Genomic DNA, 115,343 nt, shown 5'->3' on the forward strand with positions numbered 1-115,343 from the left:
TAAAATACTTTCTCCTGTAAATTTTTCCATACTTTAAATATACATAAAAATCATAAGTATTTATCGGAACACCTCAAAAATTTTTTTACTGGTTTTATTATTCTCATCATCAATTAGCTGCATGATATACGTTCCAGACGAAAGAGAAGAAACATCTATCGTATTACTAGAAGACTTTAGTACTGTACTTAAAATCTGTCTTCCTAACAAATCAAATACTGCAACATCTAAGTGCTGTGTTTTTTCAAATTGAACCGTAATGCTGTTTTTTGCAGGATTTGGATAGACCTGAATTAGGGAAGTATCGAATTTTTTAGCGCTAAGGCTTAAGCTTTCTACTCCACAATACGCTATTGCCCATGATGTCAGTATACCATCATCCCCTAATCCTGTATCCGTTATATTAAGTCTCCATTCGCCTTTAGCACTTTCTCCATTAAAAGCAGAAAGCGGTTGCGCCGGCTTTAAAACACCAGAGATTGCTGGACTTGTTAAAGAACAGTTTATTACAGCCAACCCTTGATCATCAAAAGTAGCATCCAAATCCGACTTAGAATCACACTTACTAGCTATCAGTGAAACATTGGTCCCTGATGGACTTGTCAGTACCGCAACTATATCTCCTATATAACTATGGGTAATTTTCATCGAAACATTAATATCTGAAATTGGGATATCAGTTGCTATATCTATTGTGCTTGTTGTTGTTAAGGTTGATACTATTACAGAAGGATTAGTGTTAGTCCTACTAAAACACTTGTTTGAACCAGTTGTAAAGCTACTTGGCCTACTAAAAACACCGTTTGCACATTCGTTTTTAGGCCTAACTCTCCAATAATACAACGTATTTTCGCTTAACCCTTTATTTTGATTATATCCATTTTTTGAGACAGTTGCGGTTTCTACTATAGATTGAAAATTTGAATCAGAAGCAACTTCCACATCAAAAAATTCAGCACTGTTATTCCCATCTTTAGACCAGATATAGGATGGATAAGTTGATTGTTTCACACTTGTATTAGCTGGACTACTCAGCACAGGCTCCGAAAAAACACCTCCCTTTAGCGTTAATACAACAACTTGAGTTTTGGTTTCTGACGGAGAAGTACCCGCGAAAGTGATAGAATAATCCTTAGGGTTTGAATTAGAAAATCCGCTAACGGTCATTAGTATTGTTTCTTTTGAGGTACTTGCTGTTGTTGGTGTAAAGCTAGCTGTGGAACCAGATGGTAAACCTGTCGCAGCAAATCTCACTACCCCCGTAAAACCCGCAGAAGGAATATAATCAAAACTAAAAGTTGATTTATTATCATTTGCACATTGGATTTTTGAGACTTCAAGCGCTGTCAAAAAGAATGTTGGAGTTGTAACTTGCTTAATTATTATAGTTGCGTCATTTACATCTAAGAAAACATTGTCAGCCGCTTTTATCATTAAACGCCCTGATTCCGTTAAAGAAGAGGGTACAATGATGCTTTTAGAACCACTATTTAAAGCCTTATCCGCTAATATAATAGTATCGGTAAAATCCCCTAAAGCCGAAAATAAAATATTTACAAACAAACAGTTTACCGGAAGTAAATTGGTATTCGCAACATCCCAAGTTATCAGTTGAGTTTCACCTTGTATCCAAGTCGTGTTTGAGTTTTGACTTGAAACTTTAAAGGGTCCTGCCGTTTGGATTGTATTTAATGTCATTAAATCAGCTGCCGTTTGTCCGCCATAAACAACATTATCCCTAACCGTAAAAGCAAACTCAAAACTCCGTTGAACTTGGGGAATTACCTCCCAAGTAGGCATCAGATTATTACTTAAAATATCAGTTAATTGGGGGAAATACCTATTAGGTTTTGTGGTTCCTCTTCGGGTTCTAAACATAGGACCTTGAATAGCCGTTGGGACAGGCTGAACAGGACTTTGCATCTCTTCATTGTCATTTTGTTCCCACGTATAAGTAAGTAGATCTCCTGAGTCAGGATCAGAACCTGTTCCTGACAACTGAAATGCGGTACCTACAGGAATGCTATAATTAGCTCCCGCATTGGCTTTTGGCGGTAAGTTGCTAACCTTGATTTCATCAAAACAAGCGGAACTCACACCCCCTTGAATGTTAGCACTTATGTCTCGTATGTTTACATAATTAAAATAATCATCCGAATTTTCCTGTACATTTTGCCCCGTACAAATTCCGGCATACCCCATTATTGACGATCCGCTTCCGGGTTCCACTTCGGTATTATTCCCGCTTTTCAAACAGGTAGTTGTCCCATTGTGGGTATGATACCCTCCCATTTGATGTCCAATTTCATGTGCTACATAATCAACATCAAAAGAGTCTCCAGTAGGATTTGATCTACCAGTCATACCGCTTCCTTTATTTCCGGAATTACAAACACAACCAATACAACCTGCATTACCGCCGCCAGCTGTATTAAAATTATGCCCTATGTCGTAGTTTGCGTCTCCAATATTAGCATCTATGGTCAATTGAGTTTGCTTATTATATTCTGTACCCCAAGGGTCAGTAGTTCCATCATAATACATTACATCAAAATTCTTAGGTACAAACTGATATGTGATACCTAATTCTTTCTCATAAATACCATTTACTCGTGTCATTGTGACAACCATTTGCGCCATGATATTTGATTTTTTTTCAAAATCGGTAGTAGCATTACCAATAAACAAGGCACCATACTCTCCTGTACACGACATTGCTAATTCATACAACCGAATTTTACTGTCATCAGTAGCACCTATCGTTTTATTTATTTGCGTATTTCCAGTTTTTTTAGAAAGTGAATTATCAGTCTCGCAAGTAAAAACATCAGATGAATTATTGACTAGATCATCTCTGTTGTAAGCAATATATACTGACTTATCACTTGTATAGGGATCTATAAAATAAGTTGATTTTCCAGCTTCAAAAACCTGAGCATGAAATCCGGCTTGCGACAGACTAAACCGAATATATTTACCAGGATGTACTAATGAACTACCAACATAACTTTTAATATTTGGTAATTTTGCAGCCAAATCCGGATGCAAAATTTGGGCATCTAAAACTTGGTAGTTTTCAACAGAACCGTCTTCATTAGGCACATTGATTATATTTTGAGAAGTCCCAAAAAACACACCTCTTTTAGGAGCATTCTGTAGTTTATTTTTAACAGTGGCTATACCAACCGTGTAAAGTTTAAATTTTGTGGGCATTTTTTCTTTATCAAAACTAATATTATTAATTTTGAGCCGACTGTTTTCGGATAAAGCGGTCCAATCACTTTTATTCTGCCCCCATGATATGCTTAAGGAAAAACAAAACAGTAGGGGTAAAAGAAAATTATTTTTAGTATTCATTATCTTTAAATTTAGGTAAAAAATAAATCCCCCATTGCATTTCTACGATGGGGGATTTTGAATCAATTATTTATTGCATCAGAAACTTAAATGTATCTGATTTATTACCATTTATAACAAGAAAATACATTCCGCTGGATAATTTACTAACAGGTATTTTAGCTTCATTACTACTTTCTAATTGCAAAGCGCTTATTAAACCTCCATTTAGGGTATAAATGTCAACTCGATCAATTGGCGTTCTTGCACTGGAAATTGTAATTACTTTATCAGCCGATAAAACAGTTGGGTATATTTTAAATTCTTCCCCATTAATTTTTTGCGTAGATAAAGTCGCTTGTGTTACCAAAGCAAAAGTTCCAGATCCGGTATGATTTCCTTTATAAGTACGATATTGCTCCGCAGAATATGCAGCACCTAACCCTCCGTTTATTTGAAAACTCTTAGGGTAATTTTTAGCATCATTGATAGAGTTGCTATTTACTTTTATAACTCTTAACCCGCTAGGGTCTGAAAATTCACTTGTTTCAGCATCTGTAAAGAATAGTGTTAAGTCATAGGAAGCTGTTGGTGCATTCAATCCATCTGCTTCTACTTTGATAACTTTCCCTGAATGAGATCCTGCTATATTAGTAAAGTTAGATTTACTACCTGACTCACTAATAGTTAGCGTAACACAACCCAGATCCTTAGTCGCATTTTCTATCATCCCAATGACATCTCCATCCTGATCGCTCAAAAAGTATACTTGGTTTCCAATTTTTACGGTTTCACTATCAAATTGCATCAAATCAGATTCTACTGAAGCCGGTGTTCCGCTTACTACAACGTTGTCTAAAGTAAAACTAAAAGCAGTACCTAGCAAAGCATCATTATACCATCTCCAAGCTAAATGAAATTGTGTGTTATTTAATGCCGGTGTCGCTTTATTATACTTACCTGAAGACATAACAGCTCCTGATGCTGTACCTGCAAAAAAGGCTAAAGAATTATAATTAGCGCCATCTAAAGAGTATACAAATTCACCATAATCAAACAACGCAGTATTATCTACTTGGTCCGTTTCTCCTCCTGCTTCCCAGTCAAAAGCTACAGTAACATCGCTCATCCCTTTTGTATCAATCAATTTGCTTATGAGAAGTAGATTTCCGTTTTGGGTTGAATCATAAGTGGCGCCTTGAGATGCAGTGCCATTTGAAACGTATGCTTTTCCTAAAGTATTTGGCCCATTAAAAAGCCAAACATTGGGATCCAATCCTATTACACTTTTAGTTTCCCAACCAGATGGAATATTTGAAGTAGTAAAAGTTTCTTTAAAAATCTCTACCGTACCTATACCAATAGCTGGTACATAATCATTATCAACAATTGTGATGTTTTGAATTCTAGATTGCGCTACAGGAGTATTTACATTAAACTTGATTATAATATTTTCTACACCTTCAACTATACCATCATTAAAAATGTTGAGTAAAATTGTTTTAGTCCCATCTTTATCAAAAGACAAACTAGTTGCTGATGTAGTAAAGTCTTTATTAATAGTTGCTGTAGAACCTGAGAAGTCTAAATTAATGGTTTGAGGAGAAGTGATGTTTACCCCAGTAACCTTAACCTCTATTGTATTAAAAACAGCACACCCTTGTGTTGCTGTCTGTTCGTTGACTACAGAAACATTAGCCGATTCAAAGAAAAGTTGGTTTGGATCAGGCGCAATAAATTCATTCCCTACATTAACCGCATACCAGGCATTCGTTACTTGTTTCACTTCATTAGAAAACGTTCCATATTCTTGTCCTGCAACAAGTATACTTGCATCTCTCATCTCTTGAAAAGTAGCGTTTGGAGTAAGTAGCACTTCGGCCTTAAAAGTAATCTGTTCAGCAATAAGAAAACCTAAACCTTTGACACTGTAGACCTTCAAAGCATCATTTATTTGATCATCTGCAGCCGCTTTAGCTTTCCCACGAGTAAAACTCTTTCCAGAACCTTCTACTAATAAATAATACCATTTATTTAGAACTCCACTATTACTATGGACTCCGCATTGGTCATTCGCTAAACTAGGTTGTACACATTGTGGGTCAGACCAAAATTTACCTCCATAACTGTCGGGATCTGTATTTGCTTTTGGATCATCCATCCAACGCAAAGCAGTAGATCCAGCTGCGCCCGGAGCTAACCCACCATCACGTTCATCAATTTGTTCTCCAATTCCCCACGGGTCATAAGGCAACGAACTATCAATTGTAGTCAATACATAGTTTTCTACAGATGCTGCCCAGATATCCGAAAACCCTTCATTCATAGCACCGGATTCTCTGGCGTAAACTAAATCAGATGTATTAGAGCAGACACCATGTCCTATTTCATGCCCACAAACATCCATGGATGTTAAAGGTCCAAAAGAACCATTAGGCTTTGTACCGCCTTGATAACTTCCATCTCCGTAGGTCATTGCAGTACCATTCCAGAAAGCATTGTCATACGCATCACCATAATGTACATAATTAATAACTTTGGTACCACGATTATCATAACTACTTCGATTATGAATAGCTCCCCAATATTTAATTACTATTTCAGCTCCCCAATGCGCATCTAAAGCAATATCATCATTTTTTGTTTCATTGTCAACAGGGTATTTTAGAGTAGTGAAACGACTTCTCCAGTGTTCATCTGCGGTCCAGTTGTTGTCTCCAATTTCAACTTTTAATTGTCCTGATGGAGCATCACCATCATAAATAGAATACGATGGAATATTAGGCACACCAATAGGCGCTCCACCTACTCCATTATAAGAACGCGTTTCGTTTTCTATAACAACCGGCAATCCATTCACAAGGACCGGAATAGTCCCGAATAATGAATAGCGATTATTGACTGCATCTAATGTAGTCTGAAATTTTCTGTTTCCAGCATATCTTGTAGCTCCGTTCCCTTCAACTGAGGCTAAAATTGCTGCTGAATTAGTGGTGTTTATTTTATTCTTTTCGATGTTTTTATTAATTTCATCTGCATGTTTAATAATTGCATCCGTTAATAAAATCTGGCCATTGGCAGCATCAACAAAAACATTGTTTCTTGATAATGGTTTTGATGCGTATATATTGAATTTGTATGCAAGCGTTAAGTCAACCTCTTTTGTCTTATAATTATCAACATATACTAATTCGCCTTTAGGCAAATATTCATTATATGATTTTTGTAATTGTTGTATCTCTTTCTGATTCACCGTAACTTTTAAACTTTTTGAAATATCTTCCCAAACATAATTCTCAGCACCAACATGTTGCTTTGCCTTTTCTAATGCTTGGTCTTGGGACAATGACTTTGTCTTAGAAACATTAGCACCCATAACATAATGCTCTAGTGTAATTGCAGTTACTTTATCTTTTTTAAGAACAATATTATATCGTGCATGCTCCACTTTCACCCCATTATAGAAGGCAGAAAAAGTAACGATATTAAAATTTCCTTTGGTGGTATTGGTGTGAATTTCTTTAAATTCAAATGAATTTTTATCTAATTGCAGTACTTCCACTAAAAAAGCAGGAACACCAGCTAAATTTAAATTATAGTCCGGTTTAATTTTTAGTAAAGAAGGACTCTGGCGGCTTTTATTAAATTTAAATTCCTGGATATTTGTATTTGATTGCAAATATTTTTCATTATTTTGAGTTTTACTTTTTTGAGCGAAAATTAAAAAGGTAAAAAACAAAAAACTAGATGTGAGTAATAGTTTATTCATAGTTGTGCTGTAAAATTTGGTGTACTAATTGAGTTTGTCCTTATTGTTTAATGCTGTGTAATTTGATACTTTATTTCATTAGCGCTAATATTTATTAATTAATAGTATTTGTAGTCTTTAAAATCATTAATTCAAACGAACAATCAATAAACCACTTAGACAAGATCATTTTTAATGTCTAATCTGATTAAACAGAATCATATTAACTATATCACGGTATGCTGTTTTGACTCGTAAAACCAACATTCTCGTAACTATTATTCCAAAAAAAATATTTGATTAAAATTGATTAAAATAAATTTTAATCAAAATTTTGACTTTAAAAAACATAATTATTATATTTTAATCCAAAAAAGAATTAATTAATTAATTTTTTATCAAAAAAAAAGGTTAAAAAAAATAAACTTAATTTCTAATCAATATTAAAACAATAAATTATTTAAAAATTAATTTCAATTTATTAATTAAAAAAAAATCCTATAGATTTAAACTATTAGAGAGTAATGAATCTAATCTTTATGTTGCCATATAAAATCAGATACCGTTTAAAACTAGAAATAACCTTCTGAATTAGTGAAATTATATCAAAAAAAGAGATGCGTTTATAAAGAATATAATGGAGAGGGAAAATTTGAAAGAAAAAAAACACTACAGTGTCTTTGAGTGTCCAAAAAAATTACAGACAAGCAGTAATCACCTATACAAGTGAAAATTTATATTTTAATTAGAAGATGATTTTCTAAAAACAGTTCTGATTTGTAAAACCTATAAAAGAATCACAACAGTTTCTAATTACAAAATATCCCTTCCAAAACAGTATACGGCATTTTATTTGAACCGAAATTTAATTCATTAAACTCCCCTAGACCAGCAATAAAAAACTACGAATATAATCAATACTTATACCCTGATAAAATCAAATATAATTTACAAATCAGGCAAACCATCAATTTTGACTTTGCCTTCTTTTCCTTTGAAGATTCCGGAGGCGCTTGGCTAAGGTCAAAAAAAAAACCCATTTCTTTCGAAACGGGTTTTTTAATAATTGAGAAAATCAATTATGCTTCAACTTCAAATGGAAGTATAGATACATAAGATTTGTTATCTCTTTTCTTTTGGAAAAAAACAACTCCATCTACTCTTGCGTGTAGGGTGTGATCTTTACTGATGTAAACATTTGCACCTGGATTATGTTTTGAACCTCTTTGTCTTACGATGATGTTCCCAGCAATAGCAGCTTGACCACCAAAAATCTTAACACCTAAACGTTTTGATTCTGATTCTCTACCATTCTTAGAACTACCGACACCTTTCTTGTGAGCCATGACGTATTAGTTTTATTTTGTTATTATTCTTGAGTATCTTCTTTTTTAGCTTTAGCTACCTTTTTCTTAGGAGCTTCAACTTCTTCTGTAGTTGCTTCAACTGCTGCTTTTTTAGGAGCCGCTTTTTTAGCACCTGCTGCAGTAATACCTTCGATTACAATTTGAGTAAGATACTGACGGTGTCCGTTTCTCTTTTTGTATCCTTTTCTTCTTTTCTTTTTGAAAATGATAACTTTATCTCCTTTTAAGTGTTGTAACACTTTGGCTTCTACTGAAGCACCTTCTATAGCTGGGGCGCCTATTGTGATTGTACCGTTATCATCTAACAAATAAACTTTGTCGAAAGAAACTTGAGTTCCTTCTTCATTTGCTAAACGGTGAACGTAAACCTTTAGGTCTTTGCTAACTTTAAACTGTTGCCCTGCTATCTCTACGATTGCATACATAACAAATTGTTTTATAAATTTTTAAGGTTGCAAATATACAATTAAATAATTACCTCGCAATTTGTTGAAGAAAAAAAATACCCAATACATCATAATTACTTATTAAATAGACTTTTGAAATAATTTTACAAAATAAAACGCTTAACTAGTGTTAAATTTCTCACAGCGAAACACTTTTTATGTAACAAAAATTAAAAACCACTACTAATTATGCATATTAACAAAATTATTAACCTTATGAAAAATTCATTAATGGCTTTAGGTGCTTTGTTTATGCTAGGAGGAGTAGCTTCTGCTCAGAAAGTAGCTTTTGAAGAATACAAATTAGACAATGGACTGCATGTGATTTTGCACAACGATCCTTCTGCCCCTACTGTTATTACCTCAGTAATGTACCATGTAGGCGCTAAAGATGAAAATCCGGAAAGAACTGGTTTTGCTCACTTTTTTGAACATTTATTGTTTGAAGGAACCGAAAACATCAAACGCGGTGAGTGGTTTAAGATTGTAACTGGAAACGGTGGTGTAAATAATGCCAACACAACGGATGACCGAACCTATTATTACGAGGTTTTCCCATCTAACAACTTAGAATTAGGTTTATGGATGGAAGCAGAAAGAATGCTGCACCCAGTGATCAATCAAATTGGTGTTGATACTCAAAACGAAGTGGTGAAAGAAGAAAAGAGATTGCGCGTTGACAATCAGCCTTACGGAAATTTTTTGGCGGAAGTAAAAAAGAATATTTTCACAAAACACCCATACCGTTGGGCAACTATAGGTTCTATGAGCCATTTAGACGCTGCAACATTAGAAGAATTCCAAGCTTTCAACAAGAAATTTTACATTCCGAACAATGCTGTTTTAATTGTCGCTGGTGATTTCAAAAAAGAGCAAGCAAAAGAATGGATTCAAAAATATTTTGGACCGATCAAAAAAGGAGCTCCCATACAAAGAGAAACATTTGTTGAAGAACCGATTACTCAAACTATAAAAGCAGAATTTCAAGATGCTAATATCCAAATCCCTGCAATTGTAGCAGCCTACAGAACGCCATCTATGAAAACCAGAGACGCAAGAGTACTGGATATGATTTCATCCATCTTAAGCGATGGAAAAAGTTCTAGACTATACAAAAAAATAGTTGATGACAAAAAGATGGCCTTGCAAATTGGCGCTTTTAGTAACAGCCAAGAAGACTACGGCAGCTATATCATTTACGGTTTGCCTCAAGCGCCAAACACAACCGAAAATATTCTTGCCGAAATTGACTCTGAAATTGTAAAATTACAAACAGAATTAATTTCAGAAAAAGACTTACAAAAACTACAAAACAAATTCGAAAACCAATATGTCAACAGCAATTCTACCATTGACGGTATTGCAGACAACCTGGCTTCCTATCATTTGTTATACGGTGATGTAAACTTAATCAATACCGAAATTGAAATCTATCATTCTATCACTCGGGAAGAAATCAGAGATATTGCTAAGAAATATTTAAATCCAAACCAAAGATTAGTTTTGGATTATGTTCCATCTAAAGACAAAGCTCAAAACTAAGATACATCATTATGAAAAAATCAATATTAATTTTATCAAGCTTGTTCTTAACCGTAATTATGCAAGGACAAATCATCCCTCAGCCAAAACCTGGTGTAGCACCATCAATAAAAATCGGAAAACCGTTAACTTTTGAATTAAAAAATGGATTAAAAGTTATGGTTGTCGAAAACCATAAACTTCCTAGAGTAGCATTCAGTCTTACCTTAGACAATGATCCGTATGCTGAAGGCGACAAAAAAGGGGTTGCCGACATGACCAGTACATTAATCGGAAGCGGCACCACTAAAATTTCGAAAACAGCTTTCAATGAAGAAGTAGATTTCTTAGGCGCTAACATCAATTTTAGTTCTAATGGCGCTTCAGCAAGTTCCTTATCTAAATATTCGGGGAGAGTTTTAGAGCTAATGGCTGATGGTGCATTAAACCCAAACTTCACCCAAGAGGAATTTGACAAAGAAAAAGCAAAACTTATTGAAGGCTTGAAAGCCAATGAAAAAAGCGTTTCAGCAGTAGCAGCAAGAGTTGTAGATGTTTTGACTTATGGGAAAAACCATCCTGCAGGCGAATATGTTAGCGAAGCTACCTTGAAAAACGTAACTCTTGCAGATGTAAAAGCAAACTACACAACATATTTTGTGCCAAGCAACGCTTACCTAATTATTGTGGGTGATGTAAAATTCAGCGAGACAAAAAAAATGGTAGAGAAATTCTTTGGCTCATGGAAAAAAGCAGCTGCTCCATCGATCTCTTATAGCGATCCAATAGATGTTTCCGCTACACAAATCAACTTTATTGACATGCCAAATGCAGTTCAATCAGAAGTTGCGGTGGTAAATATGTCAAATCTTAAAATGACTGATCCGGATTACTTTGCAGTTTTGGTAGCCAATCAAATCCTTGGTGGCGACTTTAACAGTTACATCAACATGAACTTAAGAGAAGCGCACGGATGGACTTATGGTGCAAGAACAAGCATTTACGGAGACAAACGCATTTCTACTTTCAGTGCTTCTACGCAAGTTCGTAATGCCGTAACGGACAGTACTGTTGTTGAAATTTTTAAAGAATTCAAAAAAATCAGAACTGAGAAAGTGACGGATGAAATGTTAGCCAGCGTAAAAGCAGGATACATTGGACGTTTTGTAATGCAAATTGAAAAGCCACAAACCGTGGCAGGATATGCTTTGAGAATTCAAACACAAAGCTTACCAGCTGACTTCTACGAAAACTACATCAAAAATATCAGCGCTGTAACAGCAGATGACATTTTAAGAGTATCAAATAAATATTTTTTAACGGACAACAGCCGAATTGTAATTGTTGGAAAAGCAGCTGATGTAGCTACTAATCTGGAAAAATTGAAAATACCAGTTTCCTACTTTGATAAATACGGAAATGCAACAGCTAAACCAGAATTAAAAAAACCAGTTCCAGCAGGAGTCACTGCCAAAAGTGTCATTGAGAATTACATCAAAGCTATCGGTGGAGAAAAAGCAGCTTTGGCTGTAAAAACAATTGTAATGAACGGGACAACAACTATTCCGCAAGCGCCTTCTCCATTAAGCTTCACCTCAAAAATTGATGCCAAAGGAAAATTGATGGTTGAACTAGCAATGGGCACAATGAGTATCATGAAACAAGTGGTAAATGAAAAAGGAGCTTACGTAATGCAACAAGGGCAACGTCAGAATATTGAAGGCAGTACACTTGCTGATATGAAAGCAGCTGCCACACCATTTGAAGAATTGTCTCTTGCTAAAAACCAAGGTTTAACGCTGGAAACTATTGAATCCATTAATGGGAAAGATGCGTACGCCGTCAAAAACGGAAAAACAACCTTGTTTTACGATGTAACTTCCGGTTTAAAATTAGCCGAATCTAAAATTGTTGAACAAGGCGGGCAAAGCATCACTCAAACTACAAATTATGGAGATTACAAAGAAGTGAAAGGAGTTAAAGTTCCTTTTAACATCATCCAGAATGTAGGTTTTGAATTAGACATAAAAATGTCTGATGTAAAAATCAATGAAGGTGTTTCAGATGCTGATTTTTTATAATCAAATCTTGAATAAATAAATAAAGGCTGTCTATTTTTAGACAGCCTTTATTATTTTTAATAAGATCCTAAACACAAATTGATCAAGAACAGCTACTACTTCTTAGCCGACAAATACACGCCGATTAAAATAATAAACGCACCAAAAAACTGAACTGGCGTTAGCATTTCATTATCCAATAATCCCCAGCAAAAAGCAACTACGGGAATCAAATACGTTACCGAAGTAGCGAAAACCGGCGATGACATCTGGATCAATTTAAAGAACAGAATATTCGCAATTCCAGTTCCTACCACACCTAAAACCATTATAAACAAAATTGATTCCTGCACTTTCACATCATGTACCACTTCAAAAAAACCGGAGAAAAACAAGATAATGAATGCCGGAAAAAACAATACCATAAAATTCCCGGTAGTAATACTCAGCGGACTCAAATCATGCAAATATTTTTTGATTAAATTGACATTGACTGCGTAACATATCGAAGCTATTAAAACCAAAATAGCATAATAATAATTTTGTTCCGGATGATGCATGGCGCCGTTCAAAATCAACAAGGCGCTTCCTAATAAACCAATTAGAATTCCAAAAATTTGATTTCTTTTGAACTGCAGTCCAAAAACCAAAGCGCCAAGAATCAGCGTATTCAAAGGGGTCAGGGAATTCAAAATAGAACTCACGGAACTATCAATTTCAGTCTGTGCAATTGCAAACAAGTAAGCGGGTATAAATGTCCCGAATAAAGATGTTAAAGCAATGTATTTCCATTTAAATACTGGGATTTTAGACAAACTTTTGAACCCTATTAATATTAAAAAAACAGCTGCAAAAATAATTCGCAACGATCCCAATTGTAACGCTGTCAAACCTATTAATCCTTTTTTTATCAGTATAAAGGAACTTCCCCAAACCAAGGCAAGAACCAACAAATACACCCATTTTAACTGCTTCGATTCCATAAAAATAATTTTGCCCAAAATTGTAATTATTTTATGAATTAGTCCTTCTTTTTTTAATTAATTTTGTAATTCATAAAAAAGTAGTTAATCTTCAAAATATACATTATAATGAATTTCAAAAAATCAATCGCAACACTGGTACTTACAAGTCTTTTATTTGTAGGTTGCAAAGAAAAAGAAACAGACATAGCTTCAAAAGAAACGGCTGAAACAACTGCTCCAAAAGTTAAAAAGGAAATTGCAGCTGCTAATCTTCAAACAGCGAGTTTCTCTGTAGAAGGAATGACGTGCGCTGTAGGCTGCGCCAAAACGATTCAAGAAGATCTAACCGCACAGGATGGTGTTCAAAAAGCAACAGTAGATTTTGATACTAAAATGGCCACTGTAACTTTTGACAAAACAGTTCAAACACCAGAAAAATTGACAACAGTGGTTGAAGCCGCTGCTGATGGCAAAACATACAAGGTTTCTAAAATGAAGTCCTAAATAGAACTTTACCTTTATCGCAACAAAACATTCTCTTTACGGGGATGTTTTTTTTTGAACCACACAAGGATGTTGAAGGTCATTAAAAAAAGCGTACAGTTAGTGTTAACAGGCTAATTTAAACTTAAAAGCCTTATTTATTCTAAAAAGAGTATTGCTTATTTTGTACTATTCCGGTAAATGGCTATTGTTGTTATTTCCACTTCAAGGTTTCCATTAGCCGCTGCATATCATTTTTGATATAACTTGCCGCTGGCATAATCGAGTCATAATTGGGTTTCGCATAAAAATAAACGGATCCCGTCAAAAAATGACTAGTACTGTCCGTAGCATAAAACTGGGAATTCGTTGCTGCATTTCCTTCTACCTGATAAAACATACCGTACACTTTCTTATCGGGATTCAAATACGGTTGTTCCAGAATATCATCTGCTTTTATCACGTGTTCATAAGTCAATTTTTGTGCATCCCGCAACAGTTCATTAATGTTTTTAGTGACTGGTTTATAGGTGAGATAAATAGTCGCTTTCATTTTTGGATAGGTAATCGTGAAACCACAATTGGGCTCTTTCTGGATAACGGCCTCTGAATTCATTTCAAAAGCAAAAGGACATTCGTTTTCAAAATTCATATAACTGGCTTGCGGATAATCCAACCGCAAATAAGCGGATGGTTTTGGGATCACGGCGTCTTTGCAACTAAAACTCAACAATGACGTTAGTGCTATTACCAGAAAAGGGATTGTTTTTTTAAACATTTCTATTTTTTTTAATCTTACAAATTTTAAGAAAACGCATTCCAATGGCTCTCTTTCCTTCGCAGAGGACCATGGAAGGATTATTCAATCGTTACTTTTATCTGTTTAACTCGTTTTTTATCCACTGCTTCTATAGTAAACAGACAGTTTTCGAATGCAATTTTTTGATCTTTTTTAGGGAAATTGCCTAAAATTTCCAGAATAAATCCGGCTAATGTTTCGGCTTCTCCTTTTTTAATTTCGAATAATTCTTCATCAACATCAATAATCCGATAAAAATCTCGCAGGTTTATTTTTCCTTCAAAAAGGTAATTTTTTTCATCAATTTGAGAAAAACTAATCTGCTCATCATCAAATTCATCACTGATATCCCCAACAATTTCTTCAATAACATCCTCGAGAGAAACTAACCCTGAGGTTCCTCCATATTCATCTACCACGATCGCTAAATGACTTTTCTTGTTCTGAAAATCTTTCAGCAAATTATCCAGCTTTTTGTTTTCAGGGACAAAAAAAGGTTCTCGCAGCAATGCTTTCCAGTCAAATTCATTTGTATTAATATGCGGAAGCAAGTCTTTGACAAACAAAACGCCTTCTATCTGGTCTATATTGTCTCGATATACCGGAATTCTGGAATATCCTTTTTCTATAATTTTGGGACAAATAGCAGCAAAAGATTCTTCTATTTCTAAAGCAAAAATATCGATTCGCGGACTCATTACTTGTCTGGTATCCGTATTTCCAAAACTCACAATTCCTTCTAATATTTTTTGCTCTTCGGAAGAGGTTTCATCCGAAGCCGTAAGCTCTAAAGCCTGTGATAATTGATCAACAGAAAAATTTGTTTTTTGTTTTCCTAATTTGTTATGCAAATAAATCGTTGCTGCACGCATTGGTAAACTAATAGGCGTCAAAAGCTTATCTAAAAAGAAAATAGGGTAAGCAATAAGTTTGGCAAACTTGGTATTATTTCGACTGGCATATACTTTAGGCAAGACTTCCCCAAAGAGCAAAATCAAAAAAGTGACTACCAATACTTCCAAGATGAATTTCAATACCGGTTGGGTTATCGCTGCAAACATGCTTTTGCCAGTATATGAAAACAATATTACTATCGCTATGTTGACAAAATTATTAGCAACCAGAAGTGTGGCCAGCAGTTTTTTAGGTTTTTCTAAAAGCGCGGCAATAATTTTTCCTTTAGAATCATTCTCCTGAATGGTTTCATCAATCTCTTTTTGTGACAACGAAAACAAGGCTACTTCGGCACCTGAAATTAATGCGGAACAAAACAGCAATATGATTATTACTGTAAAACCAAATGCTAAATTAGTATCTATTGCGTAAGCAAAAAGCAAACTGGGCTCTGAGTCCAAATTGGTAAGGATTAGTTAAACACTCAAAATGGCAAGTCGTTTATAGGCAAGACATTCTTTTCGGTGTCAAAATTAGTGTTTTTCGGGACATCAGATACAGGAATTTGTTTATTACTTTCAGTGTCTTTCTTAGTTGACAGAAAAGTAAATTCGGTTACCTGAATTTCAGTGGTGTGTTTTGTACTTCCATCCTCTGACTGCCATTGACGGGATTTAATGCGTCCTTCCACGTAAATTTTATCGCCTTTAGAAAGGTATTTTTCACAAAGTTCCGCCGCTTTGTTGCGAACAACTAAATTGTGCCACTCCGTAGAAGTGATTTTTTCATTGGTGGTTTTGTTGATATACACTTCGTTTGTGGCCAACTGAAATCTTCCAATACAATTGCCTCCATCAAAATAATGCATTTTGATGTCGTCGCCAAGAAAACCAATTAGCATAACCTTGTTTAATGTTCCGTTCATTTTAGAATATGGTATTTTATCAAAGATACATTTTTTTAGAAACTCTATAAATCCTTTTCAATAAAATTATGAATCACAATTGGGAACGGAAAAGTTCTCAAAGTTTCAACGTCAATTCCGTTTTCAATTGTTCCTTCAATTTTCACTTTCCAAAACTTAATATGTAAATGCTGGTGTGACAATTTATGAAGGATACTTTTTTCGTTGTATTCTAACATACTTACGACAGTATTTTCTTTAAAATAATCCGCTTGAATAGCTTCGCTAACACAATCAAAATCCTCCTCTTTTTCGGTTTCTATCAAAGGAAATTCATAGAGATTATGCCAAATTCCTTTGTCTGTTCGTTTTTGAATTATGGTGTTGTCATTTTCATCTGCAACAACCAGATAATTAAAGTAACGGCTTCTCACTTTTAGTTTTTTAGTCTTAACAGGCAACTGATTAACTTTGTTTTTTTGCAAAGCAGCGCAACTTTCATTAAAAACACAAATACCGCAATTTGGACTTTTAGGAACACATTGCAAAGCCCCAAATTCCATAATGGCTTGATTGAAGGTTGCCGGGTTATCTTTTGGCATCAGTTCGAAAGCCAAAGCAGCGAATTCTTTTTTGGCAGAAGCCTGAGCAATATCTGTATCTATATCGAAATAACGCGATAAAACTCGGAATACATTTCCATCAACAACCGGAACGGCTTCGTTATAAGAAAAAGAAGCGATGGCCGCAGCGGTATATTCCCCAATCCCTTTTAATTTTAGTAAATCCGCATAGTTATCCGGAAATATTCCCCCTAAATCTGAGGCCACATATTGAGCCGTTTTATGCAAATTTCGCGCTCTGGAATAATATCCTAATCCCTGCCAAAGTTTCAAAACATGTTCTTCATTGGCTTTTGCTAAATCAAAAACAGTAGGAAAAGCGGCAGTAAAAGACATAAAATAAGGCATTCCTTGGGCAACGCGCGTCTGCTGCAACATGATTTCGGAGAGCCAAATAGGATACGGATCCGTAGTGTTTCGCCATGGCAAATCCCGTTTATTTTGTAAATACCATTTTATCAGCAGGTTAGAAAAATTCATTTTTAAATATTAGACTGCAAAAGTAAAAGTTTATGTGATTAAAATTTAATGAATTAGCTTGAATAATTGTTTTTTAAATTCCTATATTTGCAAACTCAAAAAAATAGTACAACATTATAAATAGGAAAGAAAATGACGAAAGCAGATATCGTAGCAAAAATTTCAGAAAAATTAGGTCTTGAAAAGGGAGATGTACAGGCAACTGTAGAGACTTTTATGAATGAAGTAAAAAATTCATTGGAAACTGGAGACAATGTTTATTTAAGAGGTTTTGGAAGTTTTATAGTGAAAACCAGAGCAGAGAAAACTGGAAGAAATATTTCTAAAAATACTACAATAAAAATTCCTGCACACAACATTCCTGCATTCAAACCTGCAAAAGTTTTTGTTGAAGGGGTGAAAATAAATAACGAAGCAAAATAATAATATTAATTAATCATAAAATCATAAGATATGCCAAGTGGTAAAAAAAGAAAGAGACATAAGGTAGCAACTCACAAACGTAAAAAAAGAGCGAGAGCTAATCGTCACAAAAAGAAAAAGTAGTTTTAAACTACTTTTTTCTTTTTAAATGTTCATTGAAATTGAAAGTTAGTAATCAGTATTCAGTTTTTAGTAGTCAGTCAACTGCGAACTTAACACTGCAAACTGCCAGCTAATTTTCCCCGGGTTCAATACCTGTTAAAAATATTGTTTAATCCATTTGTTCGCCACAGCGAATAGATAAAAATGTACAGCGTGAATAAAGAATTAATCATCCGATCTAGTTCCGAAGCCGTAGATTTTGCCTTATTAAAAGATGGAAAACTAATTGAATTACACAAAGAAGAAGAAAAAAGCAACTTCCAAGTTGGCGATATTTTTATTGCCAAAATCAGGAAACCCGTTGCCGGACTAAATGCTGCTTTTGTAAATGTTGGCTTTGAAAAAGATGCCTTTTTACATTATCATGATTTAGGACCCAATTTAGCTTCCCAACTGAAATTCATAAAACTTGTAAGCGCAGGTAAATTAAAAGATTTCTCCCTAAAAAACTTTCAGTTTGAAAAAGAAATAGACAAAGATGGTACCATTACTGATGTTTTGAGTGCCAATCAATCTGTTTTAGTACAAGTTGTCAAAGAACCTATATCTACCAAAGGACCAAGGATTAGCGCTGAGCTTTCTCTTGCCGGAAGATTTATAGTTTTGGTTCCGTTTTCTGATCGTGTTTCTATTTCTCAAAAAATAGAAGACAAAAAAGAAAAAGAACGCTTGAAACGATTAGTACAATCCATCAAACCAAAAGGATTTGGTGTTATTGTTCGCACAGTAGCCGAAGGCAAAAATACAGCCGAATTAGAAAAAGATTTGCAGAACCTGCTCAGCAGATGGACTGCAATGTGTAAAAAATTACCAACTGCTCATCATCCTTCCAAAGTATTAGGAGAACTCAATAGAGCCTCTTCGATATTAAGAGATGTATTTAATGATACCTTTAGTGGTATTCAAATTGATGATGAAGAGTTGTACAACCAAACGAAGGATTATTTGCAAGAAATTGCCCCTTCGAAACAATCAATAGTGAAGTTTTATCAATCAAATGACACACCTATTTTTGAGAAATACAACATAGAGAGACAAATCAAAACTTCTTTTGGAAAAACAGTATCCATGAGTAAAGGGGCGTATCTTATTATCGAACATACTGAAGCCTTGCACGTTATAGACGTAAACAGCGGAAACCGTTCTAATAAAGCCACCAACCAGGAAGATACAGCCATGGAAGTCAACATGATAGCAGCAGCCGAAATTGCAAGACAACTGCGTCTTCGTGATATGGGCGGAATCATTGTGGTTGATTTTATCGACATGTCGAATCCTGAAAATCGCAAAGTGTTGTTCGACTTCCTCAGGGAAGAAATGAGCGATGATAAAGCAAAACATAAGATCTTACCCCCTAGCAAATTTGGACTAGTTCAAATTACAAGACAAAGAGTGAGACCAGAAGTAAATATTAAGACCAGAGAAGAAGATCCAAACAATGAAAGTGCCGAAATTGAAGCACCAATTCAAATCATTGATAAAATCGCTTTTGATCTGGAAAGAGTATTAAAAAACCACAAAGATGTTGTGCTTAATGTACATCCGTTTGTGGCTGCATACCTTACCAAAGGTTTTCCATCATTACGTTCAAAATGGTTTCTTGAACATAAAAAGTGGGTGAAAATCATACCTCGTGATGCTTACACGTATTTAGAATATCATTTCTACGACAAAAAAGAAAATGCTGTCATAGAATAAATTATAAACCGCCTTTCGTAAGATTGGCGGTTTTTTTGTGCGTCATTGCGAGATTTTTCGAAGCAAGCGGTCATTGCGAGGCACGAAGCAATCTGGAGCTAATCCAGCTATACGTTACAATCTTTTCTTTTTTAAAGAAAAAAAGAAAAGGATTTCCACTGCTATCTGGGCTAGGGATTTGTGTAAATAGAATTATTTTCTTCTCTCCACAAAAAACCGCTTCATCAACTCCGAAGCTTCATTAGCCAAGACACCTTTCACAACAGTTGTTTTAGGATGCAATTGTGTTCCCATTTTCACAAAACCCCTATTTTCATCAGTGGCTCCATAGACAATTCTCGAAATCTGACTCCAGTACAAAGCGCCGGCGCACATCTGGCAAGGTTCCAGTGTGACGTACAGCGTACAACCCATTAAATATTTTCCGCCAAGATAATTAGCTGCGGCAGTTATGGATTGCATTTCCGCATGAGCCGTAACATCATGAAGTAATTCGGTTAAATTATGACTTCTGGCAATAACTTTATTATCAATGACAATAATGGCACCAACCGGAATTTCGCCTTTTTCAAAAGCCATTTCGGCTTCCTGCAAAGCCTTTTTCATAAAATATTCGTCGGTGAAAGGATTTATCATAGTATAAGTCCGCGAATTCGCATATTTAAGTTCTTTGCAAATCTTCGCTTTATTTTGTGATTCTTTATAAAACAAGTTTTTTATCAAATGTAAAAATACAATTTCAAATCGTACCTTTGCTTTATGTCAGATAATTTACTTTCAACCATAAACAATCCAACCGATTTACGCCTGCTTGATGAAACCCAACTTCCTCAGGTCGCTCAAGAATTACGCAATTTCATAATTGATATTGTAGCCGCAAAAGAAGGCCATCTTGGGGCCAGTTTGGGTGTTGTTGAACTCACCATCGCTTTGCATTATGTGTTTGACACACCAAATGATTTGTTGGTCTGGGATGTAGGCCATCAGGCCTATGGACATAAAATACTCACCGGCCGAAGAGAAAATTTTCATACCAACCGTCAACTAGGTGGTATTTCTGGTTTTCCAAAAAGAAGTGAAAGTATCTATGATGCTTTTGGCGTAGGACATTCTTCGACTTCCATTTCAGCAGCATTAGGAATGGCGATCGCTTCTAATTTGAAAGGCGAATACGATAAACAACACATTGCAGTGATTGGAGATGCCTCCATCGCATCAGGAATGGCTTTTGAAGGATTAAATCACGCCGGAGTTACTGATGCTAATTTACTGGTGATTCTTAATGATAACGCCATCGGTATTGACCCGAGCGTTGGTGCGTTAAAAAAGTATCTTACTGCCGTAAAAGAAGGGAAAAATCCAAGGCAGAACAACATGATTAAATCATTGAATTTTGATTATTCGGGTCCTATTGACGGGCATAATCTTTTTGCGGTTATCAAGGAACTCAAACGCTTGCAAAAAGTAAAAGGACCAAAATTTCTCCATATCATCACCACCAAAGGTAAAGGACTGCAACAAGCCGAAGAAAATCAGGTTAAATACCATGCGCCGGGGAAATTTGACGCTACAACTGGGGAAATTCACATCAAATCAGAAGAGAATTTACCGCCGAAATACCAGGATGTTTTTGGCTTGACCGTATTGGATTTGGCCCGAAAAAACGAAAAAATAATAGGAATTACACCTGCAATGCCTTCGGGAAGTTCCCTCAAATTCATGATGGAAGCTTTCCCAAAACGCGCCTTTGATGTAGGAATCGCCGAGCAACATGCCGTTACCTTAGCGGCCGGAATGGCGGCACAAGGAATGATCGTATTTTGCAATATTTATTCTACTTTTTTGCAAAGAGCATACGACCAAGTCATTCATGACGTTGCACTGCAAAACTTACCGGTAATTTTCTGTTTGGACAGAGCGGGATTAGTGGGAGAAGACGGCGCAACGCATCACGGTGTTTTTGATCTTGCTTATTTGCGCTGTATTCCTAATATGATTATCTATTCCCCCATGAACGAAATAGCGCTTCAAAACATTCTCTATACTGCACAACTGGGATTGAATCAGCCCATCGCTATCCGTTATCCAAGAGGTCGCGGTGTGATTCAGAATTGGCAAGATCAACATCTGGGAAAGTATAAAAAAATAGCAATTGGAGAAAGCATTTGTATTAAAAAAGGAACACATATCGCAGTATTATCAAATGGAACTATTGGTCACAATGTCACTTTGGCTATAGCCAAGACAGACCATCAGGAAACCATTGCCCATTATGATTTTTCATTTGTCAAACCATTAGACGAAAAAGCACTACATACCATTTTTACTAAATTTTCAACTATAATCACGCTAGAAGATGGCGTTGTAAATGGTGGTTTTGGGAGTGCTATACTTGAATTTGCTTCCCAAAATAATTACACTTCAAAAATAAAAATATTAGGCATTCCTGACGAATTTATTGAACAGGGAACAGTCGCTGAATTACAACAATATTGCAAAATTGACGTTAAAAGTCTTGAAATCCTTTTTTCAAGCTATTAAAATAATTATTTTGCACGTTTAAATTTAATCTCCCCCGTAATGAAATTACTCCCTACTGCATTTTTACTTTTTTTATTTTCAGTTTCTATAAATAGTTTTTCCCAAGAAGCAACAGTCAGTACTATGAAAACTGCACTTGAACCTGTAACAACACTCACAAAAGTAAAGAAACCGCTGACCGTAGTAGTCAATATACGAACTAAGAAACCACATGTCCCTTTATCGTATTGGACAAAAAAAAATAGTTTAGGATTTGACATATCCGAAGTCGCTTTTATCAACTGGAGTCCCGGAGGAACAAGCTCCGTTTCCGGGTTGTTCAACGGAAAATTTCTGAGAACGTATAACCGAAGCAATTACAATTGGACCAATGAACTTTTAATCCGATATGGTTTAAACAAACAAGACCGCATCGAAGTAAGAAAAACGGATGATGCCTTTTTATTAAACTCAACATTTGGTTACCGAAAAGACACCCTTTCGAATTGGTACCATTCCGCAAAATTAAATTTCAATACGCAGTTCACTAATGGTTATTCCTATCCAAATACTGAAACTGCAATATCAAAGCCCTTTGCTCCAGCTTATGCCTTCATGGGAATAGGAGCTGAGAATATAAATAAAGAGAAAAAAAGAACGTTTTATATTTCCCCATTTACATTTAAAACAACCTTGGTTTTAGATCAAAGATTAGCGAATCAAGGTGCTTTTGGTGTCTCTAAAGCCATTTACGATCTGAACGGAAATTTGATCGAAAAAGGCGAAAAATCCAGAACAGAGCTCGGATTTTTATTTACGGGTCATCTGAAAAAAGAAATTTTTAAAAATATTCATTTAGAAAATCGCCTAAGTTTATATTCTGATTATGTGAATCATTTTGGCAACATAGATATCGATTACGACCTCCAATTTGAATTAGTTGTAAACCAATACGTAAAAGCGAATATTGGCGCACATATTATTTATGATGATGACATTAAATCAAAAAGAGAAATAGCGGGAATTCAAGTCACTGAAGGCCCAAAAGTACAAGTACGGCAAGCTATAGGTGTTGGAATACAATATTTGTTTTAAAAAAATCCTGAAAAAATTTTTCAGGGCTTTAAAATTTATGCTATTAATTTTTAATTATTTTTTCAACATAATGTAAATTTTCTCCTTTTATATCCAATATATAAATCCCGGTTGCCAATGCACTTAAATCAATTGATTTTGCTCTACTGAATTCTTGGTTTTTAACATCATAAAGCACTCGTCCGTTAAGATCTATTACTTGGATATTTACCCTACCAGAGTATTGATCAATTTTAATTGTTATTGGCCCTTTGGATGGGTTTGGAAATACGCGCATCACATCACTCTCAAAGTTGTCTACCGCTAAGGCGCAATTTGGTCCTGATGCAGGTCTTGTAAAATCTTCAGCTTGATCATTCCCGACATTATTGTCTCCAGCAGATGCGTTTACTCCTAGTCCTCTGGCAGCAAAAACTTCCCAAATCAAACAGAAATCCTTACCGCCTGTTATTGCCTGATCTGCAGCTATAATAGCATTTCTTGCATCTACAAAAGTAGGACTGCAAGCTTGTAATTTGATTCCATCTAATACAATTCGCATGATTCTATTATTCCCGCCTGATCCTGTATATTTATTATTATCAAAACTATATTTATTGATATAAGCCCACGTTAAGTCCCACAGCATAGTAGCCCAAACGGAACCTACCCCGTGTACGGAGGTTTTTGATACATTATCTGTGTCAATAAACTGATAATTATTGGTAGAGGCGTATGTCATTGGATTAATCGCCCTGTCCGTAGAATACTGAAAATCTCGTATTCCCCTGCCATCTGTGGCTTGTGAAGAAACAAAAGTCCCTATTCCTCTTTTGGCACCACCAGAATCTCCAGGTTTAATTTGCATCATTAATGCAAACCAATCAGACCAGCCTTCTCCCATTTGATCCGCATTATTCAAACAACTGGAGTTATTGCTCCCACCGGCCAGACGAGTAGAAATCCCATGACCATATTCGTGTGCAATAATCCCATTATCGAAATCACCATCTGAATTTATGAAAGGAGAAGCCTCTAATTGAATCTTTATATTCACGGTTTGAGTCTGCATCTGGGTTATAATATTCTCCCCAACGGACTGAGTAACACTTATGGCAGGTATGGTAATCGATTCATCAGCTCCCGACATAATTAAATCTCCATCAGCATTATTAACAACAATTACAGCAATAGCCCCAGCATTTTGCGCCGCTTTTACTTTTACTACAAACGTACAGCTCCCTCTTCTCAGCACAACGATTTTTCCACTCATTGCCGCAGCATTAGAAGGTGCTACACACCCTTGGGAGGTGCCGCCCGTACTATCTAAGTAGAGCACTACATCAGATTGCAGGAAATTGGGAGCCACAGGCAAATCAACACGTCCTGGGTTAAAGGAGTTTTGCCTTGCTACATAACTTCCAGCAATACTTGCAGGCGAATTAATTATTATTGGCTTAATTTCTGGACCTCGATCCCACAGAAACATCTGCATTCTTCCGCTACTCCCATCCACCGGAGTTGAAAAATTAGCATTATTTAAACTCATTGGTACCACTAATGATCCATCTTGTGCATCAGCATTAACATGATCCGTATCTTTCCCGCCACGATTGTAGTTATTCACTTGGAAATTTCCATTTGCTTCATCAAAACCATATTGATACCAAACATCATGCATGACATTATTCATATAAAAAAGGTTCGTAATTGCCGCATCTATATAGGTTGATGCCTGTACATTTGTACCACCATAAGGAAAATCAAAAAGTAGTGATGCTCCACCTGAAGGGCTAAAACCCGAAGTTGAATTAGTGCTGACAAAATCCTCTTTAGCCCATACATTATTTCCTCTGGTTATCGTAAATTCATGTCCCGCCACACCATCAACATCATGCCAGCCAAAAGGAGATGCATGGCTGTTCGCTGGGTTCGAAACAAGTTGAAAAGCAGAGTGGTTGGGACTTTCAAAATTGAATGGTATCACTCGGTAGGACCCGCTAGTTGTTTGCGTTGGAGAGGCCGAAAAAATTTGTTTGTAACTGGAGTCAAATGAATTTGCCCAAGACTCATGAGAATGACTGATTGCTTTACTATGATCAAAACTGCAAGAAATAACAAAATCATTTTTTTCTAACAGTCCCCCATCAGCGGCATCAATTCTCACGCTCCATATATGGTCCTGAGTTGGTGTATAAATGGTAAAATCCCACGCCAAAATTAATTTACCATTACTGGCTTGATGAAAAACTAAATTAGCAGTGACTGGCTCCTGAATGCCTAACCCATTGCTTATTTTAAATTTATGAGCTTCTTTATTTTCTATAACAGTGAAAATTTCATCGGCTTTCATGCCCAAGAGCGAATACGCTTTAGTCAAAGCATCTACTGCTGATAATGAGGGTTTGGTTGTATTTACTTTTTTAGAAACGCCATCCACTATTCGTTTTTGAACATCAATAACTTCACTATTCTGTATTGAAAAATTAGAAACTGCCCTAAAGATTTCAATACCTTTATAACGTTGCACTACATAACAATTTTGTATTCCGGAGCTGGTCGCTCCACCATCGCTTTGTATTACCCAATCCTTAAAATCGCTTTTCGAAACATTAATTTTAGCATTAGGAGTATTTAAATATCGTTGAATAATTAAAGTGTTCGATTGTCCTAAAGCAAAAAAATGCGTTAAAAAAACTAAAAAAAGTATAATTTTTTTCATAAAAATCTAATAATTCATCAATTATAAAAGCTGAAAACAAATCTAATTTTTTTAATCTACAATAACAAATTAATGATTAGTACACAATTGTTAATTTTTAACAGCAGTAATTGTTTTATAAAACAACAACGCATTTCCATCTGTCAGTAATGAGATAAAATGACAAATATGAAGTAATCTTCCGTATAAATTTTCTTTTTCCAAATGATGCTTTTCAGGCAACATTTTCAGAATTAAAGAGTCGTAATTAGATGCATTCCCATCGAATTTATTATTGAAAGCCGTTATGAATTTATCTAACAAGGTTTGAATAATCTGGTAGCCTACAATTTCTTTCTCAATGACTTCCCGACTTTGGTAAATATTATCCACACTTATTTTGATAATATCGTCCATCTGCGCTTTGTATTTGCTCTTATCCATTATGGCATACGGGAATTTTCCGTTCAGGATCAGCACTTCATTTTCGACAAATACTTTTACGGCATCATTGATTAAACTTCCAATTGCCAAAGCGCGCAAATAACTTATTCTATCTTCTTTGGTTTCTAAGGTCTTGTATTTTGAAGTATCAATGCTGTCTTTTACCAATTTTATCAAATATTCTAAAGCAAAATCTTCGGAAACTAGTCCTAAATTGATTCCGTCTTCAAAATCAATAATGGTATAACAAATATCATCAGCCGCTTCGACTAAATACGCTAAAGGATGTCTTTCAAAACCAATATCCATCCCTGTTTTATTTGGAATCAATCCCATATCTAAAGCCACATCTTGAAAAAAAGTTTTATCCGTTTGAAAGAAACCGTATTTTTTGTCGGCAATAGCTGCGGTTGGTTTCTTCGGCAAGCTTTCTTTTGGATACTTCATAAAAGCACCCAGAGTTGCAAACGAAATTCTAAGTCCTCCTTCAATTCCGGTACGACTGGCCGTCAATACCGAAAATCCATTCGCATTTCCTTCGAAATCAATTAAATCCTGCCATTCTTTTGCCGTAAGCTGGTCCTTGTATTGTTGTCCTTTCCCAATGGAAAAATATTCACCAATTGCTTTCTCACCGGAATGCCCAAAAGGCGGATTCCCAATATCATGAGCCAATGATGCAGCGGCAACTATAGCCCCAAAATCATTCATGTGATAGCCATGCACTTCTTGCAGATGCGGATATTTCTCGATGATTTTTTTACCCACCAATCGCCCTAATGAACGTCCCACTACAGAAACTTCTAAACTGTGCGTCAATCTGGTGTGTACAAAATCAGTTTTTGACAACGGAATAACTTGTGTTTTATCCTGTAAACTTCTGAAAGCAGCCGAGAAGATAATACGGTCGTAATCCACCTCAAAACCCAATCGGGTGTCATCTTGTTCTATCCGTAATCTTTTGCCTTTGTCTCCTTGTCGTTTTAGTGATAAAAGTTGTTCCCAGTGCATCATTATATTTTTGGTTTTTACAAGGAGCTAATATAAAGAAAAGGTTGTGTTTATAAACAAAAAAACAGTCTAAAATGACTGCTAATTTTATCTTATCTACTTTCTTATTCTTCCGTAAATATTTTTTTCTTGGTTATAAACTCGTGTTTTTTCACCACATACGTTGCGGATAAAGTATCATGCAAACCTCTTTCTGTTTTACCCAGAAATGAAAAAGGGTCCATAGGATTAAGGCGGGATACTGCTCGTATCATAAAGTTTTTGGTATTGGGTTTAGATCCATCAACTCGTACTACAATAGTTTTGGTGAAATACTTAGCGAAGGTTCTGGAGAAGTACATCTCCGTAAATACATAGTAAAAAAACAAAATAATAAGCCCAAAGAATAAATTTTCAATCAAACTTAATGATGAAACCCAATTCGATGCCCCATGACTGTTTGTTGTATCTCCAATTATATTAATGGTAGCGACAATACTTATTGCTATAATATAAATAATCAATATATCGATAAGTAGATTCAGGAGACGCTGGCTTTTGGAAGCTAATAAATCATCTGTAATAGTAAATTTTTTATTTTCCATTTTTTATCGTTTTGATTATTATAAAAAAGTCTTCAAGGCTAATAACTATCTCAAATATAGTGAATTGTTTACAAATATTACTGTTAAATCTTGGTGTTTTAGCCCCGATTAAAGTGAAAATCCTTTTTATTCGCCTTTTTTTGGTGAATAAAAAGATTGCAACGGAAAGCGGAAGATAGCTCCAAAAAAAAAGCAGTTATCATTACAATAACTGCTTTTAAATTTAAATACTTTTTTTAATTCGAATCTTAAAACAACTTCCGTCTGTTTTACAAATTCTTCTTCCATCTCTCGTTGTGATACATTTTCTAAAAATGTACTCAAAACTATCATCCTGTTTTGGACTCATATTTGAAAAATATTAAAATTTAACAATAAAGAAGTCCTTTTTTTACCAAAAAATTTTATATTTGAAGTCTCAAACAAATACACTTTTGGCTATAGAATAGAACTTCAATTCTATTATCTATAATTAATTAAAAAAAGGCTTCAACTCCAATTGAAGCCTTTTTTATTTTATTTAACTCCCACACATTTCACATTCGTCAGGACCTGCATTTTTAGACAATTCAAGCATAGCTCTATATTCATCCGAAGTCATTTCTACTGCTTCAGCGACTGCAGGAATAACGATTGATTGCTCCTTGATTTCGATTGGCTCCGCTTTTTTATCATTGTTTAATGTAAATTTAATCGCATCTACCGCAGCTTTTGTTCTCAAATAATACATTCCCGTTTTTAATCCGGATTGCCATGCATAGAAATGCATTGATGTCAATTTAGAATAATTGGCGTTTTGCATGAATAAGTTCAACGATTGGGATTGATCCACAAAATAACCACGCTGACGTGACATATCGATAATGTCTTTCATAGACATTTCCCAAACTGTTTTGTACAATTCTTTCAAGTCTTGCGGAATATTCAGGTCTTGAACCGAACCGTTATTTCGCATTAATTCTTGTTTCAACGTTTCGTTCCACAAACCACGCTCCACTAAATCGTGCAACAAGTGTTTGTTTACCACAATAAATTCTCCCGAAAGGACTCTTCTGGTGTAAATATTAGAAGTATAGGGTTCGAATGCTTCGTTGTTACCCAAGATCTGAGAAGTCGAAGCAGTTGGCATTGGCGCCACTAACAACGAGTTTCTCACTCCGTGTTCCATCACTTCTTTTCGCAAGGAAGCCCAGTCCCAACGACCAGATAATTCCTCATCTTTCATTCCCCACAAATTGTATTGGAATTCTCCTTGAGAAATTGGAGAGCCTTTAAATGTCGAATAAGGACCTTCTTCTTTGGCCATTTCCATTGAAGCGGTTACCGCAGCAAAGTATAATGTTTCAAAAATTTCCTGATTTAGTTTTTTAGCTTCGTCGCTCGTAAACGGCAAACGCAACATAATGAAAGCATCGGCTAATCCTTGTACTCCAAGACCAATTGGCCTGTGGCGTTTATTAGAATTCTCTCCCTCGATTACCGGATAATAATTCCTATCAATTACTTTATTTAAGTTTCTAGTTACCCGTTTTGTAACGGTATACATCAATTCATGGTCAAACTTTCCATTAGAAACAAACATCGGCAAGGAAAGAGAAGCTAGATTACAAACTGCAATTTCATCTTTGGATGTAAATTCCATAATCTCGGTACACAAATTCGAAGAACGAATCGTCCCCAAATTTTTCTGGTTTGATTTTCTATTAACTGCATCTTTATACAACATGTAAGGCGTTCCGGTTTCGATTTGCGATTCTAGAATTTTCTCCCACAGTTCATGTGCTTTAATGGTTTTTCTACCTTTTCCACGTTTCTCGTAATCAATGTACATGGCTTCAAATTCTTCTCCATACACATCATATAATCCTGGACATTCATTAGGACACATCAACGTCCAATAACTGTCTTCTTGTACTCTTTTCATAAATAAATCAGACGTCCACATCGCAAAAAACAAATCTCTGGCGCGCATTTCTTCTTTTCCGGTATTCTTTTTTAAGTCCAAAAATTCGAAAATATCTGCATGCCACGTTTCGATGTATATTGCAAAACTACCTTTACGTTTTCCACCACCTTGATCTACATAACGCGCCGTATCATTAAAAACACGCAACATCGGAACAATCCCGTTTGAGGTACCATTGGTTCCACGAATGTAAGAACCCGTCGCTCTCACATTGTGAATAGAAAGCCCGACACCGCCAGCTGATTGCGAAATTTTAGCCGTTTGTTTCAACGTATCATAAATCCCATCAATACTATCGTCTTGCATCGCAAGAAGGAAACAAGAAGACATTTGAGGTTTTGGAGTACCTGCATTAAATAATGTAGGCGTTGCATGCGTAAAGAATTTTTTCGACATTAAGTCGTATGTCTCAATCACCGATTCTAAATCATCTAAGTGGATCCCAACCGAAACACGCATTAACATGTGTTGCGGACGCTCCACTATTTTGCCGTTTATTTTAAGCAAATATGATCTTTCCAAGGTTTTAAACCCAAAATAATCATAATTAAAATCTCTATTGTATATCACATGGGAATCTAAAAATTCAGCATTTTTCATAATCACCTGATGTACTTCCTCAGATAACAAAGGTGCATCTTGTCCATTTCTCGGGTTTACATAATGAAACATATCGTTCATTGTTTCCGAAAATGATTTTTTAGTATTGGAATGCAAATTCGAAATTGCAATTCTCGCCGCCAATTGTGCATAATCAGGATGCGCAATAGTCATTGAAGCCGCAGTTTCGGCTGCTAAATTATCTAATTCTGACGTAGAAACTCCATCATAAAGCCCTTCAATTACTCGCATTGCGACTTTCACGGCATCTACTAAATCATTTAAACCATAGCATAGTTTTTTAATTCTATCTGTGATTTTGTCGAACATTACCGGCTCTTTGTGGCCATCTCTTTTTACTACGTACATACTTTTATTTGTTTTTTAAAACAGAAAATCCCTTCGCTGTTTTTCGTTATTTGTTAGTCATTGCGAGGAACGAAACAATCTCAATTATTGTTTCATTTGCTCAATTTTTTTTGGAGCCATATCCAGCTATCCATTTCAATCTTTCTAGTCCTGAAAAAAGTTCAGGACTAGAAAGGATTTCCATTACTATCTGGGCTAATCAGTATTAGAAACAAAAAGAAATCAGTAAATCATTTAAGATTTAAAAAATCAAAATATTTCTTTAACATTAAAATATTTAGAAAAATTAAGACAAAACTTAATCGATCTTAATTCCTTCATGGTTTGATAAAAATCTAAAAATCGGCGTCAAAAGATATTTTTTGAGCATCACCATCTGTGTTCATTACACCTGCTTTTTGATATTCAGCCACTTTCTTTTCAAAGAAATTTGTTTTTCCTTGAAGCGAAATCATATCCATAAAATCAAATGGGTTTGTAGTATTATATTCTCTGTCGCAACCTAATTCCACTAACAATCTGTCAGCAACAAATTCTAAATATTGTGTCATCAATACGGCATTCATTCCTATCAAACTTACCGGAAGTGACTCGGTGATAAATTCTCTTTCAATATTTAAAGCATCTACAATAATGCTTCTGATTCTTTCTTTTGGCACTTTATTCACCAAGTGATGGTTGTGTAAATGCACGGCAAAATCACAGTGCACTCCTTCATCACGAGAAATCAATTCGTTAGAAAACGTCAATCCTGGCATTAAACCCCGTTTTTTTAACCAATAAATCGAGCAAAATGCTCCCGAAAAGAAAATTCCTTCCACTGCTGCAAAAGCAATCAAACGTTCTGCAAATGAATCCGATTCAATCCATTGCAAAGCCCAGTCCGCTTTTTTCTTAATCGCCGGAAAAACCTCTAAAGCATTGAATAATTCATCTTTCTCCACTTCATCTTTTACATAGGTATCAATCAATAACGAATAGGTTTCGCTGTGAATGTTTTCCATCATAATTTGAAAACCGTAAAAGAATTTCGCTTCCGCATATTGCACTTCGTTTACAAAATTTTCTGCCAGATTTTCATTTACAATGCCATCTGAAGCAGCAAAAAATGCCAAAATGTGCTTCACAAAATAACGCTCATCATCCGAGAGTTTGTTGTTCCAGTCATTTAAATCCTGTGACAAATCGATTTCTTCAGCCGTCCAGAAACTGGCTTCCATACTTTTATAAAATTCCCAAATGTCATGGTGTTTGATAGGAAAAATTACGAAACGATTTTTATTTTCTTGTAAAATTGGTTCAACTTGAGTCATTATAATTGTTTGTTTTTTTGAGGTTTTAACAAATTTTTAAGCTTTTTGAGAGATACAAAGATTGTAAAATATTGCGGTTAATAAAAGCCAAACTTATTCACAATCCCCTATAGTTTTTAACAAATAGAAAAATTAAGATATTTTTCATACAAATTTTAAAACACTTAAATTCAGTATTTTAAATAATAATTAAAGGAATGAAGCACCGTAAAATATAGTTTTTTTAAATAATTAAACAAGAAAAACAGAATTCTTATTTACTTATTTTTTCATGTCTTGCGCCACCTTTTCAAGTTCAGCATACCAGTCTTCGCCAAATTTACGAATCAGGGCTTCTTTGACAAATTTGTATACCGGAACTTCAAGTTCCTGACCTAAAGAGCAGGCGGGATCACAAATATCCCATTTGTCATAATTAACAGCGGCAAACTCCGTAAAATCTTTCACCCGAACTGGATACAAATGACAAGAAACTGGTTTTTTCCAACTAATTGCTCCTTGATTATAGGCTTGTTCAATACCACACAGAGCGGTCTTACCGTCAAATATTGCGTAGGCACAATCTTTGTCGTCAATCAATGGCGTTTCAAGATCACCATCGGTACCTTTTACCCAAGTTCCTTGCGCTTCAATTGCAGCAATTCCTTGTTTGCGTAAAAAAGGCTTGATCTTTGGATAAATAGATTCGAGGATTTGAGTCTCCTCAAAACTCAATGGTGCACCAGCGTCACCATCTACGCAACAAGCGCCTTTACAAGCAGTCAAATTACAAACAAAATCTTTTTCGAGTAAGTCTTCTGAGACTATGGTTTTTCCTAGTTGAAACATTCTGCAAAGATATTCAAGAAATTTGAAAAAGCACCTCAGCAACTCATAAATTCGTAAACAAAACCGAATAAAATTAAAACGAATTTACCTAATTTTATACTCCTGATTTTTTAACTTCGTTTACTTTTGTTTTCAAACTTATACAAACAATTGCATTTTTTATTTCTTTACAGTTCATCCTCTTTCACCAACCAAAAACACAGAACCATTTGAAATGGTTTTAAAAAATATTGAGTATTAATTGCCTTAGTTGTGCCCTAAAAACGATAAAAATCAAACTGTTACTTTTTTAGGACTATGAAATACAGGTCAACTATTCCCTCCTGGGAAAAAAATCTTCTCAAAAAAAAAGGCATTAAAATTAAAAAATCTACTCCTCCAATAATCAGGGAAATTATCTACTTTTACCATAAATAAAAAAAGTCTGTTATGGAATTCGATATTCGCGAAATAATCACCGTAGGAATGGTACTTTTTGCCGTAATTGACATCGTGGGATCCATCCCGATTATCATTGATTTAAGAGCAAAACACGGACATATTGAATCCGAAAAAGCATCCATTGTAGCCGCCGTCATCATGATTGTTTTTCTTTTTGCCGGAGAAGAACTCTTAAAACTAATTGGAATCGATGTCAATTCTTTTGCTGTAGCCGGATCCTTTGTGTTGTTTTTCTTGGCATTAGAGATGATTTTAGGAATTCGGATTTACCGGGACGAAGAAGCCAGCTCTGCCTCAATTGTTCCCCTTGCCTTCCCTTTGATTGCTGGAGCCGGAACAATGACCACTTTACTCTCTTTACGCTCCCAATTTTATACCATAAATATTGTAATTGCCATTTTATTAAATATCATTTTGGTCTATATCGTTTTAAAATCATCCTCAAAAATAGAAAAATTATTAGGCGAAAACGGACTTGGTGTAATCAGAAAGACTTTTGGCGTAGTACTTCTGGCGATTGCTGTTAAATTATTCGCTGCGAATGTTAAAGGTTTGTTTGTCTAAAATATAATTTCCTAAATTTACCCTTAAATTATTGTAAAATAAAAAATCTGATTTTTTTGGAGCATTTTATTCTAAATAAATAACCCCTCCAAACATCTGCATTTTTTACCAAAAACAAAAACATCTTATGAAAATTTTCACTAACATCTTGGTATTTTTAGCAATAGCGCTAATCCTATTTAATGTTACTTTACTGGATTTCAAAAATCCATTTCAAGGAGATAGCGTAGTTGCATTTATTGGAATGGCAGCCTCTTTTTGTGCTGTATTGATTCTTCTAATATTCAGAATGTCAAAGAAAATAGAAGAAAAAACAAACGAAAAATAGCCTTGGTCTTTGATGTACTTATCCTTGGCGGTGGCGTATCTGGCATGTCATGCGCTCTAGTTTTGGGTTCTGCAAACAACAAACACTTTGTGTCTAATAAAAAAATCGGGGTGTTTACCCATCAAAAAACCTCTGCCCTTAAGGAAGCGCTATTCAATAATGTCTACGGAATCCCTGCAGGCACATTAGGCGCTGATTTATTGAAAGAAAGCACAGGACATCTTTTAGAAAAATATCCGCACATTACACAAATTCCCAACGAAAAAGTACTAAAAATTGAGGGCACCGCTCCTGAGTTTGCTGTAACTACAAATAAAAAAACCTACAAGACCCGCATAATTGTTGTAGGTGTCGGATCTGCAAATACTTTTGCTATTGAAGGTTTAATGCCATCTGTAGAACCACATCAAAAATCCCTTCCCGAAAAACAACGAATCCAACTCAAAAACAGCGATCACAAAGTCAAGGAAGGCATTTACGTGATAGGCACTTTAGCCGGATGGAGAAGCCAACTGGCCATTGCTGCAGGCAGTGGAGCTGCAGTAGCAACAGATATTCTAACTTTATGGAATGGCGGAATTCAGACTCATGCTCATGATAGCATTAGATAAATAGAATTTCATTCTGGAAAATCTCTCAAAAAATAGTGTTAGGTTTACACCTTCAATTCACTGTTTTATGGGATCATTTTTTTTGGGACTGGCAAGACTTCTGATTTTTATCGGATTTGTTTCTGTTTTTTCGATTGTGTTTTTTCTTTTTTCTTTTTTTCGAAGCAACGAAATTAACGCCCAAAAAGCTCTTATCCTGCGGGACTTTATAATTCGCACCTCAAATACCCTTTTGGGCATACGCACTATTATCTATGGCGACAAGCCGAAAGTTCAAGGACTAATCGTAGCCAATCACCGTTCCTATTTTGACCCAATTGTTATCGTAAACCAAATACATGCTTTTCCTGTAGGGAAAAAAGAAGTTGCCTCATGGCCTATGATTGGCTACATCTGCAAAATATCCGGCGTTTTATTTGTAGATAGAAAGTGTCCAAAAAGCCGACAAGAAACCGCCGAAAATATCCGAGAAGTTCTTGCCAAAGGATATTCGATCATTAATTTTCCAGAGGGAACAACAGCGGATTTGCCAACAACTCTTGATTTCAATTACGGCTCTTTTGTAATGGCTACTAAGATTAAAGCCGCCGTAATTCCTATTGCAATAGATTATAAAGAAAAAACAGACGCTTTTATTGGTGACGACACTTTCATTCCGCATTTTTTAAAATGCTTTGGAAAACGGACCACTGAAATTAAAATAACTTATTTTCCGGCTATTTATTCTGAAGATGCAGCCTGTTTATTAAGTACGTCAAAGAAAATGATAGATAACGAACTCATTCGATATAGAAAAGATTGGGACAATCAAAATTAATTTTCCTTTTAAGGACAAACAAAATCAAGAGTGAAATTTTCTAATTAAGCATCAATTCCTAAGCTGATAAGCATCTCAACAATAGCTTCATTTAGTGCCACTTTCTTTAAAACAGCTTTAATTCCTTCTACATTTTTTTGTTCCAGAGCATTATCAAAGTCATTTATAAGACCTCCAACATACAAACGCTCATTAACTGTCATTCCAGAAAACTTACTTTCCATACTGTGAAATATAGTGATTATTATTTTTTCAAAATTGCCTTAATCATGGCATCCTCTTTCAATATAATCTCATAATAAGACCGTTCCCCATACAATTGCCGAGCAAATTCAGCAGCCAGGTATCGTTTTACCAATGATTTGCTTTTTCCAAATTTCAAATCCAATCCGTTGCCAAAAATAAATTTCTGAAATGAATTGAAATATGCCTCTGTTTGATTCATTTTAGATTGGAACTGAGCAAAAGTGAGTCCTTTAAAGGCGCTCCGATTTTTATCCAATTGTTCGAAAACAAAATTCCCTACGATTCCCGATTGCAATAAATAAGCGGTACTTCCATTTCCATGTTCCACCTCAAGCGGTACAAAAACATCAGGAACAATACCGCCACCGCCATATACAATTTTACCTTTTTTAGTTTTGAATTGCAAGGTGTCTGAAACTTTTATACTGTCTTTTTGATATAGTTCCCCATTTTCAAAACGCGTTTCTGATTCTTTAAAATACGCTTCATTCCCTTTTGAATAGGGTTTTTGAATCGACCGGCCTGTTGGCGTATAATATCTGGCAACAGTCAAGCGAACTGCTGAACCGTCAGCAAAATCCATTTCTCGTTGCACCAATCCCTTTCCAAAAGAACGGCGGCCTACAATAGTCCCCCTATCATTATCCTGAACGGCTCCTGCAAGAATTTCACTTGCTGAAGCGCTGTTTTCATTAATTAGAATAAAAACATTTCCTTTTTCAAAACTGCCTTTTTGGGTTGCAAATGTCTTGTCTATAGTACCTTTTTTGTTTTTGGTAAAAACAATCAGTTGTTTGTTTGGCAACAATTCATCCGCGATAGCAATTGCTTCTTCCATATAACCGCCACCGTTATCTCGGACATCAATAATAAGTGACTTCGCACCTCGTTGCTTAAGTGCAGACAAATTTTGCATAAACTCCTTGTAAGTAGTTTCGGCAAAACGATTTATTTTTATGTATCCTGTCGCATTACTCAAGAGCAAAGCGGCATCAACACTTTTTAAGGGAATAACATCGCGTTTTAGTTTTAGCTTGAGTTTTTTACGTTCTGATTTTCTATATATTGTAAGCTCAATATTAGAACCTACGGCCCCTTTTAATTTAGAAAACAAACTGTCTGTGGGCAACTTACGTCCGAACAATTTGGTTTTATCAGCATATAGAATCCGATCACCTGATTTTATTCCTGCTTTTGCCGAAGGGCCGTTTTCTACAGGTTTTATGACCGCTACAGAATCTTTATACATATAAAAATTCACTCCTATTCCCACAAAATTACCCTTCATGCTTTCCATTACCTGTTGCTGCTCGCTAGCGGGAATATATACGGAATGCGGATCAAGTTGCGCAAGAATATTATCAACGGTAAGATTTACAATAGAATCCGTATCAACCGCATCAACGTATTCAGTATCAATAAAATCAATGAGTGTATTCAGCTTAGTTTTAGAATTATTTTTAGCTGTGAAATCAGCTCTACCGGGAAAATGCAACATCCCGCCCAACACAACGCCAAAAGCAATTGTTGAGAAAAGGAGTAGCGGTAAATATTTTGTATTAAATTTCATATAAAGTTATCATTAAAAGAATAATATAACCTGACGTGCATCATCGTTTTAATTTTTTTTGCACGTTCTTTTATTCCTCCAAAACTGGAATATGCTCAACCTCTACTCCGGCTTTTATCAAAAACTGAATGCCGGAATCATCGCGATAGCCATTGTGATAGACCACTCTTTTTATTCCCGACTGGTGAATCAATTTACTGCACTCTTTACAAGGTGAAAGTGTGATATACAAGGTGGCTCCTTCACAGGATTGTGTTGATCGCGCTACCTTGAGGATCGCATTTGCCTCAGCATGTAAAACATCCCAGCGGGTTAATCCTTGCTCATCTTCACAACAGTTTTCAAAACCGGAGGGCGTTCCGTTATACCCATCTGAGATTATCATTCTGTCACGCACAATAATTGCACCAACTTGTTTTCGTTTACAATAGGACAGCAAGCTCCATTCTTTGGCAATTCTAAGGTATGCTTTGTCGTATTTATTTAATTTTTTTTCGTTCATTTTATCTTATCCAGATTTCACTTTCCACAATCATTGGTATCACTACTCCTATTATAAATGCTGACATTACTAATGTCCAGTCGCGTTTTGAAAATCTAAAAACAGTCTGAACAATGTAGGCTAAAATCAAAACCACAAAAACCACTACAATCTGGGCGGCTTCTATACCTAGTGCAAATTCTGACAGTGGCAAGACTTTAGACATAGCATTTCCTCCAAGAATCGATTTGAAATAATTTGAAAAACCCAACCCATGAATTATCCCAAAGAAAAGCGTGATAAAAAACATCAGATTGAGGCTTTCTTTCTTGCTCGATTTTCCTGCTGCAAAAAGATTAAACAATCCGGTTACCAAAATTGTTATTGGAATTAATAATTCGACCACATTCACTTTAATCGCAACTACTCCAAAAACGGAAAGCAGTAAAGCCATGGTATGCCCTATGGTAAAAAGGGAAACCAGAAGTACAATTCGCTTCCAATCCTTAAAAGAGAATGGTACAGCTAAGGCGATTAAAAATAAAACATGATCATACGCATGGATATCTAAAACGTGTTTTAATCCTATTTGAAAGTAAACCCAAAATTCTGACATCAGCAAAGTATTAAGTTGATAAAGGGGCTGTAAACTTACGATTAATTTTGAAAATGATTCATTTGAACATTCAAATAAATACAAATCAAAAGCAGGTATGTCGAAAGAAAAAATATAAAAAAAATAAAAATTAATACTTTAAAATAGATATATCTTTGTACGATACAAAAACCACAATTATGTCATTTTCAGATTTATTTGATAGCGAATTCAAACAAAGAAATAGAGGTCATTTTTCATCTATTGTCCGTGTAGCACTAACTGACGAGAAGATTTCTCCAGAAGAAAAAGCATTTGTAGATAAATTAGCCGTTCGATTAGAAATTTCTCCTGCAGAATATGAAGAAATTTTACAGGATCCGCTAAAATACCCTATCAATCCTCCTTATTTATATGAACAAAGGATAGAGCGACTGTATGATTTAGCCAGAATCGTTCATGTTGACCACCATTTAGGAGACAAACAAGAGCTGATGTTACGGAAAATTGGCATTGGAATAGGATTTGACCCTGAAAATATAAATCAAATTGTAGAAAATGCGCTTCTGCTTGTAGAAAAAGAAGTAGATTTGGATACGTTCATTACTGAAATACAAAATATCAATACGTAGATTATACCTATAAAAAAGCTTCCGCCAAGACGGAAGCTTTTTGTTTTTAGTACTTGCTTAGTTTTGCTTTAAGCATAAATTCTTCCGATTTTTCAACCATATTGTAGCTTCCACAGAAAAAAGGAACGCGCTGATGCAGTTCCGTTGGTTCAATTTCCATCACCCGATCAAATCCATCCGATGCTTTTCCTCCCGCCTGTTCTGCGATAAAAGCTAATGGGTTGCATTCATACAACAATCGTAATTTCCCTTTGGATGCTTTTGAACTTGTTGGATATAAATAAATCCCTCCTTTAATCATATTGCGATGAAAGTCAGAAACTAAACTTCCGATGTATCGAGAAGTATAAGGCCTGTCTCCTTCTTCCAGCTGACAATATTTGATATAATCCTTTACTCCTTGCGGAAAATGGACATAATTACCTTCATTGATGGAATAAATATGGCCATCGGTTGGGAATTTCATTTTAGGATGAGACAAGTAAAAAGTACCAATAGCAGGATTCAGCGTAAATCCGTTCACACCGTGCCCAGTTGTATAAACTAACATAGTCGAAGTCCCGTAAATCACATAGCCTGCAGCAACCTGATTGATCCCCGGCTGTAAAAAATCTTCCAACGTAACTGGAGTTCCTATTGGGGTAATTCTCCTGTAAACCGAAAATATTGTCCCTACAGAAACATTAACATCAATATTAGACGAGCCGTCAAGGGGATCCATCAATACAACATATTTATTATTGTGGCTGTGGTCACTTCCTTCCACAGTAATGAAATCATCATTTTCTTCAGAAGCGATTCCGCATACGATCTCGCGATTAATTAATGTTTGAATAAAAACTTCATTGGCATATACATCTAGTTTTTGCTGATCTTCCCCCTGTATGTTTTGCTCTCCGGCAGCACCCACAATATCAACCAGTCCAGCTTTGTTTACTTTATAATTGACTACCTTGGCAGCCAATCGGATGGAGTTGATAATTCGAGATAATTCGCCGGACGAATATTGAAAAGCATTCTGGTTTTCAATGATAAATTCTCCAAGTGTTTTGTTGCGTTCTTCCATTAAGAAATCGTTGTAGTTGTTTTGAAGTCACAAATATCGTTTTTTTTGTGAAATTGATTTGAAAAATAGTTGCTTAGTTTAACCGTATTGTATATTTGCTGATTAAAACATAAAATTAATACGTAAAAATCTAATTTTATTGTGATATTGAAGCATTAAAATAAAAAATTATGAAATGAGCCGTATTGGAGATTGATCCAATAGCCAATCGAAAAAGCAAATTTCTTATTCAACTAAAAAACACAAATACATCCCGCACATGACGATCAGAAAAGGAAATCCTGAAGATATGGAAGCTGTTTTAGGGCTCATTCAAGAATTAGCAATATTCGAGAAAGAACCCGATGCCGTCCTTGTAACTGTTGCCGATTTAATTCGAGATGGTTTTGGCCCGGTGCCACTATTTCATGTTTTTGTTGCCGAGGTTCAAGCGGACCCGAGCAATAGCGAACAGGCAAAGCAAATCGTAGGTATCGCCTTGTACTACTACCGATTTTCTACTTGGAAAGGAAAAACAATTCACCTGGAAGATTTAGTGGTAAAAGAGACAATGCGTGGCACCGGATTAGGATATGCTTTATATTCTGAAATTATAAAACAGGGTAAAAAAGATCAGGTTCGAAGAGTAGAATGGAATGTATTGGACTGGAATACTCCGGCAATAGAATTTTATGAAAAATCAGGCGCCAAAGTACTCCGTGATTGGTATGTTGTTCACATGGACGAATTGGGAATCACCAATTTTGTGGAGAATAAATTGAAATAAAATAAAGAACAATTTTTGTTTAAAATATGAGAGTATTCAAATTTGGAGGAGCTTCTGTAAAAGATGCTGAAGGAATTAAAAACGTGTATGACGTTTTACAAAAAGTGGGTTATGAAGACGTATTGTTGGTCGTTTCTGCAATGGGAAAAACCACAAATGCGCTCGAGGTTGTCATAAAAAATTATTTCGATAAATCCGCTGAATTAAATTCATCTGTTCAAGAAGTAAAAAAGTACCACAATCAAATTTTGATAGATTTATTCGAGGACGAAAAAAACGAAGTCTTCAAAGCTGTTAACACTCAATTTTCAGATTTAGAGTATTTCCTGACCCACAATAAATCACCCAATTATAATTTTGTCTACGATCAAATTGTCAGTTATGGCGAATTAATTTCGACCACAATCCTAAGTCATTTCATGAATTTCATGGGCATAAAAACACAATGGCTGGATGTTCGGAATTTCATAAAAACCAATGCTATATACAGGGATGCGGAAGTAGATTGGGAATTGACACAGAAGAACATTGCCAAAAACGTAAAACGTAAAACACTAAACATTACACAAGGATTCTTAGGTTCTGACGAAAATAACTTTACCACCACTTTAGGCCGAGAAGGATCTGATTATACGGCTGCAATTTTTGCGTATTGCTTAAATGCCGAAAGCGTGACCATCTGGAAAGATGTTCCCGGAGTAATGAATGCCGATCCACGATATTTTGAAAATGCGAGTTTATTGAATCAGATTTCGTACCGTGAAGCCATAGAACTGGCTTTTTATGGGGCAACGGTTATTCACCCAAAAACACTACAACCTTTGCAAAAAAAGGAAATTCCGTTGTATGTAAAATCCTTTATAAATCCGTTACTAAAAGGAACGAGCGTTTCCAAAGGAGTCGACTTAGAACCTTATTTACCGTGTTTCATCGTCAAAAGAAACCAGCTTTTGATTTCGCTTTCCTCTATCGATTTCTCTTTTATCATGGAAGAAAACATCAGCGAAATTTTTGCATTATTCCATCAATTCAAAATAAAAGTGAACTTGATTCAGAATTCAGCAATTAGTTTCTCCGTATGTGTAGAAGATAAATTTGACAATTTCAAAGCCCTGAATGCTATCTTGTCTAAAAAGTTTAAGGTAGAGTTTAATGAAAATGTCACCTTATACACCATCCGACATTTTAACGAAACAGCAGCCGAAACCGTTGAAAAAAACAAAGTTGTGTTATTGAAACAGGTCAGTCGGGAAACCATACAAGTGATCACAAAAGAAGTGTAACCCTTAAAAAACATGCGCAACCCAAAATATAAATGGAGATCAGAAATTGATTCTGATCTCCATTCCTTTAATACTTTAAAACCCAAACGCTAAAATCAAAACCTTTTGTAATTATCAAATTATAAATACTACTTTTGACACTTTCGAGTTATAGTATTTATGTTGAAAAAATTACTTTTTTGGACTGTAATAAGCTGTATTTCTGGGCTCCACGCACAGGAAATAAATTCGTTGTACAAAACCAAAAAAATCCCTTTTTCCCGTGACACCATTCATCTTGAAAAAGAAAGCATTAATTCCAGTTTTTTCAAATTGCTTGACGCCAATGGCAAACCCATCGAAACCCTTTTTTATACGGTAAATTTCAGTGAAGGGACTTTGTTTTTAAAAGAAAACAGCGCCCAATACAACGATTCAATAACCGTACACTATTTGAAATTTCCGGAGATCCTTACTAAAGAATACCACATTTATGATTCTGCCAAAGTAGTAAGCAACGAAGCCGGATCAGGTGATTTATATACCCTCAAAAATAAAAACCCAAATAAAAATGTGCCTTTTGACGGCTTGAACACATCCGGAAGTATTACCCGTGGCATTACCATAGGAAACAATCAAAATGCCGTTTTGAACTCCAATTTAGACTTACAAATCACAGGAAAAATCTCTGAAAAAGTAAGCTTAAGAGCTTCCATTCAAGACAGTAACATTCCGCTGCAGGATGGCGGTTATTCCCAAAAATTAGACCAGTTCGATAATGTATTCATGGAATTATTCAGTGCCGATTGGAACATTCGAGCGGGTGATATTTTTCTAGAGAACAAGAAATCCCAATTCCTGAATTTCAATAAAAAAGTGCAGGGACTCGCCACCACCTTCACCTTTGGAACCGAAGAAAACAAAACAAATGTATTTGCCTCAGCAGCGCTGGTCCGAGGACAATATGCAAAAAGCGATATCGTGGGCCAAGAAGGCAATCAGGGTCCCTATAAATTAAAAGGACAAAATGGAGAGCTGTATGTACTCGTTATTTCAGGTTCAGAGCGGGTGTATGTAAATGGTGTTTTATTAAAACGAGGCGAAAACAATGATTACACGATTGATTATAATGCGGGTGAAATCGTGTTTACCCCGCTTTTCACGATTACTTCCGAAATGCGAATTGCCATAGAATACCAATATTCAGATCGAAATTACACTCGATTTATAACCTATGCAGGCGCCACACACGAGAATAAAAACTGGAGTTTTGGAGGCTATTTATATTCGGAAAACGACCTCAAAAACCAACCTTTACAACAAAATTTATCCCAAGAACAAGCCCAGATATTAGTTAATGCGGGAGATAATCCTGATTTAATGGTTGCCCCGTCAGCATTTGCAGATTCCTATTCTGAAAACAAGGTGCTGTACCGAAAAACAATCCTCAATGCTGTGGAAATTTTTGAGTACTCAAATGAAGCACAGCAGGAATTATTCAATGTGCGATTTACTTTAGTAGGACTGAATAATGGAAATTACATTTTGACAAATTCAGCCACGATCACCCGGGTTTATGAGTATATAGCTCCTATTAACGGCGTTCCGCAAGGAAGTTATGCTCCCATCATACAATTGATTGCTCCTACAAAAATCCAAGTGACCACCTTTTTAGGGAAATACAATCCCACTGAAAAAACGGTACTCGATTTTGAAATTGGTCTCAGCAATAACGACAGCAATTTATTTTCGCCCGTTGACGATGCAAACAATCAGGGCCTGGCTGCAAAAATCAATGCCAAGCAACGGCTTTTTTCAAAAAAATGGCACGTAGATGCTTTTGCGAATTATCAATTTATTCAGCAAAATTTCAGGGCTGTAGAACGGTTGTACAACATCGAATTTGACCGGGATTGGAACTTAGGAACTGCGGCTATAGGAAATCAAAGTTTGTTAATTTCCGGACTGCAATTGGATTTAAACCCTAAACCCAACACAACAAACAAAGGACTATTGAGGTATCAGTTTGAAAAACTGGATTTTTCGGGAAATTTTTCGGGAAATCGACACGTTTTAAATGGCTTGTTTCAAATAAAAAACTGGACTTTTCAAAATCAAGGCAGTTCCCTAAAAAGTGACGGAACGATTTCATCCTCTGAATTTTTAAGAAACCAATCCCAAATCCGTTTTCATTTTGACAAAAACTGGATTGGCTCTCGCTTGCGCTTAGAGGACAATCAGGAGAAAAATAAAATTTCAAATGAATTTTCGGCTTTGAGTCAAAAATTTACAGAGTACGGATTTTTTACCGGTCGCGGAGACAGCACCAAAGTTTTTGTAGAATTGGGATACCTAAGAAGATCCAATGACAGTTTACAAAATGGACTGTTCCAAAGGGTCAATTCGTCTCAGACTTTCCTTTTGAAATCAAAATTGATTCAAACTAATAAAAGCGATTTATCCCTATATGCTAATTACAGAATCTTGGATTTTGTGGATGCAACAAGAAAAAGAGAACCTACGTTAAATTCCAGAATAATTTATACGGATCGTTTTTTCAATCAATTGATACAAAGCACAACGGTTTATGAAACGAATTCCGGGACTATTCCCCAACAGGAATTCACGTATCTGGAAGTTCCTGCGGGCCAGGGAATTTACACCTGGAACGACTATAACGGCAATGGAATTCAGGAATTACAGGAGTTTGAAGTCGCCACGTTTATTGACCAGGCAAAATTCATCCGCATCTTTCTTCCCAACAGGGTTTACATAAAAACACATCAAAACAAATTCTCGCAATCCGTGACCCTGAATCCCAATCAATGGCAGAACGAAAAAGGTTTTAAGAAAATACTTTCGTATTTCTACAATCAAACCGCTTTCATCATCGACCGAAAAACTAGAAGTGAGGGTGATAATTTCGAATTAAATCCGTTCAGCAGTTCTACTGAAAATGTGTTGGGATTAAACTCGAGTTTAAGGAACAGTTTGTTTTACAATAGAGGAAAACAAAACCACTCCGCCACGTATTCATATCTGCAAAATAAAACTAAAAACTTGTTGTCTATAGGCTCTCAAGAGGCTACCAACAATTCGCATCAATTGCAGTACAATCATTTGTACCAGAAAAGCTGGCTGCTAGGTTTTTTTGCCAAAACGATACAAACAACCATTGAATCAGAAAATTTCCCGGAGAAAAACTATGCTATAAACGGTTATCAATTAGCTCCTAAAATCAGTTATCTATTTTCTAAAAGCACGAGCTGGGACCTCTTTTATGAATTACAGAATAAAAAAAACCAAATTGGGGTTTCAGAAACGCTGCTGCAAAACCGTTTTGGAACTGCCTTTTCGTATGCAGGCACAAAAAAATTCACGATGAACGGCGAAGTCTCTTTTTACCAAAATAAATTCGAAGGAAATGAATTCTCTTCGGTTGGATTTCAAATGCTGGAAGGGCTACAAACCGGACAAAACATCACTTGGAGGCTTCTTTTACAAAAAAATATCACCCAGTTTTTAGATGTTAATTTTAATTATCAGGGTCGGAAAAGTGAAACAACCCAGGCCATACATACTGGAAATATTCAATTGAGAGCCTATTTTTAATACCACAATTTAATAGTTTGGTAATGCCCTCGCAATATTAAATACACGTTCATTGTCTATCTTTCAAATTTAAACCACTAAACTACAGAGCCACATGGATTTGAATGCCAACCAACAAACTATTTTGATTGCGCCATTAAACTGGGGCTTAGGCCATGCTACACGTTGTATTCCAATTATTAAGGCCTTATTAGAGAACAACTACATTCCTATAATTGCTTCTGATGGAATTGCATTGGCTTTGCTAAAAAAGGAATTCCCTACTGTACAAACGCTGGAACTGCCATCCTACCAGATAGAATATGCAAAAAATGGAGCTCACTTTAAATGGAAATTATTAAAAAATAGCCCAAAAATGCTTGAAGCAATTTGGGAAGAAAAAAAAATAATTAAAAAATGGATCTCAAAATATAGGATAGACGGGATTATATCCGACAACCGACTGGGTGTGTTCAGCAAAAAAATTCCTTCGGTATTTATTACCCATCAATTGAATGTAATGACTGGCAATACCACTTGGATTACCAGTAAGATCCACCAACATATTATAAAAAAATACACAGAATGCTGGGTTCCAGATCTTGCCGGATCAATTAATCTAACCGGAAAAATGGGACATGTTGACGATCCAAATCTCAAAATTAGATACATTGGTCCTTTGAGTCGATTGCAAAAAAAATTAGTCCCAAAAAAATATGATTTAATGATTATTCTTTCCGGACCAGAACCTCAGCGCGGCTTGCTGGAGGATTCCCTGAAAAAAGAAATCGCACGATACCACGGGAATGTCATATTTATTGAAGGAAAGATTGAAACCGAACAAATAGTAACTCAAATCAATCCTGTTACCTATTATAATTACATGAATTCTTTCCAGTTAGAGCAGGCTTTTAACGAAAGTGAAATGGTGCTGTGCCGTTCCGGATACACCACAATTATGGATCTAGCCCAACTCCGTAAAAAGGCTTTTTTTATTCCAACTCCAGGCCAATACGAACAGGAATATTTAGCCAGAAAGCTAAAAAAAGAAGGGTTAGTTCCCTATGCAAATCAAGACGATTTCAAAATTGAAAATCTTAGTGAAGTAGCGTCCTACCGTGGTTTACAAACCTTGCATTGCAATATTGACTGGAAATCGCTTTTTGATATTTTCCAAAACACAAAAATAAGTACCCTTAACCCCTAAAAACCCATTCTCTCAAATGGTTTTTTTAAGATTAGTATTGAATGTTTACCAAAAAAAGAAGCACTCCTGAATTACAGATTTGTACCTTTTGAATTAGCATGGCTATTGAATTCTTTGAATAATTCGAGTAAGTGCATCGTTGCTTTTATCAAATCATTAGTTTCTAAAAGTAACGCGAAATACAACTTGCTGTTTTTAGGACTGGTTTCTACCGTTCTAATTCTTTCAATTTGTTTTTTAATTAATTTAGATACTTGATCGTAAATCTCCATTTTGGTTTCTAAAAGAACATCAATTTTGTCAAACGAACCTTCTTGAAAAATAACAATAATATCTTCAAATAATTTTTTAAGCTTATTGTCTAAGCTTTTCAAATCCCTAATTTGATTGAATTTCAATTGTTTGTGATTGTTATTGATATGTGCATAGCTGTTTTGTGAGATGAATCCAAGGGACTGAATCATGTCTTGAAGATAACCCAAAATCATGACATAAAACATACTGCCCTCGGCCGAGGTTTCATCCAGATTCTTTATAAAATAGTATACATTACTCTTTAATTCATCGACTTCTTTTTCGAGTTTTTTGATGTCTTTTTTATTCTCCTTTAACTTCCCTAAATCCTGAAGGCTAAGATTTTCGATAACCTCTCTATAAATCGTGTCTGAACCGCTTATCACTCTGGAAATCTGAATGGTACACTCCCTAATAACTTCATTTATGGTAACAATATCTTCTCTTTTCAAGAGCAATAATTCTTGCTGGGCTTTTATGGTTTTAGTATGCTTTCTTGAACTTCGATACAAAAGAATTCCTAATCCAACCAGCAATCCGATGAAAGCATATACTTGACCTACTTTGAGGAAATACGCAAAGATAAAGGCCGAAACAAATGCAACAATTGCTGTTACAAACCATCCCCCAATCACATTAAAAACCCCTGCAATACGATACACTGCGCTTTCGCGGTCCCAAGCTCGATCTGCAAATGAAGTTCCCATGGCCACCATAAAAGTAACATAGGTTGTAGAAAGTGGCAACTTTAAAGAAGTCCCTATCGATATCAAAATACTGGCTACCATCAAATTTACAGCAGCACGAACCATATCAAAAGCAGGTTCGTCCTTTCTTTTTTTTCCTTTGACTTCCGGTTTCTCAAATTGCTTATCAATTTTTATTTGGATTGATTTTGGTAAAAAATAATTAATTCCCAGTCCGATATAAACGCCAAATCGCACAATATATCTGGATAACATATTGGGTGAAAAACGCTCTACGCCATCACCCTGTCTGGATAAATTAAGGCCGGTCTCGATGACAGTTTTGGCTTTTTTTGAAGTCCAAAGTGTTATAACCATAACCACTCCTGCAAAAACTAAAAAATAAAATGGCGCCACAATATTATCATTAGCCAACGCTCCCATCATAAATTGATCTCCAGAAATTCCTGAACCATTGAAAATTTCATAGGAATTATAGGCCGCAATAGGAACGCCGATAAAGTTAACCAAATCATTCCCGGCAAAAGCTAAAGCCAAAGCAAAAGTCCCTACTATGATGATTACTCGGAGAATATTTATTTTGAAGAAAGTCATCAACACTTGAGAAAGCAGTGTAAAAAAAACAAAATTTACTCCTATTATCAGTAATTGATTGCTTTTTATCCAGACATGAGTAGCTTGATCGATAAAAGAAACTCCTTTCAATCCTTTTATCAGAATAAAAAAAGTAATCGCAGTAATGGCTAATCCTCCAAAAATTGCACCTATATATTTGACTCTTTTTTCATATTGAAAAGTAAAAATTAATCGAGAAACATATTGCACAAAACTTCCAAGAGTGAAAGAAAGAATGACAGACAGTAGAATACTGAAAACAATTTGTGATGCTTTTTCAGTGTTGATATAATCACTTAAAGTATCAAAACTATCGTCCAAAACATAAATTTTATAGACTGCCAAGCAGAGCGCTGCCCCTAAAAGTTCAAAAATAATGGATACTGTTGTCGAAGTTGGTAATCCTATTGAGTTAAAAACATCTAATAATATAATATCTGAGATCATTACGGCCAGGAAAATAATCATAACATCATTAAAACTAAACATGCCGGGAACAAAAATACCACTTCGGGCAATTTCCATCATACCACTGGAAAATAGCGCTCCTACTAAAATACCTAGACTGGCCACAATCATAATAGTACGAAACGACACTGCTTTAGAACCAATTGCCGAATTTAAGAAATTTACTGCGTCATTACTAACCCCGACAACTAGATCAATTATTGCCAAAATGCCTAAAACCACAAGCATTACTATATATATTTGTTCCATATCTGTATTTAAAGTGAAAGGTGAAATTTTGTTTGCTCTGATGGAATTAGTTGGCCTTCAAAACAACTATCTCATTGTACGACAACCTCATGATGATTTATGCCTGAGTGTTGCTTTATACTTAAAAAAAGCGTCGTGATGGTACGGTTACACTTGGATGTCATCATAAATATACCACAACAAACTTCCGGTGTCTTTTGCAAATATGACCCTCAAAAGTAAGACTGTCGTTACTAAATTATTATTTTGACATCAACTTAATAACATCAATAACACAAGTGAATGATCCTAAAATAATTGTGCTTATTAGGTAAAGGATATTATTAATTCTATTTGACCTGAAGGAATTTAGATGGCCGTACTTATTCCCCTGACTTGGATTTTTCCAGGGTAAATGAAAACTCAGATCCAACATGATACGTGCTGTCTACATAAATTTTCTCGTCATGTGCTTCGATAATATGTTTTACTATGGACAATCCCAGCCCAGAGCCTCCCTCTGTTCTTGCTCCGCTTTTATCTACTCTATAAAAACGTTCAAAAAGTCTTGGGATATTTTTTTTCTCAATTCCTTCTCCGTTATCGGTGACACGAACGATGACTTTTTCTGCTGTCAAATCCTCAATACTTACTTCGGTAGAACCCTTTAATTTTCCGTATTTAATTGAGTTTACAATAAGGTTCATCACCACTTGTTGTATTTTTTCCTGATCTCCAATGACCATAACGGGTTTGTTGTATTTCATGTCAAACATCAACAAAATATCTTTTTTAGATGCTTTCATTTCGAGCAAATCAAATACATTCTGAACGAGTTTAACGATGTCAAACTCGACAATTTCCAGATGCAAATCCCCTATTTCGAGTTTGGTAATCATGTCCAGATCCTGCACAATGTAGATCAGTCTTTCGACTCCTTTTTCGGCGCGTTCCAGGTATTTTTTTCGGATTGTTTTGTCATTCATGGCTCCGTCAAGTAAGGTTGACAGATAGCCCTGAACCATAAAAAGAGGTGTTTTTAGTTCGTGAGAGACATTGCCTAGAAATTCTCTCCGGTATTCCTCCCGAACTTTTAAGGTTTCAATTTCCAGCTTTTTGTCAGTAGCAAACTTCTTGACTTCCCTTGTAAGAGTCGCCATGTCCGTTGTTATGGGCTGGTTTCTGAAGGTGCTAGATTCTAATAAAGAAACGTCATCGTATATTTTTTTTACCTTTTTATAAATAAAACGCTCCACCCGATATTGAATCACTATAAATGAAAAAGTAGCAATCGAAATGGCAAAAATCAGGCTAAACTGGTAGGAAAAAGTAAAAAAAAGGTAAATCAGCAAACTAACCAATGCAGTAGAAAAAAGGGTAATATACAGGGCCGACTTTACGGCAAAACGATATGTTTTTTTAAAATTTATTGTCATTTATACTTCAAACTTATATCCCACTCCTTTTATTGTTTTGAACAACTCTTCGCCAATTTTTTCACGTAATTTTCTGATGTGAACATCTATGGTTCTACCACCAACAACTACTTCATTGCCCCACACTTTATCCAGAATTTCATCTCTTTTGAAAACTTTTCCCGGTTTTGAAGCCAATAAATAAAACAATTCAAATTCTTTTCTGGGTAAGGCAATTTCGATATTATCTTTTACAATTTTGTATTCCTCCCGATTGATTTCGATTCCACCAACATTAAGAGTTTCGCTATTTTGTTCTTTTTCTTTTAATCGGCGCAGTAAGGCTTTTACTTTACTGACTAATAATTTAGGCTTTATTGGTTTAGTGATGTAATCATCAGCTCCGGCATCAAAGCCCGCAACTTGAGAGTAATCTTCGCTTCTGGCGGTTAAAAAAGTTATGATTACATTACTGAGTTCCGGTATTTTTCTGATGTTCTCGCAAGCTTCCATGCCATCCATTTCCGGCATCATTACATCCATTATAATTAGGTCCGGCAATTCTTTTTTAGCGATTGCTATAGCCTCTTTCCCGTTTGTGGCAGTACTGATTTGATATCCCTCTTGAGAGAGATTATACCCTACAATTTCTAAGATATCCGGTTCATCGTCTACTAGTAGAATTTTAGTATTTTTTTTCTTCATAAAGCACCAAAAATTATTTTGAATTGTAAATGTAATCATAAATGAGCTATTGAAAAGCTGTTAACGGTAATTTAATATTGAAGCCTCTTTATGATGTAAAATAAAACATAATCATAACAAACCAATAACTTACATTTTACATTTCGGCTGTTACTTTGCAAAAAATTTAAACCAGATGAAATTCAAATTATTATTTTTAACGTTATTTATAACCGCTGTTTCTTTTTCACAGAACAAAGGAACTATAGCAGGTATCTTGACAGATAAGGATTCTAACAACCAATCATTACCATTTGCTAACGTTCTCATTAAAGGAACTAATATAGGAACAAATACTGATATTGATGGTAAATATGCCATAACAATACTTCCCGGAAAATATACTTTACAGTTTAGTTTTGTAGGATATGAATCTGTAGAAGTTCCTGTAACAGTAGTTGCTAATCAAACTGTAACATTAAACAAAACTTTAGGTTCCGGAAGCTACAAACTAGAAGATGTAGTGGTGCGATCTACTGTAAATAGAGAAAAGGAAACCGCTCTTTTATTAGATCAAAAACAAGCGGTCGTGATAAAACAAAGTATCGGTTCACAAGAAATGGCTCGTAAAGGGGTAAGCGATGTTGAGGAAGGATTAACGAAAATTACCGGAATTACAAAAGTAGACGGAAGAGGTTTATTTATTAGAGGTTTAGAAGACCGTTATAATAACTTGTTGATAAACGATCTACAATCCCCTTCTAATAGTCCTTTCAAAAAAATTATTCCTTTGGATTTATTTCCTACTGACGTTGTAGGAGTTTTAAATGTATACAAAACATTCAATCCTAATATTTCAGGAGATTTTGCTGGAGCGACTGTCAATATTGAAACACCTCAGCCGAAAAATATCACAAAATTGAATATTGGTTTTGGTTATACCACAAACAACAATCTTGAAGCATTTTTGCTGTCCAATGATGCAAATTCTACTAAAGGGTCTTTAGGAATGCTTGGGAATGACAGAGCACTTCCTAGTGCTTTTGGTTCTGTTCCTAACGGTGCAGAACTTTCTCCTTCAGAATATGAAAATGGTTTTGGTAAAAAATCATGGGACGTTAACAATACTAAAAGCCCCTTGAATTCAAGCATTGGATTTTTACATGCTCAAAAATTCAATCTTAAAAACGAAAGTAATATAAGTTACATTATGTCTTTCAATTTTGATAATAAATACTCTTACAGAGAAGGTGTAGACAGAACCTTCAACCTTGGACAGAGTAATTACGATAATAATTTATACAACAAGCAATATAGTTATCAGACTACTTTTTCTGGATTAGCTGGAATGAAATACAAAACAAACCGATTCAACTTAAACTTCAATACTTTTTTAATTAAAGCGACTGACAGTAAAATTCAAGATCAAATAGGATATGTTAATAGCGCTGCCAATATTACTGATAATCTAATACGAATGAACCAATATGAGGAATCTAAGTATTGGAATACACAATTATTTGGAGACTATAAGTTAACTGAAGATGGCAAACATTCCCTTAAAGCTGGAGGTTCTTATGTAAAGACTTCATTCCAACAGCCCGACCGAAAATTCATTACAGGACGAATAAATGACAATCAAATTGACATGATATACGGTGGTAATAATTTAAACCGTCAATATCTAGACGTAAAAGGAAACTTTTATTATTCGTCTCTCTTAGAATATAATTTAAAATTTGGAAATGAAGAAGAATCCAATAAATTATCAATAGGATATAATAGCTCCCTAAATGACATGCAGTCTACTTATCGCTTCTTTTCAGGGAAAAGCAGAACTAATACACAACCTTACACTGCAAATGTCAACACTGTTAGTGAGAATATTAATCAAGACATAAACAATGGAATTGTATATGTTAAAGAGGAATCCAATGGTGATTATAAAGTCAAATTAAATCAGTTCGTTAATGCGGGATACTTCAATTTGTTCATGAATATTGGAGAAAAATGGGATTTAAATGCTGGAATTAGAGCAGAAAGCTCTACTCGTGAAATAAAATATAGAGAGCAAGGTGATCCTTTTGGAAGCGCTTATCGCAAAAAAACTGATGATAAACTTGATATCTTACCATCAGTAAATGCAAAACGTATTTTGAATGAAAACAGCAACCTTAGACTTTCATTAGCAAAAACAATCACTAGACCTGTAGCTGTGGAGTTGTTGCCAATAAATTACATTAATGCTGACGGAACCTCTGAAAGTGGAAATAAAGATTTGAAGGATAGCGAAAACTACAATGTAGATTTTAAATACGAATTATTTCCTAATAATAAAGAAATGTTTGCAATAGGAGTATTTGGAAAAATGATTAATAATCCAATTGAAAGAGTATTCAAACCTACTGCGAATAGTGGTGGTCAGATTACTACTTTTAAAAACTCGCAGCAAGCCGTTATTTATGGTGCCGAAATAGAAATGCTAATCCAATTGAGCAGAATAAACGAATCGCTTTCTAATTTCTCTCTAGGTTTCAACACATCATTAATGAGTACTGATGTTAAAATTGATCTTAAAAAACAAGGAAATGAATTAGAAAACAGTACCAACCGTAAATTACAAGGTGCTTCAAGCTGGTTAATTAATTCTGATTTAAAGTATGATTTCATTCTTAACAAAGATTGGAAAAACTCTATGACCTTAGTGTATAACGTTTATGGAGATAGAATCTTTGCTGTAGGTTCTTCAGGAATTGATCATATCTACGAGAAATCTTTTAGTAAATTAGATTTTGTCTGGACAAATTCTATTTCTAAAAGTATTGAACTTAAATTTGGAATAGACAATATACTAAATCCAAGCTATAAAAAAGAGTTAGGAAGGAAAAGCACTTTGAACATTACTGAAGACTCTCTAGTTTTAAGAGAATTCAAAAAGGGTGTTGGGTTCTCCTTTACTATAGGGTATACGTTTTAAAAACCAAAAAAAGAGCTGTAACGGCTCTTTTTTTGGTTTTTATAGTAACGTAAACTTTACATCAAATTGATTGTTATATAATACTTTAGTAACAATTACGTAACTAAATTACAAAAACTCTAGAGTAATTTTGATTAAAATAATAAACAAAAAAACTTATAATTTTAAATTATTAAAAATGAAAAAATTAGTATTTAGTCTTGCATTACTTACCTTGGTTTTTACAAGTTGCACATCAAGTGATAATGAAACAGTAACAACTACACCAACTGCAACAGGCGATATCACAGGTGACGTTACAACATCAAAAACCTACACTAAAGGTACTTACAAATTGATTGGAGCCGTAAGAATTAAAAGTGGTGCAACACTAACTTTTGAAGCGGGCTCAGTAATTACTGCTGACGTTACGGATGGTTCTGATGTTCTATTAGTAGAAAATGGAGGGAAATTAAATATTTCAGGTACAGCTGCAGAGCCTGTTGTCTTTACTGAAAAATCAAAAACTGCAGGTTCTTGGGGTGGTATTATCATGTTTGGTGATGCTCCAATTGTATCAGGAAAAACAAGTGACGGAACTCCGATTACAACAGCAACTTCTGAGGATGGTACAAATATTGTTTACGGAGGTACAAATGCATCACATAATGGTGGTTCATTAAAATATGTACGAGTAGAATACGCTGGTAAAAAGATTCTTGATGGAAATTCTGAGATGAATGGATTTTCATTTTATTCAGTAGGTTCCGGAACAGTTTTAGAAAATCTTGTAGCTTATAAAGGAGCCGATGATGGTTTTGAATTTTATGGAGGAACAGTAAGTGCTAAAAATCTAATTTCATACGGTAATACAGATGATTCTTTTGACTGGCAAGATGGATGGCAAGGTCAAGCAAATACTAACTGGTATGCTTATCAAACTGGAGCTGGAAATTTCGGAATGGAAATCGAATCGAAAAGTGTAAATAATTCATTTGGTCCTAAAGTATCAAACATCACTTTAAGAAGAGCCGCTGGAACTGTAACTGAGTCTGGCAATCCTACAGAAATAGATGCAATCCAATTTAAAAAAGAAGGAAACGGAGAATATTCTAATGTCGTAATTTCAGGATATACTAATTCTGTAACTTCCGGAACTACAACAACAAATGCCGTTGCCGTTAGAATTCAAGATGCCAATACGAACACAAATCAAGTTCTTTCAGGTAAAATAAAAATGTTGAATGTTAAAATTTCTGATAATACTCCATTATCTGGAGCTGGTGCAAGTACATTTACTGTAGCTTTCCCATCTGCAAACTACACAACAAGCACTTCAGCAACTGGAGCGGCATTAACTCCTGGAACATGGGCAATTGTTGATGGCGTTAATTTGTTAGGGAATTTGTAATTAACAATCCAATCGATTTATATCAAACATCCTGAAAATTCAGGATGTTTTTTTTTGGTATGCTTTTTGAAATATATTTTGTATATTTACTATTCAAATTAATCTGATGGCAAAAAACTACTTTTATACTATTACTTTATTGGTTTTTTTATTTTCCCTTGGCATTAGTGCTCAGGAAACTAAGCAACAACCAAAGACACAAGAAAACGTCTCAATTGAAGGATTAAGCTTGTACCCGAACCCTGTGAGTAATGGTAGAGTGTACATTTCTACAAAAAACGATTTTGATAAAGAAATTATCATCTTTGATGTTTTAGGAAAAAAAGTACTTCAAACCATATTGAGCTCAAAAGAACTAAATGTCTCTAATCTAACCTCTGGTGTTTACATCATCAAGATCAATGAAAAAGAAGCATCAGCGACCAGAAAATTAATCATCCGATAATTTCAAAAATACATCATAAAAGCTCCAATCCTGTTGGGGCTTTTTTGTATAATGCTCAAACCAAATCAACTCCCAGATTCAAGTTTATACCATTCCGTTATTGGTTTGCCTTTAAATTTTTGATTACTTTTGCAAAAAAAAATATTGATCACATCTTCCGATATATTTGCCATTTCCAGTCAAAAACAGTTTGAGAAAATTGCTTTGAAAGTGTTTCGTTTCCAATACGAAAACAACTTGGTCTATCAGGAATTTTGCGATTTTTTAAAAACAGATCCTCACAAAGTAAAATCGCTACAACAAATTCCATTTTTACCGATTCAGTTTTTTAAGAGTCATGAAGTGGTTTCGAATACCAATCCTATTCAGGAAACTTTTACCAGCAGCGGAACCACAAGCCCCGTAGCCCATAAAGGGGGAAATTTGGATAAAAAAGTAATTCCCATAACTAGCAAACATTTAGTTACGGACGTCACTCTGTATGAAGAAAGTTACCGCAAAGGGTTTTCCGAATTTTATGGCAATATTGAAGATTATGTTGTTTTGGCCTTGCTTCCTTCCTATCTGGAACGGGAAGGATCTTCCTTAATTTACATGGTCAAGGATTTAATTGAACTTTCCAATCATCCTGAGAGTGGTTTTTACCTGCACAATCACGACGAACTGATTGCCAAGCTTATCGCTTTAGATCTAGCGGGTCAAAATGTAATCCTGATTGGGGTTACTTTTGCTTTATTGGACTTAATTGAAACCTTCAACGAAAAAAGTTCTTTTTTAGATAAAAAAAAGAAGGTTCGTGATGACCTTGGGCAAACAACTGAACTTTCAGAAAAAAAACATTCGTTTCAACTGCAGCACACCATTATCATGGAAACAGGCGGCATGAAAGGAAAACGTAAAGAAATGATTCGAGAAGAACTACACGAACAATTGTGTAAAGGATTTGGCGTTTCAGCCATACATTCTGAATATGGAATGACCGAGTTGCTTTCGCAAGCGTATTCCTTAGGAAACGGCGTATTTGAATGCCCATCTTGGGTGCAAATCCTTGTTCGCGATACCGAAGATGCTTTGACCTACATTCCAGACGGAAAAACGGGCGGTATCAACGTGATTGATTTAGCTAACATCAATTCCTGTTCCTTTATTGCTACGCAGGATTTGGGCAAAAAAAATCCCAACAACTCTTTTGAAGTATTGGGACGTTTTGATAATTCTGATATTCGAGGTTGTAATTTGATGGTCTTGTAAAAAGGTTAATCGTTAATTTATTTCATCGGTTAACCAAATTAACGAGCAAAATTATTCATAAATATCTTTTCTGTGACCTAAGTCGATAACATCAATTAGCAAAATATCATCGAAAATTTCATAAATAATTCTGTAATCTCCAACGCGAATTCTATATCCTTTTCTTCCTTTCAATTTTCTATACCCTTGCGGCCGTGGATTTTCAGCTAAATCATAGATTTGCTTTTTGATTGCTGAATAGTGAGGCTCATTAATTTTGATTAAAGCTTTCAAAACTTTATTTCTAAATTCGATAGTATAAGCCATTACTTCGCTAATTTGCGCTTTTCTTCAATAATTTTAAAAGCTTCGTCTATAGAAATTCGATAACCGTCATCCTCTTTTTTGGCTTCATCATAAAGACGTACATCTTCTAAATCTTCCAATTTTTCAATCAATTTATTATATTTCTTGATAGGCAATACAACTGCGGTTCTATTTCCTTTTTCGTCAGTTAAAAATTGAGTTTCCATAGCTTTTCGTTATTTCAAGTAAAGTTATACAATTATTTAACCCGAAGCACAAAATAATTTTTCTTACCGCTTTGCAATAATACAAATTGATTGTTGATTAAATCTTTGTTCGAAAGCGAGAATTCTTCGGTTACTTTTTCTTTATTTACTGAAATAGAATTAGCTGTCAAAGCGCGTCTTGCTTCGCCATTCGATTTTAGAAATCCTGTTTTTTCGTTTAGAACATCAACAATATTGATTCCTGATTCAATCTCGGCTCTGCTGATTTCTGCTTGAGGAACACCATCAAAAACATCTAAGAAAGTAGCTTCGTCCAATTGCTTCAAATCATCTGAAGTAGAATTTCCGAACAAAATATTCGATGCTTTTATGGCATTTTCTAAGTCTTCTTTGGAATGCACAAAAACGGTAAGCTCTTCGGCCAATCTTCTTTGCAAGACTCTTAAATGCGGTGCCGTTTTATGCTCTACTATTAATGCGTCTATTGTTGCTGCATCTAAAAAAGTAAAAATCTTAATGTATTTTTCCGCATCCACATCGGTGGTATTCAACCAAAACTGATAAAATTTATAAACCGATGTTTTATCAGCCGTCAACCAAACATTTCCTCCTTCGGATTTTCCAAACTTGGTTCCGTCCGCTTTTGTGATTAACGGACAAGTCATCGCGTATGCTTTGGCCTCTTCACCTACATTCATCCGACGCACTAATTCAGTTCCAGTTGTAATATTTCCCCATTGATCAGAACCTCCCATTTGCAACAAACAATTGTATTCTTTGTGCAAATGGTAAAAATCATATCCTTGAATTAATTGGTACGTAAACTCCGTAAAAGACATTCCTTCGCCTTCACCGGACAATCTTTTCTTTACAGAATCTTTGGCCATCATGTAATTCACCGTGATTCGTTTGCCCACGTCACGAGCAAAATTAATGAATGACAAATTCTTCATCCAATCGTAATTATTTACCAGAACTGGCGCATTTATTTCGCTTGAATTAAAATCTAAAAAACGGGATAAAACACTTTTTATCCCCTCCACATTATAATTCAAAGTCGCTTCATCCAAGAGATTTCTCTCATCCGATTTCCCAGATGGATCCCCTATCATTCCTGTTGCTCCACCCACTAATGCAATCGGTTTATGTCCGAAATTTTTCAAGTGAACCAAAAGAATTATAGGTACTAAGCTTCCAATATGTAAGGAATCCGATGTTGGATCAAATCCTATATATGTAGTTGTCATTTCTTTTAGAAGTTGCTCTTCGGTTCCAGGCATGATGTCGTGAACTAAGCCGCGCCATTGTAATTCGGAAATAATATTTTTCATTGTATAAAAATCAATTTCCACAAAGATAAAATTTATTGTGGATTCGGTTATTTGTTTAATAGGTTATTCAAAAAAAATTATTCGTATTTTCGTAGCATGATTTTAGTCACAGGAGGAACGGGTTTAGTAGGCACGCATTTATTGCTTCATTTAATTGAAAATGGAGAAAAAGTACGTGCTATTTATCGAAGTATTGCTTCAATGGAGAAAACGAAATCCCTATTTGTCATCTACAAAAAGGAATCGTTATTCGAGCAAATCGAATGGATTCCCGCAGATATTACCGAAATCCCTTCGTTAGAAATCGCCTTCCAGAATATTAATTCCGTCTACCATTGTGCCGCTTTGATTTCTTTTGATCCAAAAGATGAAGATGCTTTGCGAAAAACAAACATTGAAGGCACCGCAAATATTGTGAATTTTTGTATCGCTTATAAAATAAAAAAACTGTGTTTTGTAAGTTCCATTGCCACTTTGGGTGATTTGCTGCCTCATGAAAAATTCATCACCGAAGAAACCGAATGGAATCCGGAAAAGTACCATACTGATTATGCTATTTCTAAATATGGTGCCGAAATGGAAATCTGGCGCGGACAACAAGAAGGTTTAGATGTGATAATTGTAAATCCAGGCATCATTCTCGGGCCTGTCCCGAAGTTTCGGGATTGGGAGCAAGGAAGCGGACAACTTTTTACGAAAGTAAAAAAGGGACTGCAATTTTACACGCTAGGTTCAACCGGATTTGTTGCAGTTACTGATGTGGTCCGAATTGCGCATCAATTGATGCAAAGCGAAATCAAGAATGAACGCTTTACCTTGATTGCAGAAAACAGTGTTTACCGGGACATCCTGAATACTATGGCGGATGCATTGGGCGTGAAACGACCAGAAACTCATGCAAAACCCTTTTTCATGGAAATTCTCTGGAGATTGGATTGGTGCGTTTCTACTATTTTTCAACAAAAGAGAAAATTATCGCACGCTACCGCAAAAGCTTCCTACTCGAAAAACAGGTATTCCAATGAAAAGATTAAAAACAGATTAAAAACAGATTTTACAAATATCACCGACTACATAAAAGACATTTCAACGCTTTAAAAGGGCGCTTCATTCTGTTTTAATCGCGAAGTATCCTTAACAATTACAGGCGTTTTTTTCTTTTTCAAAAGAAGGGATTTCTTTTTCTTTTTATCTATGGTAAGTAAAGAATCAACTTGTTTTTTGTTATCCTCCAATCGTTGGGTCATTTGCTCAAACATCACTTTGTAACCCTCATAATCGGACGCATAATAAATATTACTTTTGGCAAACTGCAGGCTGTCAATTTTATATTTTTTATAAATATATTGTGTAGGATTTATTTTGAACGTGTCCAGGGAGGCTGGATTTTGGTATTTTATCGCTTCTAAAACAGACAAATCATACATCACATTTATCATAACGTCTTTATCAATAAGCCGTTCCGGTTTTTTGACTACTTCCTCTTTACAACCTAATAAGAGAGTCCCGATCGCTAAAAATGCTATAATTTTTTTCATTTATCAAAAATTTATCTTTCAAACAACAACCGTTTGCCCACACGAATGTCTTTTACCTTAAATGCGTTATATACTAATTGTCCATTTACAAAAGTATGGGTAATTCTGGACTTAAAAGTAAAACCTTCAAATGGTGACCACCCACATTTAGCCATAATATTTTCTTTCTTAACACTCCACGGCAAACCTGAATTTACGATCACTAAATCCGCATAATAGCCTTCTTTAATGAAACCACGTTTTTCTATTTTGAAAATCTTTGCCGGATTATGACACATTTTTTCCACAATTTTTTCCACGCTAATTTTACCTTGATGAAAGGCTTCAAACATAGCCACAATAGCGTGTTGAACCAGAGGCCCACCGGAAGGCGCATTCAAATACGATTGTTTTTTTTCTTTTAATGTGTGTGGCGCATGATCTGTGGCAATCACATCGATTCTATCATCCAGCAAGGCTTCCCAAAGCACTTTCCGGTCATTCGCAGTTTTTACCGCGGGATTCCACTTGATCAGATTGCCTTTGGTTGCATAATCATCATTGGTAAACCACAAATGATGGATACAAACCTCAGCTGTGATTTTCTTGTCTTCCAATGGAATTTTATTGGTAAACAAATCCATTTCTTTAGCAGTTGAAAGGTGAAAAACATGCAAACGCGCTCCTGTTTTCTTCGCCAGCGCAACCGCTTTGGAAGACGAAATATAACACGCTTCCTCACTGCGGATCAGGTGATGTGCGGTAATGGGAACATCTTCTCCATACTCTGCTTTGTATTTTGCTAAATTATTTTGGATAGTCGTTTCATCCTCGCAATGTACCGCGATAAGCAGTGGTGTACTGGAAAATATTTTTTCTAAAGTGGCTTCATTATCCACCAGCATATTTCCCGTTGAGGATCCTAAAAATATTTTGATTCCGGCAACATTCTTTGGATTTGTTTTTAGAACCTCTTCTAAATTATCATTGGTTGCACCCATCATAAACGAATAATTCGCATACGATTTTTGGGCAGCCAACTCGTATTTTTGTTCTAATATTTCTTGGGTAACCGCATTCGGAACCGTGTTCGGCTGTTCAATAAAGGACGTAATTCCCCCTGCAATTGCGGCCTTAGATTCGGATTCGATGTCGCCTTTGTGCGTGAGTCCTGGCTCTCTAAAATGCACCTGATCATCAATGGCTCCGGGAATTAAATAATTTCCCTCGGCATCAATGATTTTACATTCAGAGGATTTAGCGCTGATGCTTTCTGCAATTTCAACAATAAGGTCATTCTCAATTAACAAATCACCTTCAAAAATGACTCCTTCATTTACTATTTTGGCATTCTTTATTAAAACCCTGTTCATCGTATTTTTTTCTTATAATGTATTGAAAAGTCTTTTTAATCTAAGCGAAATAACTCCAAAAACGGCTTCAATAATTATTGAATTACTCATTTTGGATTGCCCCTTGGTTCTATCAGTGAAAATAATTGGAACCTCTACGATTTGAAAATTCTTACAATATGTTCTATATTTCATTTCAATTTGAAAGGCATACCCAACGAATTTAATGGAATTTAAATGGATTTCTTCTAAAACTTTTCTTTTGTAACAGACAAACCCAGCGGTAGCATCATGAATTTTCATTCCGGTAATCATGCGCACATAAACAGAGGCAAAATATGACATTAGCACCCGGCTTAAAGGCCAGTTCACCACATTGACACCGGTTACATATCTAGATCCAATTGCTAAATCAGCATCCCCAAAATGACAGGCACTGTACAATTTTTCTAAATCATTGGGATTATGAGAAAAATCGGCATCCATTTCAAAAACATATTCATATCGGCGCTCCAATGCCCATCTGAATCCATGTACATAAGCCGTTCCCAAACCTGATTTCTTATTTCTTTTTTCTAAAAACAATCTGCCTGCAAATTCTCTCTGAAGCAAAACAACCTTATCAGCAGTGTGATCTGGTGAATTATCATCAATAATAAGCACATGAAAGGGTTTGTGTTGAGAAAGCACCGATCGGATAATGCTTTCTATATTTTCAATTTCGTTATAGGTAGGAATTATAACAATACAATCATTCATATTTAGGCTAATTTCACCGCAAAAGTAAACTTTTTATGCCACTTGATCCTTAATAAAATTATAATAAAAAGAATGGCATAAAAATTAGTAATTTTGCACTGTTATGATAGAAACCATACTTCATCCAAGAATAACAGAGAACAAAGACTGGGCGACCGTACTTTTTGTGCTGTCATTTGCTATTATTGCTATTACTAGATCCATTTTCGAAAATCGTTTTGGTGATTTTGCGAACCTTATTTTCTCCAATAAATACACCAAAGTATACCGTGACAGCAGTCATCTCAAAAGCGGATTCACTGTTGCTTTATTTTTGGTTCAAATCATCTCCCTTGCGTTCTTCATCCAAATTGCATTGAGCTATTTTGGCCCTGTTTCAAAAACGGACTGGTTGCTTTATATTCAAATATTTACGTTCTTGATCTTCTTCGTTTTAGCAAAGTATTTAATCGAAAAAATAATTGCAACCTCATTCAATATTGAAGAATTTATGGAGCAGTTCAACCTTCAAAAGGTAACTTACAGGACCTATATTGGATTAATCATACTGCCATTCAATATTATTTTGTTTTATAACGACACAATCTCAATAAATATTCCATTATTAATTATAGGCATTATATTGACAATCAATGTTATAACTTATTTTATTTCAATAAAAAATTATCAAAATTTAATAATCGGTAAGTTGTTTTATTTTATTTTATATCTTTGCGCTCTCGAAATAGCTCCCTATTATTTCATGTATTATTGGTTCACAAAAGGGAGTGCTTAGAAAACGTTAAAATATGAAAGTGAAAACAATTTTGGTATCACAACCAGAGCCTAAAGTGGAAAATTCCCCATACTTTGAACTTCAACAAAAGCATAAAGTAAAAATTGATTTCAGGCCTTTTATTCATGTAGAAGGAGTTAATGCAAAAGAGATCCGACTTCAAAAAATTGATCTTAATCATTACACCGCAATTATTTTAACCAGTAGAAATGCAGTAGACCACTTTTTCAGAGTGGCCGAAGAAATGCGATTTAAAGTACCCGAGGGATTAAAATATTTCTGCCAATCAGAAGCAGTCGCTTTTTACCTGCAAAAATATGTGGTATATCGAAAACGGAAAATTTACGTTGGACCAAAAGACTTTGCCGATTTATCCCCACTGATTAAAAAATACAAAGACGAAAAATTCTTATTACCTGCTTCAGATCAACTCAATGCGGATGCTCCAATAACGCTGGACGCCTTAAAAGTAGACTGGACTCCCGCTATTTTTTACAAAACAGTGATGAGCGATTTGTCTGATTTAGCCGATGTATATTATGATGTTTTGGCCTTCTTTAGTCCAACTGGGATAAAATCATTGTTCATGAATTTTCCAGAATTTGAGCAAAACAATACTCGAATTGCTGTTTTTGGCAGTACCACCCAAAAAGAAGCTTTGGATCATGGCTTAAGAATCGATATTCTTGCACCAACACCAGAAACGCCTTCGATGACAATGGCTTTAGAGAAATATATCACGGAAGCCAACAAAGGAAAATAAAAAATTACTTTTCGAAATAAAATCAAAAAAGCCATTCGCAATCCGAATGGCTTTTTTGATAATACAAAATCTAAAATTCCGTTGTGGTTCTTTATCGTGTATTACTGATACATATAAATTAGTACTACTGTCAGTTCGAGCACAATCGAAAATCATTTTAGCATCCAGACTGCGCTCAATATCACATAAAACTCAACAAATACTAAATTTAATCGTTTTTTTTTTAAATTTGATTTTCAATTCAAACTAAATTTAATAGTTTAGTTTAAAACAACAACCTATGAAAATCAATTCACTAGTAGTAGAAATTGACGGTATCGATAAAGAAATCTTGCGCGACTTGATGGAAGATGCCCGAAAGCCAATTCTTCAAATCGCCAATAAAATTGGAATTTCCGGAGCTGCGATTCATCAACGTTTGCGAAAACTGGAACAATCCGGCGTTATTTCGGGATCAAAATTTACGGTAAACAATAAAATTTTGGGCTATAACACGATGGCTTTTGTTGGAATTTATCTGGACAAAGCGGCTAGAAATCCAGAGGCGGTACGTGATCTAAAAAAAATTCCTGAAGTACTAGAATGCCATTATACGACAGGAAACTGGTCTATTCTTATTAAAATAATTTGTCGAGATAACGAACATTTAATGCAATTACTCAATACCAAAATCCAAGCGATAGAAGGCGTTTCCAGAACAGAAACTTTTATTTCTTTGGACCAACAAATTGAAAGACAAATTCAATTGTAGCACCACTTTTATCCCTTTGTGACTCCATGAACTTTGTTATTTCTGCGTAGGAGAAATCATACAATCTGAATAACTTGATGAGATTTCTTCTCCGTCGAGATGAAATAGAGGCAAAAAAATCCGTCTTGTTCTTATTCTTACACAAGACGGATTTGTATTTTTTTAGCAAACATCTAATTCCTTCTTCCTCCCATATAAATCGAAACATAATACAAGAGTGTAGCGATGGATCCTAAAGCAGCCACAACATACGTTCTAGCAGCCCATTTAAGCGAATCTTTGGCTCCCGCTTGTTCTTGTTGTGTCAGCATCCTTTTATTTTCTAACCAAGCCAACGCCCGATTACTCGCATCATATTCGACCGGCAAAGTAACTATAGAGAATAAAGTAGTTGCTGCAAAAATGATAATTCCCACCAGTAGTAATTGCGGAAAAGTCTTCATCATCAAGATTCCTCCTAGCAAGATCCACTGCATATACGTAGAGGCTACATTTACCACCGGCACTAATTTAGATCGCATTGTCAGCCACTGATACCCTACAGCGTGTTGCACCGCATGTCCACATTCGTGAGCCGCAACAGCTGCCGCAGCCGCATTTCTTTGGTTGTAAACGGCCTCGCTTAAATTCACAGTTTTGTCAGATGGATTGTAATGATCCGTCAAACGCCCCGGTGTAGAGATTACTCGTACATCACGAATCCCGTTATCGGCAAGCATTTTCTCGGCGATTTCAGCACCGGACATTCCGTTTTGCAATTGCAATTTAGAATAATGTTCAAATTTGCTTTTTAGTCTTGAACTAACTAACCAGCTGAAAAGCATGATTGCTCCGGCAAGAATCAAATAACCCATTCCCATATTTTTGTTTTTTAATTTATTATTTAAAGTTACAAAAGAATTATCAAAATCTGAACCATTTTTTTATTGCGTCAATTTGGCATTCCTAAAAATGGAACGCAGATTACGCGGATGAAAAGGATATGCGCAGATTTATACGGATTAGTATGTTTGTTAAAAATTTACCCCACTAAATTAATAATTTTTCCCGGAACAATTATTACCTTGTTTGGCGTTCTTCCTTCTAATTGTTTGATGGTTCTTTCATCTTTCATTACAATTTTCTCGATTTGCTCCTTGGTTAAATCCAAAGGCAAAACCATCGTGAAACGCATTTTTCCATTGAAAGAAACCGGATATTCCTTTTCACTTTCTACTAAATATTTAGCTTCAAAAACAGGAAAAGCAACTGTTGCAATCGAACCTTTATTTCCTAGCAACGACCATAATTCTTCGGCGATGTGGGGTGCATACGGCGAAATCACAATCGCTAAAGGCTCCAAGATTGCACGAGAATGACAATTCTGTGTTGACAATTCATTCACACAAATCATAAATTGTGAAACCGATGTATTAAAAGAGAACCCTTCAATATCTTCTGCCACTTTTTTGATAGTTTTGTGCAATGATTTTAGATTCTCCCCCAACCCCTCCGAAGAAGGGGAGTCAGAAACGTAGAAAGAGTCGTCTGGTCCAGTATGATACAAACGCCATAATTTTTTCAAGAAACCAAAAACTCCTGATATTCCTGCTGTATTCCAAGGTTTTGCTTGTTCCAATGGTCCTAAGAACATTTCATACAAACGCAATGTATCGGCTCCATATTCGTTACAAATATCGTCTGGCGTTACTACATTGTATTTGGATTTCGACATTTTTTCGATTTCGCGACCTACAATGTATTTTCCGTTTTCTTCGGTGATAAATTCCGCATCTGCATAATCTTCTCTCCAAGCTTTGAATCTTTCAATATCTAATTCATCAGAAGAATTAACCATTGAAACATCAGCGTGAATTTGATTTAAATCTATTTCTCCATCACGAAGCATAACATTATCTAAACCAAATAATTTATTCAAAACACTTTGAAGTTCCTTTTTCAAAGTGTTTTTATCAATATTTTTAGAAACGAATATATTAGGTAATTGACTTTCGTCAAATACATCTGGATTACCAATAACGCCCCACATCACTCTATAAACAAATGCACTCATTCCCAAAATCATTCCCTGATTGATCAGTTTTTTGAATGGCTCTTCGGTTGGAGCAAAACCTTTATCTTTCAAGAATTTGTTCCAAAAACGGGAATACAATAAATGTCCGGTGGCATGTTCGCTTCCGCCAATATATAAATCTACGCTTTCCCAATATGCCAATGCGTCTTTACTTGCAAATTCGCTTTCGTTCTGCGCATCCATATAACGCATCCAATACCATGAACTTCCCGCCCAACCTGGCATCGTGTTCAATTCTAATGGGAATATAGTTCCCTCCCCCAACCCCTCCGAAGGAGGGGAGAGAAGCTCATTCGAAACCACTTTATTATTTACACTGTCCCAAGCCCAAACCAAAGCGTTACCTAAAGGCGGTTGCCCGTCTTCGGTTGGTAAGTATTTCTCTACTTCTGGCAAGATGATTGGTAAATGTTTTGCTGCAATCATTTGCGGCAAGCCATTCACATAATATACCGGAAACGGCTCTCCCCAATAGCGCTGGCGCGAGAAAACAGCATCACGCAAACGGTAATTGATTTTTCCTTTTCCTTGGTTTAGTTTTTCTAATTCTTCAATTACTTTTTTAGTCGCTTCTTTGTACGTTAATCCGTTTAGGAAATCAGAATTGGCGATAATCACATTGTCTTTCGAAACGTATGCAGCTTCAGAAATATCTACATTGGCAAAAATATTTTTGATTTCTTGCATGCCTTGTTGCCCTTTGAAGAAATTCGTAAAAGCATAATCTCTTTCGTCGCCACAAGGAACCGCCATAACCGCGCCTGTCCCGTAACCTGCCAAAACATAATCCCCAATCCAAACCGGAATTGGTTCTTTCGTAAAAGGATGCTCTACGTAAGCACCAGTAAATACTCCAGAAATGGTTTTAACATCGGCCATACGTTCTCTTTCGGAACGTTTTGACGTTTTTTCGATATATGCATTGACTGCCGCTTTTTGTTCCTCAGTTGTTATTTCTTGAACCAAAGGATGCTCTGGAGCCAATGTCATGAATGTAACTCCAAAGATGGTGTCGGGCCGAGTGGTGAAAATCCCCACCCCAACCCTCCCCGAAGGGGAGGGAGCCGAAACTGAATTCGTAATATCTTCTCGTTTTCTATTATTTAATTCAGTTTGAATTTTAGACAAAACTGCTTCAATATCTTTTTTTACCTCATCATTTGAAAATCGAATAACTTTGAATCTGTGTTTTTGTTCTAATTCAAAAGTCCTTTCTTCATCAAGTTCTATTTGTTCAGGAGTATTATGATATTCTCCATCAACTTCAACAACCAATCTACTTTCCAAACAAACAAAATCAGCAATATAATTACCAATTAAATGTTGTCTTCTAAACTTACTGTCTAATTTTTTATTCCGAACAGCATCCCACAATAACGCTTCAGCAAATGTTGGTTCTTTTCGCATTTCCTTGGCATTAACCAATAAATGTTTAGCATTCTGAGAATCCCCTGTCATGTACCCAGGCTCGGCTCCCCCTCTTTTGGAGGCGGCTGGGGGGAGGAGATTAAAGGTTACCATCGCCCCAACACTTTTCCCAATCCAGTTTCTCTGACTTTCCTTAATGCTTTCGCTCCAGTCAATATCGTTTAAGCCTTGCAGTAAACGTTCTGCATAAGCCGAAATTCGCATGCTCCATTGTGTCATTTTCTTGCGCACCACTGTAAAACCGCCACGCTCTGAAACACCATTTACGATTTCGTCATTTGCTAAAACCGTTCCCAATCCCGGACACCAGTTTACTTCAGTCTCGGCCAAATAGGTCAATCTGTATTGCAATAAAATTCGCTCCTGTTGCTCTTTTGCGAAAGCGTTCCATTCATTTGCTAAAAAAACTTCACTATTTTCATCGCAAACCGCATTGACATTTGCATTTCCTTCTTTTTGGAAAATCGAAACCAAAGTCGAAATATCTTCGGCTTTGTCGCTGTTTTTATTGTACCATGAATTGAATAATTGAATGAAAATCCATTGTGTGTGTTTGTAATAATCGGGATTTGAAGTACGCACTTCTCGACTCCAGTCGAAAGAGAATCCAATTTTGTCCAATTGCTTTCTGTATCCTGCAATTTTATTTCCTTCTTTATCCGTTCCGCCGTCAATATTTACCGAAGTAGTATCCTCAGGACGCTGACCAGTCTGTATGGCATATTGCTCAGCAGGCAAACCAAAACTGTCATAGCCCATAGGGTGCAACACATTAAAACCTTGGTGTCTTTTGTATCTGGAATACACGTCAGAGGCAATGTATCCCAGCGGATGTCCTACGTGCAATCCTGCTCCAGATGGATAAGGAAACATATCCAGTACGTAATATTTAGGTTTTTCTGAGTTATTTTCAGCTTTAAATGTTTGGTTTTCTAACCAATATTTCTGCCATTTGGTCTCTATTTCGTTCGGATTGTATTTCATTCCTCTTTTTTATTGTTTTTTAATGGAGTCATGCTGTCGCGCACTCAAGTCATTCCTCTTTTTTATTGTTTTTTAATGGAGTCATGCTGTCGCGCACTCAAGTCCTTTTTATAAGGTTCTGAACAAATGAGCAACTGAGGTTCTACCTTTTATTACGATGACTATTTTTAGGTCGCAAATTTACGTTTATTGTACGAAAGTTGAAACTTTGAGCGTTATTAACTTTAAATAAAGAAATTCTTTGTTATTTTTACCCAATAATTTCAGTAAACTATGAGTTCTTCCTTTGATAATTTCCAAAAACGACGTTTAATTTCCTCTTATTTCTCAGTAGTGCTAAGTGTATTCTTGGTTTTATTTCTGTTGGGAATATTGGGTCTTTTCATTATAAATTCTAAAAAATTAGCGAACGATTTCAAGGAAAATATTGCTATGACCGTTTTTTTCAAAAACGAAGCCAATGACACGGTATTAAAAGCTTTTGGAACTGAATTAAAAGCAAGTCACTTTGTAAAATCATACGATTATGTAACCAAAGAAGCTGCTGCAAAACAACATACCGATATTATAGGGGAGGATTTCCTGGTATTTCTGGGAGAAAACCCGTTGCAAAATTCGTATGACATTCACCTGAAAGGAGATTATGTAATAAAGGACAGCATCACAAAAATCGAAGCTAGCTTACGCAAAAACGCTATGATTTCCGATATTGTGTATGACAAACAATTAGTAAATCTGGTGAACGACAACATCAAAAAAGTAAGCATGTGGATTTTGATAATCAGCGGTTTTTTATCTTTTATTGCCGTATTACTGATCAATAGTTCGCTGCGTTTGTCCATACATTCTAACAGATTCATCATTAAGACCATGCAAATGGTAGGTGCTACCAAATCATTTATCAGAAAACCTTTTGTAATGCGAAGTATAAAACTGGGCATGATTGGAGCTTTTTTAGCCATAATAGCCTTGACTGGTGTACTGATTTATATAGAAACCAGTTTTCCAAATCTTGGCATATTAGAAGACAAAGCATTAATTGGACTTGTTTTATTGAGTGTTCTAGGAATTGGTATTTTAATTACCTGGTTAAGCACGCATTTTGCAACACAACGGTTCTTGAATTTAAGAACAGACGATTTATATTAATTTTTACTCATTGATTTGGCTATTTGTTTACTCAAATTCTCACCATTCAGCGTTTAAATCAATCTCATAAAATGGAAAACAACAACCACAAACCAGAATTTCTTTTTGACAAAATAAATTATAAAATTCTCTTAATCGGGATTGGTGTAATTGCCTTGGGATTTGTTCTAATGGCCGGCGGAGGAAGTGATGATCCAAATGTATTTAGCGAAGACATCTTCAATTTTAGAAGAATTCGACTTGCGCCAACAACTGTTTTAATTGGTTTTGGCATAACTATATATGCCATTCTCAAAAGCCCAAAAAAACAATAAACAGTGACGCATTATAAGTTACAATACTGATTAACAGACTACTAAAAACAGAACACTGATCACGCTATAATGAATACATTACAAGCTTTTTTAATTGCCATAATCGAAGGATTAACAGAATATCTTCCAGTTTCATCCACAGCCCACATGGTTTTCCTAAGTTCCTATTTTGGAATTCAAGAAGATGATTTTGTGAAGCTTTTTCAGGTTTCTATTCAGTTCGGAGCCATTTTAGCCGTTGTAGCTTTATATTGGAAGAAATTTTTTGATTTTTCCTCCAGAAGTATCGCCATCAAATTTTATCTCAAACTCATTTATGCCGTTATTCCAGCACTGGTTTTAGGAAAGTTATTTGACGAAACGATTGAAGCCGTTCTTGGAGATCCTATTCCTATTGCGATCGTATTGATTATAGGAGGTGTAATTCTGCTTTTTATTGACAGTCGTTTTCAAAGCCCCACTGTCATTCAAGAAGAAGATATTACTGTAAAAAAAGCTGTAATTATTGGTTTCTGGCAATGTTTAGCGATGATGCCGGGGACAAGTCGTTCTGCTGCTTCAATCATTGGAGGAATGCAACAAGGATTAACGCGGCATGCTGCGGCAGAATTCTCTTTCTTTTTGGCCGTGCCAACAATGATGGCGGTAACATGCTATTCTGTGTTCTTGAAAACCTACGAAACTTCACAAATGAAAGGCTACGAATTGATTTTAAAGTCTAACGAAAACATCCAATTATTCCTGATTGGTAATGTCGTGGCTTTTATCGTTGCCATTATAGCAATTAAATTTTTTATTGAAATTATCAAAAAATATGGTTTCAAACCATGGGGCTGGTACCGAATAATTGTAGGTATCTTTTTATTGATCTACTTTTCATACTTTAAATAATTTCCTTTGAAGACAGCCGAAGATTACCAAAACGGACAAATTTTACTGATTGACAAACCTTTGAACTGGACTTCTTTTCAGGCGGTGAATAAATTGAAATGGGCATTAATCACTAAACTGAATCTGCCAAAAAAATTCAAGATAGGTCACGCTGGAACGTTAGACCCTTTGGCAACCGGATTACTGTTAGTTTGTACCGGAAAATTCACCAAAAGAATCACTGAACTTCAGGGTCAAGCCAAAGAATATACCGGAACTTTTTACATTGGAGCGACTACGCCTTCGTATGATTTAGAAACGGAGATTGATCAAACTTTCTCGACAGATCATATTGATGATGCTTTAATCCATGATACCATAAAACAGTTTCTAGGCGAAATAGATCAAAAACCCCCTATTTATTCGGCTATAAAAAAAGATGGCGTGCGCTTGTATGAACATGCCAGAGCAGGAGAAACTGTTGAAATTGCCACCAGAAAAACAACGATTCACGAATTTGAAATTACCAGAATTGCACTTCCTGAAATAGACTTTAGAGTAGTTTGCAGCAAAGGAACTTACATTCGTTCCTTGGCATTTGATTTTGGAAAAGCCATAGGTTCTGGTTCGCACTTAACGGCTTTACGCCGAACCAAAATTGGCGATTATGATGTAAAGAATGGTATAGCTGTTACTGTTTTTGAAAATAGTTTAGACTCCAATAATTAGTGTTTTGAGACTTTCAACCCTAACAACATTCTTAGTTGCTTTTTTAAAACGAGAATAATTTCCAAATTAATTCATCCCTAATTATATCTTTTTTTAATTACTTCGTTCAGCCACGTTTTATGAGAACTTGTTGTGCAGCGTACAACCTGATACAGCTGGACATGCCCAAAAAAAATCCCTCTTAAAACTTCAAAAGGGATTGGTTTATTTTATGTTTTGGAGAAAATTATTCCATTTCTTCCGCGTCTTTGTCTTCTTTCTCCACCGCGTCTTTATAATCCGGATATAAAAACTTATTGTACGGAAAACGGGTAATGTGAATGTGACGTACGGCTTCATAAACACGTTCTCTGAATTCCTCAAAATTTTCCTTGTTAGTAGCCGAAATAAATAACGCATTTTGCTCGCCTACTCTGCTCATCCAAGTCGATTTCCATTCTTCCAGCGTATAATGTCTTGGCGTTTTTTCGGTCATTAAATCATCTTCGTCAATAGTCAAATGCTGGTAAGCATCAATTTTATTGAAAACCATAATTACCGGTTTGTCATTTGCCTTAATATCCAATAAAGTTTGGTTTACGGATGCAATATGATCTTCAAATTCAGGATGCGAAATATCAACTACGTGCAATAACAAATCCGCTTCGCGAACCTCATCCAGCGTACTTTTGAAAGAATCAACCAGTTGTGTTGGCAATTTCCTGATAAATCCTACCGTATCCGAAAGCAAGAAAGGAAGGTTTTTAATAACTACTTTTCGGACGGTGGTGTCCAGCGTAGCAAAAAGTTTATTCTCTACAAAAACATCACTTTTACCAACGGCATTCATCAAGGTTGATTTCCCCACATTAGTATATCCCACCAAAGCCACACGAACCATAGCGCCACGATTGCCGCGCTGCACACCCATTTGCTTGTCGATGGTTTTTATTTTTTCTTTCAATAACGCGATTCGGTCACGAACAATACGTCTGTCGGTTTCAATCTCGGTTTCTCCAGGTCCACGCATTCCAATTCCCCCTTTTTGGCGTTCAAGGTGCGTCCACATTCCGGAAAGCCTTGGTAATAAGTATTGACATTGCGCTAATTCTACTTGCGTTCTGGCGTACGAAGTTTCAGCACGTTGCGCAAAAATATCCAAGATAAGGTGCGTTCTGTCCAGAATTTTACATTCCGTTATGATTTTAGATATATTTTTTTGTTGTGAAGGTGATAATTCATCATCAAATACCAAAGTCGAGATATCATTTTCTTTTACAAAAAGATGAATCTCTTCAATTTTTCCGGTACCAACAAAAGTCTTGGGATTAGGACGTTCCATTTTTTGCGAAAAACGTTTCACCACTTGCCCTCCTGCGGTAAAAGTCAAAAACTCTAATTCGTCAAGATATTCGCGCAGCTTCTCTTCACTTTGGTTTTGAGTTACAATACCAACTATAGCCGTCTTTTCGAAATTTATTACTTCTTTTTCTAACATATTTTTGAATAAGTTACAAATTTAATGATTTGTCAGGGACTTATTGAGTTCTGGGTTTATAAAAAATTAGTAGCCGTGAATAATGATAGTTTTTTGGTCGATCCGAAAATTATACTGTTGAAATGTTTTCCTGCGAATAAAATAAATTCAGCCGTGTATTTCTCCAGATGAAACTGCTATTTAACTCCAGAACGAGAAAAGTTTTGCCACAGATTAGCACAGATTAAACGGATTTTTTCTCTTAGCGATAAATAATCTGTGAGTATCTGCCAAATCTTTTTTATCAGCGGGTCGTAATGATTATTTCTAAAGAAAAATTTTGCCACAAATCACCATTTGATTTCAAAAAAATCAGTGAAAATTAGGATAATTCGTGGCTAAAAAAATTTGCCAAATTTACAGTTATTTTAAAAAATTTTATTCTTGCCTCGCACACATTAAATGTTAGTTCTATTTTAATAAAGTGCATCATTTGAAAACAGTTTAGGCGCTAATTTTGACTTACTATCAATTAAATTGAACAAAACAGTACATCATTCCAAATTTTATTCCACTGGAAAGAGTGTGAAATAAACAATAAAGAGTTTACTTTTACTTTTTAAGAAATTGCAGCGATAACTACAATTTTGTTACTGTTTTAAATAAAACGATCTCGTAAAAATCAAGCCGAATTATAAAACCAAAAATCAATTAGTAATTTATATTCAATAAAAATGAAGCATTATCTTTTTTCACTACTATTCACTTTAACGTTCTTAAGTAACGTTGCGGCACAACAATTAAAATCACCCAACCAAAAATTCACAATGGATTTTTCATTGTTAAGTGACGGCACTCCAAGTTACACTTTGAGCTACAAAAATAACGTCGTTATAAAACCTAGTAAACTGGGTCTTGAACTAAAAAGCGACAAAAAAACAATGTTGTTTGATTTGACATATAGTACTAATCCCGCTGAAAAAGAATTACTATTTGATAAAAATTCGTTGTTAAATAATTTCACGATAACAGATACCCAAACAGCTACTTTTGATGAAAACTGGAGACCCGTTTGGGGAGAAGTAGCTTCCATTCGCAATCATTATAACGAATTGGCAGTAACCTTAAATCAAAAAGAAACAGACAGAAAGATTGTGATTCGTTTCCGTTTGTTTGACGATGGTTTAGGATTTCGTTATGAATTTCCTTCGCAAAAAAACCTTACTTATTTTGTAATTAAAGAAGAAAGAACTCAGTTTGCCATGACAGGAGATCATACTGCATTTTGGATTCCGGGTGATTATGACACTCAAGAATACGATTACACCACATCAAAATTATCGGAAATCCGAGGCTTATCAGAAAAAGCAACTACCGCAAATGTTTCTCAAAAGTCTTTTTCTACAACAGGAGTACAGACTTCACTAATGCTAAAAACAGCAGATGGATTGTATATCAATCTACATGAAGCAGCATTAATCAATTATTCGTGCATGCATTTGAATCTAGATGATAAAAATATGGTATTCGAATCTTGGTTAACACCAGATGCCAAAGGAGACAAAGGATACATGCAGGCCCCAAATCATTCGCCTTGGCGTACAATAATTGTTAGTGATGACGCAAGAGAAATTCTGGCTTCAAAAATGACATTGAACTTGAATGACCCAAGCAAAATTGAAGATACATCATGGATAAAACCCGTTAAATATGTAGGTGTTTGGTGGGAAATGATCACCGGAAAAAGTTCTTGGGCGTATACGGATGAATTTCCAACGGTACAACTTGGCGTTTCTGATTTTTCAAAAGCGAAACCAAATGGAAAACACGGTGCCAACAACACTAATGTAAAAAAATACATTGATTTTGCAGCTAAACACGGTTTTGATGCCGTTTTAGTAGAAGGCTGGAATGAAGGTTGGGAAGACTGGTTTGGTCATTCCAAAGATTATGTTTTTGATTTTCTGACTGCGTATCCGGATTTTGACGTCAAAGGATTGCATGAATATGCCAAATCAAAAGGTATTAAAATGATGATGCACCACGAAACTTCAGGATCTGTGCGTAACTATGAGCGCCACATGGATAAAGCGTATCAGTTTATGAAAGACAATGGATACGATGCTGTAAAAAGTGGTTATGTAGGTGATATTATGCCAAGAGGCGAAAACCACTACAGCCAATGGATTGTCAATCACTTTCAATATGCTTTGGAAAAAGCAGCCGAATATAAAATTATGTTGAATGCTCACGAAGCGGTTCGTCCAACGGGAATTTCAAGAACCTATCCCAATTTAATTGGTAACGAAGCAGCAAGAGGAACAGAATACCAAGCTTTTGGTGGTTCTAAACCCAATCACGTGACAGTGTTGCCTTTTACCCGTTTAGTAGGCGGACCGATGGATTATACTCCTGGGATTTTTGAAATGGATTTAAGCAAATTGAATCCGGATAATAATTCCCATGTCAACAGTACGATTGCAAATCAATTGGCATTGTACGTAACGATGTACAGCCCGTTGCAAATGGCAGCCGATACACCGGAAAATTACGATCGCTTTCCTGATGCTTTTCAGTTCATCAAAGATGTAGCCGTAGATTGGTCTGACAGCAAATACCTTGAAGCAGAACCTGGTCAATATGTTACTGTTGCGCGTAAAGCAAAAGTGACGAATAATTGGTTTATTGGTAATGTAAATGGCGATACTTCTCGTACATCAACCATCAAATTTGATTTTTTGGAAAAAGGAAAAAAATATGTTGCCACTATTTATGCTGATGCAAAAGAGGCACATTATAAAACCAATCCACAAGCCTATACGATTCGTAAAATGACGGTGACTAACAAATCAAAACTGGCACAACTCAGTGCGCCCGGTGGAGGTTATGCGATAAGCATCGTTGAAATTAAATAATAATAAGCCGTTGGGTGTAATTCAATTTGTTTAATTTTTTAACCACATAGAAATATAGATTTTAAAATTCCGTAATGCGTTTCACTTTTTCCTAGAAAACCATAGCTATGTGAACCCAAGAATTAGGCTATCTTACTCTTTTTTTCTATGTCTCTATGCGGTTCAAATTTTTTATTAAAGATTAATTGAAATTTTCTTTAATTACACCCAACGAGTTCATAATAATAATCCGTGTATTGTAATTCATTCTACCACATAAATTCATAAAACAGAAAAGGCTGCCTAGAAAATCTAGACAGCCTTTTTTAGTTTTATCTTTCTCTTTAACTAATTTACTTTGATCAGTTTAACATTGAAAACAAGAACAGATCCTGCTGGAATAGGTCCACTACCGTTGCTTCCATAACCCAGATGAGAAGGAATTAAAAGAACTCCGTTTCCTCCTTCTTTAAAAAAGGGAATACCTTCTGTCCATCCTTTTATCACTTGGTTCAAACCAAATGAAATGCCTGAAGCATCACTTTGATCAAAAACATTTCCATTAGTAAAATATCCTTTGTAGGCTACTGTTACATTAGATGAAGCTGTTGGTTGAGCGCCAGTTCCCGCTTCATTAACCACATAATACAATCCTGAATCGGTTTTTGTGGCAGTCAATTTATTTTTCGCAATGTAATCCACGATTTCTTTTTCGTTTTGAACCGTGTAATCAACAGGTTTAGATGCTTCGTTATCCGATAAACAAGAAACAAATAATAAAGAAATTAGGGCTAATAAAGTAGATTTCATAATTTAATTTAAATGTTAAAGTTGCAAATATAGTAATTCAAGCAAAGCCTTTTATAAAAATTATTTATCACCAAAAATCTGGACGTCATCTACTTGAAAAGCGCCATCCAAAGCCAGGTTTTTTCCGGAGCCTGTATATTTAAAAGCAATGCTGATTTTACCTTGGAATGCAGATAAATCTACTGCGCCACTTCCTACAAATTGATACCAAGGCGTGGCTTGTTTGGGCAAATTAACCATTAAGGGAATCCAAGTGGCAGTTGCAAAATTCAATCCGTCAAAATTACTGGAAGCATACACTTCCAAGGAATTTAACTGGGAATCAACGTCTAAATGATGCTGAGCGCTTCTAAAAGTAAGGACTTCTTTCGTATGAACATCCATGTCAATTTTTGGCGAAATCAACCAAGCCACATTCGAAACAACTTTAGTTCCGCTAATGGCAAACTCGGCATACCCGTTACCGGAATAAACGGTGCCTTTCCAGAAAAGTGTTCCTTTTTGAACCATATTTGCCCAGCCGGGAAGACTCAAATTCGACTTATCGACAACTTTTTCAAAATCTTGGGAGAAAAAAGGAACAGCTCTGCTTCCGGTCATCACCACATCTTTTTCGGAACGCGGCAATAATTGGTAATCCGTTCCGTATTTTGTCAAAATTCCCCTTACTTTTCCGCTTCCTTCGGGAACAACTTTAGTCGAAAAATCAGAAAAACTACTCGTTCTAAAATAGACTTGATTGCCTAATTTATCTACTAATCCCCAATTTGTCGCACCGCCCACATTATTGGTTTCCTCAAAATAATGACGCCCTATGGCCAAAGCTGAAAACTGAACATCAGACAATTCGACCAACGTATTCAAATTAGAATCATTCAGCAGTTCCGCCATGGTTAACGACCGAACCAAAACCTCCTCCTTTACATTCCTACACGACGCATTCAACACTTTTTTATACTCATTTTGTGAAAGTCGCCCCACGCCACCTTCATTATAGGAATTCACAAAAATACTTCCGATACGCATCCCGCCAAATGAAATATCCGTATATTGATCTTTCAATTTTATATATACTTTATTGCCCAATCTATAGTCAATATACAAGTTGGTAGCATCCACAGGAACGCTAAATCCTATGGCTGGCGTTGTGGCTGTTGCCAAAGTCTGAAAGGAAATCGACTTGAAAAAATTTCCCGATTCATCGCTGGAAACCACATACGCCTCGATGACATCCTCGTATTTGTACTGTGTTACAATGGCATTCGCAACAGCATGAACTTCGTTAACTGTTTTATTTACAACTAAATCCGGCTGGGTGCAAATGAGTTTTGGAGCCACAACCTCATCCGTTACGCAACTGCTGAAAGTGATTGTCAACAGTAAAAATAGAACCGGTTTGCAAAATATTGATTTCATGTGCTTTAATTTATAAATTGATATAAAGATTGACAAAATACGTTCTTCCGTATCCGTAAAAATATTTTGGCCCAAAAGAAGGCGTGCCACTGGAAACATCTTGATTAATTTGTCTGAAATTTGCATTTCGGGCTTGTTCATAACCACCCGTTTTATAGGTAACATCGAGCACATTATTGATGCTGGCAAAAATCCCGACATTCTTTCCGTAAATTCTCCATGATTTTCCACCCACAAGGTTGAGCAACATCGTTGGATCAAATTTTTCTTGTTTTATAAGTACTGTAGCCCGTTCCTCCGTTGCCTCTGGAAAATTGAAACCGCTTGCGGGATTTTTATAAAATATTTCGGTTCTGGAAATAGGAGAAATATCAATATAACTGTTGGTGAGGTAATTTACATTGGCGCTAATCCACCAATATTTTGGATCTCGATATTCAATTCCCACGGAATACGCGCGTTGTGGCATTCCCGCTTGCTTATAATTTTTGAGGGAAGCCGTTCCAAAATCAAAAACCGGACTGGTATTTTCTGGAGTTGCTTCAGCATCGTTTGTCAAAGTCACTCTTGGATTACTGTCATACGTATATTCCCCGAAAGCGGCCGAAAAAGTGGTTTTAAATGTTTGGCTTAATTGGTATTCCAAACTGAATTCGGCCCCTACATTTTTCTTATTCAATTGTGTTAATGTCTGACTCACAAAAGCATCGGTATTTAAATAACCGGAGCCATCATCAAAAATTCCTTCGGCATAAAAAAAGGAAATTTGAGTCGCATTTTTAATTAAGGAATAATACGCAGTTAGTCTGGCTTTGAGTTTTGGGGAACGATAGATGTAACTGGCGTCCAAACTGCTGATGTTCTCACTTTCAATTCCGTCTACAATCGCATTATTCAATCGGGAATTCGCAAACGTATTTTTCAAAGAAGGTGCTTTGGTTAAATGCGCCGCATTAAAAGTCACCAGCTGTTTGCCGGAGATTTTGAAATTGAATCCGGCTTTGAAGCCAAAGTTTTCAAATGCTGTTTTTTCGCTTTTCCCGAAGGAATTGGTTTCATAAATTCCGTTTTTGTACAGACCTTCCCTTTGATAATTGGCAGTAGAAAAATGCTGGGCCAGATAAAAATCCGCTTTGTTGTAGGTGAATTTGAATTGGGTAAACGCTTCTACAGTATTGGCAAAATAATTATAGTTGTATCCGTACGTATCCCCAACAACTACTTGACGGTCGGGACTATTCAAATCAGACTGGGATTGATTTCCACTATAAAAAGCATCGATATCTTCAAAATAGGAACCGCCAAGCAAGTCCAACAATTTTTGTGAATTATGCGATTTTAGTTTTTTGAAAGATGCTCCTGCATTCAAAAAAATATTTTCCGACAGTTCCGCACTCAAATTTGTTGTGGCCACCGCTGTCTGATCTTCTACTTGATCTTCATACAAAACATACTTGCTTTTTGTGGGTTCGTAGCCCGTAATTGTTCCATTAGCATCCAAAACCGGATTTTGATTGGCTTGGTACAATGCCGTCCAATCGATTTGCGAATTGGCTAAAAATTCCGCTTTACTTTTTTCTGCATTTTCATAATCCGGAGTAAATGCACCCGAGAATTCTCCATTATCAGGCGCATAAAGAGAGCTGTAATAACTGGGCATATTTCGATAATACGTTGGATCAGGACTATTCGCATTTTGATAATCGATGTTGCTGTTGGCAATTGTTCCAAATTGATACGTCACACTCGAATTCAAATTGGTTTTATCATTGATTTTAAAATAATGATTCAGCATTATCATGGGTTCTTCAATGGTTTTGATGCGGGCGTTTCTTTTTTCATTCTCTTGAAAACCCCAATACGAATTGTATTTTACGTTTGTCAATTGGGTAACTTCAGCTGTATTAGGGGAATTTTTGGCTCTGGAATTCGGGGTGTACAGTGCCGTGAGATTCAACGAATGCTTCTCGCCTACTTTTTTTTCGAGACTTATAAAAAAGGAATTCGCATCATAACTTGTCCCTTCAAAATACCCTTCTTGCGCCCAGCGCTTTCCTGCCGAAACTACAAAAGCCCAGCCACGGGAATTCATTCCGGAAGCATGCGTAGCCATGGTGCGCCAACTGTAATTGGTATTGGTCCCAGAAAATGAAATTCGAGAACCTGGTCTGTAAATAGAGGCTCGCGTATTGATTTCCTGTGTCCCTAAAATACCCCCAAACGTATAATCCGAAGGGGCAGTTCCCAAGGTAAATTCCTGATTACGTAGCGCGTCATTCAATCCGCCCCATGCACCCCATTGCGGTCTGCCGTCATAAATTTTATTCATGGAAACGCCATTGATCATCATTGTGGAATGTTCGCTGTCTAATCCCCGAACTCTAAAACGAGCTTGTCCCCAGTTGAAAGCGGCAGCTTGCAAAAAAGCATCTCGGGAGGATTGCAAGAGTCCGGAAGTACTTTCGGAACTGCTGTTGTCTTCGCCAAAATCACTTTCAATAAGTGTGATGATACTGTTTTGCTGCTCTATGGATTGGTCTTGTTCTAAAGATATGGTTCCCAAATCCAGCATTTGTCCTTCGGTAATTTCAACGGGATACAAGCCATCTTTAAAACCCTGACTGTGTACCAGAAGCAAAATATTTCCTGTGGGAACGGTATCAAAACTGAAATTACCATCCGTTTTAGTGAGTTGCATTAAAGTCGTATTTTGAACACTGACCACCACAAAACCTAACGAAATTTGCGTTTTTGAATCGATGATTTTTCCAAAAAAGCCTGTGTTATTTTGTGCCGTAATGCATCCCAGTTGAACCATGAAAAAGAAAGCTATGTAAAAATTATTCATATATTCAAACGATGAGGGTTCTATTTAATAAAAATTATAAATTCCAATAAAAAGTTCAACCTTTACAATGAATTGCAACGGTTGAACTAAAACATAGAAAGCGTCATCCGAAAGGGAATAACTTTGAAAACAATTAAAAATGAATTTTGGAAAAATGGTATAAAACCTTACTACTATAATGCTGAAAAAAGTGGTATTTAAAATTCAGCCTGTTGTCACGAACGAATTATAATGTTAAATGTACAAAAAAATACTAACATATTGATTTTCAATAAATAAATTCCCCTTTAGGCTAAAAATAAAAAACATAAAAAAAACATCTCGATTTTAGTTGAAAATTTCATTCGTTTCAAAGGATCCCAAGCTTATTTATTCAAAATTTGTCTGTTGTTTTTACTTCAATGCTAGCGAGTTTATCGATTTGAAGACCTGATAAAAGGGAAAGTCTTTTTTATTCTTCAGAAAAGGCATTTAAAAATACCCCAATTGTCAGGTAACTTTTAAAATTTGTCCTGAAACTTCGGGATAAAACTTAAAAGTAGTATTTTTGCACTATGGAAACAAATAGACAGAAAAAAATAGGTGGGGTTATCCAAAAAGATTTGGTTGATATTCTGCAAGGTGAAGTGAGAAAAAATGGAGTAGCTAATTTAATTATCTCGGTATCCAAAGTTACTGTAACTACAGATTTATCAGTGGCGACAGTGCATTTAAGCGTTTTTCCTCAGGACAAAGCCAAAGAAATTTTAGAGGCGGTGAAGTCCAATGCTAAAACTATAAAACATGATTTATCACAACGCGTTCGTTTACAATTAAGAAAAGTTCCTAATTTGGTTTTCTTTATTGACGACTCTTTAGATTACATTGAAAAAATTGACAATGCGTTAGCCAACAGAGACAATCCTATTGAAAACAGGGATCTTTTAGACAAACGCAGATTCCAATAAAGTTTGAATTTCTCCCTCTACATAGCCAAACGATACATCCTCAGCAATAGTAAAAACAATGCTATAAACATCATCAATCGCATTGCCAGCATGGGAATTATTGTTGGTGCAATGGCTTTGTTTGTTGTTTTATCCGTTTTTAGCGGGCTAAAAGTATTTAGTCTTTCGTTTACCAATGACATCGATCCGGATTTAAAAATAAGCAGCACTTTAGGAAAATCCTTTTTGATTTCTCCCAATCAGGAAAGCCAAATCAAAAAAATAGACGGTATTGCTTGGTATACCAAAATCATCGAAGAGCGTGTTTTATTTACTTTTGACGGAAAACAACAAGTTACGTACTTAAAAGGGGTTGATGCTAATTTTAGCAAAGTAAATGCTATTGACTCCAAACTTTTCAATGGGCAATGGTTTAAACCTGACACCTATCAAGTAGTTGTTGGGTATGGAATTGCTCAGAAATTCTCGATGGGATTATTGGATTTTAATAATCATTTGGAAGTAATGGTGCCTAAAGCCGGAAAAGGCACGATTGAAAATCAAGAACAGGCTTTTAACAAAACGGATATAATTCCGGTTGGTATTTACGCCATTAGCGAAGATTTAGATTCTAAATATGTTTTTGCTGATTTAGGTTTGGCGCAGGAACTATTGGAATACAAAACCAATCAGGTTTCCGGGATTGAAATCAAAGCAAAAACGGGTGCTGATGAAACTGCTATTATAAATCAACTTCAAACTATTTTTAAGAATAAAATCACCGTAAAAAATAGGGCTCAACTTAACGACTCGCTCTACAAAATGTTGAATACCGAGAATATCGTTGTTTATTTAATCTTTACTCTGGTAATTGTTGTGGCACTATTCAACTTGATTGGCGCGTTAATTATGATGATTTTAGACAAAAAAGGGAATCTAAAAACCCTTTTTAATTTGGGAACTGAAATCAAAAATTTGCGAAAAATATTCCTGCTTCAAGGGACTTTATTGAGTGTTTTTGGCGGAATTATTGGGCTAACCTTAGGGATTATAATTGTACTACTTCAAGAACATCTTCAGCTTGTAATGATTACTCCTACACTGGCTTATCCTGTGATTTTCTCTCTCGAAAATGTACTTATTGTTATGGGGACGATTATTACCCTTGGCTTTATTGCATCCTTGATTGCAAGTAGTCGCGTGAGTAAGAAGTTATTGGAGTAAGTTTTTTACCGCTAATTCGCTAATTTTTAAAAAAATTACTCTTTAGATTTAGCAAAGATGTTTAATTAATAAGCTATTATAAATTAGCGAATTGGCGGTAGAAGTTGATTAATATATACTGCTTAAACCAACTCATATCCCGCATACGCTTCTTCGATTTCATTCAAAGCAGCGAATAATTCTTCAGGGCGGTCCAGCGTTACTAATTTTTGTTTGTGGGGTTTAAAAGAATGAATTCCTTTGAAATAATTGGTGTAATGTGGTCTTGTTTCCACAATTCCTAATCTTTCTCCTTTCCATTCCATGGCCCAAGTAAGGTGATTTCGAACTGCTTCGACTCTATCAATAACGGTAGGTTTTGGCAAATGTTCTCCCGTTTTAAAGTAATGTTTGATTTCGTCAAAAATCCAAGGATAACCAATGGCAGCACGACCAATCATAATGCCATCGATACCATATTCATTTTTATATTGCAATGCTTTTTCTGGAGAATCAATGTCGCCATTACCAAAAATAGGCATCGTGATTCTTGGATTATTTTTAACTCGGGCAATATGCGACCAATCGGAATGGCCTTTGTACATTTGGGCACGAGTTCTGGCGTGTATGCTCAAAGCAGCAACCCCAATATCTTGCAAACGCTCTGCTACTTCATCAATATTAATGGAGTTATCGTCCCAACCCAAACGGGTTTTTACGGTTACCGGCAAATGGGTACTATCAATAACGGCTTTAGTCAGGCGAATCATTAAATCTACATCTTTAAGAACGCCGGCTCCGGCTCCTTTGCAAACGACTTTTTTGACAGGGCAACCAAAATTAATATCGATTAAATCCGGGTTTACGGCAGACACAATTTTAGAGGACATGGCCATCGCTTCTTCGTCTCCACCAAAAATCTGAATCCCAACGGGGCGTTCGTAATCAAAGATGTCTAATTTCATGCGGCTTTTGATGGCATCCCGAATCAATCCTTCGGAAGAAATAAACTCGGAGTACATCATATCGGCACCGTGCGCTTTACACAATCTGCGAAAAGGCGGATCACTCACATCTTCCATTGGTGCGAGAAGTAAAGGGAATTCGGGTAATATTATGTTGCCAATCTTGATCATCGTCCTTAATTTTTTGCAAAATTACGACATTTAGCTGAAAGGAGAAAAGAAGAAAGGAGAAAGACTTCGTATTAAAGGTGTTGGTTTACGAATTCGGGACTTTGAAACTGTTGAATTTAGCTTATATTTGCAGATTAATAGTCGCTGTTTGGCGATTGCGTGAGGGATTGCAGTGAAAATCCTTTTCCTTTTTTCTTTAAAAAAGGAAAAGATTGTAGCGGAAAGCCCGACCCTTGTGGTCACGCCCTGAAAAAAAATCAGGGTAAACCCAAATAAATTTGATATCAACAGAAAATGAAACACATACGGAATTTTTGTATTATTGCACATATTGACCACGGGAAAAGCACGCTTGCTGACCGATTACTTGGCGCTACACAAACCGTTACCGCTCGTGAGGAAAAAGCGCAATTGCTGGACAACATGGATCTAGAACGTGAACGTGGGATTACGATTAAGAGTCACGCGATTCAGATGGAATATACGTATAAAGGACAAGAATACATCTTGAACTTGATTGACACTCCTGGACACGTGGATTTTTCGTACGAAGTTTCTCGGTCGATTGCCGCTTGTGAAGGCGCACTTTTGATTGTAGATGCAGCGCAAAGCATTCAGGCACAAACGATTTCGAATTTATATTTGGCTTTAGAAAATGACTTGGAAATTATTCCGGTTTTGAACAAAGTAGATTTACCAAGCGCGAATCCAGAGGAAGTAAGTGACGATATTATTGATTTACTTGGATGTAAATTAGAAGATATTATTCATGCATCTGGTAAAACTGGTTTTGGTGTCGAAAATATTTTGGCAGCCATCATCGATCGAATTCCTCCTCCAAAAGGAAGTGTTGATGAGCCATTACAAGCCTTGATTTTTGACTCACATTACAATCCATTTCGAGGAATCGAAGTTATTTTCCGGGTAAAAAATGGTCAGATTAAAAAAGGCCAGAAGATAAAATTCATGGCTACCGGAAACGAATATTTTGCAGACGAGATTGGGACTTTAAAATTAAACCAAGTTCCGAAACAAGTGATTTCAGCCGGTGATGTTGGGTATTTAATTTCTGGAATTAAAGAAGCGAAAGAAGTAAAAGTAGGTGATACATTGACAGATGCGAAAACGCCAACAACGAATATAATTAAAGGATTTGAAGAGGTAAAACCAATGGTTTTTGCGGGAATTTATCCTGTGGATACGGAAGATTATGAGGAGTTGCGAAACTCTATGGAAAAATTGCAGTTGAATGATGCTTCATTAGTATTTTTACCGGAAAGTTCAGCTGCTTTGGGATTTGGTTTCCGTTGTGGATTCTTGGGAATGTTGCACATGGAAATTATCCAAGAGCGTTTGGAGCGTGAATTCAACATGACAGTGATTACCACGGTTCCCAACGTTTCGTATTTGGCTTACACCAAAAAGGATCCAACAACTCCACTTATTGTAAACAATCCTTCGGACCTGCCCGAGCCCTCTCGTTTAGACCACGTGGAAGAGCCTTTTATTAAGGCAACTATCATCACCAAATCCGATTATGTTGGAAATGTAATGAGTTTGTGTATTGAAAAACGTGGGTTGATTACGAATCAGACCTATTTGACTACGGAACGTGTAGAGTTGACTTTTGATATGCCATTGGCAGAAATTGTATTTGATTTTTACGACCGTTTGAAAACCGTTTCTAAAGGATATGCTTCCTTTGATTATACGCCAATTGGGTTGCGAACTTCTAATTTAGTGAAAGTAGACATCTTATTGAACGCTACGATTGTGGATGCATTATCCTCCTTGATGCATGCCGACAACGCATATCAAATAGGAAAAAAAATGTGTGAAAAACTGAAAGAATTGATTCCGCGCCAACAATTTGATATTCCTGTTCAAGCGGCTATTGGGGTAAAAGTGATTTCTCGCGAAACAATAAAAGCATTGCGTAAAGACGTTACCGCTAAGTGTTATGGTGGAGATATTTCCCGTAAACGTAAATTATTGGAAAAACAGAAAAAAGGTAAAAAACGAATGAGATTGGTTGGAAATGTTGAAATTCCGCAAGAAGCGTTCATGGCTGTTTTGAAGTTGAATGATTAATGACAGGATGTTTTTCTCGTCATTAATTACCCTGACGATAGTACCGGTTTTTTTAGAGGAGTGAACTAGGTATTTCATCCCAGATTTAAATACGAAATTGGTTGTTTACTTTAGTGTTCAGAAACAAAGAGACAAAAGCGTATATTTGAATAACAAAAAAATATAACAATTATGAATTTTAATTCTAAAAATCCATTTTTAAATACTAAAACTTTTTCTACTGCAGTTTCAAAAAATGATCAAGTACATCAAACCACAATTCTTGATTATAATGACGAGATGACCTTGTCAGGAACCATAAATAAAAGTTTGATTTTATTTTTACTACTTACTGCTTCGGCTATAGTAATATGGTGGTTGACCTTTAATGGGATGAACCCAATGGTCCCGGCAATTGGCGGTGCAGTAGTTGGGCTTATTCTAGTCGTAATTTCAGCGTTTAAACCTCAATATTCCCCCTATTTAGCTCCTGGTTACGCACTTTTTGAGGGCTTATTTATTGGTGGAATTTCAGCAATATTTGAAGCAATGTATCCTGGAATTGTCATTCAGGCCGTAGGAGCTACATTTGTAACCTTCATGATTTGTCTGGGATTATATAAATATAAAATTGTGAAGGTAACAGAACAATTCAAATCGGTAGTTGTGGCAGCAACATTGGCAATTGCTACGTATTATCTTATATCTTGGGTATTTTCAATCTTCACCAGTTTTGTGCCCGTGCATTATGGCGGCTCATGGATGAGTATTGGAATCAGTGTTTTTGTAATTGTGATTGCTGCTTTAAATCTGTTTTTGGATTTTGACCGCATCGAAAAAGGAGCAGAACAAAAAATGCCAAAATACATGGAATGGTATGGTGCCATGGGGTTAATGATTACCCTTGTTTGGCTGTATATTGAATTTTTAAGATTGCTCTCAAAATTAAACAGTAAAAACTAATCGTGCTAATAGCTGTATAAAAAAGAGTGAACCTTTTAAAGTGTAAAAGAGTCACTCTTTTTTATGCTGCTTTCTCAAAAGCAATGTAATGACTTAAAAGCCCTTTATTGTTGAAAATAGGAAACCCTTTTATGAAACAAACATAAATAGTCCCATTTTTTTTATAATTCAACACTGTTTTTTCAAAAGGTTTCTGCTCTACTATTGCCGTACGAATTTCACTTGAAGTACTCTTGCTCGTTGCTTTCCCTTGAAAAATCTTAGGGCTTTTTCCCAAAACTTCGGATTCTGCATAGCCGTTCATTTTTTTCATGTTGTGTGAAGCAAATATAATATTCAATTTTACATCCGTAACAATAACAACCTCTTCTTTCAGGCTACTATTGAGATCCCAATCATTTTTTGACCATTTATTTTGCAAAGCAATTGAGTTTAGCTTGTTTAAATCCAAAAAAACATTCTTGACTGAACTCAAAAATTCATTATGAAAATCCCAAGAACAAACAGGAACCGTCTTAATACTTAAAGCGCTGTGATACATCGCAATAGCGTCTTCATATTCTTTAAAATTGCTCATAATACATAATTTAATGAACCAAATGTAATTTTATTCACAAAGATAAAATTACAAATTTCAGATTTTAACCATTGTTGAACTCCTTCATTCTGCATTAGAAATCAAATTTCAGCTGCACCACAACAAATTTTTTCTGCTCTGTATTCAAATTGCTTAGAGAAATCCCCAGCAAACGAACGGAATCCTTCATGCGCTCTTGGTACAAAAGTTCTTTCACAACCTCTAGAATCAGTCCTTTGCCAGATATAAAATAAGGCAAGGTTTTACTGCGGGTTTGTTGGGTAAAATCACTGTATTTAATTTTCAAAGTGATTGTTTTTCCAGCTATAGTTTGTTTTTTTAATCTTCTTTCTAAGGCACTTGCAATAGGATCCAGTTGCTCCATCATGAAAATTTCTGAAGAAAGGTTGACGTCAAAAGTATGTTCTGCCGCTACTGATTTTGTGATTCGATTGGATTTAACCTCACTATTATGAATTCCCCTAACTACGTTGTAGTAAAAATGTCCTGATTTTCCAAAATGTCTCTCCAGAAACTCCAATGATTTACTTTTTAATTCTACTCCCGTAAAAATCCCTAATTGGTACATTTTCTCGGTGGTTACTTTTCCAACCCTATGAAATTTGTGAATGGCTAATTCTTCCAAAAATGCAATCACTTCATTTGGATCGACTGTTTTCTGCCCGTCGGGTTTATTATAATCACTTGCGATTTTAGCGACAAATTTATTAACTGAAATCCCTGCCGAAGCTGTCAAACCTACTTCATTAAAAATGCGTTGTCTTATTTCCTGTGCCAATAAAGTGGCGCTAGGATTTCCTTTTTTATTTGTAGTGACATCTAAATACGCCTCATCGAGTGAGAGTGGCTCTACTAGATCCGTATATTCATAAAAAATCTTGTGAATTTTTCTTGATATTTCTTTGTACCGATCAAATCTCGGTGTAACAAAAATAAGTTCTGGGCAGTTTTTTTTAGCCATAACGCCACTTATGGCACTCCTTACGCCAAATTTCCTAGCCTCATAACTTGCTGCAGCGACAACTCCTCGATTCTCTGAACCTCCCACTGCAATGGGTTTTCCCCGCAACAATGGATTGTCCAATTGCTCCACAGAGGCGTAGAAAGCATCCATGTCAACGTGAATAATTTTTCTTACTGGAATGAATCCCTGCATAATGTTCTAATTGAATATTCCCTTCGATTTCTTCCAAAGAACCTAGCATTCTGATTAATTCTTACCGTCTGAACTCAAATAATTGACAACTACTTCTGATTTTTTTTTGTTTTCCGTTGGAAAAAAGAAACTAATGGGTCTGGATTTAAAATGATTCCAGATAGAAGCGGCAATAAATCGCAATTCAAACAAAGAAATAGCCCTGGAGCGGAGCGCCAATCCCAACGAAAGGCTAAAACTGACCGTAAAATTCACTAACCCAATAACTCCAATCCCAAAAATGCCCCAAAACAACATAGTATTGCTTACTTGATAATTTGCTCCATACACTCCTAAGGCTAGATTGCCACTTACAAAAGTGATGTGTCTAATATCCAGATTCAACCCTAAAAACAAGCCAACGGAAGCCGTACTTCCCATAAAAACGCCAAACCAAAAATTAGAAATAATTCCGGCCCCTCTTTTTTCGTACAGCTTGGCTAATTTTAAAGTACGTACTTTTCCTAAGCTTCTTTTCAACATGGGGTGTTCCGTTATCCGGAAAAAAACCTGATTATGTTTATCCCTATTGGCAATACTTCCCGAAATAATTCCAGATAAAAACAGAAAAAATCCTGCTATTGCCGCATGAAAAATAGCTAATGAATGAATGGGACTAATGTCTGTAAGTAACGTTTCCCATTTAGTTGCAGCAATATTATAATGGAATAAGTAATCAATAGCCCAAATTCCAAGCAATGAAACTGGAAAAGCCATAATTACATTCCCCAAAAATGCAATAAACTGGGACCTGAAAACACGTGCAAAAAGAATGGCAAAAGCTTCATATTTCTCCGCCTCCTTCCCTTGTTTTGCAACTCCTTTTTCTAGAGCTTTTATCAAGGCAGCAGCAGTCATCGCTGGCTGTTTTGTAGCTAAAGTAAACCCCAGAAGATAAATAGCAATAAATCCAAAAGCATAATTCATACTATAAAGAAAAGCATGCCCAAAAAAACTAGTGTCAGCGCTAGCAAGCAAAACCTTAATGACACATAATATACCTACAATAAACCCTCCACCTAGGGCGGTACGGAACATTTTAAAATATTCTTTGCGACTTTCTGTGATATAATGTTCCCCTGTTTTAGCCGTGTGCTGGGTAATTTCATAAGAGATTAATTGTGTACTTTCGGCTATAAATTTCCTAACATTGTTCTTGTAGCAATTGAATTTTATCAAACGCAAGGCTAAAACAATCCCATTGTTTTTTTTATCACTCTCTTTTTCAACGATCAGCAACGGAATTAAAAATTTAAGCCGCTCTAATTGCTGTCTGATTTTTAGTAAATTCTGGTTTACCCGAAGTGAAATGCCATATTTAGAACTATTATGAAAAGCTCTGTCCACAAATTCTTCGCATTGCTTATGCAAAACCATCAATTGGGAATAAGATAAATCATCTATAGTGATGAAATGATTTTCAGAACTCCGGACTTGATCTTCTATTTGAAACAATTCCTTTTCAAAAGCTGAAAAAGGACTTTCAAAATCATCAAATTCAGGTACCATTTTAATCACATCCGTTTCCATGGCACGACCGCTGATGCGTTGTGTAATAAGATGCATTGCAACAAGTATTTCTGATAAAACGGAGTGAGGTGCTACACTTTCATAAATAGATTTGAATTTTAAAAGGCTGTATAATTCCTCTAATTGCTCCACTGGAATTTTATTTACCCAAATCCCATCATTGGCTAGATAAAAAACCTGATTGAAAATGTATTCTAAAGTGTCTTTTTGAGGTTGATAAGGCAATATCTTAGCAAAGATTCTTTTTTTGACTTCAAAAAGAAAATCTACATCTTGTAAAATAGCTGCGTCTGTGAGGATTTTATTAAACTTAATGTCTTTGAGAATTTCTTTGAGATAAAGGGAAAGTTGTTTCCGACAAGAATAATTTTCTTTCAAAAAAGTAATAATATCCTGCAAATCCACGGTTGCCAATTTTTTTGTTTGCAAAGGCCGAATCAACCGAATTAACTCCACTAAAGGCTCCAGGTTGTCTTCTGTATCACGCCAAGACTCTGCTTCCCCAAAAAATTCAGTTAGCACTCCCACTGGAGTTGGCTTGTGTTTTCTTTTAAAAAATGGTTTTATCAACTTTGTTTAATTTTTGTAAAAATACGAACAGACTGATCATTTTTCATTAATAAATCCTTGAAATTATTGCTCGAGGACGCACAAAAAGACCTATTCGCAAAATTTCCTTCCTATTATCGGTAATCGACACACAGAATTGGAACATAAAAAACAGCAAACTAGCATAAACTCCGCTTTTGTCAAAGAGATAAAAACGGAACAAAAGCAAACTATTTAATACCTTTGGTTGCTGGTATCAGCCCAGATAGCAATGAAAAATCTTCGATTGAAAAAAACTATTTTTCATTTAAAAAAGAGCAACCCAAGACGCTATTTTTTACAAATTGAAAAAAGATTTATGAGTAAAAATTGAAATGAATATCTGGATACGAGCCAAGTGAACTGACAAAATAAATAACTAAAAATAACAAATTTCGCTTGAAATGATAGAAATAGAAAGAAAATTTTTAGTCAAAGATGATTCCTATAAAGAATCTGCTTTTACTCAAAATCATATTGCGCAGGGCTATTTGAGTTCCGCGCCAGCGCGAACGGTACGGGTACGAATAAAAGGAAAAAAGGGGTTTCTGACGATAAAGGGGATTTCTAATACCTCCGGACTGTCCCGTTTTGAGTGGGAAAAAGAAATTTCCATTAGTGACGCTGAAAAATTACTGCTTTTGTGTGAAAAGGGAGCTATTGATAAAACTCGTTTTGAAATAAAAGTGGGCTCTCATATTTTTGAAGTAGATGAATTTCATGGTGAAAATCAAGGACTGGTTGTGGCAGAAATTGAATTAAACTCTGAAGAAGAATTTTTTGAAAAACCAGCTTGGCTGGACAAGGAAGTCACCGGAGACTCCCGCTATTACAATTCTTATTTGAGCACTTCGCCTTTTAGAAACTGGTAATCTAATTACTCATTACGGCTATAGTTACCTGCAGCCCTCCGCTGTTTTTATTAGCTGCAATATCCATAAATGCTCGTTTAGAAAGATCAATCTCTCTAGACTTGACAAATGGGCCTCTATCTGTAATTTCTACAATTACGAACTTCCCGTTTTTTTCATTGGTCACTTTGACTTTGGTACCAAAGGGCAGTTTTTTGTGGGCGGCGGTATATTTATTATTGTCAAATTTTGTACCGCTGGTCGTTCTTCTGCCATTGAATTTATCTGCGTAATAGGATGCGTGAGCGGCTTTTTTGTAGATTTTAAATTTTCCTAAAGAAGAGATCAATGAGTCTATTTTTTTTTCTTCCAGCTCCATTGCGGTTCGACTTTTTTTGATGCTGTCTTTTTGTATGGTGGCTTTTTGTCTTTCAGAGATGGAACTTTGGCTACTGGCTAAAGTGATTATTGCCAACAAAAAAAATAATGTTATTGATTTTTTCATTTATGTCTTTTTTAGTTAAATCTATTTTACAAAAACCATACCTAGATAAAAAAAGCTCTATTTCTAGAGCTTTCACGGTTTTTTTTAAAACCATATTTTCCATGGGATTCGGCTTAAAATAAGCACTAATCCTAAACCATAAAAAATAGAAAATGTTTTAAATTTAGATTCGCTTGTAGTTGCTTTTTTGTGTTTTGACCACCCAATAGTAATCAAGACAATTGCTATTATATTGATCAAAGGATGTTCTAAAGCCAACAATCGGCTTTCCGTTGTCAGCCCACCCATTCCAACGGCTTTTATCATATTCAAACCATTGGGAGACACAAAGTATAAAAGTACACCTACTACTAATTGAGTGTGTATTGCTATTAAGCCAAACAGCGCTATCTTTCTGTCTTTGGAAGTAAATTCTTTTTTAGAAAACATCCCTATCAAAGAATTAACCACAGCCACCACTAAAACTAAAAGTGCCAGATAAGCCCAGCCAGAATGAAATTTTTGAATAAAATCGTCCATAAATAATATTTTTGTTTTAACAAATATAAGCAAAAAAGGCATAAAAAAACCACGTTTTTCAACGTGGTTTTAAATATTCAAACACTTAAATTACTCCTACTTACCAAAAATGTATCTAAGTGTAAATTGTGCTTGCCAAACATCAAAAGTTGAAGCATTTTTTTGAAAAGTGTCTTTTATTAAAACTCGAGTTCCGTTAGCTTCTACTTGAGTCGCTAATTGATAAAAAGGAACATTCGTAGTCGTTGTTCTGTAGTTCAAAACATTTGTATTTGTAACTCGTTGTGTAACTCCCCAATCTTTATTAATGAAATTAGTAAAGTTCAGGATATCAGCTCTGAATTGAAAATTATTCTTTTTACCCGCAATTGTAATATAAAAATCTTGAGTTGCTGATAAATCTAATCTATGTAGCATAGGTAAAACTCCTCCATTTCTCTCTGCATACTGCCCTCTTCTAGTAGAAAGGTAATCATCTTGATTGATATAGGATTCGTAAGCTTGTTGTTGTTGCGCTTCAGTGTAGACTGTTGTCACAGTCCCATTTGTTACTGAAAGTGATTGAAAACGAATTTCATTTGCATTTTTAGGGACATAAATCAAGTCATTGTTATTTACTCTGTCACCATTCATATCACCCCCGTAAGAATAGGAAAACGGTCCGGATTGTTCTCCAATGTATCCTAAATTGATTGAAGTTGCCGCCCCTACATTTTTACCGTATTCAATTTTGTATCCTAAAATACCAACTAATCTATGTGGTGTATTATTGTTAGATAATGCTAAAGGTAAGTCGTTATTTCCATTTACAGATCTAGCGCCCGTCCACGAACCAGAAGCAATAGAACCCGGAGATAACAAATCATTAGCACTTGAATACGTGTATGCAAACGATCCCCATAGCCCTTTTTTGTATGGATACTCTAATTTAAAGGTTGAAGAATAAAAATATCCTTTGTCCGTGTTTGTTAAAACAACGGCACTGGAAACATTATCATTAACACGAACACCTGCATCGGTACGAGCATATCTTGGTCTGTTATCCGGACCGCTGAAAGTTCCAACTGGCGCATCAAAATTAGCATTATAATAATGTATCGCATTAATATTTCTTTGAAAAATCCCTTCTACTGTACCTACAAAACCAAAAGGAAGTTTTTGATCAACCGCTATATTAGTTTTCCAAACTTGCGGAAACTTAAATTTTTTATCGGTGAAAGCCAATTCAAAAGTAGTAGGAAGCGTTGGGGTATCCGGAATAAAATAATCATTTGGGTTTGGAGTAAAACCATACCCACCAGAAGCCAATGCAGTGCCACTTACATCAACAAAACCTGTAAGCACTCCATTATTACCAATTGCATTAGATAAATAAACTGAAGGTGCTCTTCCTGTAAAAACACCACTACCTCCACGAAGTTGCGTCGTTGCATCGCCATTTAAGTCTAAGTTAAAACCAACTCTTGGCTCCAACAAATACTGAGTTTCAGGCATTTCGCCAGTATTAAATCTTTCTCCTTGTCCGAAAGTTAAAGCAGTAACTGCAGGATTTTCAAGTGCTGTATCAGCAAACCATACTGCTGAGGCACGTAATCCTACTGTTAATTTGAATCTGTCACTCAGTTTCATTTCGTCTTGAGTATATAAATCTAATTTATTAGACTTAAATATTTGTAATGGTTCTTGAGCTCCCGGCAATGCAGAATATCTAAATTGGAAACGTGCAGGAAGTGCAGTTGTTGATGGCGCCCCTCCTGTGTTAGCAGATTGATTAGCGGCCGCATAAAAATCAGTTAATGAGTTAAAGATATAAACACCATTTGAACCTGAGAAGAACAAGTTACTTGATTTGAAATACTCAAAGTTAGTACCGAACAATAATGAATGTTTACCTATCGTTTTGGTCAAATTATTAGTAAAATGCAAAGTAGAATAGGAAAGTTTATTTCCCTGTGTAAATGGATCTAAACCAGCTGATATATAAGTGTTTGATCCATTCTTGATATCGATTGTTGGAAACAAACCACCGCCTTGTAATGCTCTATCTTCAATTTGTTTATCGTAACCTGCTATGAAGTTATTGTGCCAAGAATTACTTAATTTACTGTTTAATTCTAAAACTGCTGATCTAGTGTTATCTTGAATAACGTATCCGCTATTTTTGAAGGACATTGCAAGAGGGCTTGTTCTTCTATTACCATTCCCTAGTGAAAAAGAGTTAGACGTTAATTCGTCAGAACTTGAATCGTGGAATACATAACGAGCTGTCAATTGATGATTCTCATTGATATTCCAGTCCAGTCTGGCTAGGAATTTTTTGGAAATTCTTTCGGAATCATAGTTTTCCCAAGGTCCAGTTGTGTAATTAAATTTATCTTGTAAGAAAGTAGAAAGTGTTTGCATTTCAGTAAAAGTAGGTGCTGAAACCTGACCTCCTGCCTGTGGCGAACCTGTAGATGTCCAAGTAGTAGCCGGACTAATGTTCTCTATAGTTTCAACATTCCCAAAGAAAAATAATTTATCTTTAATGATTGGTGCTCCAATTCTGGCACCCCAAATTTTTTCTTCAAATTTTCCAGGTACTACTGTTCTTTCTCCTGCTTTACTTCCTATGAAGTCTTTTTTGTTGCTTCGGAATGAGTTGTATATTGACCCTTCCACCTCATTCGTTCCACTTTTGGTAACCGCATTGATTCCAGAACCTAAAAATCCGGATTGACGTACGTCATAAGGAGCGATATTTACTTGTAATTGCTCAATAGCATCTAATGAAATAGCTGTAGAACCGGTTCTTCCTCCGGCTTGTGAGTCACTGCCTAAACCAAAACCATTATTAAAAACAGATCCGTCAATAGTAAAATTGTTTAATCTTGAATCCTGACCACCAAAAGTACCGTTACTACCTGCATTAGCATTGTACTTAGTAATTGCATTTATGGAACGTGCACCTGTTACTGGCACGGCAGTGATTTCTCTGTTAGAAAATTGTTGAGATGCTCCAGTTCTTCCTTTATTGAAAGTCCCTTTCGATTTTGTAGAAACAATTACTTCATTCAACGCATTTGATTCTTCTTCTACAACAATATTTACAGTTAAATTATTCCCTAAAGGAGCGTTAATATCCGTGATTTCTGTTGTTTTGTAGCCCACATAAGTCACTCTTACAGTGTAGGGACCGCCTGGTCTAATACCCTGAACTGCATAGCCTCCATTGGCACTTGTAGTTGAAAAATATTTTGTTCCTGTAGGCGTGTGAACGACCTCAACTGACGCTCCTGGAAGAGTCTCTCCAGCATTCGATTTAACAGTACCAGACATAGCAGAACTAGTGACCTGCGAATGACCTACAACTGATAAAAAAATAATCAAAATAAAAATAATTCTTTTCATTTTTGTTTTTTTGTTTAGTTAAAAAAGTTTGGCAAAAATATAACATTTTTACTTAAATAAGTTAACATACCGTTAAGAATACGGTATTTCAAAACAATTTTTTCGCCCTCAACCATTATTTCTTTTTAGATCGAAAACCAAAGTATTTATTTTTTTTATTAAAGATTATTCTTTTTTTAAAAGACTTAAAATGTGGTTTTTAGTTATAAAAAAAAACCTCATTCCAAATTGAAATGAGGGTTAGATTATTTTAAGCTAAACTAGTTGAATGTATAACGAACACCAGTTTGCATTTGCCATCTTGATGAGTTAAGACCTACATCATCAACTTGGTTAACATTATTTCCTACAGCAGGGTTGTATCTAAACGTTGGTGTGGTACCATTAGCTAAGAATCCAACTTGCTGAAGCAATTGCACTTGGTCAAAGCTTGTAAAATAACGTTTACCCCAATTTTTATTTATAAGATTGGTAAAGTTGAAAATATCAGCTGTAAATTCTAAGGTATGTTTCTTATTCCCTACGTTGATAGTAAACTCTTGTGCAAATTTCAAATCGACAACATGAGTCGTTTTTAAACGATCTCCGTTACGCTCAGCGTATCCACCTTTTCTACTTCTTAAATACTCATTCCCTTCGATAAAAGCACTAAGCGCATCCCATTGTTGATCAGCGGTTAAGCCATTAGTTGTGCTTACTAAATTAATTTCAGATTTAGCAGCAGGAACATAAATCAATGCTGAACTAGAGAATGTATCTTTTAACAAATTTCCACGGTCATTATACACATAACTTATCGGTGTTCCTTGAGCTCCTTCGTAGAAGAAACCAATTCTTGATTTTGTGAATTTACTCCATTTCAAAGTAACATTTCCGTTCGAAATAACTCTTGCACCTTGATCAAAATCAGATCTTGACAATGTTGGAAAATTAGCTCCATTAACGGTTTCAGTATTATTCCACTGAGAACTGTTTTGAGATGAGGTTGCATCCAATAGAACGGTAGACTTACCATAGGAATATGTACCAGAAATATTACCGTCAATAAATGGTGATCTAAAGTTTTTAGTTAAAGTAAAAGACACATTATAAGCTTTTCCTTCATCTGTATTAGAGGCCAAATAAATTCCTAGATACTTGTTATCAACTCTATTATTTGCATTGTAAGTTGGTCTTGTATCCGCTCCAGTTAAGTTACTTGTAGACGCTTTGATATTCAAATTTTCATAGGTGATAGCACTGATGTTATCATTGTAAGTAACTTCGGAAGTAAACACGAAGCCTAATGGCAATTTTTGATCTACTGCAAAACTTGCTTTAAATACCTGTGGTAATTTAAAATCTTTTGCAAAAATATCAATATTACCGCCCGTACTACCTGAACCTGGTCTTGGGACAGAAGCAGGAAGCGGCGCTATTTGACTATCAACGCTTGGATTAGGATTGAACACTGGCGTTGTCCCTCCGGTAATTTGAATCGCTCCTTGAGTAACTCCATTATTGTTATATGTCCCACCTGGCCATACTAGCGGTAACCTAGAAGTAAATACTCCAAATCCACCTCTAATTTGAGTTAATTTTGCACCATTTACATCATAATTAAAACCCAAACGCGGTGCAAAATGAGCATAATTAGATATCCCTTGACCTACTCTGGCATCTTTCAAGTTTTTACCGGCTGCTTGTAATAACCCAACCGTTCTAACATTAAAATCATTATTTACTAAACCATCTTCCCATACCGGCATATCAACTCTTACTCCGTAAGAAAGTTTGAAATTTTCAGTCAATCTCATGTCATTTTGAATATACAAACCAAATTGTTTTGTACCAAACTCAGCTGCTCCTAGCGACTCATCTCCACTACCACCAATCAAGGAATAGTTCATTAAAAACCTATTTGCTCTTGCATCTGTTAAGAAATCAGATAATTTGGAGTAACGATAAGCTCCAAAATTGTTACCAAAGAATACGTTTTTAGATTGTGAAAATTCGTTGTGAGTTCCAATCGTGATTTTATTTCTTCCAAGATTGATTTCAAAATTATCAGAAATAGTCAATACTTTTTGATCTAAAAGATTTGCAGTTGAAAAAGCTTCTGCACCAAAGAAAATACTACCTGGACCATCTATAATTTGAACGGTAGGAAACGGATCTCCAGATGGGTCTCTGTCATCAGCTACAGTTGTGTAAGCAATAACAAGATTGTTAGAAAATTTATTACTAAATCTTGAGTTTAGTTCTAAAGCTGTTGAATTAGTTGTCGATTTAAATAACTGACTACCATTGATAAAACTAATTGCTGTAGCAGAAGAACGGCTAGGAGAAAAATTCTCTGCATCAACAATACTGTGCTTAAATGATAATTTATGATTATCACTGATGTTCCAGTCTAACTTAGCAATGATTTTATCACTCTTAAGTGTTCTGACATTATTATTGTAAGAACCTGGATCATATCCAAAACCTGCTAATTTTGCAGTTAAGGCATTAATATCAGCTAATTTAGAATCTCCTGCGTAGGTACCAAAATCAAAAGGTTGTGGTGTCTCATTGTTTTGTTTTTCATAATTGATAAAATAAAACAATTTGTCTTTGACAATTGATCCACCTGCACGAACTCCGTACGTTTGCGCAGAAAAATCAGCTAACTTTTGTCTTCCGTCTGCACCTGCCAATGAAGGAGGCGTTTTAGCAGAAATAGACTCGTCTCTATTGAAAAAATAGGCAGATCCTTCAAAATCATTAGTTCCTGATTTCGTAATTGCACTAATTGCTCCACCCGCAAAACCTGAAAGTTTCACATCATAAGGAGCTACACTTACTTGAAATTGCTCAATTGCATCCACAGAAATTGGACTTACACCTGTTTGCCCTCCGTTAGTTCCGTTTGCAGCTAGTCCGAAAACATCATTACTTACAGCTCCATCAATATAAATTGCATTGAATCTATTATTTTGCCCCCCAATAGACAATTGATCATCACCTCGAATTTGTGCCTGAGGTGTCAATCTTGCAAAATCAGAAATATTTCTGGATAAGGAAGGCAATGACTTGATTTTATCTGAATTGATTACCGTTTGAGCTCCTGTTCTTTGAGAATTAAACGTATTATCTCTTGACGCTCTAACTACAACTTCTTTCAATTCATTTGAATCTTCAGCCAAAGCAATTTTAAAAGTTTTATTTTCTCCCAATTGAAGATAAATTTCGTTTTCTTCATAGTTTTTAAAACCTACATAAGTAATGGTAACCTTATAAGGCCCACCAACTCTCATGTTTGAAATACTAAAATTACCTGTCCCATCTGTAGATGCAGTGTAACGGGAACCTGAAGGAGTATGTACTGCAAGAATAGATGCCCCTGGTAAAGTTTGAGAATCGTTATCATAAACATTTCCGCTTACAGAGGAATTTGTATTTCCCTGTGCGTAAAGGTTAGGATTAGCGCAAAATAATACCCCTAATGTAAAAAACAACTTTAAAAAATTTTTCATATTGTCTAGTTAATTAATATTTGGCAAAAATATAACATTTTTACTTAAATAAGTTAACATAACGTTAAGAATAGCATTTCTTTTAAACAGAATTTTTATCTCAAAACAATAATCACGCTTTTTTTAATTAAAAAAAAAGAGAATTTTCAATTAAAATCATTTTATATTAAATTATCCACACCAAATTACCAATTGCAAATACTAAAAAAAATAACACAAATTTAAAAAAAGTACTCTAACAGAATTACTTAAATACTAAAAAGCCCTGAATTAGCTAAAATCAGGGCTTTTAGTGTTTTATACCTCCATCAAAAACAGAGCAGTAATCAACCTTAAATGAAAATTGATACGATCATAAAAATCAGTAGCTTATTTGCTCCTATTTATTCTTCAAAAAATGATTCAATAAAAAAGTGGTAGATCCGTCATGTGTTTGAACCGTTTTCGTATTAATTTCTTCCAAGATAGAATTAGCCAATTGTTTTCCTAATTCAACTCCCCACTGATCAAAACTAAAAATATTCCAGATCACTCCTTGTACAAAAATCTTGTGCTCGTACAAGGCAATCAAAGAGCCTAGCGTCTCGGGTGTCAGTTTTTGGATTAAAATAGTGTTTGTAGGCTTGTTACCTGTAAAAACTTTAAATGGCAAAAGGAATTTTGCTTTATCAGCTGAAATTCCTTGTGTATCAAATTCAGCTTGTACTTGTTCTTCTGATTTCCCATGCATTAATGCTTCTGTTTGTGCAAAAAAGTTAGACATTAGTTTATCATGATGATCATTGTCGCCGTATAGCGGAGTTACAAATCCAATAAAATCTGCAGGTATCAGTTTTGTCCCTTGGTGAATTAACTGAAAAAAAGCATGTTGTGCATTAGTCCCCGGCTCCCCCCAAATGATCGTCCCCGTTTGGTAATTGACCGGTTTCCCATCCCGACCCACACTTTTACCATTGCTTTCCATTGTTCCTTGTTGCAAGTAGGGGGCTAATTTTTGTAAGTATTGCGTGTACGGAATCAAAGCTTCACTTTCGGCACCAAAAAAATTGTTGTACCAAATACTCAATAACGCTAACGTAACCGGCATGTTTTGGTCAAAATCGGCAGTTTTGAAATGCTCGTCCATCTCATTGGCTCCTTTTAGCATGCCGTCAAAATTATCGTACCCAACGGCTAAACTTATCGTAAGTCCAACGGCACTCCACAAAGAGAATCTCCCTCCAACCCAATCCCACATAGGGAATACGTTGTCTGGGTTTATCCCAAACGCTGTTACTTTTTGAATATTGGTAGAAACGGCAACAAAATGCTTGGCCACATCTTCTTGAGTAGCCGATTTTAAAAACCATTTTCTGATGGTTTCAGAGTTGGTTAATGTTTCTTGAGTTGTAAATGTTTTGGAAACAACCACAAAAAGCGTTGTTTCTGGATTTAGTTTTTTTATGATTTCATTTACATGATCCCCATCCACATTAGAAACAAAATGAACATTTAAATGATTTTTATAAAATTGCAATGCCTCAACAACCATAACAGGCCCTAAATCCGAGCCTCCAATGCCTATATTGACCACATCCGTGAACGGTTTCCCTGTAAAACCTGTTCTTTTGCCGGAAATTACTTCATTGGTAAATAATTTAATTTTACTTTTTACTTCATTAATTTCAGTAAGTACATTACTTCCATCAACATTTATTATTGCTGATTTTTTGGCACGCAATGCGGTGTGAAGTACTGCTCTATTTTCGGTTTGATTAATTATTGCACCATTAAAATAATCAGCAATAGCACTTTTAAGTCCTACTTCATCTGCTAGTTGTAATAACAACTGAAGTGTTTCTTGATTAATAATATTTTTTGAATAATCAATTAAAAAATCATTCCATTTCAAATTGAATTTTTTTGTTCTGGATTCGTCCAATTGAAATAATTCCTGAATCGACGCTTTTTGCATTTCGCTGTAATGCTTTTCAAGTTTTTTCCAAGCCGTTGTTTCGGTTGGATTTGTGGTATTTAAAGCCATTTATTGTGTATTTTGTAGTATTATTTTAATTTGGTAAAAATAGTGAAATTAGTTTTAATGCTAAATGAGTTTTCATTTATATAACAATTTATCAGGAAATACAATGAATAATGACCATCGTATAATCACACCACGTATTTGTATTTTTCAACAGAATAATTGTTTTCAATTAATTTTTAAGTGCTGCATTATAAGTTAGCCACACTATCCAGTTCAAATTTCAAGGGCGTTATTTGTGTCAAAAACCGACTTTTATTAGCGCCATTCATCGGTTCACCACTAGGCAATTTAAGTCTTAATGCATCTACTTGTCTTCCGTTTTTCCAAAATCGATAACAAACATGTGGCCCTGTTGCCAAACCTGTGCTTCCTACTAAACCGATAACCTGTCCCTGACTGACCCGTTGTCCGCGTCTCACGAGTATTTTTGACATGTGCAAATATTGTGTTGAGTAGGTTCCGTTATGTTTAACTTTTACAAAATTCCCGTTTCCGGCAGTAAAACCACTTTGCTCCACAACGCCGCTTGCCGTAGTGGTTATAGGTGTGCCATGAGGCGCCGCATAATCCGTTCCTTTATGTGCTTTCCATCTGTGCTGAACCGGATGAAATCTACTGTTTGAAAATCTTGACGAAATTCTACTGAATTTTATTGGAGACTTAAGAAAGAAATTTTTTAGTGTTTTCCCTTCTTCATTATAATATTGAATTTTATCTGAATTGGAGTTCTGCGCAAAAGGAAATGCGTAAATAATTTTTCCTCCATATTCAAAAAAGGAAGCTTCTAGTTCCTCTACACCATCATAAACGGAATCATTTATAAAGCGCTCTGTAAAAGTTATCGCAAAACGATCTCCTTTTTTGAGTTTCATAAAATCAATTGAATAGGCGTAAATTTTAGCTATTTTATTTGCTAGAGCTCCTTCAATTTTAGCATTGCCTAAAGTTTCCGACAATGATTCTTTCAAAACTCCACCAATGGTGCGTCGCCTAATTGTAATTGGTTTGGTTTTTTTATAAACAACTACCGCTGTGTCCCGCATATCAATCACGTAATAACTCAGCGCATCGGGTTGATAAATAAAAGCCTGTAAATTATGTTTTTTATCCTTGGACCTCAACAACGTAAAAGGCCTGTTGATTCTAATACTTCTTACATCAAACGAATCTCTCACTTTAGCAATAATATCATATACTTTTCGTTCCCCAATATTCTGATTTTGAATAATAGTTCCAAAAGTATCTCCCCTTTCTATAGTATCATTAACGATATTAAAATCAGCAAGAACAAACCCAAACTCACTCTTTTTAGGAACAAGTTTCACTACTTTTTCCGGCACAACTTCCTTCATTTTATTACATGATACTAAAGAAAAAAGTGCTATTATAATTATAAATATTTGTTTCAAATCTTGTTTTTTTTTATTCAATCTACATTTCTACTCCCCAATTTTCTAATTCGTGGCTACTCCATAATTCCGGGAAGAAAATTCTTCTTTGATATTTTGGATGCATGTATTTTTTCCAGTCACTCCCGCCAGTAGCTTCTCCGTCGCCTTTTCCACTTTGATCAATATATTTTTTTGCTGTATTAAGGTGTTGCATTACCCAAGTAATATTTACCGTATGGTCATAATGACGCATGGCTTGAATTAGTTCTGGATTTTTTTGATCTGATTCCGGTAATTGTTTGAATTTTTGCCAAATATTAATGGTGTTGTATTCCTCCATGTGAGCTAAGAATTCCTTTTTATATTTTTTTTCAAACTCCTCCAGTAAAAATGATTTTTTACCGCTGTGATACTCTTTTCCGGCTGCTTGCCAATACAAATGTTCCAGTGCAAACTCATACGTTGTATTCCGGTCAATGGTATCTCTATAACGGTAATCAATCAGATTTATTAGGTCTGTTGATGAAAATTCTATCAAGCGGTATTGCGCACTTTGAAAGCCGCTGGCCGGAGTTAGTGTATTTCTAAATTTCATGTATTGCTCCACTTCCATTCCATTTCCCATAATATCAAAAGAGGTGGTTAACATGTCAAAATAACGGCTGATTCGCATTAATCGTTCCGTGAAAAATACTGTATTAATGCTTTCACAATAGGAAATTTGCCGCATCTCCCAGAGAATCATTTTAAATATCAATTCATTAACCTGGTGATACATGATAAAAACCATTTCGTCCGGAAGCGTCGTTCTCTGAATTTGAAGATTCAACAGGGCATCTGTCTGAATATAATCCCAATAGGTGATTGGCTTAGACCATAATAATCCTTCGAGCTGTGTTTCTGTTTTTTGATTTATCGCATCATATTTAAGCTCAATTTCTTTTAAAATAGCTTCTGAATTGTCTTTAGTACTCATTATTTTTTTGTTTTAAAAGGATTTTTCAATCCTCTGTATCCCTCAATATCTGCCTTGATTGACCCTACTGCCAGACTGGCTTTTATCCTCAGCGGTACTTTATTGTCATCGTCCGAAATCCAGACAGTAAGACTTTCTTTCTCTTTGAAAACGCGTCCTGATTGTACCAAAGGTCTAAAAATCATAGCTGAAACAACGCCAAATTTAGTGGTAATATTTTCTCGTCCAATAAACTTTAGCTTGAATTTAGTAGTTTCATCATCAAAAAACATATCGATTGCCACTGATTCTCCAATTTTTAATTTATCGATACTAGGATAGTTTCTTAAATAATAAAAGGCCGATAGAATATCCTGAGTGTTTTTTGGAATGTAAAGTGTTTTTTCGGTTTTATGTTTATAATCTTTTACAACAACTCTGTTTGTAGATTGGTCAAAAAACCCTTCTTGATTTTTAGTATAGCCGCCTTCATCAATTTTTCGAACAAACTGGTACGGATTTCCTGTTTCCTTATCAATGTAGCTTTCGTATAAATCATCTACTTTAAAGAAAAAACGAGACATCCCCGTGGTGTATCCTTTACCAACAACATGAAACGTTTTTTTGTTGTTTAAAATGGCCTCTTTTACTTCCAGCGTGGCATAACCGGCATTGACTATTCCATAGTGTATCCTGAATTTGAACCACTCACCCACTCCGTAAGCATCTTCCTGAGGAGAATCAAAGCTTACTGTTATAATCAACACAAAGAATAAGAATAGTTTTTTCATCACTTAATTTGTCTGTTTATTGACTCTATTAGCAAATTTTGTTCCAAATATATCAAAACAAAAAAACTCAGTCAAATAATGACTGAGTTTTTATGCTATTAACTAACCAAAAAACTATAAACTATGAAATTTATATGAAATCAGGAAGGAAACCACCCCTTCCCTTTTTGCGAGTGCAAAGGTAGTTAACAAATCCACTTTTTTTTGTTAAAAAAAAAGTTTAACACAACATTTACAAAAAAACATGTTGTTTATTAGTTATTTTTTCATAATATGTAAAAATAATGCTTTTTTACAACGTTCCTCGCAATTCCTGTTCTCGCTCAATTGATTCAAATAGCGCTTTAAAGTTCCCCGCTCCAAAACCTTTGGCTCCCATTCTTTGTATAATTTCAAAAAATAAGGTTGGCCTGTCTTGCACCGGTTTTGTGAAAATTTGCAACAAATACCCTTCTTCATCGGCATCTACCATGATGGCTAGTTTCTCGATTTCGTTTAAATCTTCTTTCATCATTTTCATGTGATCTCCCAATCGCTCCGGAATGGCTTCATAATAGGTATGTGGAGGAGCGGACAAAAATTCAATTCCTCTTGCTTTGAGTTGCGATACTGTTTTGATAATATCGTCCGTTGCTATTGCGATATGCTGAATTCCAGGACCACCATAAAAATCCAGGTATTCCTCAATTTGCGACTTCTTCTTTCCTTCGGCAGGTTCGTTGATTGGAAATTTGATTCTTCCGTTTCCGTTTGACATTACCTTACTCATCAATGCTGAATATTCCGTATTGATTTGTTTGTCATCAAAAGAAAGGAAATTTACAAATCCCATCACGTCTTCATAAAACTTAACCCAAGTATTCATTTCGTTCCAACCCACATTTCCTACCATGTGGTCAATGTATTTTAATCCTGTTGGTTCCGGATTATACTCGGATTTCCATTCCTTATAACCAGGAAGGAAAACACCATTATAGTTTTTGCGCTCTACAAAAATATGTACCGTTTCTCCGTAAGTGTAAATTCCGGAACGTACTACTTCTCCAAATTCGTCTTTCTCTACCGTAGGCTCCATAAAAGAGCGCGCACCACGTTTCATGGTTTCTTCGTACGCACTGGTGGCATCTTCTACCCATAGCGCTGCAACTTTCACGCCGTCTCCATGTTTTCTTAAATGTTCGTGTATTGGAGAATCTTGTGTTAATGGCGTAGTTAATACAATGCGGATTTTATCTTGTTTTAACACATACGACGTTCTGTCTCGCACTCCGGTTTCTAATCCTGCATACGCCAAAGACTGATACCCAAAAGCCGTTTTATAATAATGTGCGGATTGTTTTGCATTTCCTACGTAGAATTCTACATAATCGGTTCCTAATAACGGAAGGAAATCTTGTGCTCCTTCAAATATTTTTTCGAGTCCGTATTCTACTGATTTTACTTCTTTGCTCATTGTGATTTATTTTTTGATTCGGCATCTCTAGTTTTGGAACGCGGTTGACGCGGATAAAACAGATGTACACGGATGTATTAATTTAAAATTATGTTGTTGTTTACTCTAAAGCCCTAGCCCTGATGGTCGAATTGCTCTCGCAATTACCTTTTTCTGGCTTCTTTAGCCAGGAAAAGATAAAGCGTACAGCAGGAAATAGCTTCTAATTACTCGACCCAAGATTTGTAATATTGACCGTCGTCCAATCCCATCGCTTCTTCGGTGACCATTAAGGGACGAAAGGTATCAACCATAACCGCTAATTCGTGGGTTTCTGTATGACCAATGCTGCGTTCCATAGCACCTGGCGCCGGTCCGTGAGGAATCCCTTTTGGATGTAGTGTAATGTGACCTTGCTCTATATTGTTGCGACTCATGAAATCCCCATCTACATAATACAAAACCTCATCACTATCTATATTACTGTGATTGTAAGGCGCAGGAATGGATTTTGGATGGTAATCGTACAATCGCGGACAGAACGAACAAACAACAAAAGTTGAAGTTTCAAAAGTCTGATGCACTGGTGGTGGCTGGTGTACCCGACCTGTTATAGGTTCGAAATTATGAATACTAAATCCGTATGGAAAATTATAACCGTCCCAACCTACTACATCAAAGGGATGTGTGGCATAAACGAATTCATGCATCATTCCTTCTTTCTTGATTTTTATTAGAAAATCACCTTTTTCATCGTGCGTTTCTAATTCTGTTGGCAAAATAAAGTCGCGCTCGCAAAATGGCGAATGTTCTAGATGTTGACCTGATTCATTTTTATAGCGTTTTGGCGTGTAAAAAGGAGCAAATGATTCGACGTAAAACAATCTATTTTCCGAAGTTTCAAAATCAATTTGGTAAATCATTCCACGTGGAATAATCAAGTAATCTCCATATTCGAAAGAAATATTTCCCATCATGGTGCGCAATTTTCCTTTCCCTTTATGAATGAAAATCATTTCATCAGCATCGGCGTTTTTATAGAAATAACTGCGTAAGGATTGTCTTGGTGCGGCTAATCCTATAATACAATCTTTATTGATCAACATGGCTTTACGGCTGTCCAGAAAATCGTTCTCCGGCTTTAACTCAAAACCTTTTAAAAGTAATGATTTGATGTTTTTTCCAATGGCAATTTTTGGTTCTACTGAATAGGATTTTAAAATTTCCTTTACCTGTGTTGGTCTGTGAACATGATATAACAAGGACGAATTACCGTGAAAACCTTCCGTTCCAAAAAGCTGTTCGTAATACAAACCACCTGTAGGCTTTTCAAATTGAGTATGTCTTTTTTGGGGAAATTTCCCCAATTTATGGTATAAAGGCATGATTTTTTTGCTTAAAAGTTAAAGTTTAAAAGTTTATCGTTTTATCGAAATAAACTTATTTAATTAAATCAAAAAAAATACAATCTATTCCGGATTCCTCTTAATGAGGAATTGCAGATATCCTAACAAACCGTTCCAAATTGTTTTCATAATAACAAATATCGGAATTAAAATTCAAATAAATTACAATTAAAACAAAAACCCAATACTGAACCATGTAAATCCTTTAGGCTGTTCCGGGGACCAGGAATATTTTATTTCTATAGGTCCAATGACTGTTTCTAAACCATATCCTACGGCATAGCCAGAATATTTTGGAATTGAAACCCAATCCACGGTCTCAAAAATCCGATCTCCAATATTAGCAAAATTTGCCGAAAAATTGATGTGGTTTTTTTTATAAAACTCATAATCTATCGTTCCTGTTGATTTTATATAACTATTAGCGGCCACACTTAAATAATCGTATCCATATAAATATTTGAAATTATTAAGCGGATTATATCCATATCCTCCTAAAATAAAATTAAAAAAAGCAACGCTTTCCTGACCAAAAGAAAACCCGGCATCGGTTTGGAATTTTACTGTAGCGTTCTTAAATAAAGTTGCGGCTACACCAAAATCTGCTTTAGCAATAGAAAACGGTTGAAAATCGCCCGTGTAATTGGACGAAAGCAAATAGGTTTGAATATCACCAGTAAAATACCATCCTTTTTTAGGAAAATATTTATTATCAAAAGAATCAAATTTCATGTAGCCAAAAAGACTGAAGTAATTACTGTTGTCAATTATTGGATCTACATTGGCGAGTGTTTCTGATTTTATTTTTAAATATTTGAGTTCGACTCCACCTCCTATCAGAAATTTTTGAACAAATAAAGACTGGAAATACGCTTGATTTGTCAAGTCCGTAAAATCTACATTAATCGAATTTATATCTGGATTATTAAACGTTGTACTGCTTATTTCTTTGGCTACATTCCTGTTAAATTGGTTGTAATAAGATTTAAAACCAAAACTCAAATTAAATCTATTTTCAATATAATAATCTAAATTGTATCTAATATTATCTCCTAAAACAATATCCAGAGAGGCTATATCATTTTTAAAAAGTGTTTTTTTACGGGTCAAATTTACCAAAACGCCACTTTTGAATAAATTATCATAATGCAGGCCAAATTTTAAGTAGGTTTTTGTTGAATTCTCTTCTAAATTTATGTTCAGGTCTACACCCCCTTTATTAGGTTCCAATGAATATGAGATAGAGCTGAAATTTTTGGTTGCATTGATATTATTAATGCCTTTTAATAAATCATCATAGCACGTTTTTACTCCGGGCTTAAATCTTAGCTTCCCTATGACATACTCTTTCGTGTAATTCTTTAATTCATTGCTGTTTATTGATCTTATTTGCAGGCTGTCTGACAGTAGTTTTAACTTGGGTTTTGTATAGGGATTGGACACATCAACAAGTTGTTTGAGTTGTTCATAAATGCCTAATGTTGCTTCCTCCCCTTTTCTTATTATTTCCCTTCCCTTGTCAAATGAGATCACACCATATTGTGTAACGTCTGGTCTAATATAAATATCGGTATCCGTTACATTTCTTTTCATTCGCTCTATAGATTGAAGGTTGGTGATTTGAACCAAAATTTTAGTAGCATCCTTGAGTTGTGTTCGGTCTAATAAATCATTTTGAACATCAACTCCTATAATGATGTCCGCACCTAATTTTCGCACCTCTTCAATAGGATAATTATTAACAACGCCGCCATCGACCAGAATTTTTCCATCAATTTCAACCGGAGAAAATAAGGAGGGAAATGCGGAACTGGCAATCATGGCCTGTGCCAGGTTCCCTTTGTTCAATAAGACTTGCTCTCCCGTTTCAATATTAGTTCCAATACATAAAAAAGGAATTGGAAGCTGGTTAAAATCTTTGATGTGTCTAACGTTTCTGGTAATTCTGCTCAATAAATTATAATTGTAGATTCCTTTAGACAAAGCTTCTGGAATTCCTATTTTGAATTTGTCAAACGGTAAAACCAAAGCATACAATTCGTCGTTTCTTTTTTCGTAAAAATTCTTAGAAGACCTGGGGATAAAATCATTTATTAATTCATTGAAATCGGTCGCTTGAAAAATAGAATCGATCTGGTTCGCGTTGTAACCTGAAGCATACAACCCTCCAATAACCGCACCCATACTGGTTCCGCCTATATAATCAATCTTGACACCCGCTTCTTCTAACACCTTAAGGACTCCTATATGAGCAAATCCTTTTGCACCACCACCGCTTAAAACCAAGCCTACTTTGGGTCTTTTTTGCTCCTGCGAAAACACCATCAAACTAGTAAAAACAAGAAATATTAGTGCGATTTTCTTCATAAGCAGCAATTTGGTAGTACTAAAACTGGACGCCATTGGGTATTATTTGTCCAGATTTAGATATTCTAGATTAATCATTGATCTATTGCCTTGTAAAATTCGGTAATTTTTTTGGCTTTAGACACACCTATAACGTCCGAAATTTCTTTTTCTGTTGCTAATTTCAATCTTTTAACACTTTTGAAGTGCTGGATCAAGGTCAGCATCGTTTTTTCGCCAATACCGGGAATGGATTCTATCGAAGAATTCAGTGCTGCTTTACTCCTTTTATCCCGGTGATGCGTTATCCCAAAACGGTGCGCTTCGTTGCGTAATTGCTGGATTATTTTAAGGGTTTCTGATTTTTTATCTAAATATAATGGAATAGAATCACCCGGATAAAAAAGTTCTTCGAGCCTTTTGGCAATGCCAATTATGGCTATTTTTCCCCGAAGACCCAATTCGTCAAGACTCTTCAGCGCTGATGACAATTGCCCTTTTCCACCGTCAATAATTATTAAATTCGGTAACGGTTCCTTTTCGTCCAGCAATCGTTTGTACCTTCTATAAACCACTTCGGTCATTGAAGCAAAATCATCCGGTCCTTCGACTGTTTTAATATTAAAATGGCGGTAGTCTTTTTTGCTGGGTTTTCCATCTTTAAAAACCACACAAGCCGCTACAGGATTTGTTCCTTGAATATTCGAGTTGTCAAAACATTCAATATGTCTTGGCTCTACAGGCAATCGCAAATCTTTTTGCATTTGTACCATAATCCTTTTTGTATGACGGTCTGGATCTACAATTTGCAGTTGTTTGAGTTGTTCAATTCGGTAAAACTTAGCGTTGCGAATGGATAAATCCAAAATTTGCTTTTTATCTCCTAATTGCGGAACGGTTACTTTTATATTCTCCCCCAAATCAACAGGAAACGATACGATTATCTCACGCGACAGCAATTGAAAACGTTCCCGCAGTTCAATAATTGCTAATTCCAGTAATTCTTCATCGGTTTCGTCAAGTTTCTTTTTGATTTCCATCGTGTGCGAACGAATAATCGAACCGTGCGAAATTTGAAGGAAATTCACATAAGCCGCACTTTCATCCGAAACTATTGAAAACACATCGATATTAGTGATTTTTGGATTTACAATCGTAGACCGCGATTGGTAATTCTCTAAAATATTTATTTTTTCTTTGATTTTTTGCGCTTCTTCAAAATGCATGTCGGCGGCCAGATTGGTCATCACACGCTTGAAATCTTTCATGCTTTCTTTGAAATTTCCTTTTAGAATTTCGCGAATCGCATCCACTTGCTTTTGGTAATTTTCTAAAGTTTCTAATCCTTCGCAAGGCCCCATACAATTACCAATATGATACTCAAGACACACCTTGAATTTTCCACTTTCAATATTGCTTTTACTCAAATCATAATTGCAAGTTCTAAGCGGATACAACTCTTTGATCAGTTCTAAAATAGTGCTGACGGTTTTGAAACTAGTATACGGCCCAAAATACTCCGACCCGTCTTTGACCATTCTGCGAGTCGCAAATATGCGCGAAAAAGGTTCTTTCTTGATGCACAACCACGGATAACTTTTATCATCCCGCAATAACACATTGTAGCGCGGCTGCAAGGTTTTTATTAGGTTATTTTCAAGTAAAAGGGCATCGGTTTCCGTAGGAACCACAATGTGTCTTATGGTCACGATCTTCTTAACGAGCACATTGGTTTTGGCCGTGTCATGAATTTTATTGAAATACGAAGAAACTCTTTTTTTTAAATTTTTGGCTTTGCCTACATACAAAATTTTCCCTTCCTTGTCGTAATATTGGTATACGCCTGGATTATCAGGTAAGGTTTGGATTTGGAGTTCAAGTGAAGGAAGTAGCATTTTAGATTGATTCTTTTTAATTTAATTTTGCACTCCAAAAATACAAATAACATTTTTCAAAAGCGAAAAATGACGCACTTCTTATTTCTTCCCGAATAATTTTCTAAATTTAGCCTTTAAACTTTCTATGAATATACGAGAACCTAAAAACATAACGATCTTAAAAGAGCCCATCTTACCGGGAGACAGCAAAACCATCAATATGGAAATTGCAAAACTCCATACCATGACCAAACTGAAAATTCCAATAATTGTGGAACGGTCAAAAATCAACGGGCCTACCGTGTTATTCACCGCGGGGCTTCATGGAGATGAAATTAACGGGATCGAAATTGTACGCCAGCTGATTGTACAAAAAATCAATAAACCAAAAACAGGAACCATTATCTGTATTCCCGTGATTAATGTCTTTGGATTCGTGAATCAATCCCGAGAATTTCCAGACAAACGGGACTTAAACCGGGTATTCCCTGGCAGTAAAACGGGCTCACTTGCAAGCCGGTTTGCGTATAATTTACTTAAAGAAATTATTCCACATGTAGATTATGTAATTGATTTTCATTCCGGTGGCGCCAGTCGCTTCAATGCCCCACAAATTCGTATTGTTCCTAATAATCCAGAACTGAAAGCCTTATCGGACATTTTTAACACCTCTTTTACGATGTTTTCAAAAAACATTCCCGGAACTTTTAGAAATTCATGTAACAAATTGGGGGTAAAAATGCTGCTGTTTGAAGGCGGAAAATCCATTGACATAGATGAAGCGGTCACACAGGAAGGAGTTGAAGGTTCTAAACGAATATTGCATCATCTGGGGATGTTAAATGCAAAGAAAAAAACCATAACCCCTGAAAAAGAGACCATTTATATAGAAAAATCCGTTTGGGTCAGAGCCAAATACTCCGGGATGTTTCACGGTCATACTAAAATTGGTAATTACGTAACAAAAGGACAACTCTTGGGCTCGATTTCTGATCCTTACGGAAAGGTTGAACACAAAGTAAAAGCACCCAATTCAGGTTATATTTTTAATGTAAATGATGCGCCCATCGTATACCAGGGTGATGCCATCTACCATCTTTCTCTTTAAATACGAGTATACAATCCATACTTTTGCATCCGGTTCAAAATAATAAAACATGAATAAAACAGCCTTACGGAAAAAATACAAAGCCTTACGGAACTTCCTTTCCGAAAATAAAATCGAGGAAAAGAGTTTGGCTATCGCCAATAAAATACTAGCGATTCCAATTTGGGAGAAAACCTATTTTCATATTTTCCTTCCCATAACAGAACAAAAAGAGGTTAATACAGAATTTATTCTTCACATATTATCTGGAAAAGATAAAGAGATTATTGTTTCCAAAGCTGATTTTGCCACCAGAAAGATGACGCATTTTCTTTTGACTGATAATACCCGAATCAAAAAAA

Annotated in this window: 88 protein-coding genes (1 of these 88 running past the window's edge); 36 read left to right on the forward strand and 52 right to left on the reverse strand. The window is 35.6% G+C overall.

Annotated elements, in window-relative coordinates; translation table 11 throughout:
• Positions 1 to 60 precede the first annotated feature (60 nt).
• The 4 genes from EKL97_RS00005 to rplU form a co-directional block, all read right to left on the reverse strand.
• On the reverse strand, positions 61 to 3,357 hold the full coding sequence (locus EKL97_RS00005; RefSeq protein ID WP_126567693.1) for a reprolysin-like metallopeptidase: 3,297 nt from the start codon (positions 3,355 to 3,357) through the stop codon (positions 61 to 63).
• Between the two features lie 70 nt (positions 3,358 to 3,427).
• On the reverse strand, positions 3,428 to 7,015 hold the full coding sequence (locus EKL97_RS00010; RefSeq protein ID WP_158614905.1) for a M4 family metallopeptidase: 3,588 nt from the start codon (positions 7,013 to 7,015) through the stop codon (positions 3,428 to 3,430).
• Between the two features lie 1,148 nt (positions 7,016 to 8,163).
• Entirely contained in the window at positions 8,164 to 8,430 is a 267-nt protein-coding gene (gene rpmA / locus EKL97_RS00015) for a 50S ribosomal protein L27 (protein ID WP_086453627.1), read from the reverse strand.
• Between the two features lie 23 nt (positions 8,431 to 8,453).
• Positions 8,454 to 8,876, reverse strand: coding sequence for a 50S ribosomal protein L21 (gene rplU / locus EKL97_RS00020; RefSeq protein WP_126455145.1), 423 nt, complete (start codon positions 8,874 to 8,876; stop codon positions 8,454 to 8,456).
• 237 nt (positions 8,877 to 9,113) lie between these two features.
• Between rplU and EKL97_RS00025 the strand changes: the two genes are divergently transcribed.
• Complete coding sequence (locus tag EKL97_RS00025) at positions 9,114 to 10,439, forward strand: M16 family metallopeptidase (RefSeq protein WP_126457567.1); 1,326 nt, start codon at positions 9,114 to 9,116, stop codon at positions 10,437 to 10,439.
• 11 nt (positions 10,440 to 10,450) lie between these two features.
• Complete coding sequence (locus EKL97_RS00030; RefSeq protein WP_233588533.1) at positions 10,451 to 12,499, forward strand: insulinase family protein; 2,049 nt, start codon at positions 10,451 to 10,453, stop codon at positions 12,497 to 12,499.
• Between the two features lie 95 nt (positions 12,500 to 12,594).
• Here EKL97_RS00030 and EKL97_RS00035 read toward each other — a convergent pair whose 3' ends face one another.
• The gene (locus EKL97_RS00035; RefSeq protein ID WP_126553947.1) at positions 12,595 to 13,461 is read right to left on the reverse strand and encodes a DMT family transporter; all 867 of its coding nucleotides are present in this window, start codon (positions 13,459 to 13,461) and stop codon (positions 12,595 to 12,597) included.
• Positions 13,462 to 13,569: 108 nt separating this feature from the next.
• Here EKL97_RS00035 and EKL97_RS00040 point away from each other — a divergent pair, with 108 nt between their 5' ends.
• Complete coding sequence (locus tag EKL97_RS00040) at positions 13,570 to 13,947, forward strand: heavy-metal-associated domain-containing protein (RefSeq protein WP_126455139.1); 378 nt, start codon at positions 13,570 to 13,572, stop codon at positions 13,945 to 13,947.
• Between the two features lie 193 nt (positions 13,948 to 14,140).
• Here EKL97_RS00040 and gldD read toward each other — a convergent pair whose 3' ends face one another.
• From gldD to mutY, 4 genes are all read right to left on the reverse strand, one after another.
• Positions 14,141 to 14,704, reverse strand: a complete 564-nt coding sequence (gene gldD / locus EKL97_RS00045; protein WP_126455137.1) for a gliding motility lipoprotein GldD — start codon at positions 14,702 to 14,704, stop codon at positions 14,141 to 14,143.
• A gap of 80 nt (positions 14,705 to 14,784) precedes the next feature.
• Complete coding sequence (locus tag EKL97_RS00050; RefSeq protein ID WP_126561466.1) at positions 14,785 to 16,080, reverse strand: gliding motility-associated protein GldE; 1,296 nt, start codon at positions 16,078 to 16,080, stop codon at positions 14,785 to 14,787.
• A 23-nt stretch (positions 16,081 to 16,103) separates the two neighbouring features.
• Complete coding sequence (locus EKL97_RS00055) at positions 16,104 to 16,544, reverse strand: single-stranded DNA-binding protein (RefSeq protein WP_126457570.1); 441 nt, start codon at positions 16,542 to 16,544, stop codon at positions 16,104 to 16,106.
• Between the two features lie 44 nt (positions 16,545 to 16,588).
• Entirely contained in the window at positions 16,589 to 17,626 is a 1,038-nt protein-coding gene (mutY, locus tag EKL97_RS00060) for an A/G-specific adenine glycosylase (protein ID WP_126567696.1), read from the reverse strand.
• Positions 17,627 to 17,758: 132 nt separating this feature from the next.
• Here mutY and EKL97_RS00065 point away from each other — a divergent pair, with 132 nt between their 5' ends.
• Complete coding sequence (locus tag EKL97_RS00065; RefSeq protein WP_016989051.1) at positions 17,759 to 18,049, forward strand: HU family DNA-binding protein; 291 nt, start codon at positions 17,759 to 17,761, stop codon at positions 18,047 to 18,049.
• Positions 18,050 to 18,364: 315 nt separating this feature from the next.
• On the forward strand, positions 18,365 to 19,909 hold the full coding sequence (locus EKL97_RS00070) for a ribonuclease E/G (RefSeq protein WP_126455129.1): 1,545 nt from the start codon (positions 18,365 to 18,367) through the stop codon (positions 19,907 to 19,909).
• Between the two features lie 192 nt (positions 19,910 to 20,101).
• Here EKL97_RS00070 and EKL97_RS00075 read toward each other — a convergent pair whose 3' ends face one another.
• Positions 20,102 to 20,545 carry a nucleoside deaminase gene (locus EKL97_RS00075; protein ID WP_126455127.1) on the reverse strand — a complete coding sequence of 148 codons (444 nt, stop codon included), beginning with the start codon at positions 20,543 to 20,545 and terminating at the stop codon, positions 20,102 to 20,104.
• Between the two features lie 123 nt (positions 20,546 to 20,668).
• Here EKL97_RS00075 and EKL97_RS00080 point away from each other — a divergent pair, with 123 nt between their 5' ends.
• Positions 20,669 to 22,450, forward strand: coding sequence for a 1-deoxy-D-xylulose-5-phosphate synthase (locus EKL97_RS00080; RefSeq protein WP_126567698.1), 1,782 nt, complete (start codon positions 20,669 to 20,671; stop codon positions 22,448 to 22,450).
• 123 nt (positions 22,451 to 22,573) lie between these two features.
• Positions 22,574 to 23,524, forward strand: a complete 951-nt coding sequence (locus tag EKL97_RS00085) for a DUF3078 domain-containing protein (protein WP_317125224.1) — start codon at positions 22,574 to 22,576, stop codon at positions 23,522 to 23,524.
• Positions 23,525 to 23,567: 43 nt separating this feature from the next.
• Here the strand turns inward: EKL97_RS00085 and EKL97_RS00090 are convergent, their stop codons facing one another.
• The 6 genes from EKL97_RS00090 to EKL97_RS00115 form a co-directional block, all read right to left on the reverse strand.
• On the reverse strand, positions 23,568 to 26,225 hold the full coding sequence (locus EKL97_RS00090) for a T9SS-dependent M36 family metallopeptidase (protein WP_126567701.1): 2,658 nt from the start codon (positions 26,223 to 26,225) through the stop codon (positions 23,568 to 23,570).
• A gap of 90 nt (positions 26,226 to 26,315) precedes the next feature.
• Complete coding sequence (gene dgt / locus EKL97_RS00095) at positions 26,316 to 27,659, reverse strand: dGTP triphosphohydrolase (protein ID WP_126567934.1); 1,344 nt, start codon at positions 27,657 to 27,659, stop codon at positions 26,316 to 26,318.
• Positions 27,660 to 27,763: 104 nt separating this feature from the next.
• A complete protein-coding gene (locus EKL97_RS00100) occupies positions 27,764 to 28,243 on the reverse strand; it encodes an RDD family protein (protein WP_126567702.1) in 480 nt (159 codons plus the stop codon).
• A 520-nt stretch (positions 28,244 to 28,763) separates the two neighbouring features.
• Entirely contained in the window at positions 28,764 to 31,178 is a 2,415-nt protein-coding gene (locus tag EKL97_RS00105; RefSeq protein WP_126567704.1) for a ribonucleoside-diphosphate reductase subunit alpha, read from the reverse strand.
• A 335-nt stretch (positions 31,179 to 31,513) separates the two neighbouring features.
• On the reverse strand, positions 31,514 to 32,491 hold the full coding sequence (locus EKL97_RS00110) for a ribonucleotide-diphosphate reductase subunit beta (protein ID WP_126457579.1): 978 nt from the start codon (positions 32,489 to 32,491) through the stop codon (positions 31,514 to 31,516).
• A gap of 261 nt (positions 32,492 to 32,752) precedes the next feature.
• Positions 32,753 to 33,319: a DUF3109 family protein gene (locus tag EKL97_RS00115; RefSeq protein ID WP_126456402.1), complete on the reverse strand. Its 567-nt coding sequence runs from the start codon at positions 33,317 to 33,319 to the stop codon at positions 32,753 to 32,755.
• 429 nt (positions 33,320 to 33,748) lie between these two features.
• On the opposite strand from EKL97_RS00115, the gene EKL97_RS00120 reads away from it, so the two are divergent.
• The 4 genes from EKL97_RS00120 (at position 33,749) to EKL97_RS00135 (ending at position 36,080) form a co-directional block, all read left to right on the forward strand.
• A complete protein-coding gene (locus EKL97_RS00120) occupies positions 33,749 to 34,324 on the forward strand; it encodes a MarC family protein (RefSeq protein ID WP_126457580.1) in 576 nt (191 codons plus the stop codon).
• 127 nt (positions 34,325 to 34,451) lie between these two features.
• Positions 34,452 to 34,652 (forward strand): hypothetical protein, encoded by a 201-nt coding sequence (locus EKL97_RS00125; RefSeq protein WP_126456406.1) that lies wholly within the window; start codon positions 34,452 to 34,454, stop codon positions 34,650 to 34,652.
• A 44-nt stretch (positions 34,653 to 34,696) separates the two neighbouring features.
• The gene (locus EKL97_RS00130; RefSeq protein WP_126563654.1) at positions 34,697 to 35,263 is read left to right on the forward strand and encodes an NAD(P)/FAD-dependent oxidoreductase; all 567 of its coding nucleotides are present in this window, start codon (positions 34,697 to 34,699) and stop codon (positions 35,261 to 35,263) included.
• A 67-nt stretch (positions 35,264 to 35,330) separates the two neighbouring features.
• Positions 35,331 to 36,080: a lysophospholipid acyltransferase family protein gene (locus EKL97_RS00135; protein WP_126567706.1), complete on the forward strand. Its 750-nt coding sequence runs from the start codon at positions 35,331 to 35,333 to the stop codon at positions 36,078 to 36,080.
• Positions 36,081 to 36,124: 44 nt separating this feature from the next.
• Here the strand turns inward: EKL97_RS00135 and EKL97_RS00140 are convergent, their stop codons facing one another.
• From EKL97_RS00140 to EKL97_RS00155, 4 genes are all read right to left on the reverse strand, one after another.
• On the reverse strand, positions 36,125 to 36,304 hold the full coding sequence (locus EKL97_RS00140) for a hypothetical protein (RefSeq protein ID WP_126567707.1): 180 nt from the start codon (positions 36,302 to 36,304) through the stop codon (positions 36,125 to 36,127).
• A 20-nt stretch (positions 36,305 to 36,324) separates the two neighbouring features.
• Positions 36,325 to 37,896 (reverse strand): S41 family peptidase, encoded by a 1,572-nt coding sequence (locus EKL97_RS00145; protein ID WP_126567709.1) that lies wholly within the window; start codon positions 37,894 to 37,896, stop codon positions 36,325 to 36,327.
• A 70-nt stretch (positions 37,897 to 37,966) separates the two neighbouring features.
• Entirely contained in the window at positions 37,967 to 38,398 is a 432-nt protein-coding gene (locus EKL97_RS00150; protein WP_126457584.1) for a deoxycytidylate deaminase, read from the reverse strand.
• Between the two features lies 1 nt (position 38,399).
• Positions 38,400 to 38,993: a HupE/UreJ family protein gene (locus tag EKL97_RS00155; RefSeq protein ID WP_126567710.1), complete on the reverse strand. Its 594-nt coding sequence runs from the start codon at positions 38,991 to 38,993 to the stop codon at positions 38,400 to 38,402.
• 179 nt (positions 38,994 to 39,172) lie between these two features.
• Between EKL97_RS00155 and EKL97_RS00160 the strand changes: the two genes are divergently transcribed.
• A complete protein-coding gene (locus EKL97_RS00160; RefSeq protein ID WP_126457586.1) occupies positions 39,173 to 39,604 on the forward strand; it encodes a TerB family tellurite resistance protein in 432 nt (143 codons plus the stop codon).
• A gap of 46 nt (positions 39,605 to 39,650) precedes the next feature.
• Here EKL97_RS00160 and fbp read toward each other — a convergent pair whose 3' ends face one another.
• Positions 39,651 to 40,670 (reverse strand): class 1 fructose-bisphosphatase, encoded by a 1,020-nt coding sequence (gene fbp, locus EKL97_RS00165; protein WP_126457587.1) that lies wholly within the window; start codon positions 40,668 to 40,670, stop codon positions 39,651 to 39,653.
• Positions 40,671 to 40,929: 259 nt separating this feature from the next.
• Here fbp and EKL97_RS00170 point away from each other — a divergent pair, with 259 nt between their 5' ends.
• From EKL97_RS00170 to EKL97_RS00185, 4 genes are all read left to right on the forward strand, one after another.
• Positions 40,930 to 41,436: a GNAT family N-acetyltransferase gene (locus tag EKL97_RS00170; RefSeq protein WP_126561452.1), complete on the forward strand. Its 507-nt coding sequence runs from the start codon at positions 40,930 to 40,932 to the stop codon at positions 41,434 to 41,436.
• A gap of 26 nt (positions 41,437 to 41,462) precedes the next feature.
• Positions 41,463 to 42,719: an aspartate kinase gene (locus EKL97_RS00175; RefSeq protein WP_126563602.1), complete on the forward strand. Its 1,257-nt coding sequence runs from the start codon at positions 41,463 to 41,465 to the stop codon at positions 42,717 to 42,719.
• A 159-nt stretch (positions 42,720 to 42,878) separates the two neighbouring features.
• On the forward strand, positions 42,879 to 46,310 hold the full coding sequence (locus EKL97_RS00180) for a hypothetical protein (protein ID WP_126567712.1): 3,432 nt from the start codon (positions 42,879 to 42,881) through the stop codon (positions 46,308 to 46,310).
• A 94-nt stretch (positions 46,311 to 46,404) separates the two neighbouring features.
• On the forward strand, positions 46,405 to 47,496 hold the full coding sequence (locus EKL97_RS00185) for a glycosyltransferase (RefSeq protein ID WP_126567713.1): 1,092 nt from the start codon (positions 46,405 to 46,407) through the stop codon (positions 47,494 to 47,496).
• A 71-nt stretch (positions 47,497 to 47,567) separates the two neighbouring features.
• On the opposite strand, the gene EKL97_RS00190 is transcribed toward EKL97_RS00185, so the two are convergent.
• The 3 genes from EKL97_RS00190 to EKL97_RS00200 form a co-directional block, all read right to left on the reverse strand.
• Positions 47,568 to 49,829, reverse strand: a complete 2,262-nt coding sequence (locus tag EKL97_RS00190; RefSeq protein WP_126567715.1) for an inorganic phosphate transporter — start codon at positions 49,827 to 49,829, stop codon at positions 47,568 to 47,570.
• A gap of 362 nt (positions 49,830 to 50,191) precedes the next feature.
• A complete protein-coding gene (locus EKL97_RS00195) occupies positions 50,192 to 51,244 on the reverse strand; it encodes a sensor histidine kinase (protein ID WP_126457593.1) in 1,053 nt (350 codons plus the stop codon).
• Positions 51,245 to 51,928 (reverse strand): response regulator transcription factor, encoded by a 684-nt coding sequence (locus EKL97_RS00200; RefSeq protein WP_126561499.1) that lies wholly within the window; start codon positions 51,926 to 51,928, stop codon positions 51,245 to 51,247.
• Between the two features lie 175 nt (positions 51,929 to 52,103).
• Here EKL97_RS00200 and EKL97_RS00205 point away from each other — a divergent pair, with 175 nt between their 5' ends.
• The 4 genes from EKL97_RS00205 (at position 52,104) to EKL97_RS00220 (ending at position 57,970) form a co-directional block, all read left to right on the forward strand.
• Positions 52,104 to 54,884, forward strand: coding sequence for a TonB-dependent receptor (locus tag EKL97_RS00205; protein WP_126561448.1), 2,781 nt, complete (start codon positions 52,104 to 52,106; stop codon positions 54,882 to 54,884).
• A gap of 178 nt (positions 54,885 to 55,062) precedes the next feature.
• Positions 55,063 to 56,274, forward strand: a complete 1,212-nt coding sequence (locus EKL97_RS00210; protein WP_126457595.1) for a hypothetical protein — start codon at positions 55,063 to 55,065, stop codon at positions 56,272 to 56,274.
• Positions 56,275 to 56,380: 106 nt separating this feature from the next.
• Positions 56,381 to 56,719 carry a T9SS type A sorting domain-containing protein gene (locus EKL97_RS00215; RefSeq protein ID WP_126561447.1) on the forward strand — a complete coding sequence of 113 codons (339 nt, stop codon included), beginning with the start codon at positions 56,381 to 56,383 and terminating at the stop codon, positions 56,717 to 56,719.
• Positions 56,720 to 56,863: 144 nt separating this feature from the next.
• Entirely contained in the window at positions 56,864 to 57,970 is a 1,107-nt protein-coding gene (locus EKL97_RS00220) for an acyl transferase (protein ID WP_126459029.1), read from the forward strand.
• Positions 57,971 to 58,021: 51 nt separating this feature from the next.
• On the opposite strand, the gene EKL97_RS00225 is transcribed toward EKL97_RS00220, so the two are convergent.
• Genes EKL97_RS00225 through tyrS form a run of 3 tightly spaced genes read right to left on the reverse strand, consistent with a single transcriptional unit; the run spans position 58,022 to position 59,813 of the window.
• On the reverse strand, positions 58,022 to 58,276 hold the full coding sequence (locus EKL97_RS00225; protein WP_126563595.1) for a type II toxin-antitoxin system RelE family toxin: 255 nt from the start codon (positions 58,274 to 58,276) through the stop codon (positions 58,022 to 58,024).
• Positions 58,276 to 58,482, reverse strand: a complete 207-nt coding sequence (locus tag EKL97_RS00230; protein WP_126457598.1) for a hypothetical protein — start codon at positions 58,480 to 58,482, stop codon at positions 58,276 to 58,278. Before EKL97_RS00230 ends, EKL97_RS00225 begins: the two co-directional genes overlap by 1 nt.
• Before the next feature lie 32 nt (positions 58,483 to 58,514).
• Positions 58,515 to 59,813, reverse strand: a complete 1,299-nt coding sequence (gene tyrS / locus EKL97_RS00235) for a tyrosine--tRNA ligase (protein ID WP_126567717.1) — start codon at positions 59,811 to 59,813, stop codon at positions 58,515 to 58,517.
• A gap of 96 nt (positions 59,814 to 59,909) precedes the next feature.
• On the opposite strand from tyrS, the gene EKL97_RS00240 reads away from it, so the two are divergent.
• Positions 59,910 to 60,911, forward strand: coding sequence for an NAD-dependent epimerase/dehydratase family protein (locus EKL97_RS00240; RefSeq protein WP_126567718.1), 1,002 nt, complete (start codon positions 59,910 to 59,912; stop codon positions 60,909 to 60,911).
• Here EKL97_RS00240 and EKL97_RS00245 read toward each other — a convergent pair.
• Genes EKL97_RS00245 through EKL97_RS00255 form a run of 3 tightly spaced genes read right to left on the reverse strand, consistent with a single transcriptional unit; the run spans position 60,908 to position 63,441 of the window.
• Positions 60,908 to 61,351 carry a DUF4296 domain-containing protein gene (locus EKL97_RS00245; protein WP_126561444.1) on the reverse strand — a complete coding sequence of 148 codons (444 nt, stop codon included), beginning with the start codon at positions 61,349 to 61,351 and terminating at the stop codon, positions 60,908 to 60,910. The two genes, EKL97_RS00240 and EKL97_RS00245, sit on opposite strands and share 4 nt — an antisense overlap.
• Before the next feature lie 11 nt (positions 61,352 to 61,362).
• Positions 61,363 to 62,703, reverse strand: coding sequence for a dihydroorotase (locus tag EKL97_RS00250; RefSeq protein ID WP_126567720.1), 1,341 nt, complete (start codon positions 62,701 to 62,703; stop codon positions 61,363 to 61,365).
• A gap of 12 nt (positions 62,704 to 62,715) precedes the next feature.
• Positions 62,716 to 63,441, reverse strand: a complete 726-nt coding sequence (locus EKL97_RS00255) for a polyprenol monophosphomannose synthase (RefSeq protein ID WP_126567721.1) — start codon at positions 63,439 to 63,441, stop codon at positions 62,716 to 62,718.
• A 103-nt stretch (positions 63,442 to 63,544) separates the two neighbouring features.
• On the opposite strand from EKL97_RS00255, the gene EKL97_RS00260 reads away from it, so the two are divergent.
• From EKL97_RS00260 to EKL97_RS00270, 3 genes are all read left to right on the forward strand, one after another.
• Entirely contained in the window at positions 63,545 to 64,216 is a 672-nt protein-coding gene (locus EKL97_RS00260) for a DUF4271 domain-containing protein (protein ID WP_126457604.1), read from the forward strand.
• 13 nt (positions 64,217 to 64,229) lie between these two features.
• Entirely contained in the window at positions 64,230 to 64,979 is a 750-nt protein-coding gene (locus EKL97_RS00265) for a uroporphyrinogen-III synthase (protein WP_126455487.1), read from the forward strand.
• A gap of 280 nt (positions 64,980 to 65,259) precedes the next feature.
• A complete protein-coding gene (locus tag EKL97_RS00270; protein WP_126457606.1) occupies positions 65,260 to 65,730 on the forward strand; it encodes an Lrp/AsnC ligand binding domain-containing protein in 471 nt (156 codons plus the stop codon).
• Between the two features lie 173 nt (positions 65,731 to 65,903).
• Here the strand turns inward: EKL97_RS00270 and EKL97_RS00275 are convergent, their stop codons facing one another.
• Both EKL97_RS00275 and EKL97_RS00280 read right to left on the reverse strand, forming a co-directional pair.
• Entirely contained in the window at positions 65,904 to 66,590 is a 687-nt protein-coding gene (locus EKL97_RS00275; RefSeq protein WP_185964876.1) for a zinc metallopeptidase, read from the reverse strand.
• Positions 66,591 to 66,751: 161 nt separating this feature from the next.
• Positions 66,752 to 70,216 carry a leucine--tRNA ligase gene (locus EKL97_RS00280; RefSeq protein WP_126567723.1) on the reverse strand — a complete coding sequence of 1,155 codons (3,465 nt, stop codon included), beginning with the start codon at positions 70,214 to 70,216 and terminating at the stop codon, positions 66,752 to 66,754.
• A 273-nt stretch (positions 70,217 to 70,489) separates the two neighbouring features.
• On the opposite strand from EKL97_RS00280, the gene EKL97_RS00285 reads away from it, so the two are divergent.
• The 4 genes from EKL97_RS00285 to truB all read left to right on the forward strand — a co-directional run bounded on the left by EKL97_RS00285 (position 70,490) and on the right by truB (position 73,278).
• Positions 70,490 to 71,365: a cell division protein FtsX gene (locus tag EKL97_RS00285; RefSeq protein ID WP_126516266.1), complete on the forward strand. Its 876-nt coding sequence runs from the start codon at positions 70,490 to 70,492 to the stop codon at positions 71,363 to 71,365.
• A gap of 71 nt (positions 71,366 to 71,436) precedes the next feature.
• Positions 71,437 to 71,679, forward strand: a complete 243-nt coding sequence (locus tag EKL97_RS00290; protein WP_126455479.1) for a DUF3098 domain-containing protein — start codon at positions 71,437 to 71,439, stop codon at positions 71,677 to 71,679.
• A gap of 69 nt (positions 71,680 to 71,748) precedes the next feature.
• On the forward strand, positions 71,749 to 72,570 hold the full coding sequence (locus tag EKL97_RS00295; RefSeq protein ID WP_126567724.1) for an undecaprenyl-diphosphate phosphatase: 822 nt from the start codon (positions 71,749 to 71,751) through the stop codon (positions 72,568 to 72,570).
• Between the two features lie 6 nt (positions 72,571 to 72,576).
• On the forward strand, positions 72,577 to 73,278 hold the full coding sequence (gene truB, locus EKL97_RS00300; protein ID WP_126567726.1) for a tRNA pseudouridine(55) synthase TruB: 702 nt from the start codon (positions 72,577 to 72,579) through the stop codon (positions 73,276 to 73,278).
• A gap of 226 nt (positions 73,279 to 73,504) precedes the next feature.
• On the opposite strand, the gene hflX is transcribed toward truB, so the two are convergent.
• A complete protein-coding gene (gene hflX, locus EKL97_RS00305; RefSeq protein ID WP_126456307.1) occupies positions 73,505 to 74,755 on the reverse strand; it encodes a GTPase HflX in 1,251 nt (416 codons plus the stop codon).
• A 713-nt stretch (positions 74,756 to 75,468) separates the two neighbouring features.
• Between hflX and EKL97_RS00310 the strand changes: the two genes are divergently transcribed.
• Positions 75,469 to 77,649, forward strand: a complete 2,181-nt coding sequence (locus EKL97_RS00310; protein WP_126567727.1) for a glycoside hydrolase family 97 protein — start codon at positions 75,469 to 75,471, stop codon at positions 77,647 to 77,649.
• 327 nt (positions 77,650 to 77,976) lie between these two features.
• Here the strand turns inward: EKL97_RS00310 and EKL97_RS00315 are convergent, their stop codons facing one another.
• The 3 genes from EKL97_RS00315 to EKL97_RS00325 are packed head-to-tail and all read right to left on the reverse strand — an operon-like array spanning position 77,977 to position 82,702.
• A complete protein-coding gene (locus tag EKL97_RS00315) occupies positions 77,977 to 78,438 on the reverse strand; it encodes an FKBP-type peptidyl-prolyl cis-trans isomerase (RefSeq protein ID WP_126561437.1) in 462 nt (153 codons plus the stop codon).
• A 60-nt stretch (positions 78,439 to 78,498) separates the two neighbouring features.
• Positions 78,499 to 79,854 carry a DUF5689 domain-containing protein gene (locus EKL97_RS00320; protein WP_126561436.1) on the reverse strand — a complete coding sequence of 452 codons (1,356 nt, stop codon included), beginning with the start codon at positions 79,852 to 79,854 and terminating at the stop codon, positions 78,499 to 78,501.
• A gap of 10 nt (positions 79,855 to 79,864) precedes the next feature.
• On the reverse strand, positions 79,865 to 82,702 hold the full coding sequence (locus EKL97_RS00325; RefSeq protein WP_126567729.1) for a carboxypeptidase-like regulatory domain-containing protein: 2,838 nt from the start codon (positions 82,700 to 82,702) through the stop codon (positions 79,865 to 79,867).
• A gap of 554 nt (positions 82,703 to 83,256) precedes the next feature.
• Here EKL97_RS00325 and rbfA point away from each other — a divergent pair.
• Together rbfA and EKL97_RS00335 are read left to right on the forward strand one after the other, a co-directional pair.
• On the forward strand, positions 83,257 to 83,649 hold the full coding sequence (gene rbfA, locus EKL97_RS00330; protein WP_126452046.1) for a 30S ribosome-binding factor RbfA: 393 nt from the start codon (positions 83,257 to 83,259) through the stop codon (positions 83,647 to 83,649).
• 3 nt (positions 83,650 to 83,652) lie between these two features.
• Entirely contained in the window at positions 83,653 to 84,852 is a 1,200-nt protein-coding gene (locus tag EKL97_RS00335) for an ABC transporter permease (RefSeq protein ID WP_126567730.1), read from the forward strand.
• A 122-nt stretch (positions 84,853 to 84,974) separates the two neighbouring features.
• On the opposite strand, the gene dusB is transcribed toward EKL97_RS00335, so the two are convergent.
• Positions 84,975 to 85,967 carry a tRNA dihydrouridine synthase DusB gene (gene dusB, locus EKL97_RS00340; protein WP_126457620.1) on the reverse strand — a complete coding sequence of 331 codons (993 nt, stop codon included), beginning with the start codon at positions 85,965 to 85,967 and terminating at the stop codon, positions 84,975 to 84,977.
• A gap of 294 nt (positions 85,968 to 86,261) precedes the next feature.
• On the opposite strand from dusB, the gene lepA reads away from it, so the two are divergent.
• Positions 86,262 to 88,058: a translation elongation factor 4 gene (gene lepA, locus EKL97_RS00345; protein WP_126452060.1), complete on the forward strand. Its 1,797-nt coding sequence runs from the start codon at positions 86,262 to 86,264 to the stop codon at positions 88,056 to 88,058.
• Positions 88,059 to 88,229: 171 nt separating this feature from the next.
• Entirely contained in the window at positions 88,230 to 89,000 is a 771-nt protein-coding gene (locus EKL97_RS00350) for a Bax inhibitor-1/YccA family protein (RefSeq protein ID WP_126567732.1), read from the forward strand.
• Between the two features lie 61 nt (positions 89,001 to 89,061).
• Here the strand turns inward: EKL97_RS00350 and EKL97_RS00355 are convergent, their stop codons facing one another.
• The 3 genes from EKL97_RS00355 to EKL97_RS00365 all read right to left on the reverse strand — a co-directional run bounded on the left by EKL97_RS00355 (position 89,062) and on the right by EKL97_RS00365 (position 92,893).
• Positions 89,062 to 89,577, reverse strand: coding sequence for a PAS domain-containing protein (locus EKL97_RS00355; RefSeq protein ID WP_126457622.1), 516 nt, complete (start codon positions 89,575 to 89,577; stop codon positions 89,062 to 89,064).
• Positions 89,578 to 89,671: 94 nt separating this feature from the next.
• Positions 89,672 to 90,754, reverse strand: a complete 1,083-nt coding sequence (gene dinB, locus EKL97_RS00360; RefSeq protein ID WP_126567733.1) for a DNA polymerase IV — start codon at positions 90,752 to 90,754, stop codon at positions 89,672 to 89,674.
• 54 nt (positions 90,755 to 90,808) lie between these two features.
• Positions 90,809 to 92,893 carry a site-specific recombinase gene (locus tag EKL97_RS00365; protein WP_231507405.1) on the reverse strand — a complete coding sequence of 695 codons (2,085 nt, stop codon included), beginning with the start codon at positions 92,891 to 92,893 and terminating at the stop codon, positions 90,809 to 90,811.
• 422 nt (positions 92,894 to 93,315) lie between these two features.
• On the opposite strand from EKL97_RS00365, the gene EKL97_RS00370 reads away from it, so the two are divergent.
• Positions 93,316 to 93,783 carry a CYTH domain-containing protein gene (locus tag EKL97_RS00370; protein ID WP_126457624.1) on the forward strand — a complete coding sequence of 156 codons (468 nt, stop codon included), beginning with the start codon at positions 93,316 to 93,318 and terminating at the stop codon, positions 93,781 to 93,783.
• A gap of 1 nt (position 93,784) precedes the next feature.
• Here the strand turns inward: EKL97_RS00370 and EKL97_RS00375 are convergent, their stop codons facing one another.
• From EKL97_RS00375 to uvrC, 12 genes are all read right to left on the reverse strand, one after another.
• Positions 93,785 to 94,267: a septal ring lytic transglycosylase RlpA family protein gene (locus tag EKL97_RS00375; protein WP_126563586.1), complete on the reverse strand. Its 483-nt coding sequence runs from the start codon at positions 94,265 to 94,267 to the stop codon at positions 93,785 to 93,787.
• 84 nt (positions 94,268 to 94,351) lie between these two features.
• Positions 94,352 to 94,786 (reverse strand): hypothetical protein, encoded by a 435-nt coding sequence (locus tag EKL97_RS00380; protein ID WP_126554024.1) that lies wholly within the window; start codon positions 94,784 to 94,786, stop codon positions 94,352 to 94,354.
• A 96-nt stretch (positions 94,787 to 94,882) separates the two neighbouring features.
• The gene (locus EKL97_RS00385) at positions 94,883 to 98,176 is read right to left on the reverse strand and encodes a TonB-dependent receptor (RefSeq protein WP_126567735.1); all 3,294 of its coding nucleotides are present in this window, start codon (positions 98,174 to 98,176) and stop codon (positions 94,883 to 94,885) included.
• A gap of 260 nt (positions 98,177 to 98,436) precedes the next feature.
• A complete protein-coding gene (locus EKL97_RS00390) occupies positions 98,437 to 101,673 on the reverse strand; it encodes a carboxypeptidase regulatory-like domain-containing protein (RefSeq protein ID WP_126567736.1) in 3,237 nt (1,078 codons plus the stop codon).
• A 379-nt stretch (positions 101,674 to 102,052) separates the two neighbouring features.
• Positions 102,053 to 103,696 (reverse strand): glucose-6-phosphate isomerase, encoded by a 1,644-nt coding sequence (gene pgi, locus EKL97_RS00395; RefSeq protein ID WP_126567738.1) that lies wholly within the window; start codon positions 103,694 to 103,696, stop codon positions 102,053 to 102,055.
• Between the two features lie 188 nt (positions 103,697 to 103,884).
• Positions 103,885 to 105,048 (reverse strand): peptidoglycan DD-metalloendopeptidase family protein, encoded by a 1,164-nt coding sequence (locus tag EKL97_RS00400; protein WP_410503674.1) that lies wholly within the window; start codon positions 105,046 to 105,048, stop codon positions 103,885 to 103,887.
• 79 nt (positions 105,049 to 105,127) lie between these two features.
• Positions 105,128 to 106,063, reverse strand: coding sequence for a tryptophan 2,3-dioxygenase family protein (locus EKL97_RS00405; protein ID WP_126567741.1), 936 nt, complete (start codon positions 106,061 to 106,063; stop codon positions 105,128 to 105,130).
• Positions 106,063 to 106,833: a DUF3108 domain-containing protein gene (locus tag EKL97_RS00410; protein WP_126457632.1), complete on the reverse strand. Its 771-nt coding sequence runs from the start codon at positions 106,831 to 106,833 to the stop codon at positions 106,063 to 106,065. The genes EKL97_RS00405 and EKL97_RS00410 overlap by 1 nt, the downstream gene beginning before the upstream one ends.
• 292 nt (positions 106,834 to 107,125) lie before the next feature.
• Positions 107,126 to 108,286 (reverse strand): 4-hydroxyphenylpyruvate dioxygenase, encoded by a 1,161-nt coding sequence (gene hppD / locus EKL97_RS00415; RefSeq protein ID WP_126457633.1) that lies wholly within the window; start codon positions 108,284 to 108,286, stop codon positions 107,126 to 107,128.
• Between the two features lie 206 nt (positions 108,287 to 108,492).
• Entirely contained in the window at positions 108,493 to 109,650 is a 1,158-nt protein-coding gene (locus EKL97_RS00420; protein WP_126567743.1) for a homogentisate 1,2-dioxygenase, read from the reverse strand.
• 189 nt (positions 109,651 to 109,839) lie between these two features.
• Positions 109,840 to 112,038 (reverse strand): patatin-like phospholipase family protein, encoded by a 2,199-nt coding sequence (locus EKL97_RS00425; RefSeq protein WP_126567745.1) that lies wholly within the window; start codon positions 112,036 to 112,038, stop codon positions 109,840 to 109,842.
• 74 nt (positions 112,039 to 112,112) lie between these two features.
• Positions 112,113 to 113,912, reverse strand: coding sequence for an excinuclease ABC subunit UvrC (uvrC, locus tag EKL97_RS00430; protein ID WP_126567747.1), 1,800 nt, complete (start codon positions 113,910 to 113,912; stop codon positions 112,113 to 112,115).
• 127 nt (positions 113,913 to 114,039) lie between these two features.
• Between uvrC and EKL97_RS00435 the strand changes: the two genes are divergently transcribed.
• Both EKL97_RS00435 and EKL97_RS00440 read left to right on the forward strand, forming a co-directional pair.
• Positions 114,040 to 115,002, forward strand: coding sequence for a succinylglutamate desuccinylase/aspartoacylase family protein (locus EKL97_RS00435; protein ID WP_233588534.1), 963 nt, complete (start codon positions 114,040 to 114,042; stop codon positions 115,000 to 115,002).
• Between the two features lie 49 nt (positions 115,003 to 115,051).
• Positions 115,052 to 115,343, forward strand: partial view of a 5-formyltetrahydrofolate cyclo-ligase gene (locus EKL97_RS00440; RefSeq protein ID WP_126567748.1) — the 5' portion only. The gene runs 272 nt beyond the window's last position; 292 of the gene's 564 nt are visible here — the first part of the coding sequence; it begins with the start codon at positions 115,052 to 115,054; its stop codon lies off the right edge, out of view.

Source organism: Flavobacterium sp. LS1P28 (assembly GCF_003970335.1).
Classification (GTDB): Bacteria; Bacteroidota; Bacteroidia; order Flavobacteriales; family Flavobacteriaceae; genus Flavobacterium.

Coding starts and splice junctions, on each gene's coding strand:
- EKL97_RS00005 (WP_126567693.1), bottom strand. CDS start 3,357: ATGAATACTAAAAATAATTTTCTTTTACCCCTACTGTTTTGTTTTTCC.
- rpmA (WP_086453627.1), bottom strand. CDS start 8,430: ATGGCTCACAAGAAAGGTGTCGGTAGTTCTAAGAATGGTAGAGAATCA.
- rplU (WP_126455145.1), bottom strand. CDS start 8,876: ATGTATGCAATCGTAGAGATAGCAGGGCAACAGTTTAAAGTTAGCAAA.
- EKL97_RS00025 (WP_126457567.1), top strand. CDS start 9,114: ATGAAAAATTCATTAATGGCTTTAGGTGCTTTGTTTATGCTAGGAGGA.
- EKL97_RS00030 (WP_233588533.1), top strand. CDS start 10,451: ATGAAAAAATCAATATTAATTTTATCAAGCTTGTTCTTAACCGTAATT.
- EKL97_RS00035 (WP_126553947.1), bottom strand. CDS start 13,461: ATGGAATCGAAGCAGTTAAAATGGGTGTATTTGTTGGTTCTTGCCTTG.
- EKL97_RS00040 (WP_126455139.1), top strand. CDS start 13,570: ATGAATTTCAAAAAATCAATCGCAACACTGGTACTTACAAGTCTTTTA.
- gldD (WP_126455137.1), bottom strand. CDS start 14,704: ATGTTTAAAAAAACAATCCCTTTTCTGGTAATAGCACTAACGTCATTG.
- EKL97_RS00055 (WP_126457570.1), bottom strand. CDS start 16,544: ATGAACGGAACATTAAACAAGGTTATGCTAATTGGTTTTCTTGGCGAC.
- mutY (WP_126567696.1), bottom strand. CDS start 17,626: ATGAATTTTTCTAACCTGCTGATAAAATGGTATTTACAAAATAAACGG.
- EKL97_RS00065 (WP_016989051.1), top strand. CDS start 17,759: ATGACGAAAGCAGATATCGTAGCAAAAATTTCAGAAAAATTAGGTCTT.
- EKL97_RS00075 (WP_126455127.1), bottom strand. CDS start 20,545: ATGATAAATCCTTTCACCGACGAATATTTTATGAAAAAGGCTTTGCAG.
- EKL97_RS00080 (WP_126567698.1), top strand. CDS start 20,669: ATGTCAGATAATTTACTTTCAACCATAAACAATCCAACCGATTTACGC.
- EKL97_RS00085 (WP_317125224.1), top strand. CDS start 22,574: ATGAAAACTGCACTTGAACCTGTAACAACACTCACAAAAGTAAAGAAA.
- EKL97_RS00090 (WP_126567701.1), bottom strand. CDS start 26,225: ATGAAAAAAATTATACTTTTTTTAGTTTTTTTAACGCATTTTTTTGCT.
- dgt (WP_126567934.1), bottom strand. CDS start 27,659: ATGCACTGGGAACAACTTTTATCACTAAAACGACAAGGAGACAAAGGC.
- EKL97_RS00100 (WP_126567702.1), bottom strand. CDS start 28,243: ATGGAAAATAAAAAATTTACTATTACAGATGATTTATTAGCTTCCAAA.
- EKL97_RS00105 (WP_126567704.1), bottom strand. CDS start 31,178: ATGTACGTAGTAAAAAGAGATGGCCACAAAGAGCCGGTAATGTTCGAC.
- EKL97_RS00110 (WP_126457579.1), bottom strand. CDS start 32,491: ATGACTCAAGTTGAACCAATTTTACAAGAAAATAAAAATCGTTTCGTA.
- EKL97_RS00115 (WP_126456402.1), bottom strand. CDS start 33,319: ATGTTTCAACTAGGAAAAACCATAGTCTCAGAAGACTTACTCGAAAAA.
- EKL97_RS00120 (WP_126457580.1), top strand. CDS start 33,749: ATGGAATTCGATATTCGCGAAATAATCACCGTAGGAATGGTACTTTTT.
- EKL97_RS00125 (WP_126456406.1), top strand. CDS start 34,452: ATGAAAATTTTCACTAACATCTTGGTATTTTTAGCAATAGCGCTAATC.
- EKL97_RS00130 (WP_126563654.1), top strand. CDS start 34,697: ATGTCATGCGCTCTAGTTTTGGGTTCTGCAAACAACAAACACTTTGTG.
- EKL97_RS00135 (WP_126567706.1), top strand. CDS start 35,331: ATGGGATCATTTTTTTTGGGACTGGCAAGACTTCTGATTTTTATCGGA.
- EKL97_RS00140 (WP_126567707.1), bottom strand. CDS start 36,304: ATGGAAAGTAAGTTTTCTGGAATGACAGTTAATGAGCGTTTGTATGTT.
- EKL97_RS00145 (WP_126567709.1), bottom strand. CDS start 37,896: ATGAAATTTAATACAAAATATTTACCGCTACTCCTTTTCTCAACAATT.
- EKL97_RS00150 (WP_126457584.1), bottom strand. CDS start 38,398: ATGAACGAAAAAAAATTAAATAAATACGACAAAGCATACCTTAGAATT.
- EKL97_RS00155 (WP_126567710.1), bottom strand. CDS start 38,993: ATGTCAGAATTTTGGGTTTACTTTCAAATAGGATTAAAACACGTTTTA.
- EKL97_RS00160 (WP_126457586.1), top strand. CDS start 39,173: ATGTCATTTTCAGATTTATTTGATAGCGAATTCAAACAAAGAAATAGA.
- fbp (WP_126457587.1), bottom strand. CDS start 40,670: ATGGAAGAACGCAACAAAACACTTGGAGAATTTATCATTGAAAACCAG.
- EKL97_RS00170 (WP_126561452.1), top strand. CDS start 40,930: ATGACGATCAGAAAAGGAAATCCTGAAGATATGGAAGCTGTTTTAGGG.
- EKL97_RS00175 (WP_126563602.1), top strand. CDS start 41,463: ATGAGAGTATTCAAATTTGGAGGAGCTTCTGTAAAAGATGCTGAAGGA.
- EKL97_RS00180 (WP_126567712.1), top strand. CDS start 42,879: ATGTTGAAAAAATTACTTTTTTGGACTGTAATAAGCTGTATTTCTGGG.
- EKL97_RS00185 (WP_126567713.1), top strand. CDS start 46,405: ATGGATTTGAATGCCAACCAACAAACTATTTTGATTGCGCCATTAAAC.
- EKL97_RS00190 (WP_126567715.1), bottom strand. CDS start 49,829: ATGGAACAAATATATATAGTAATGCTTGTGGTTTTAGGCATTTTGGCA.
- EKL97_RS00195 (WP_126457593.1), bottom strand. CDS start 51,244: ATGACAATAAATTTTAAAAAAACATATCGTTTTGCCGTAAAGTCGGCC.
- EKL97_RS00200 (WP_126561499.1), bottom strand. CDS start 51,928: ATGAAGAAAAAAAATACTAAAATTCTACTAGTAGACGATGAACCGGAT.
- EKL97_RS00205 (WP_126561448.1), top strand. CDS start 52,104: ATGAAATTCAAATTATTATTTTTAACGTTATTTATAACCGCTGTTTCT.
- EKL97_RS00210 (WP_126457595.1), top strand. CDS start 55,063: ATGAAAAAATTAGTATTTAGTCTTGCATTACTTACCTTGGTTTTTACA.
- EKL97_RS00215 (WP_126561447.1), top strand. CDS start 56,381: ATGGCAAAAAACTACTTTTATACTATTACTTTATTGGTTTTTTTATTT.
- EKL97_RS00225 (WP_126563595.1), bottom strand. CDS start 58,276: ATGGCTTATACTATCGAATTTAGAAATAAAGTTTTGAAAGCTTTAATC.
- EKL97_RS00230 (WP_126457598.1), bottom strand. CDS start 58,482: ATGGAAACTCAATTTTTAACTGACGAAAAAGGAAATAGAACCGCAGTT.
- tyrS (WP_126567717.1), bottom strand. CDS start 59,813: ATGAAAAATATTATTTCCGAATTACAATGGCGCGGCTTAGTTCACGAC.
- EKL97_RS00240 (WP_126567718.1), top strand. CDS start 59,910: ATGATTTTAGTCACAGGAGGAACGGGTTTAGTAGGCACGCATTTATTG.
- EKL97_RS00245 (WP_126561444.1), bottom strand. CDS start 61,351: ATGAAAAAAATTATAGCATTTTTAGCGATCGGGACTCTCTTATTAGGT.
- EKL97_RS00250 (WP_126567720.1), bottom strand. CDS start 62,703: ATGAACAGGGTTTTAATAAAGAATGCCAAAATAGTAAATGAAGGAGTC.
- EKL97_RS00255 (WP_126567721.1), bottom strand. CDS start 63,441: ATGAATGATTGTATTGTTATAATTCCTACCTATAACGAAATTGAAAAT.
- EKL97_RS00260 (WP_126457604.1), top strand. CDS start 63,545: ATGATAGAAACCATACTTCATCCAAGAATAACAGAGAACAAAGACTGG.
- EKL97_RS00265 (WP_126455487.1), top strand. CDS start 64,230: ATGAAAGTGAAAACAATTTTGGTATCACAACCAGAGCCTAAAGTGGAA.
- EKL97_RS00270 (WP_126457606.1), top strand. CDS start 65,260: ATGAAAATCAATTCACTAGTAGTAGAAATTGACGGTATCGATAAAGAA.
- EKL97_RS00275 (WP_185964876.1), bottom strand. CDS start 66,590: ATGGGAATGGGTTATTTGATTCTTGCCGGAGCAATCATGCTTTTCAGC.
- EKL97_RS00280 (WP_126567723.1), bottom strand. CDS start 70,216: ATGAAATACAATCCGAACGAAATAGAGACCAAATGGCAGAAATATTGG.
- EKL97_RS00285 (WP_126516266.1), top strand. CDS start 70,490: ATGAGTTCTTCCTTTGATAATTTCCAAAAACGACGTTTAATTTCCTCT.
- EKL97_RS00290 (WP_126455479.1), top strand. CDS start 71,437: ATGGAAAACAACAACCACAAACCAGAATTTCTTTTTGACAAAATAAAT.
- EKL97_RS00295 (WP_126567724.1), top strand. CDS start 71,749: ATGAATACATTACAAGCTTTTTTAATTGCCATAATCGAAGGATTAACA.
- hflX (WP_126456307.1), bottom strand. CDS start 74,755: ATGTTAGAAAAAGAAGTAATAAATTTCGAAAAGACGGCTATAGTTGGT.
- EKL97_RS00310 (WP_126567727.1), top strand. CDS start 75,469: ATGAAGCATTATCTTTTTTCACTACTATTCACTTTAACGTTCTTAAGT.
- EKL97_RS00315 (WP_126561437.1), bottom strand. CDS start 78,438: ATGAAATCTACTTTATTAGCCCTAATTTCTTTATTATTTGTTTCTTGT.
- EKL97_RS00320 (WP_126561436.1), bottom strand. CDS start 79,854: ATGAAATCAATATTTTGCAAACCGGTTCTATTTTTACTGTTGACAATC.
- EKL97_RS00325 (WP_126567729.1), bottom strand. CDS start 82,702: ATGAATAATTTTTACATAGCTTTCTTTTTCATGGTTCAACTGGGATGC.
- rbfA (WP_126452046.1), top strand. CDS start 83,257: ATGGAAACAAATAGACAGAAAAAAATAGGTGGGGTTATCCAAAAAGAT.
- dusB (WP_126457620.1), bottom strand. CDS start 85,967: ATGATCAAGATTGGCAACATAATATTACCCGAATTCCCTTTACTTCTC.
- lepA (WP_126452060.1), top strand. CDS start 86,262: ATGAAACACATACGGAATTTTTGTATTATTGCACATATTGACCACGGG.
- EKL97_RS00350 (WP_126567732.1), top strand. CDS start 88,230: ATGAATTTTAATTCTAAAAATCCATTTTTAAATACTAAAACTTTTTCT.
- EKL97_RS00355 (WP_126457622.1), bottom strand. CDS start 89,577: ATGAGCAATTTTAAAGAATATGAAGACGCTATTGCGATGTATCACAGC.
- dinB (WP_126567733.1), bottom strand. CDS start 90,754: ATGCAGGGATTCATTCCAGTAAGAAAAATTATTCACGTTGACATGGAT.
- EKL97_RS00370 (WP_126457624.1), top strand. CDS start 93,316: ATGATAGAAATAGAAAGAAAATTTTTAGTCAAAGATGATTCCTATAAA.
- EKL97_RS00375 (WP_126563586.1), bottom strand. CDS start 94,267: ATGAAAAAATCAATAACATTATTTTTTTTGTTGGCAATAATCACTTTA.
- EKL97_RS00380 (WP_126554024.1), bottom strand. CDS start 94,786: ATGGACGATTTTATTCAAAAATTTCATTCTGGCTGGGCTTATCTGGCA.
- EKL97_RS00385 (WP_126567735.1), bottom strand. CDS start 98,176: ATGAAAAGAATTATTTTTATTTTGATTATTTTTTTATCAGTTGTAGGT.
- EKL97_RS00390 (WP_126567736.1), bottom strand. CDS start 101,673: ATGAAAAATTTTTTAAAGTTGTTTTTTACATTAGGGGTATTATTTTGC.
- pgi (WP_126567738.1), bottom strand. CDS start 103,696: ATGGCTTTAAATACCACAAATCCAACCGAAACAACGGCTTGGAAAAAA.
- EKL97_RS00400 (WP_410503674.1), bottom strand. CDS start 105,048: ATGAAGGAAGTTGTGCCGGAAAAAGTAGTGAAACTTGTTCCTAAAAAG.
- EKL97_RS00405 (WP_126567741.1), bottom strand. CDS start 106,063: ATGAGTACTAAAGACAATTCAGAAGCTATTTTAAAAGAAATTGAGCTT.
- EKL97_RS00410 (WP_126457632.1), bottom strand. CDS start 106,833: ATGAAAAAACTATTCTTATTCTTTGTGTTGATTATAACAGTAAGCTTT.
- hppD (WP_126457633.1), bottom strand. CDS start 108,286: ATGAGCAAAGAAGTAAAATCAGTAGAATACGGACTCGAAAAAATATTT.
- EKL97_RS00420 (WP_126567743.1), bottom strand. CDS start 109,650: ATGCCTTTATACCATAAATTGGGGAAATTTCCCCAAAAAAGACATACT.
- EKL97_RS00425 (WP_126567745.1), bottom strand. CDS start 112,038: ATGAAGAAAATCGCACTAATATTTCTTGTTTTTACTAGTTTGATGGTG.
- uvrC (WP_126567747.1), bottom strand. CDS start 113,912: ATGCTACTTCCTTCACTTGAACTCCAAATCCAAACCTTACCTGATAAT.
- EKL97_RS00435 (WP_233588534.1), top strand. CDS start 114,040: ATGAATATACGAGAACCTAAAAACATAACGATCTTAAAAGAGCCCATC.